Source organism: Cupriavidus agavae, assembly GCF_004217045.1.
Lineage (GTDB): Bacteria > Pseudomonadota > Gammaproteobacteria > Burkholderiales > Burkholderiaceae > Cupriavidus > Cupriavidus agavae.
Map to the genome: position 1 here is coordinate 170,834 of NZ_SGXM01000005.1, position 115,343 is coordinate 286,176.

Annotated in this window: 93 protein-coding genes (2 of these 93 running past the window's edge); 54 read left to right on the forward strand and 39 right to left on the reverse strand. The window is 68.7% G+C overall.

Features of this window, described 5'->3' with window-relative positions; translation table 11 throughout:
• The 5 genes from EV147_RS18435 to EV147_RS18455 all read left to right on the forward strand — a co-directional run.
• Positions 1-355, forward strand: partial view of a DeoR/GlpR family DNA-binding transcription regulator gene (locus EV147_RS18435; protein WP_130392684.1) — the 3' portion only. The gene continues 413 nt to the left of window position 1, outside the view; only the last 355 of its 768 coding nucleotides appear in the window; its start codon lies off the left edge, out of view; it ends in the stop codon at positions 353-355.
• 15 nt (positions 356-370) lie between these two features.
• Entirely contained in the window at positions 371-1,336 is a 966-nt protein-coding gene (locus EV147_RS18440) for an ABC transporter ATP-binding protein (RefSeq protein WP_130392685.1), read from the forward strand.
• Between the two features lie 64 nt (positions 1,337-1,400).
• Positions 1,401-2,690 (forward strand): ABC transporter substrate-binding protein, encoded by a 1,290-nt coding sequence (locus EV147_RS18445; RefSeq protein WP_130392686.1) that lies wholly within the window; start codon positions 1,401-1,403, stop codon positions 2,688-2,690.
• An 11-nt stretch (positions 2,691-2,701) separates the two neighbouring features.
• A complete protein-coding gene (locus EV147_RS18450) occupies positions 2,702-3,592 on the forward strand; it encodes a carbohydrate ABC transporter permease (protein ID WP_130392687.1) in 891 nt (296 codons plus the stop codon).
• Complete coding sequence (locus EV147_RS18455; protein WP_130392688.1) at positions 3,589-4,410, forward strand: carbohydrate ABC transporter permease; 822 nt, start codon at positions 3,589-3,591, stop codon at positions 4,408-4,410. Before EV147_RS18450 ends, EV147_RS18455 begins: the two co-directional genes overlap by 4 nt.
• Before the next feature lie 9 nt (positions 4,411-4,419).
• Here EV147_RS18455 and EV147_RS18460 read toward each other — a convergent pair whose 3' ends face one another.
• On the reverse strand, positions 4,420-4,731 hold the full coding sequence (locus EV147_RS18460; RefSeq protein WP_130392689.1) for a hypothetical protein: 312 nt from the start codon (positions 4,729-4,731) through the stop codon (positions 4,420-4,422).
• A gap of 313 nt (positions 4,732-5,044) precedes the next feature.
• On the opposite strand from EV147_RS18460, the gene EV147_RS18465 reads away from it, so the two are divergent.
• From EV147_RS18465 to EV147_RS18495, 7 genes are all read left to right on the forward strand, one after another.
• Positions 5,045-5,227: a hypothetical protein gene (locus EV147_RS18465; RefSeq protein ID WP_130392690.1), complete on the forward strand. Its 183-nt coding sequence runs from the start codon at positions 5,045-5,047 to the stop codon at positions 5,225-5,227.
• A gap of 220 nt (positions 5,228-5,447) precedes the next feature.
• Positions 5,448-6,017: a hypothetical protein gene (locus EV147_RS18470; RefSeq protein ID WP_235844811.1), complete on the forward strand. Its 570-nt coding sequence runs from the start codon at positions 5,448-5,450 to the stop codon at positions 6,015-6,017.
• Between the two features lie 188 nt (positions 6,018-6,205).
• The gene (locus EV147_RS18475; protein ID WP_130392691.1) at positions 6,206-7,606 is read left to right on the forward strand and encodes a TolC family protein; all 1,401 of its coding nucleotides are present in this window, start codon (positions 6,206-6,208) and stop codon (positions 7,604-7,606) included.
• 2 nt (positions 7,607-7,608) lie between these two features.
• Positions 7,609-8,766 carry an efflux RND transporter periplasmic adaptor subunit gene (locus EV147_RS18480; RefSeq protein WP_130392692.1) on the forward strand — a complete coding sequence of 386 codons (1,158 nt, stop codon included), beginning with the start codon at positions 7,609-7,611 and terminating at the stop codon, positions 8,764-8,766.
• Between the two features lie 6 nt (positions 8,767-8,772).
• Complete coding sequence (locus tag EV147_RS18485) at positions 8,773-11,889, forward strand: efflux RND transporter permease subunit (RefSeq protein ID WP_130392693.1); 3,117 nt, start codon at positions 8,773-8,775, stop codon at positions 11,887-11,889.
• Positions 11,890-11,996: 107 nt separating this feature from the next.
• Positions 11,997-12,386 (forward strand): DUF2880 domain-containing protein, encoded by a 390-nt coding sequence (locus tag EV147_RS18490; RefSeq protein WP_130392694.1) that lies wholly within the window; start codon positions 11,997-11,999, stop codon positions 12,384-12,386.
• Between the two features lie 118 nt (positions 12,387-12,504).
• A complete protein-coding gene (locus tag EV147_RS18495) occupies positions 12,505-13,002 on the forward strand; it encodes a DUF1579 domain-containing protein (RefSeq protein WP_130392695.1) in 498 nt (165 codons plus the stop codon).
• A 13-nt stretch (positions 13,003-13,015) separates the two neighbouring features.
• Here the strand turns inward: EV147_RS18495 and EV147_RS18500 are convergent, their stop codons facing one another.
• Complete coding sequence (locus EV147_RS18500) at positions 13,016-13,339, reverse strand: helix-turn-helix domain-containing protein (RefSeq protein WP_130392696.1); 324 nt, start codon at positions 13,337-13,339, stop codon at positions 13,016-13,018.
• 235 nt (positions 13,340-13,574) lie between these two features.
• Here EV147_RS18500 and imuA point away from each other — a divergent pair, with 235 nt between their 5' ends.
• The 7 genes from imuA (at position 13,575) to EV147_RS18535 (ending at position 26,329) form a co-directional block, all read left to right on the forward strand.
• Complete coding sequence (gene imuA / locus EV147_RS18505) at positions 13,575-14,441, forward strand: translesion DNA synthesis-associated protein ImuA (RefSeq protein ID WP_130392697.1); 867 nt, start codon at positions 13,575-13,577, stop codon at positions 14,439-14,441.
• Positions 14,374-15,960, forward strand: a complete 1,587-nt coding sequence (locus EV147_RS18510; protein WP_130392698.1) for a Y-family DNA polymerase — start codon at positions 14,374-14,376, stop codon at positions 15,958-15,960. Before imuA ends, EV147_RS18510 begins: the two co-directional genes overlap by 68 nt.
• An 18-nt stretch (positions 15,961-15,978) precedes the next feature.
• Positions 15,979-19,404, forward strand: a complete 3,426-nt coding sequence (locus EV147_RS18515; protein ID WP_130392699.1) for an error-prone DNA polymerase — start codon at positions 15,979-15,981, stop codon at positions 19,402-19,404.
• Positions 19,405-19,608: 204 nt separating this feature from the next.
• Positions 19,609-22,110 (forward strand): type VI secretion system Vgr family protein, encoded by a 2,502-nt coding sequence (locus EV147_RS18520; protein ID WP_130392700.1) that lies wholly within the window; start codon positions 19,609-19,611, stop codon positions 22,108-22,110.
• Positions 22,103-23,983: an esterase/lipase family protein gene (locus EV147_RS18525; protein ID WP_130392701.1), complete on the forward strand. Its 1,881-nt coding sequence runs from the start codon at positions 22,103-22,105 to the stop codon at positions 23,981-23,983. The genes EV147_RS18520 and EV147_RS18525 overlap by 8 nt, the downstream gene beginning before the upstream one ends.
• A 98-nt stretch (positions 23,984-24,081) precedes the next feature.
• Positions 24,082-25,077 carry a T6SS immunity protein Tli4 family protein gene (locus EV147_RS18530; protein ID WP_130392702.1) on the forward strand — a complete coding sequence of 332 codons (996 nt, stop codon included), beginning with the start codon at positions 24,082-24,084 and terminating at the stop codon, positions 25,075-25,077.
• Position 25,078: 1 nt separating this feature from the next.
• On the forward strand, positions 25,079-26,329 hold the full coding sequence (locus EV147_RS18535; RefSeq protein WP_130392703.1) for a hypothetical protein: 1,251 nt from the start codon (positions 25,079-25,081) through the stop codon (positions 26,327-26,329).
• A gap of 9 nt (positions 26,330-26,338) precedes the next feature.
• Here the strand turns inward: EV147_RS18535 and EV147_RS18540 are convergent, their stop codons facing one another.
• The 4 genes from EV147_RS18540 to EV147_RS18555 form a co-directional block, all read right to left on the reverse strand.
• Entirely contained in the window at positions 26,339-27,022 is a 684-nt protein-coding gene (locus EV147_RS18540) for a phosphorylase (RefSeq protein WP_130392704.1), read from the reverse strand.
• A 5-nt stretch (positions 27,023-27,027) separates the two neighbouring features.
• Positions 27,028-29,046 carry a squalene--hopene cyclase gene (gene shc / locus EV147_RS18545; RefSeq protein WP_130392705.1) on the reverse strand — a complete coding sequence of 673 codons (2,019 nt, stop codon included), beginning with the start codon at positions 29,044-29,046 and terminating at the stop codon, positions 27,028-27,030.
• Positions 29,047-29,116: 70 nt separating this feature from the next.
• Complete coding sequence (gene hpnD, locus EV147_RS18550) at positions 29,117-29,962, reverse strand: presqualene diphosphate synthase HpnD (RefSeq protein WP_130392706.1); 846 nt, start codon at positions 29,960-29,962, stop codon at positions 29,117-29,119.
• 418 nt (positions 29,963-30,380) lie between these two features.
• Entirely contained in the window at positions 30,381-30,584 is a 204-nt protein-coding gene (locus tag EV147_RS18555) for a cold-shock protein (RefSeq protein ID WP_008650922.1), read from the reverse strand.
• A gap of 931 nt (positions 30,585-31,515) precedes the next feature.
• Between EV147_RS18555 and EV147_RS18560 the strand changes: the two genes are divergently transcribed.
• The 9 genes from EV147_RS18560 (at position 31,516) to EV147_RS18600 (ending at position 48,002) form a co-directional block, all read left to right on the forward strand.
• Positions 31,516-34,365 carry a bifunctional glycoside hydrolase 114/ polysaccharide deacetylase family protein gene (locus EV147_RS18560; RefSeq protein ID WP_130392786.1) on the forward strand — a complete coding sequence of 950 codons (2,850 nt, stop codon included), beginning with the start codon at positions 31,516-31,518 and terminating at the stop codon, positions 34,363-34,365.
• Positions 34,328-38,518, forward strand: a complete 4,191-nt coding sequence (locus EV147_RS18565; protein ID WP_130392707.1) for a tetratricopeptide repeat protein — start codon at positions 34,328-34,330, stop codon at positions 38,516-38,518. The genes EV147_RS18560 and EV147_RS18565 overlap by 38 nt, the downstream gene beginning before the upstream one ends.
• A gap of 47 nt (positions 38,519-38,565) precedes the next feature.
• Positions 38,566-39,114 carry a penicillin-binding protein activator LpoB gene (locus tag EV147_RS18570; RefSeq protein WP_130392708.1) on the forward strand — a complete coding sequence of 183 codons (549 nt, stop codon included), beginning with the start codon at positions 38,566-38,568 and terminating at the stop codon, positions 39,112-39,114.
• A gap of 20 nt (positions 39,115-39,134) precedes the next feature.
• Positions 39,135-40,616, forward strand: a complete 1,482-nt coding sequence (locus EV147_RS18575; protein WP_407923259.1) for a PelD GGDEF domain-containing protein — start codon at positions 39,135-39,137, stop codon at positions 40,614-40,616.
• A 31-nt stretch (positions 40,617-40,647) separates the two neighbouring features.
• Positions 40,648-41,634 (forward strand): tetratricopeptide repeat protein, encoded by a 987-nt coding sequence (locus EV147_RS18580; protein WP_130392710.1) that lies wholly within the window; start codon positions 40,648-40,650, stop codon positions 41,632-41,634.
• Positions 41,631-43,256 (forward strand): GT4 family glycosyltransferase PelF, encoded by a 1,626-nt coding sequence (pelF, locus tag EV147_RS18585; protein WP_130392711.1) that lies wholly within the window; start codon positions 41,631-41,633, stop codon positions 43,254-43,256. The genes EV147_RS18580 and pelF overlap by 4 nt, the downstream gene beginning before the upstream one ends.
• Position 43,257: 1 nt before the next feature.
• Positions 43,258-44,628, forward strand: a complete 1,371-nt coding sequence (pelG, locus tag EV147_RS18590) for an exopolysaccharide Pel transporter PelG (protein WP_130392712.1) — start codon at positions 43,258-43,260, stop codon at positions 44,626-44,628.
• 220 nt (positions 44,629-44,848) lie between these two features.
• Complete coding sequence (locus tag EV147_RS18595) at positions 44,849-45,550, forward strand: response regulator transcription factor (RefSeq protein ID WP_130392713.1); 702 nt, start codon at positions 44,849-44,851, stop codon at positions 45,548-45,550.
• Positions 45,543-48,002, forward strand: coding sequence for a CHASE2 domain-containing protein (locus EV147_RS18600; RefSeq protein ID WP_130392714.1), 2,460 nt, complete (start codon positions 45,543-45,545; stop codon positions 48,000-48,002). Before EV147_RS18595 ends, EV147_RS18600 begins: the two co-directional genes overlap by 8 nt.
• Before the next feature lie 145 nt (positions 48,003-48,147).
• Here EV147_RS18600 and EV147_RS18605 read toward each other — a convergent pair whose 3' ends face one another.
• The gene (locus tag EV147_RS18605) at positions 48,148-48,954 is read right to left on the reverse strand and encodes an MlaA family lipoprotein (RefSeq protein ID WP_130392715.1); all 807 of its coding nucleotides are present in this window, start codon (positions 48,952-48,954) and stop codon (positions 48,148-48,150) included.
• 49 nt (positions 48,955-49,003) lie between these two features.
• Complete coding sequence (hpnN, locus tag EV147_RS18610) at positions 49,004-51,730, reverse strand: hopanoid transporter HpnN (RefSeq protein ID WP_130392716.1); 2,727 nt, start codon at positions 51,728-51,730, stop codon at positions 49,004-49,006.
• A 196-nt stretch (positions 51,731-51,926) separates the two neighbouring features.
• Here hpnN and EV147_RS18615 point away from each other — a divergent pair, with 196 nt between their 5' ends.
• Positions 51,927-52,556 carry an MlaC/ttg2D family ABC transporter substrate-binding protein gene (locus EV147_RS18615; RefSeq protein WP_130392717.1) on the forward strand — a complete coding sequence of 210 codons (630 nt, stop codon included), beginning with the start codon at positions 51,927-51,929 and terminating at the stop codon, positions 52,554-52,556.
• Positions 52,557-52,608: 52 nt separating this feature from the next.
• On the opposite strand, the gene hpnH is transcribed toward EV147_RS18615, so the two are convergent.
• The gene (hpnH, locus tag EV147_RS18620) at positions 52,609-53,778 is read right to left on the reverse strand and encodes an adenosyl-hopene transferase HpnH (protein ID WP_130392718.1); all 1,170 of its coding nucleotides are present in this window, start codon (positions 53,776-53,778) and stop codon (positions 52,609-52,611) included.
• 34 nt (positions 53,779-53,812) lie between these two features.
• Positions 53,813-54,811: a 4-hydroxy-3-methylbut-2-enyl diphosphate reductase gene (gene ispH, locus EV147_RS18625; RefSeq protein WP_130392719.1), complete on the reverse strand. Its 999-nt coding sequence runs from the start codon at positions 54,809-54,811 to the stop codon at positions 53,813-53,815.
• A 235-nt stretch (positions 54,812-55,046) separates the two neighbouring features.
• On the opposite strand from ispH, the gene hpnA reads away from it, so the two are divergent.
• Positions 55,047-56,039 (forward strand): hopanoid-associated sugar epimerase, encoded by a 993-nt coding sequence (gene hpnA / locus EV147_RS18630; RefSeq protein WP_130392787.1) that lies wholly within the window; start codon positions 55,047-55,049, stop codon positions 56,037-56,039.
• A gap of 7 nt (positions 56,040-56,046) precedes the next feature.
• On the opposite strand, the gene EV147_RS18635 is transcribed toward hpnA, so the two are convergent.
• The 3 genes from EV147_RS18635 to EV147_RS18645 all read right to left on the reverse strand — a co-directional run bounded on the left by EV147_RS18635 (position 56,047) and on the right by EV147_RS18645 (position 58,048).
• Positions 56,047-57,192 (reverse strand): glycosyltransferase, encoded by a 1,146-nt coding sequence (locus EV147_RS18635; protein WP_198680290.1) that lies wholly within the window; start codon positions 57,190-57,192, stop codon positions 56,047-56,049.
• A 163-nt stretch (positions 57,193-57,355) separates the two neighbouring features.
• A complete protein-coding gene (locus tag EV147_RS18640) occupies positions 57,356-57,631 on the reverse strand; it encodes a hypothetical protein (protein ID WP_130392720.1) in 276 nt (91 codons plus the stop codon).
• 156 nt (positions 57,632-57,787) lie between these two features.
• A complete protein-coding gene (locus tag EV147_RS18645; protein WP_130392721.1) occupies positions 57,788-58,048 on the reverse strand; it encodes a hypothetical protein in 261 nt (86 codons plus the stop codon).
• A 190-nt stretch (positions 58,049-58,238) separates the two neighbouring features.
• Between EV147_RS18645 and EV147_RS18650 the strand changes: the two genes are divergently transcribed.
• Complete coding sequence (locus EV147_RS18650) at positions 58,239-59,360, forward strand: AGE family epimerase/isomerase (protein WP_235844812.1); 1,122 nt, start codon at positions 58,239-58,241, stop codon at positions 59,358-59,360.
• A gap of 52 nt (positions 59,361-59,412) precedes the next feature.
• Here EV147_RS18650 and EV147_RS18655 read toward each other — a convergent pair whose 3' ends face one another.
• Entirely contained in the window at positions 59,413-60,270 is an 858-nt protein-coding gene (locus tag EV147_RS18655) for a LysR family transcriptional regulator (RefSeq protein WP_130392723.1), read from the reverse strand.
• Positions 60,271-60,399: 129 nt separating this feature from the next.
• Here EV147_RS18655 and mdtD point away from each other — a divergent pair, with 129 nt between their 5' ends.
• A complete protein-coding gene (gene mdtD / locus EV147_RS18660) occupies positions 60,400-61,821 on the forward strand; it encodes a multidrug transporter subunit MdtD (protein ID WP_130392724.1) in 1,422 nt (473 codons plus the stop codon).
• Here the strand turns inward: mdtD and EV147_RS18665 are convergent.
• From EV147_RS18665 to EV147_RS18680, 4 genes are all read right to left on the reverse strand, one after another.
• The gene (locus EV147_RS18665; protein ID WP_130392725.1) at positions 61,818-62,984 is read right to left on the reverse strand and encodes an ATP-binding protein; all 1,167 of its coding nucleotides are present in this window, start codon (positions 62,982-62,984) and stop codon (positions 61,818-61,820) included. The two genes, mdtD and EV147_RS18665, sit on opposite strands and share 4 nt — an antisense overlap.
• Before the next feature lie 109 nt (positions 62,985-63,093).
• Positions 63,094-63,471 (reverse strand): hypothetical protein, encoded by a 378-nt coding sequence (locus EV147_RS18670; protein ID WP_130392726.1) that lies wholly within the window; start codon positions 63,469-63,471, stop codon positions 63,094-63,096.
• Positions 63,472-63,529: 58 nt separating this feature from the next.
• The gene (locus EV147_RS18675) at positions 63,530-64,201 is read right to left on the reverse strand and encodes an alpha/beta hydrolase (RefSeq protein ID WP_130392727.1); all 672 of its coding nucleotides are present in this window, start codon (positions 64,199-64,201) and stop codon (positions 63,530-63,532) included.
• Positions 64,202-64,290: 89 nt separating this feature from the next.
• Positions 64,291-64,590 carry a hypothetical protein gene (locus EV147_RS18680; RefSeq protein WP_130392728.1) on the reverse strand — a complete coding sequence of 100 codons (300 nt, stop codon included), beginning with the start codon at positions 64,588-64,590 and terminating at the stop codon, positions 64,291-64,293.
• 505 nt (positions 64,591-65,095) lie between these two features.
• On the opposite strand from EV147_RS18680, the gene EV147_RS18685 reads away from it, so the two are divergent.
• The 6 genes from EV147_RS18685 to EV147_RS18710 all read left to right on the forward strand — a co-directional run bounded on the left by EV147_RS18685 (position 65,096) and on the right by EV147_RS18710 (position 77,000).
• The gene (locus EV147_RS18685) at positions 65,096-69,049 is read left to right on the forward strand and encodes a cobaltochelatase subunit CobN (RefSeq protein WP_130392729.1); all 3,954 of its coding nucleotides are present in this window, start codon (positions 65,096-65,098) and stop codon (positions 69,047-69,049) included.
• 178 nt (positions 69,050-69,227) lie between these two features.
• Entirely contained in the window at positions 69,228-70,286 is a 1,059-nt protein-coding gene (gene cobW, locus EV147_RS18690; RefSeq protein WP_130392730.1) for a cobalamin biosynthesis protein CobW, read from the forward strand.
• 3 nt (positions 70,287-70,289) lie between these two features.
• On the forward strand, positions 70,290-74,084 hold the full coding sequence (cobN, locus tag EV147_RS18695) for a cobaltochelatase subunit CobN (protein WP_130392731.1): 3,795 nt from the start codon (positions 70,290-70,292) through the stop codon (positions 74,082-74,084).
• Positions 74,081-75,142 carry an ATP-binding protein gene (locus tag EV147_RS18700; RefSeq protein ID WP_130392732.1) on the forward strand — a complete coding sequence of 354 codons (1,062 nt, stop codon included), beginning with the start codon at positions 74,081-74,083 and terminating at the stop codon, positions 75,140-75,142. Before cobN ends, EV147_RS18700 begins: the two co-directional genes overlap by 4 nt.
• Before the next feature lie 89 nt (positions 75,143-75,231).
• Entirely contained in the window at positions 75,232-75,831 is a 600-nt protein-coding gene (locus EV147_RS18705; RefSeq protein ID WP_235844813.1) for a vWA domain-containing protein, read from the forward strand.
• Between the two features lie 95 nt (positions 75,832-75,926).
• The gene (locus tag EV147_RS18710) at positions 75,927-77,000 is read left to right on the forward strand and encodes a methyl-accepting chemotaxis protein (protein ID WP_130392733.1); all 1,074 of its coding nucleotides are present in this window, start codon (positions 75,927-75,929) and stop codon (positions 76,998-77,000) included.
• 18 nt (positions 77,001-77,018) lie between these two features.
• Here EV147_RS18710 and EV147_RS18715 read toward each other — a convergent pair whose 3' ends face one another.
• Entirely contained in the window at positions 77,019-77,897 is an 879-nt protein-coding gene (locus EV147_RS18715; RefSeq protein WP_130392734.1) for an alpha/beta hydrolase, read from the reverse strand.
• Between the two features lie 433 nt (positions 77,898-78,330).
• Here EV147_RS18715 and EV147_RS18720 point away from each other — a divergent pair, with 433 nt between their 5' ends.
• Both EV147_RS18720 and EV147_RS18725 read left to right on the forward strand, forming a co-directional pair.
• Entirely contained in the window at positions 78,331-78,894 is a 564-nt protein-coding gene (locus EV147_RS18720; RefSeq protein WP_130392735.1) for a copper resistance protein CopQ, read from the forward strand.
• A gap of 275 nt (positions 78,895-79,169) precedes the next feature.
• A complete protein-coding gene (locus EV147_RS18725; RefSeq protein WP_130392736.1) occupies positions 79,170-79,784 on the forward strand; it encodes a TetR/AcrR family transcriptional regulator in 615 nt (204 codons plus the stop codon).
• A 61-nt stretch (positions 79,785-79,845) separates the two neighbouring features.
• On the opposite strand, the gene EV147_RS18730 is transcribed toward EV147_RS18725, so the two are convergent.
• From EV147_RS18730 to EV147_RS18750, 5 genes are all read right to left on the reverse strand, one after another.
• The gene (locus EV147_RS18730; RefSeq protein ID WP_130392737.1) at positions 79,846-80,604 is read right to left on the reverse strand and encodes an alpha/beta fold hydrolase; all 759 of its coding nucleotides are present in this window, start codon (positions 80,602-80,604) and stop codon (positions 79,846-79,848) included.
• A gap of 26 nt (positions 80,605-80,630) precedes the next feature.
• Positions 80,631-81,659, reverse strand: coding sequence for a M14 family zinc carboxypeptidase (locus EV147_RS18735; RefSeq protein WP_130392738.1), 1,029 nt, complete (start codon positions 81,657-81,659; stop codon positions 80,631-80,633).
• Positions 81,660-81,714: 55 nt separating this feature from the next.
• A complete protein-coding gene (locus EV147_RS18740; RefSeq protein WP_130392739.1) occupies positions 81,715-82,626 on the reverse strand; it encodes a LysR substrate-binding domain-containing protein in 912 nt (303 codons plus the stop codon).
• A 131-nt stretch (positions 82,627-82,757) separates the two neighbouring features.
• A complete protein-coding gene (locus tag EV147_RS18745; protein ID WP_130392740.1) occupies positions 82,758-84,905 on the reverse strand; it encodes a phosphocholine-specific phospholipase C in 2,148 nt (715 codons plus the stop codon).
• A 61-nt stretch (positions 84,906-84,966) separates the two neighbouring features.
• The gene (locus EV147_RS18750) at positions 84,967-85,155 is read right to left on the reverse strand and encodes a hypothetical protein (protein ID WP_130392741.1); all 189 of its coding nucleotides are present in this window, start codon (positions 85,153-85,155) and stop codon (positions 84,967-84,969) included.
• A 459-nt stretch (positions 85,156-85,614) separates the two neighbouring features.
• On the opposite strand from EV147_RS18750, the gene EV147_RS18755 reads away from it, so the two are divergent.
• Complete coding sequence (locus EV147_RS18755; RefSeq protein WP_130392742.1) at positions 85,615-86,100, forward strand: hypothetical protein; 486 nt, start codon at positions 85,615-85,617, stop codon at positions 86,098-86,100.
• A gap of 17 nt (positions 86,101-86,117) precedes the next feature.
• Here the strand turns inward: EV147_RS18755 and EV147_RS18760 are convergent, their stop codons facing one another.
• The gene (locus EV147_RS18760; RefSeq protein ID WP_130392743.1) at positions 86,118-87,266 is read right to left on the reverse strand and encodes a DSD1 family PLP-dependent enzyme; all 1,149 of its coding nucleotides are present in this window, start codon (positions 87,264-87,266) and stop codon (positions 86,118-86,120) included.
• Between the two features lie 179 nt (positions 87,267-87,445).
• Between EV147_RS18760 and EV147_RS18765 the strand changes: the two genes are divergently transcribed.
• The 7 genes from EV147_RS18765 (at position 87,446) to alaC (ending at position 93,392) form a co-directional block, all read left to right on the forward strand.
• On the forward strand, positions 87,446-87,823 hold the full coding sequence (locus EV147_RS18765) for a DUF6152 family protein (RefSeq protein ID WP_221344642.1): 378 nt from the start codon (positions 87,446-87,448) through the stop codon (positions 87,821-87,823).
• Positions 87,820-88,308, forward strand: coding sequence for a DUF6644 family protein (locus tag EV147_RS18770; RefSeq protein WP_235844814.1), 489 nt, complete (start codon positions 87,820-87,822; stop codon positions 88,306-88,308). Before EV147_RS18765 ends, EV147_RS18770 begins: the two co-directional genes overlap by 4 nt.
• Before the next feature lie 135 nt (positions 88,309-88,443).
• Complete coding sequence (locus EV147_RS18775; RefSeq protein ID WP_130392745.1) at positions 88,444-89,988, forward strand: methyl-accepting chemotaxis protein; 1,545 nt, start codon at positions 88,444-88,446, stop codon at positions 89,986-89,988.
• A 70-nt stretch (positions 89,989-90,058) separates the two neighbouring features.
• Positions 90,059-90,733: a PadR family transcriptional regulator gene (locus tag EV147_RS18780; protein ID WP_130392746.1), complete on the forward strand. Its 675-nt coding sequence runs from the start codon at positions 90,059-90,061 to the stop codon at positions 90,731-90,733.
• 3 nt (positions 90,734-90,736) lie between these two features.
• Complete coding sequence (locus EV147_RS18785; RefSeq protein WP_130392747.1) at positions 90,737-91,558, forward strand: siderophore-interacting protein; 822 nt, start codon at positions 90,737-90,739, stop codon at positions 91,556-91,558.
• Between the two features lie 76 nt (positions 91,559-91,634).
• Complete coding sequence (locus EV147_RS18790) at positions 91,635-92,015, forward strand: hypothetical protein (protein WP_130392748.1); 381 nt, start codon at positions 91,635-91,637, stop codon at positions 92,013-92,015.
• Between the two features lie 132 nt (positions 92,016-92,147).
• On the forward strand, positions 92,148-93,392 hold the full coding sequence (gene alaC / locus EV147_RS18795; RefSeq protein WP_130392749.1) for an alanine transaminase: 1,245 nt from the start codon (positions 92,148-92,150) through the stop codon (positions 93,390-93,392).
• 14 nt (positions 93,393-93,406) lie between these two features.
• Here the strand turns inward: alaC and EV147_RS18800 are convergent, their stop codons facing one another.
• Positions 93,407-94,198: an aldolase gene (locus tag EV147_RS18800; RefSeq protein ID WP_130392750.1), complete on the reverse strand. Its 792-nt coding sequence runs from the start codon at positions 94,196-94,198 to the stop codon at positions 93,407-93,409.
• Positions 94,199-94,257: 59 nt separating this feature from the next.
• Positions 94,258-95,286 carry a Bug family tripartite tricarboxylate transporter substrate binding protein gene (locus tag EV147_RS18805; RefSeq protein WP_235844815.1) on the reverse strand — a complete coding sequence of 343 codons (1,029 nt, stop codon included), beginning with the start codon at positions 95,284-95,286 and terminating at the stop codon, positions 94,258-94,260.
• Positions 95,287-95,433: 147 nt separating this feature from the next.
• On the opposite strand from EV147_RS18805, the gene EV147_RS18810 reads away from it, so the two are divergent.
• The 4 genes from EV147_RS18810 (at position 95,434) to EV147_RS18825 (ending at position 99,789) form a co-directional block, all read left to right on the forward strand.
• The gene (locus tag EV147_RS18810) at positions 95,434-96,048 is read left to right on the forward strand and encodes a helix-turn-helix domain-containing protein (RefSeq protein ID WP_235844816.1); all 615 of its coding nucleotides are present in this window, start codon (positions 95,434-95,436) and stop codon (positions 96,046-96,048) included.
• 207 nt (positions 96,049-96,255) lie between these two features.
• Complete coding sequence (locus tag EV147_RS18815; RefSeq protein WP_130392752.1) at positions 96,256-97,596, forward strand: uracil-xanthine permease family protein; 1,341 nt, start codon at positions 96,256-96,258, stop codon at positions 97,594-97,596.
• Between the two features lie 4 nt (positions 97,597-97,600).
• Positions 97,601-99,067: an amidohydrolase family protein gene (locus EV147_RS18820; protein ID WP_130392753.1), complete on the forward strand. Its 1,467-nt coding sequence runs from the start codon at positions 97,601-97,603 to the stop codon at positions 99,065-99,067.
• 14 nt (positions 99,068-99,081) lie between these two features.
• Positions 99,082-99,789, forward strand: coding sequence for a sulfite exporter TauE/SafE family protein (locus tag EV147_RS18825; RefSeq protein ID WP_130392792.1), 708 nt, complete (start codon positions 99,082-99,084; stop codon positions 99,787-99,789).
• On the opposite strand, the gene EV147_RS18830 is transcribed toward EV147_RS18825, so the two are convergent.
• From EV147_RS18830 to EV147_RS18865, 8 genes are all read right to left on the reverse strand, one after another.
• Positions 99,786-100,841 carry a LacI family DNA-binding transcriptional regulator gene (locus EV147_RS18830; protein ID WP_130392754.1) on the reverse strand — a complete coding sequence of 352 codons (1,056 nt, stop codon included), beginning with the start codon at positions 100,839-100,841 and terminating at the stop codon, positions 99,786-99,788. The two genes, EV147_RS18825 and EV147_RS18830, sit on opposite strands and share 4 nt — an antisense overlap.
• A gap of 60 nt (positions 100,842-100,901) precedes the next feature.
• A complete protein-coding gene (locus EV147_RS18835) occupies positions 100,902-101,870 on the reverse strand; it encodes a threo-3-hydroxy-L-aspartate ammonia-lyase (RefSeq protein WP_130392755.1) in 969 nt (322 codons plus the stop codon).
• A 113-nt stretch (positions 101,871-101,983) separates the two neighbouring features.
• Positions 101,984-104,731, reverse strand: a complete 2,748-nt coding sequence (locus tag EV147_RS18840) for a nitrate reductase (RefSeq protein ID WP_130392756.1) — start codon at positions 104,729-104,731, stop codon at positions 101,984-101,986.
• Between the two features lie 28 nt (positions 104,732-104,759).
• Positions 104,760-106,019 (reverse strand): NAD(P)/FAD-dependent oxidoreductase, encoded by a 1,260-nt coding sequence (locus EV147_RS18845; protein ID WP_130392757.1) that lies wholly within the window; start codon positions 106,017-106,019, stop codon positions 104,760-104,762.
• A 42-nt stretch (positions 106,020-106,061) separates the two neighbouring features.
• Positions 106,062-106,445 (reverse strand): nitrite reductase small subunit NirD, encoded by a 384-nt coding sequence (gene nirD / locus EV147_RS18850; protein WP_130392758.1) that lies wholly within the window; start codon positions 106,443-106,445, stop codon positions 106,062-106,064.
• 25 nt (positions 106,446-106,470) lie between these two features.
• Entirely contained in the window at positions 106,471-109,032 is a 2,562-nt protein-coding gene (nirB, locus tag EV147_RS18855; RefSeq protein WP_130392759.1) for a nitrite reductase large subunit NirB, read from the reverse strand.
• Between the two features lie 39 nt (positions 109,033-109,071).
• Complete coding sequence (locus EV147_RS18860; protein WP_130392760.1) at positions 109,072-110,385, reverse strand: MFS transporter; 1,314 nt, start codon at positions 110,383-110,385, stop codon at positions 109,072-109,074.
• Positions 110,386-110,708: 323 nt separating this feature from the next.
• A complete protein-coding gene (locus tag EV147_RS18865) occupies positions 110,709-111,194 on the reverse strand; it encodes a winged helix-turn-helix transcriptional regulator (protein WP_130392761.1) in 486 nt (161 codons plus the stop codon).
• A gap of 89 nt (positions 111,195-111,283) precedes the next feature.
• Between EV147_RS18865 and EV147_RS18870 the strand changes: the two genes are divergently transcribed.
• Positions 111,284-111,892: a GNAT family N-acetyltransferase gene (locus tag EV147_RS18870; protein ID WP_235844817.1), complete on the forward strand. Its 609-nt coding sequence runs from the start codon at positions 111,284-111,286 to the stop codon at positions 111,890-111,892.
• Here EV147_RS18870 and EV147_RS18875 read toward each other — a convergent pair.
• Positions 111,856-112,767: an EamA family transporter gene (locus tag EV147_RS18875; RefSeq protein WP_235844818.1), complete on the reverse strand. Its 912-nt coding sequence runs from the start codon at positions 112,765-112,767 to the stop codon at positions 111,856-111,858. The two genes, EV147_RS18870 and EV147_RS18875, sit on opposite strands and share 37 nt — an antisense overlap.
• Positions 112,768-112,954: 187 nt before the next feature.
• On the opposite strand from EV147_RS18875, the gene EV147_RS18880 reads away from it, so the two are divergent.
• Positions 112,955-113,674 (forward strand): SDR family NAD(P)-dependent oxidoreductase, encoded by a 720-nt coding sequence (locus EV147_RS18880; RefSeq protein WP_130392763.1) that lies wholly within the window; start codon positions 112,955-112,957, stop codon positions 113,672-113,674.
• 8 nt (positions 113,675-113,682) lie between these two features.
• Here EV147_RS18880 and EV147_RS18885 read toward each other — a convergent pair whose 3' ends face one another.
• From EV147_RS18885 to EV147_RS18895, 3 genes are all read right to left on the reverse strand, one after another.
• Entirely contained in the window at positions 113,683-114,078 is a 396-nt protein-coding gene (locus EV147_RS18885) for a PIN domain-containing protein (protein ID WP_130392764.1), read from the reverse strand.
• Positions 114,075-114,437 carry a hypothetical protein gene (locus EV147_RS18890; RefSeq protein WP_130392765.1) on the reverse strand — a complete coding sequence of 121 codons (363 nt, stop codon included), beginning with the start codon at positions 114,435-114,437 and terminating at the stop codon, positions 114,075-114,077. Before EV147_RS18890 ends, EV147_RS18885 begins: the two co-directional genes overlap by 4 nt.
• Positions 114,438-114,628: 191 nt before the next feature.
• A protein-coding gene (locus EV147_RS18895; protein WP_130392766.1) for an MFS transporter crosses the window boundary here: on the reverse strand, positions 114,629-115,343 show its end. It continues 737 nt past the right edge of the window; only the last 715 of its 1,452 coding nucleotides appear in the window; its start codon lies off the right edge, out of view — the gene reads right to left on this strand; its stop codon occupies positions 114,629-114,631.

The window sequence follows — 115,343 nt, forward strand, 5'->3', positions numbered from 1 at the left end:
GGTGGCCGGCGGCCGCCTGCGGGCGGGCGACTACGACCTGATGGGCAGTGCCACACTCGATTTCCTGCGCAAGTTCCGCGCGCACCTGGCCGTCTGCGGCGCGGCCGGCATCGACGAGACTGGCACGCTGTACGAGTTCCAGCCCGAGGAAGCCGAACTGAGCCAGGCCCTGCTCTCGCACAGTCACGCGCGCGTGTTGCTGGCCGATGGCAGCAAGTTCGGGCGCCACGCGCCGTGCCGCGTGGCCGGCTTCGACCAGATCGACCACCTGTTCACCGATACCGACACCGTCGCGGCCCTGCCCGCGCTGCCCGGCCTGTGCGAAGGCGCGGGCGTCCTGCTGCACGGCTGCTGACACGGTTCCTTTTCCATGGCCTACCTGCGACTCGAACGGATTGCGCGGCATTTTGGCGAGCACACGGTGCTGCGCGGCATCGACCTGGAGATCGGGCGCGGGGAGTTCATCGCGCTGCTCGGCGCGTCGGGATGCGGCAAGACCACGCTGCTGCGCCTGATTGCCGGCCTCGACCAGCCCGACGCGGGACGCATCCACCTCGACGGGCGCGATGTCACGGCAGTGGAGGCCGCACAGCGCGGCCTGAGCATGGTGTTCCAGTCGTATGCGCTGTTTCCGCACCTGAGCGTGGCCGACAACATCGTCTTCGGCCTGCGCGCGCGCAAGCTGCCGCGCGACGAACAGGCGCGCCGCCTGGCGCATGCCGCCGGGCTGCTGGGCCTGGGCGCGCTGCTGGCCCGCAAGCCGGGGGCGCTGTCGGGCGGCCAGAAGCAGCGCGTGGCGCTGGCGCGGGCCATCGTGTCGCAGCATCCGCTGTGCCTGATGGACGAGCCGCTGTCGAACCTCGACGCCCAGCTACGCGCCGAGATGCGCGCCGAACTGCGCAAGCTGCAGCAGCAGTTGGGCCTGACGGTGGTCTACGTCACGCACGACCAGGTGGAAGCGATGAGCATGGCCGACCGCATCGTGCTGATGCACGAGGGCCAGATCGCCCAGACCGGCACGCCGGCCCAACTCTACGACACCCCGGCCACGCCCGTGGTGGCGCGCTTCATCGGCCAGCCGCCGATGAACCTGATCCGCCTGCCCGGACAGCCGGAATGCCTGGGAGTGCGGCCCGAACACATCGCGCTGGGTGGTGCACACCCCGGCACCGTGGTCCGTACCGAGTACCACGGTGCCGACACGCTGATCGAGGTGCAGCTCTACGGGCAGCCGGTGCTGGTGCGCCATCCGGGCCGCGTCACGCTGCCGCCGGGCGGCGCGCTCACGCTGCACTGGGGCGCCGCCCACGAACACCGTTTTGCCGTGCCTTCATAGTCCGCAGTTCTCCCGGCGTTTTGCCACCCACCGCTGTGCCCTGAACCTGTCCCAAGGAGCCTTCATGTCGTTCAAGACCCGCCTGGCCGCCGCGCTGGGCCTGCTCATCTGCCTGGCGTCGCTGACGCCGCTGTCTGCCGCCGCCGCCACGCAGGTCACGATGTACTACCCCGTCTCGGTTGGCGGCCCGCTCACGCAGGTGGTGGACAAGCTCGTGGGCGAGTTCGAGCAGGCCAACCCCGACGTCAAGGTCAACGCGATCTACGCCGGCAACTACGACGACGCCCGTACCAAGGCGCTGGCCGCGCTCAAGGCCGGCACGCCGGTGCAGACCTCGGTGCTGTTCTCGATCGACCTGCACGAACTCAAGGATCTCGGCGTGATCCGCCCGTTCGACGATTTCGCCACCTCGGCCGAAGACAAGGAGTGGCTCAAGAGCTTCTACCCCGGCCTGATGGACAACGGCCGCGCCGACGGCAAGACCTGGGGCATCCCGTTCCAGCGCTCGACCATCGTGATGTTCTACAACAAGGACGCGTTCCGCCAGGCTGGCCTCGACGCCGACAAGCCGCCGCGCAACTGGACCGAGATGCGCGAGGCCGCTGGCAAGCTGGTGAAGCGCGAGGGCGGCAATACCAGCCGCTGGGGCGTGATGATCCCGTCCACGGGCTACGCCTACTGGATGTTCGGCGCGCTGGCCAAGCAGAACGGCCAGACGCTGATGAACGCGGCCGGCACGCGCACCACGTTCGACCAGCCCAGGGCGGTGCAGGCGCTGGAGTACTGGACGTCGCTGTCGAAGGACGGCCTGAGCCCGAAGGGCCTGATCGAGTGGGGCACGCTGCGCCAGAACTTCGTCGAGGGCAAGACCGCGATGATGTGGCACTCCACCGGCAACCTGACGGCCGTGCTCAAGGATGCGAAGTTCGATGTCGGCGTGGCGCCGCTGCCCGCCAATACCGAGCCGGGCTCGCCCACGGGTGGCGGCAACTTCTACCTGTTCAAGAGCGGCTCGGACGCCGAACAACGCGCTGCGTACCGGCTCGTCAAGTTCCTGACCGCGCCGGACCGTTCGGCCCAGTGGAGCGTGGCCACGGGCTACATGGGCGTGAGCCCGGCCAGCTACCAGACGCCGACGCTCAAGGAATACGCCGCCAAGGTGCCGCAGACGCTGGTGGCGCGTGACCAGCTGTCGGTGGCCACGGCCGAGCTGTCCACGCACCAGGCAGGCCGCGTGCGCAAGCTGCTGGAGGATGCGCTGCAGTCTGCCATCACCGGCCAGCAGGAGCCCAGGGCCGCGCTGAGCGGCGCCCAGGCCCAGGCCGAGCGCGTGCTGAAGCCGTACCAGCGTTGATCCCCACGCCAATGCCTGCCACGCACGCACGCCGTACGTCCGGCCAGGCCGCGCAGGCCTGGCTGCTGCTGTTGCCCGCGCTGGTGCTGCTGGCGGCATTCACGTACTGGCCGATTGCGGGCAGCCTCTGGCACAGCGTGCATCTGCAGGCGCCGGGGGTACCCCCGGCGTTCGCGGGCGTGGAGCAGTTCCACGCGCTGATGGATGACCCCGTGTTCCGCCAGGCGGTGCGCAACAACCTCTGGTACGCGCTGGTGACGGTGCCCGTCTCGGTGGTGCTGGCGCTGGCCATGGCGCTCTGGGTCAACCAGCGCTACGCCGGACGCGGGCTGCTGCGGCTGGCATTCTTCACGCCAACCGTACTGCCGATGGTGGCCGCCGCCAACGTCTGGCTGTTCTTCTATGCGCCCGACATCGGCCTGCTGAACCGGCTGCTGGCCGGGGTAGGCATCGCCGGCCGCAACTGGCTCGGCGATACCGACACCGCGCTGCCCGCGCTGATGGTGGTCACCATCTGGAAGGAAGCGGGCTTCTTCATGATCTTCTACCTGGCGGCGCTGCAGTCGATCTCGACCGAACAGCTCGACGCGGCGCGGCTGGAGGCGCCGTCGGCGTGGTATCGGCTGCGGCATGTGGTGCTGCCGCTGCTGGCGCCGACCACGCTGTTCGTCGTGGTCAACGCACTGATCAACGCGTTCAAGTTGATCGACCACCTGTTCGTGCTCACGCGCGGGGGCCCCAACAACGCCAGCACGCTGCTGCTTTACTACCTGTACGAGATCGCCTTCCGCTTCCAGGATGCCAGCTACGCCGGCGCGCTGACCGTGGTGCTGCTGGTGTTGCTGGCGCTGTGCTCGGGCCTGCAGTTCTGGCTGACCCGCAACCGCATCCACTACCGATGAGCGCCTTCCCCTCACCGTTGCGCAACGCCCTCGTGCCCGTGGCCGCCGCCGTGGCGGGCCTGCTGTGGATCTCGCCGCTGCTGCTGCTGTGCTGGGGCGCGTTCCATCCCGGTGGCGAGGCCATGCGGCTGAGCCTGTCCACGCCGTGGGGCCTCGGCAATTTCCCGGCGGCCTGGAGCGTGGCGCCGTTCGCGCGCTACCTGCTCAATACGGTGGCCATCGTCACGCTGCTGCTGGCGCTGCAACTGGTGGTCTGCACGCTGGCCGGCTACGCGCTGGCGCGCATGGCGTTTGCCGGGCGCGGGATCGTGTTCGGGCTGGTGCTGCTGCAACTGATGGTGATGCCCGAGGTGCTGATCGCCGAGAACTACCTGACCATCGCCCGGCTCGGGCAGGTGGACACCTGGCTTGGCGTGGCGCTGCCGTATATCGCCAGCGCGTTCGGCATCTTCCTGCTGCGCCAGACCTTCATGACCGTGCCGCAGGAACTGGAGGACGCCGCGCGCATCGAGGGGCTGGGCCGGCTCGGCATCCTGTGGAAGGTCTACGTGCCGCTGGCACGCCCTACCTACCTGGCCTATGCGCTGGTGTCGGTCAGCTACCACTGGAACAACTTCCTGTGGCCGCTGGTGGCCACGCAGACCGAGGCCAGCCGGCCGGTGACGGTGGGCATGGCGCTGTTCGCGGCGCCCGAGACCGGCGTCGACTGGGGCGTGCTGTCAGCCGGTACGCTGCTGTGCGTGGGGCCCCTCGTGCTGGCCTTCCTGCTGTTCCAGCGCCAGTTCATGCAGTCTTTTATGCAGGCCGGCGTGAAGTAGCCCCCCTCTTCAGCGGGGTGCCGGCGCGTCAGGCCGCTGCGGCAGTACCGAGGTGCCGAAGGTATTGCCCATCCGGTGCGACGTGGCCGCGCGATTGTAAAGCCCGAGCTGGTTCGATGGCTGGCCGGCTATTACCTCGGCCCCCAGCGTCACGGGCCGCTGCGCGCGGCCCGTGCTGGCCGGCGCCAACTGCTGCGTCAGGCAGGAGTACGAGGGCGCCCGGGCGCCGTTTACCTCTACTTCCACGCATGCCTCCTGCGCCGCCATGGCCGGACCGGCAGCCCATGCCAGCGCGGCGCTCCAGATCTTCCACCTTTTCATCTGTCCTCCTGCTGTCCGCCGGCATGCCTTGCCGGTGCGTGCAGTGTCGCGGCGGCGCCGGCCGCGCTTGATGAAATATTTGTGACAAACGACATGACCCGGTAGGGCTGGCCGTCTAGGCATCTGTGCGTAACGCTGACATGAGCGCTGGTGATCATGTGCGGCGGCGTGATGCCCCCAACGGTGCCGTCCTCGGTCAGGACCATGGCACGCGGGGCTGGCAATCGATACAAGAAGAAGGTCAGTCAACTCATGCGAGTCAGCAAGAAGCAGGGCCCGTCGCCGCGCTGGAGGGCAGTGTGCGTGGCGATGTTTGGACTGGCGCGTCTACGCCTTCGCCGATGCGGGCCAGTTGCGCCTGCGCGATCCGCTGCCCGAACAGGAGAGCCGCTTCTCGCTGGCCTCGGTCGGCATTGGCACCAGCTTCCGGCTGGCGCGCTATGTGAACGGCCGCCCGGCCGCGCGAGGGGGCCAGTGTCCAGCCGGCGCCGTATGACTACAAGTCGGCGGTGCAGGTGCTGGGCCAGATGAACCTGGGCGACGCGGCGCTGAGCCAGCTCACGCCGACCGAGCGGAAGAACCTGCAGCAACACTGATCCGGAGCATTTGGGGTGCAATTTGGCGGGGCGTCTTCGGACGCCCCTTTTTGCGCTGACGCACGAGCATTTGGCCTTTATACGATTGCCTGCGCCGGCGATTCTCATTCGCAGCGGAACTTGCCAGCGTCTGCCCGGTCCATTGTTGCGATCGGTTACAATGCTGTGCCGCAGCATCCCGCCCCTTCGCAAGTGCCTGAACGCTGGCACCGGCAACGCGTCAGTTGGCGCGTAACTGGCTGGCTTCTGTCGTCATCTCCCGGCTTCTACTGGTTTTCGCCCCCGAACCTGATGCGTTTTCTTCTGTTTCTGCTGACTGCCCTGTGCCTGTCCGCGCTGTCGTTTTCGGCAGCGGCGAACGTGCGCGCCGGCGCGCCGGCGGTGGAAACGGCTGATTATGCGATGCTGGCGACCGGCGACGATTTGTCGCAGATCGTGTTGCCGGGCGATCCCGATTTCGGCGAGGAAGAGCTGGCCGACGATGGCCCGCCCCCGGGCTATTGCAATATCTGGTCGGCCGACCTGCTCGATCCGCTGGACCTGTTCGACGCCGTCGACGAGACCAGCGCACTCTTCGTACTTCCCTCCTTCCAGCTTCCCCAATCCGTGGACGATCTGGTGCAGCCGCCAACGGCGCGCAGCACGTTCGAGTCGGAGGGCGTGTTCCGCCCGCCCAACCTCCACGCCTGAACTGCCGGCACGCGTGCGCGCCCGTTGTGGCGCGCCGCCGTGCTTTCCTTGCCTTGCGCCCCCCGAGGTCCGCGTGACGCCATGAGCGTCGCGGCGTGACGTCCCGCCATGCGCGCCGGCCTTCGCGGCCGTGCGCGCGGCGGATGCCGGAGGGTGCGGGGCAGCCGTACCGTTTGATTCTCTCCGACATGCAGACCAAAAATACGTTGACTTGGGTCGCGTCGCTGTCCTTGCTGGCAGCGCCCGCCTGGGCCGCGCAGCCCGTGCCGGTCAGTTCCGCAGCGTCACCGGCCAAGCCGGGCGCCTCCGCCACATCCTCGCAGCCGGCCCTGACGCTGGCGGCCAGGCCGATGCCCCGGGCCACCACGCCCGCGGCCGAAACCTTCGAACTCCAGCAACTGCTGGAACTCGCCCAGACGACCAACAAGGGCGTGGAAGCCGCCCAGGCGAACGTGGATGCCGCCACGGCCGCCATCACCACGGCGCGCGCCTATCCGAACCCGCAGGTGGAAGTGATGTATGGCCGCCTGCACGGCAAGGAGGCCGGCGTGCCCAGCGGCAATGCGCCGTCCTACGCGTTCGTGCAGAAGTTCGACTATCCGAACCAGCGCAGCCTGCGCGAGCGGATGGCCGGGCGTGGCCTGGAAGCCACCGCCGCGCAGCGCCAGACCTTCCGCGCCGAACTGGCCAGCCGGGTCAAGACCGCGTACTTCCAGGTACTGCGCCGGGAGACCGAACTGGCCGCCGCGCGCGAGGACCTGAACCTCATGCGCCAGATCCAGGAGCGCGCCAAGGTGCGCGTGGATGTGGGCGAGGCGCCGCGCTACGAGCTGATCAAGGCCGATACCGAACTGCTGGCGGCGCAGAAGACGCTGCAGACGGCCGAGCTGCGCGTGGCACAGGCCAAGAACTCGCTGCGCCAGCAGGTGGGTGGGTCGATGCCGGCCGACTTCGCGCTGCAGGGCAGCTTGTCCAACACGCCGGCCGTGCCGGACCTGGCCGTGCTGCGTGACACGCTGCAGGCCAACAACGCCGAGCTGGCCCAGCGCCGCAGCGAACTCGAACGCGCCCAGCTGGGCGTGGACTACCAGCGCTCGCTGCGCTGGCCCGAGGTGGCGGTGCGCGCCGTGACGGACCGCCAGCCGGACAACAACGTCAACCAGATCGGCCTGGTCATGACGATTCCGCTCTGGGACCGCCGCAGCGGCCCGGTGGGCGAGGCGACCGCGCAGGCCACCCAGGCCCGTACGGCGCTGGAGGCGCGCGAGTTCGAGCTGACGCAGGAACTGAGCAACGCCTACCAGCAGTACGAGATCACGCAGGCGCAGGTCACCGCGCTGGAATCGGGCATCGTGCGCGAGGCCGAATCGGCGCTGGGCGTGGCGGAAGCCGCCTACCGCTTTGGCGAGCGCGGCATTCTCGACTACCTCGATGCGCAGCGTGTGCTGCGCAATGCCCGTAACGAGCTGATCACCGCGCAGTACGAACTGCAGGTTGCCGCCATCCAGATTGAAAAGCTCATGTCGGCCACGCCCGGTGCTCCCACCGGCGCCGCGCCCTCCATGCCTGTCTCCCCGAATCTGAACTGAACATGCGTCCCACTCATTCCCTGCTTTCCATTGCGGCCGCCGTCCTGACGGTGATGGCGCTGGCCGGTTGCTCCAAGGACCCCGAGCCCGCCGCCGAGGCGCCCAAGCTGCCGCCCGGCATCGTCAAGCCTGCGGAGAACCTGCAGAAGACCCTCAAGGTGGCCCCGGTGGCCACGTCCCCGTTCAGCGAGATGCTGCGCGTGGCCGGGCGGATCGATTTCGACGAACAGCGCGTGTCGCGCATCGGCGCTACCGTGACCGGCCGCGTGACCGAGCTGTACGCCGTGCTCGGCCAGGAGGTCAAGGCCGGCCAGGTGCTGGCCCGCCTGCACAGCAGCGAGCTGGGCGCCGCCCAGATGGCGTTCCTGAAGGCCGAGGCCCAGAATGACCTGCAGGCCCGCAACGCCGAGCGTGCGCGCCAGCTGTTCGACGCCGACGTGATCGGCCGCGCCGAACTGCAGCGCCGCCAGAGCGAATACGCGATTGCCGCGGCCGAGATGCGCGCCTACCGCGACCAGCTGCGCGTGCTGGGCATGTCTGCCGGCGCGATCTCCACGCTGGCGAAGAACGGCAGCATCGATTCGTACTCGCCGGTGTTCTCCAGCATCAACGGCACCGTGGTGGAGCGCAACGTGGCGCAGGGCCAGGTGGTGCAGCCCGCCGACGCGCTCTACACCGTGGCCGACCTCTCGCGCGTGTGGGTCGTGGCCGAGGTGCCCGAGCAGCAGGCCGCGCAGGTGGCCGAAGGCCAGAGCGTGGAGATCGAGGTGCCCTCGCTGGCCAGCGGTACCGGCACGATCACCGGCAAGCTGATCTACGTGGGCCGCACCGTCAGCCCGCAGTCGCGGACCGTGCTGGTGCGGACCGAGGTCGAGAACAAGGGCGGCGCGCTGAAGCCGGCCATGCTTGCCAGCATGCTGATCGCTGGCAAGCCGGTGGATACGCTCGTGGTGCCCGGCTCGGCCGTGGTACGCGACGGCAACGACGAGCAGGTCTACGTGGAAACCGCGCCGGGCCAGTACCGCCTGACCCGCGTGAAGCTGGGCTCCGAGAGCGACGGCATGCGCGTGGTGCAGGGCGGCATCAAGTCTGGCGACCGCATCGTGGTGGAGGGGGCTTTCCACCTCGACAACGAGCGCAAGCGCCTGGAACAGGGGTAAGCCGCCATGATGACATCGCTTGTTGAAGCCGCTATCAAGCAGCGGCTGGTGGTGTGCGTGTTGGCGGTGGTGCTGTTCTTCTTCGGCCTGCGTGCCGCGACCAAGCTGTCGGTGGATGCCTTCCCGGACGTGACCAACGTCCAGGTGCAGATCGCCACCGAAGCCGCCGGCCGCTCGCCCGAGGAAGTGGAGCGCTTCGTCACCGTGCCCATCGAAATGTCGATGACCGGCCTGCCGGGCCTCGAAGAGATGCGTTCGCTGAACAAGGCGGGCCTGTCGCTGATCACGCTCGTGTTCACGGACAAGACCGACGTCTACTTCGCGCGGCAGCTCGTCATGGAGCGGCTGATCGAGGTGGGCGGGCGCATGCCCGAGGGCGTGGCGCCGGTGCTTGGCCCCGTGTCCACTGGCCTGGGCGAGGTCTACCAGTACACGCTGGACCGCCCGGACGACGGCAACCGCGAACTGACGCAGGAAGAGTTGTCGGAGCGCCGCATCGCCCAGGACTGGGTGGTGCGCCCGCTGCTGCGCTCGATTCCCGGCGTGGCCGAAATCAACTCGCAGGGCGGCTTCGTGCGGCAGTACCAGGCACTGGTCAACCCGGAGCGCATGCGCCACTACGACATCAGCATCCAGCAGGTCTACCAGGCGCTGGCACGCAACAACGCCAATTCGGGCGGCGGCGTGCTGCCGCACTACGCGGAGCAGTACCTGATCCGCGGCGTGGGCCTGGCCAAGGGCGTCGGGGACATCGAGAGCATCGTGCTCAAGGAGGTCAACGGCACCCCGGTCTACCTGCGCGACGTGGCGCGCGTGACCATCGGCCACGAGGTGCGCCAGGGCGCGCTGGTCAAGAACGGCCAGACCGAGTCCGTGGGCGGCATCGTGATGATGATGCGCGGCGGCAACGCCAAGGAAGTGGTGAGCCGGGTCAAGGCCCGCGTGGCCGAGATCAACGACCGGGGCATGATTCCGGGCGGCCTGCAGATCGTGCCGTACTACGACCGCAGCGAGCTGGTGGACGCGGCGCTGTGGACGGTGACCAAGGTGCTGCTCGAAGGCGTGGTGCTGGTGGTGATCGTGCTGTTCCTGTTCCTCGGGGACGTGCGCTCGTCGGTGATCGTGCTGGCCACGCTGGTGCTGACGCCATTGCTGACGTTCATCGTGATGAACCGGATGGGGCTGTCGGCCAACCTGATGTCGCTGGGGGGGCTGGCCATCGCCATCGGCCTGATGGTGGACGGCTCGGTGGTGGTGGTGGAGAACGCGTTCGAGCGGCTGGGCCACGCCGACAAGAGCGGGCTCACCAAAACCGAGATCCTGGTCAAGGCCGTGCAGGAAGTGGCCACGCCGGTGATCGTGGGCGTGGGCATCATCATCCTGGTGTTCCTGCCGCTGATGACGCTGCAGGGCATGGAAGGCAAGATGTTCGCGCCGCTGGCGTTCACGATCTCGATCGCGCTGGCGATTTCGCTGTTCCTGTCGCTGACGCTGTCGCCGGTGCTGTCTTCGTACCTGCTCAAGGGCGGCGCGGAGCATGACACGAAGCTGATCGCCTTCATGAAGCGCAACTACCTGCGCATGCTGCACTGGGCGCTGGCCAACAGCAAGAAGACCGTGCTGTCGGCGGTGGGCCTGTTCGTGGCCACCGTGCTGATCGTGCCGCTGCTGGGTACGTCGTTCATCCCGGAAATGAAGGAAGGCTCGATCGTGCCCGCCATCGACCGCGTGCCGAACATCTCGCTCGAGGAATCGATCAAGATGGAGAAGCTGGCCAACAAGATGGTGCTGGAAGTGCCGGGCGTGAAGTCTGTGGTGTCCGGCGTGGGCCGTGGCGAGAGCCCGGCCGACCCGCAGGGTCAGAACGAATCGACGCCGATCGCCAGCCTCAAGGACCGCGACGAGTGGCCCGACGGCTGGAACCAGGACGATATCGCCAACGCCATCCGCGAGAAGCTCAGCACCATCCCGGGCGTGCAGATCGTGATGGCGCAGCCGATCTCGGACCGCGTGGACGAAATGGTCAGCGGCGTGCGCTCTGACATCGCCGTGAAGATCTTCGGCGACGACCTCGACAAGCTGCGCGACCTGGCCGGCGAGATCGCCCGCGTGGCCGGCGGCATCCAGGGCTCGCAGGATATCCGGATCGAGCGGATCTCGGGGCAGCAGTACCTGTCGATCGAGATCGACCGTGCCGCGATTGCGCGCTACGGCCTGAACGTGTCGGACATCCACGACATCATCGAGATCGCCATCGGCGGCAAGCGCGCCACGGACATCTTCGAGGGCGAGCGGCGCTTTGCGGCGGCCGTGCGCCTGCCCGAGGAGTTCCGCAACAACGTGCAGGCCATCCGCCAGCTGCTGGTGCAGGCGCCGGACGGCGTGCAGGTGCCGCTGCAGAGCGTGGCGAAGATCGAGGTCAGCGACGGGCCGGCCCAGATCAGTCGCGAAATGGCCAAGCGCCGCGTGGTGGTGATGATCAACGTGAAGGATCGTGACCTGGGCGGCTTCGTGGCCGAACTGCAGTCCGCGACCGAAGCCAAGGTCAAGCTGCCCGAGGGCTACTACTACGAGTGGGGCGGCCAGTTCCAGAACATGGAACGCGCCATGGGCCACCTGAAGATCATCGTGCCGATCACCATCGCCGCGATCTTCTTCCTGCTGTTCCTGCTGTTCAACTCGCTGCGCTTTGCCACGCTGATCATCACGGTGCTGCCGTTCGCATCGATCGGCGGCATCATCGGGCTGTTCGTCACGGGCGAATACCTGTCGGTGCCGGCGTCGGTGGGCTTCATCGCGCTGTGGGGCATGGCCGTGCTCAACGGGGTGGTGCTGGTGTCGTACATCCGCACGCTGCGCGAGCAGGGCGCGTCGCTGCGCAATGCCGTGGTGCGCGGCGCCACGCAGCGCTTCCGTCCGGTGATGATGACCGCCACGATCGCCATGCTGGGCCTGGTGCCGTTCCTGTTCTCCACGGGGCCGGGCTCCGAGGTGCAGCGGCCGCTGGCCGTGGTGGTGATCGGCGGCCTCATCACGTCGACGCTGCTGACGCTGGTGATGGTGCCGGTGCTGTACCGCTGGTTCGACGACCAGAAGCCGGAGCCGCGCGACATGTCGGTGTAATGGCAATGGCATGATGCCGGCGCAGCCTCAGGCGCCGCATTACAATGACGGACGGCCGGCATGCATCGCGCGTGCCGGCCGTTTTTTTCGTTCCGGAGTTCCCAACCATGACAACGCATACGCGCCGCGGCCTCGCGGCGTCTGCCGTTCTGGCCCTCCTGCTGGCGCTGCCGGCCGTGGCGGGCGCCGCCTCGGCGTCGGCCCCCGGCCCCGATGGCTCGGTCAATACCGAACTGGGCCAGCGCGGCGGGCGTCCCGAGGCGCCCGAGGCGCCGTTCGCCTGCATGCAGGCCGTCAAGGCCAGGCTGCCCCATGCCGACAAGTTCCGCTGGACCGCCAGTACCACGCGCCGCGTGGCCGAGGACGTCTACAGCGTGGTGGGCGCCATCGAATACACCGACCAGGCCGGTCAGGCGCGCAAGGGCGACGCCCAGTGCGACGTGATGCGCGCGCCCGGCAACCAGTTCATCGTGCCGAAAGTCCGGCTGCCGCAGTAAGGCCGAAGCCGGGGCGGGGGACATGACATTTTTGTCATGTCCCCCGATACATGTGGACATCGGCGGGATCGTTTCCTAGTCTTGTGTACGTTGTACACATATCTCAAGGAGACGTTGCATGAACACGGAAGTCACCAACGAACATCGCTGGCTGCAAAAGCTGGTGGGCAAGTGGATGGCCGAGGGCGAGGCCCAGATGGGCCCGGACGCGCCGGCCGAGAAGTGGAAGATTCCCGAGCAGGTCAGCCAGATCGGCGACGTCTGGGTGCAGACGCGTTCCGAGGGCGATTTCCCGGGCTGCGGCCCGGCCACGACGGTGATGACGCTGGGCTACGACCCCGCGCGCAAGCACTTCGTGGGCACCTTCATCGGCTCGATGATGACGCACATGTGGGTCTACGAAGGCGACCTGGAGGCCGATGGCCGCACGCTGACACTACGCGCCGATGGGCCGGCGTTCACGCCCGAGGGCACCGTGGTGGCGGGCAAGATGGCGAAATACCGGGACGTGATCGCGTTCCAGGACGACGACCACCGCACGCTGACCTCGTTCATGCAGGGCGACGACGGCCAGTGGACCCAGATCATGGAGGCGCGCTACCGGCGCGAGAAGTAAAAGCGGGCCGGGCTCAGGCCCGGTCGAGTTCGCTGCTGTTCCACCAGGCTTCCAGCAGTGGCTGGAAGCGGTCGTCAGGCGCCGGCGGGGTGCGCGTGCTCTTGCGCGCCGGCGGCAGTTGCCGCCCGGTCAGCTGGTAGAAGACGGCCGCCGGCGGGGTGCCGGGACCGTAGGGCACATGGTCGATCACGCTCATCTGCCGCGCAGCCTTCAGCGCGCGCGTGGTCTCCTCGGGGGACAACCCGCACGCGTCGGCCAGCGCATCGCGGCGCAGGGGACCCTGCCGCTGCATGCCTTCCATCAGGAGATGTACGCAATCGCGCGTATTCCGTTTCATAGCAGCGCATTGTTCCGCACTGCCTGAGACTTCACAATGACACTTGACAGTTGTTTGCAATCGGTGGCGTCTCAATAACGTCCCACTGTGGCAGCCACGCAAACGGCACCCCCAAAGCGTCGCACGCGGCACATCGCATCACTCCCTCTTGCATCGGACCCGATACTGTATAAACATACAGTATTCGTTAAATTCCTATGCCGGCGAGCCCTTGCGGACCGGCGCCGATGTCACCATGGCTGCGTCCCCGCATGTGCAGCCGTCGCTTCTGGCGGCGGACCATGCGCCCCCTTCTCTTCCCGAGCCCCGCGCGTCCGTGCGCGAACTCGAACATCGCTATCCCGGCCTGTGGCGCGCGGGGCAGCTGGGCCGTGCCGGCCGGCTGCCAGTGTGCCCCACCGGCTACGACGCGCTGACCGCCGAACTGCCCGGCGGCGGCTGGCCGGCGGGGGCGGTGTCCGAGCTGCTGCTGGCGCAGGAGGGCGCGGGCGAGCTGCGCCTGCTGATGCCGGCGCTGCGCACGCTGGCCGCCAGCGGCCGGCGCATCGGTCTGGTCAATCCTCCTTACCTGCCGAACGGTGCCGGGCTGGCGCCCGGGCTGCCCGCGCGCCTGCTCTACTGGGTGCGCCCCACGGCCGCCGCGACCATCGCCTCGCAGCGCACCGACATGCTCTGGGCCGCCGAGCAGATGCTGCGCAGCCAGGCGTTCGGCGCGATGCTGGTGTGGCTGGCCGGCGCCCGGCCCGAGGCGCTGCGGCGCCTGCAGGTGCTGGCGCAGGCCGGCGATACCGTGGTGTGGGTGCTGCGCCCGATGCGCGTGCTGCACGAATCGTCGGCGGCGGTATTGCGGCTGGCGCTGGCGCCCGAACCCGGCAACCAGATGTCGATCGTCTTCCACAAGCGGCGCGGCCCGGTCCGCGATACGCCGCTGCTGCTGCCGCTCGAAGGCATGGCGCACGTGCCGCAACGCACGGGCGTGCCGGCGGTCGCTCCCGTTTCCGCCGCTTCTTCTGCTGTTCCCTCCCATGTTGCCGATGACGTTCTGGATCGCGGTGCACCTGCCGCGCCTGCCGCTGGACGCGCTGCAGCCGAGCTGGCCTGAGCCCGCCGCCGCACCCGCCTCCGGCACCGCCACCGGCACGCTGCACCAGTTGCCCGTGGCGGTGCTGGAGCGCGAGCGCGTGGTGCTGGCCAATGGCCCGGCCATGGCGCTCGGGGTGGGCTACGGCATGCGGCGCGGCGGGGTGCAGGCGCTCTCCGCCGACGTGGTGCAGCTCGAACGCGACCTCGTGGCCGAGGGCGGGCTGGTGACGGCGGTGGCGCTGACGCTGCTCCATTTCACGCCGGGCGTGACGATCGACCCCGAGCCCGAGGCGGCCACGGTGCTGCTCGACGTCACGGCCAGCCTGCGCCTGTTCGGCGGCCATCGCGCGCTGTGCCGCGCCGTGCGCGCCCGCGTGCGGCAACTGGGCACGTTCGCGCAGGTTGGCTGCGGTACCACGGCGCAGGGCGCGGCGTGGCTCGCGCGCCAGCCGGTGCGCAAGACCGCGCGCGGCATCGTCCGGCCGGCGCGCCGCGCGGTGCGGCACGCGCGCATGACCCGGTTGCTGGACCGCCTGCCCGTGGAATGCCTGCACGCACTGGCCGATCCGGAATGGCTCGAAGGTATCGGCTGCCGCACGCTGGGGCAGGTGCGGGCGCTGCCGCGTGCGGGGCTGTCGCGCCGGCTCGGCACCGGGCTGGTGGCACGGCTCGACCAGGCTTACGGCCAGGAACCGGCCGGCTTCGTCTGGTTCGAGGCGCCGCCCGCATTCGCGCAACGGATGGACCTGCCCGGGCGCATCGAATCGGTGGACGGCGTGCTGGCCGGCGCGCAGCGGCTGCTGCTGGCGCTCTCGGGCTGGCTGGCGGCGCATCAGGCCGGGGTCACGCGCTGCGTGCTGGTGCTCGAACACGAGCGCTACCGGCTGGGCGAGGACACCGACAGCACGCCGGTGCCGCTCGCACTGGCGCAGCCGAGCCGCGATGCCGCGCACCTGTCGAAGCTGCTGCGCGAGAAGCTCGACAAGGTGCATTTCCACGCGCCGGCAGGTGGCCTCGGGCTGCGCGTGGAGGCGATGGAAACCTGCGTGCCGCAGAGCGATTCGCTGTTTCCCGATCCGGCCGCCGAGCCGGCCGAACTGGGCCGGCTCATCGACACACTGGTGGCCCGCCTGGGCCGCGACAACGTGCTGCAGCCGCATCCGCTGCCCGATCATCGCCCCGAATGCGCCAACCGCTGGTGCCCCGTGGACGAGCCGCCCGCCCGTATTGCGACGCGCGGGCCGGCCATGGGCCCGCTGCCGCCCGAACGCCCGCTCTGGCTGCTGGAGGCGCCCCGGGCGCTGCGCGTGGAGAAGCATCGCCCCGTGTACCAGGGGCCGCTGGTGATGCTGACGCGGCCCGAGCGCATCGAGGCCGGCTGGTGGGACGGCGGGCTGGCCACGCGCGATTACTTCATTGCCGAGCGCGCCGACGGGCTGCGCTGCTGGGTCTACCGCGAACGCCCGGGCCGTCCCATGCGCGACGGGCAGGAAGACGGCGGCGAATACCGCTGGTTCCTGCACGGCCTGTTCGCCTGAGAACCGGGGAGGATTGCCATGCTGCCCGGATTGTCTGCGCTGCTGCCGTCGCTGCCCGACTATGTCGAGCTGCACTGCATTTCCAATTTCACTTTCCTCGATGGCGCCTCGCACCCGCAGGAGCTGATCGAGCGCGCGTTCCGGCTCGGCTACAGCGGGCTGGCGCTGACCGACGAGTGCTCGGTGGCCGGCACGGCGCGCGCCCACCACGCCATCAAGGTGCTGCGCGAGGAAATGTGGGAAGCCGTCGCGCGCAGCGCGCGGCGGCTGGCGGCCGGGCAGGGGGCCGGGGATATCGACGATGTGGACGAACTCGCGGCCTTCCTGGCCGGGGACGACGAAGACGCGGACGGTGGCGAGGACGGCGACCCGGCCGGTGTCGGCGACGACCCCGACGCCGCCGTCCGCCGCCATGCCATGCTGGAAACGCTGGCCGCCGCGGCCGACGGGTTCAACCTGATCATCGGCAGCCGCTTCACGCTGGCGCCGGCACCGGGCGACCCCACGCCGCCGCTGCGGCTGGTGCTGCTGGCGTGCAACCGCGAAGGCTTCGGCAACCTCTGCGAGTTCATCACGCTGGGCCGCACGCGGGCGCAGAAGGGCAGCTACCTGCTGCATCCGTCCGACCTGGCCGCGCCGCAGCCGGACCAGGCCCACCTGCGCGGCATGCCGGACTGCCTGGCGATCCTGCTGCCCGACTACTGCGCCGATGCCGCCGTGCTGCGCGCGCAGGCACGCTGGTGCCGCGAGGTGTTCGGCGAGCGTGCCTGGATGGCGCTGGAACTGCTGCAGGGCCATGCCGAGGCGCTGCATCGCACACGCCTGGCGGACATCGCGCAGGAGACCGGCGTGCCGCTGGTGGCGGCCGGCGCCGTCAACATGCACGTGCGCTCGCGCAAGCCGCTGGCCGATGTGCTGACCGCGATCCGGCTGCGCCAGCCGCTGCCCCAGTGCGGCATGGCGCTGGCGCCCAACGCCGAGGCCCATCTGCGCATGCGGCAGGTGCTGTCGCGTCTCTACCCGCGCGACGCGCTGGCGCAGACGCTGCGCATCGCCGCGCAGTGCGGTTTTTCGCTCGACACGCTGCGCTACGAGTACCCCGAGGAGATCGTGCCGCCCGGCTACACGCCGATCAGGTATCTGCGCGAGGAAGTGGAGAAGGGCGCGCGGGAGCGTTTTCCGCACGGCATGGAGCCCGAGTGGGAAGCCCAGATCGACGGCGAGCTGGCGCTGATCGAGGAGAAGCACTACGAGCCGTTCTTCCTGACCGTGCACGACATCGTCCGTTTTGCGCGGGACAAGGGCATCCTGTGCCAGGGGCGCGGCTCGGCCGCCAACTCGCTGGTCTGCTACTGCCTGCACATCACCGAGGTCAGTCCCGAGCAGGCCAACCTGCTGTTCGGGCGCTTCCTGTCGCGCGAGCGCGACGAGCCGCCCGACATCGACGTGGATTTCGAGCACCAGCGGCGCGAAGAGGTGATCCAGTACATCTACGACAAGTACGGGCGCCATCGGGCCGCGCTGGCGGCGTCGCTGATCTCGTACCGCTCGCGCAGCGCGCTGCGCGACGTGGGGCGCGCGCTCGGCATCGACCCCAGCGTGGTGGAACAGGTGGTCAAGGGCCAGGCGTGGTGGGATGGCGGCACGGCGTTCATCGAACGGATCTCGCGCTACGGGCTCGACCCCGACTCGCCCGCCGTGCGGCAATGGGCCAGCCTGACCGAACAGCTGCGCGGCTTTCCGCGCCATCTGTCGCAGCACGTGGGCGGCTTCGTGATCGCGCAGCACAAGCTGTCGCGGCTGGTGCCGATCGAGAACGCGGCGATGAAGGACCGCAGCGTGATCCAGTGGGACAAGGACGACCTCGAATCGCTGGGCCTGCTCAAGGTGGACGTGCTGGCGCTGGGCATGCTGACCGCCATCCGCCGCGCGCTGGCGATGATCCCGAACCCGGAGCCCGAGCGCGCCGGCCTGCCCACGCGCATGGAAGACCTGCCCGAGACCGACGACAAGACCTACGACATGATCTGCAAGGCCGATACGGTGGGCGTGTTCCAGATCGAGTCGCGCGCCCAGCAGTCGATGCTGCCGCGCCTGCAGCCGCGCCAGTACTACGACCTCGTGGTGGAGGTGGCCATCGTGCGGCCAGGGCCCATCCAGGGCGGCATGGTGCATCCGTACCTGAAGCGGCGTGAGGACCTGCGCCGCACCGGCAAGCTGCCGACCTACTTCGATGACGTGATCCGGCGCGTGCTGGGCCGCACGCTGGGCATCCCGATCTTCCAGGAGCAGGTGATGCAGCTGGCCATCGACGCGGCCGGTTTTTCGCCGGGGCAGGCCGACCAGCTGCGGCGCTCGATGGCCGCCTGGCGGCGCAAGGGCGGGCTGGAGAAGCACCAGGACGCGCTGATGCGCGGGCTGACGTCGCATGGATATCCCGAGGCCTTCGCGCTCGGCATCTGCCGGCAGGTGGAAGGGTTTGGCGAGTACGGCTTCCCAGAGAGCCATGCGGCCAGCTTTGCCAAGCTCGTCTACGTCAGTTCCTGGATCAAGTGCCATCATCCCGACGCCTTTCTGTGCGCGCTGCTCGACAGCCAGCCGATGGGTTTCTATTCGCCCTCGCAACTGGTGCAGGACGCGCGGCGCCACGGCGTGGAGACGCAACCGGTGGACGTGACGGTCAGCGGCTGGGAAAGCGTGCTGGAGCCGCGTCGGGCGGGGCAGCGCTACCGCGACGTGCGGCTTGGCATGAACCGCGTGAAGGGCATGCGCGAGACGGCCGCGCGGCGCATCGTGGCGGCACGGGATGCGCGGCCGTTCGACAGCGTGGAGGATCTGGCGCGGCGCGCGGGCCTCGACGCGCACGATATCGACGTGCTTGCCGCCGCCGATGCGCTGCGCGAACTGGCCGGCCATCGCCGCCAGGCCCGCTGGCAGGCGCGCGCCGCCTTGGTGCAGACTGCCCACCACGACCTGCTGCACGAGGCGCCCCCGCCCGAGACGGCGCTGGAATTGCCGGCGCCGAAGCTCGGCGAGGACGTGGCCGGCGACTATGCCAGCACCGGCCTCTCGCTGAAATGCCATCCGCTGGCGCTGCTGCGGCGCCGGCTGGCCGCGCTCAAGTACGTCACGGCCGGACAACTGATGCGGCTCGGCAACGGCCGCCGCGTGCGCGCCTGCGGCATCGTCACGGTGCGGCAACGCCCCGGCACGGCCAAGGGCACGATCTTCACGTCGATCGAGGACGAGACCGGTTCGGTCAACGTGATCATCTGGCCGGGGCTGGTCGAAAGCCAGCGCAAGGAAGTGCTCGGCGCCACGCTGCTCGGCGTCATCGGCACGTGGCAGCGGCAGGGCGAGGTGCGGCACCTGGTGGCCGAGGAACTGGTGGACCTGAGCCCCCTGCTGGGCCGGCTGATGGTGAACAGCCGCGATTTCCACTGAACCTGCGCACGCCTGCCGCAGCGCCGCCTTGGCGTATATCGCAGGAAATTGATTTTCGTTTTTTTCCGCGCATCCGTTGCGGATACGCTGAAGCCGCGCTTCCCAGCCGGCCCGAATCGGCATAGCGTTTTTGCCGGCAGGTGAGCACGTTGCGCCCCCGTCTCCTGCGTCAATCGAACACGATGGAAATCGGAGTGGGAACGCATGGCCACGATCGCGGAGGGATTCGCAGCGGCCGGCCAGGGTTTGCGCAGCGCCCTGGCCGGGCATCAATCGTATTTTCTTGAGGTTCTGGGGGCGCCGGCCGCGGCCGGGCTCTCGGTCGTGTCGTTCGAGGCGACCGAGCGGCTGGGTGAGCCCTACACGGTCACCGTGACGGCGACCCACCCGCTCGAGTTGGATCGCGCGGCGTTCCTGCGCCACGACGCCACGTTCCTCATCGCACCGCCGGACGGCGCCGAGCCGCGCACCTTCGGCGGCTGCATCACGGCGTTCTCGAAGACCGGCGAGTCCCGTGACTTCCGTACCTATGTCCTCGAACTGCGGCCGAAGGTGGCACTGCTGACGCTGGCCACGGCCAGCCGCGTGTACCAGAACCAGACGGCGCCGCAGATCATCGAAACCATCCTGCGCCGCCATGGCCTGGAAGGGCAGCAGTTCTCGTTCCGGATACGCCGCAGCTACCCGGAGCACAAGTTCCGGCTTCAGTACCGGATGTCGGACTGGGCCTATATCCGGTTGCTGATGGAGCAGGAGGGCCTGTTCAGCTACTTCGTCCCGGGCAAGTTCAGCCGGGAGTTCGGCGATGTCTTCACGGTGGCCGACGACATCGACCACTACCTCTATCAACCGGCGCTGCACGTGCCGTACCGCGAGACAGCCGGACTGGAAGCGGGCACCGAGACGGTGTTTGTGCTCCGGACCCACGCGCGCACGGTGCCGGAGTCGTTCGTGGCGGCTGACTATCATCCGGAACACGCCTACGAGCGGCTCCGGTCCGACGCCAATATAGCCCGCAAGGAGGCCGGCAACTACGGCCAGCCGTATGTCTTTGGCACCCATCACTTCGACGCTGCCGGCGCGCAGTGGGAGGCGCAACTGCGCCACGAGTCCGCCATGGCCGGGCAGTTGGTCTATGAGGGCGAGAGCAACGTACTGTGCCTGCGCCCGGCCCGCATCCTGCGCACTGACGCCGCACTGCCCGATGCGCCGGACGGACAGGTCGTCACCGAGGTTTTCCATGCCGGCGGGCGAAACCGGGCCTACCGCAACCGATACCGGGCCATTCCGTCCGGCCGGCGCTTCCGCCTGCCGATGGACGAGAGCCAGTGGCCGCGTATCGCCGGCACGCTCAGCGGCCGGATCACCTCGCCGGGCAAGTACGACTACGCCTACCTGACGCGGGCCGGGCACTACGTGGTCCGCTTCGATCTCGATTTCGACGAATGGCCCCGTGGTGCCGAATGCGTGCCGCTCCGGCTGGCCAAGCCGTTCGCCGGGGCGTCGCAGACCGGCTTTCACTTCCCGCTGATCGGCGGGACCGAGGTGGCCATCGCGTTCCACGACGGCAATCCGAACCGTCCCTACATCGCCCATGCCCTGCACAACAGCCAGCATGAGGACCTGGTGACGGGCCGGGACCGCTGGTTGTCGCGCAACGTCATTCGTACGCAGCGCAACAACAAGCTGCGCTTCGAGGACTGGGCCGGGCAGGAAGGTATCAAGCTGTCGACCGAGCACAGCGGCAAGAGCCAACTGAACCTGGGGTGCCTGGTAGACAGCCGCAGGCAGCCGCGCGGCGCGGGGTTCGAGCTGCGCACCGCTGGCTGGGGCGCGCTGCGGGCCGGCAAGGGCGTGCTGATCTCCGCCTACGACCAATCGGGCGCGGGCGGAAACCAGCTGGAAATGGAGCACATCCGTGGTCTGCTCCAGCAGGCGCTGCAGACCAGTGAGGCATTGGCCGAGGCCGCCCGCACCGCCCAGGCCGAAGCCGCCGACTGCCGGCGCCAGCAGGCGCTGCTGAGCGAAACGCTGGAGCAGTTGAAACGTGCTGGCCTGCTGGCCAGCGCCCCGGCCGGCATGGCTCTGGTGTCGGGCGCCGACCTGCAATGCACCGCGCATGAGAACCTGATCGCCACGGCCGGCGGCCATGCCGATGTGAGCGTGCTCAAGCGGTTCACGGTGGCTGCCGGCGAGCGGATCTCGATGTTCGCGCAGAAGCTCGGCATCAAGCTATGCGCGGCCCGGGGCAAGGTGGAAATCCAGGCCCGCAGTGACGAGATGCGGTTGCTGGCGGACCGGAACCTGTTTGTCAGCAGCGCCAACGGGTGCGTGGTGATCGAGGCCAGGGAAGAACTCGTGCTCAAGTGCGGCGGCTCGTACCTGCGCATGTCCGCCACCGGCATCGAGGACGGCACGCGCGGCGAGCGCATCGTCAAGTCCGCTGGATTCTGGCGGCAGGGGCCCAGTTCGATGAGCCAGGAAATGAACCAGGCGGAGCAGGCGGCCTTCCATGACCCCTACGTGCTGCGCAACAGTATTACCAATGCGTTGCTGAAGCACCATCCGTACGAGGTAATCCGCGACGACGGAACGCGCATCCGGGGTGTCAGCGATGAAATGGGCCGCACTTCCGCGCAGAAGAACCTCGATCTGGAACGGGTGACGGTACGGGTGCTGAGGAAGGAGGGGAGCGGCGATGAGTGAACGGCCCGATCTGGCTCCATCGGCCTTTGGAATGGAGGAGGGTCCGGTGATCCTGCCTGCCGGTTTCGACGCGGATGGCGCTCCGGTGGCGCATGCGGTGCTGACGCCGGACAGCGACCGGCGCATCAAGGAGATCCACTGCGACCCGCGCACGCCGATTCCGGTGGTGTTCCTGCCTGGGGTGATGGGGAGCTCGCTCGTCAACAAGGATACCGGCGAAGACATCTGGAATGCCCCGAACATGGACGAGCTGTTCTCGGTCATTGCGGGATTCATCTCCGTGGTGGCGGGTTGGTTCCAGAGTGCAGCGGCACGGTCGGAGCGGTTCGATCCTGTAGCGGCCGTGGTCCATCCGAACGGCCCGCTGATCTCCATCGACGCAGAAAAGCTTGGCTTCGACGCGGCGGAAGCTCGCCGACGCGGCTGGAGCACCGTCCACCGGTGGAGCTATCAGCCGACCCTGGAGTGGCTGCACCTCGCGCTCAACCATCCGATGGAGTATGGCGTGCCAAAGGGCGAGTGGGCCGAAGGGAGTGAAGACGGCGAGGAAACGGCCCTCAAGCCGGTGCTCGGCACCCATCCCTCGGAGTACGGTGGTTTCGGAAAGGGTGAAGCGTTGACGCTCGACTCCGAGGTGTTCAAGACGTTCGTGGGTTACCGCTACCCGGTCTATGCCATCGGCTACAACTTCCTGCAGTCGAACGAACTGTCGGCGCGTGACGTGCTGGATGGGGTGGAGTACGAAGACAAGGACAAGAAGCAGCACCGCATCCTGGGTATCCGGGAGATCTGCCGGGAGAACCGTACCGACAAAGCCATCGTGGTGACCCATTCGATGGGGGGATTGGTGGCGCGTATGGCTTCGGTGTTGTGCGGCGGATCGGAGGACATCCTTGGCGTCATCCACGGCGTGCAGCCTGCTACCGGTGCCCCGGTTTTCGCCAAGCGGTTCCGTACGGGCGCAGAAGGTAACGACTTCAAGAACCGATTGGTCAACCAAAGCCTGATGGGGCGGGATGCGGGCGAGTTCGTGGCCATCGCGAGCTACGCGCAGGGCCCGATGGAGTTGGCGCCGATGCCGGACTATATCGATGGGAAACCGTGGTGGATCGTGGTGGATCGCAAGGGACGCGAGAGGTTGCGGTTGCCTGAATCGACGGCGTTGAATGACCTTTATGTCAGCGAAGCATGGTATGGGCTCTTGCCGGATAAGACGCTGTTGGATCCGGCCAAGGTGGTGGAGAAGTTTCTGAGAGATTCCGGTATTCCGCTCAGTGTGCATGAGTACTACAAGAAAACCATGACGACTGTAGTCGAAAGGCAGGAAGCCCTTTGTGGCGCGTACCATTCGAACACCTACGCGCTTTTTGGAGACGGGGCCATTGACTTGCCAGACAACGAAGGGACTGCTAACGCACGACGATCCGAAATTAGCGAGTCGCCTGCGAACCTCCTGACATTCGGAAAAGTTATTTGGCAGGGCGATATCCCCGAGGAAGTGACAGCGGAAGAATTGAGGTCTGCAGAGCTGATAGAAGACGACCATGAAGGAAAACTGAAGCTGCGAGTTGCGGGGCAGGTCGTCAACCTGATCGTGCGGAACGAGACACGCGCGCTCGATCCTTACAAAGATCGTCTGCGGGACAATGGCATCGTTTCCGGCGACGGCACAGTCCCCGCGTGGTCAGCCGAAGCCCAAGGGCGTGGCCTGATACCCGGTGTCGCTGGCAGCCCAGCACGGGGCGTGCAGATGGTTTTCAGGCAGCAAGGCTACGAGCACCAATTCAGCTTCAAACACCCGTGGTCGCGTTGGGCCACGCTTTACAGTGTTGCTCAGGCTGTGCATCGGATTAAAGGGGGCCACTTGCGATGACGGCTTTCTCCAATTCATTGCGCTTGTCGCGTGTCCTTCTGGCTGTGAGTACAGCGGCATTGTCGGCATGTGCTCAACCATACCTCTCCGAGCCAAGCATGAAAGAAAACCCCGTCATTGCCAACCTGCGTCCCTGGTGCGTCGGACGCCTGGTTTTTGATCGTCCCGCGGAAAGCCGCGTGTACTCCGAGCGGTATGGATACGCCGGCAGTGCCATCGAATTCAAGCCAGACGTCAGTTTGCAGGGCTTCCAGCGCTTGATGGAGGTACGTGAACGGGAACTCAGAGCTCAGAAGCGCACTCGGCTGATACCTTATCGGGAAAAAATCGAGAAGGGGTTGAAATCGATCTTCGTGGAAACTGAAATCCCGTTGCTGCAGTTGATGGCCTCTCCCTCTCCGACATCGCGGATATTCGTTCATAAGAAGGATGCTCACCGCGTTGACGCTGCCTACGAGCAAGAGGGCTATATCCACGTGGGAACAAATCTTCTGACCCTGAAAACGCTAGTCGGAGCAGAGGAGGAACGGATTCTCCGCCGCGACACCGCCTGGTACCGCGAAACCACCCCGCGTGACGACTGGACCGTCCCGACCGGGCGCGGCTTCTGTGTCAAGGGCGCGCTCATCGGCGGTGCGCCGGTCAGCACGGAGTCGCTCACGCAAGCCTCCACGCTGCCTTCGGACGGACCTGCGGCCTTGATCATCAAGATGCGCAGCTCGCTGGATATCGACCAGCAGGTATCTCTGGTCAAGTCGTTGCCCGATCTACGCAGGCGGCTGGAGGGTGGTGGCCTGTTCGGCAAGGTGCGCATCCTGCGCTCCGGGAAGCGGCAGTTCGCCGGCATGGAAGCCGAAGAAGTGTTGCTGGCGACGCGGGAGAGCGGCGTGGAGCTGTTTCGCTTTTATTTGATCGCACCGGGGGTGGAAGGCGATCGTGCGCGGCCCTATACCGAAGTTCAGATGCAGCTGGGCAGCAAGCCGCGTGACGATTTTCCGCCTGCGCAGGCCACGTCGGCTGTCGATGAGGCCGGCGCCCTGCAAGCCTGGGACATCCTGCTCGGCAGTTTCCGACTGCGGCCGGGGGCGCTCTGACATGGCGGTTGATTTCTCGCTGCTGCCTGCGGAGGAAGTGTTCAAGGGCAAGCGGCCGTCGCCGTGGTTCTGGAGCATGGCGTTCGTCGTCATGGTGGCGACGGGCGTGGCCTGGATATGTCTTGCCTGGCCGGACGACCTGCCGACGGATACCCTGAGATTCTGGGCGACCGTGACCATCTTTCCGGTGCTCATCCCGGCGTTTATCGTGTTGCGCCGGTATGCCTGGTATGAGGGCGGCAGGGAGCGGGTCGAGCTTCACAACGAGGCGGTGCGCCAATACAACGAGTGGGTGTTCAGCGCGGCGAGTATCCCGCTGGCGTTGCTGGGCGCGGCGTACCGGGTGTCGGCGGAGCCGGGCGAGAATGCGGCCACCGGCATCCGGCACGGCGCGCTGGTACTCAGGACGCGGGTGCCGCGCGCAGTCGGGGCCGAACCGGTCCGGGCCAGGTGGCTTGAGGTTGCCGGCATGCCAACGCGGACCGATCATGTCGATGCCGACCGTCATCGCGCCCGCCACGTCACGGCGTGGCTGTTCGACGAACTGGTGGGCGAACTGTCGTCGCGCATCGCGGCGTTGCCGGCCTCGCTGCCGCTGCACGTGCATCTGGCAGTGGCCAACGGGCTGGCGCCGGAAGAGAACCGGGCGCTGTGGACGCAACGTTCGGAACTCCTGCTGTCCCGGAGCCTGATGCTGGCCGACGACGCGGCGCCGGTCGATCTGTTCGGGCTCGACGGATGGCTGGATCGCCTGCTCGCGGACAAGGATCAGCACGCCAGACTCGTGGTGGCGGTGCAGTTGCAACCCTTGCTGAAGGGCTCGCCCGCGCCGGGGATGGCGGAAGCCGGGGCTGCCGTGTTGCTGCTGCCCGATGGCGTGGCGCGGCAGCGCGGTATACCTCGCCGCGCCAGCCTCCATCGTCCCGTACGCAGCCGGGCGGAGCAGGCGCAGGAGTCTTTTTCGACGGCGCTGCGCTGGGCGCCGGCCTCGTCAGGAAAGATCGCCGGGGTCTGGCACGCCGGCCTCGATGCCACGCCGGCTGGAGCATTGCGCACCGCCATCGTGAAGGCGGAACTCGATGCGCTGCCCACGGACCTGGATCAGACGGTGGGCGATGCAGGGGTCGCGGCGCCCTGGCTGGCGCTCGCCTGTGCCGCGGCGACGCTTGCGGAAGCCGGGCATCAGGTCATCGCGGTCGGACGGGAGGAACAGATCGACTGCGCCGTGCTCGCCGGTACGAATGCGCAGTAAAGCGAGCGGTCAGGCCGCCAGAGCGGGCAGGGCGAAGCGGGGGCCGGCCGCGCGGCGGGCGTCGGCCAGCGCGGCCTTGGCGGCGGCGGCGTCGCGGCCCAGGCGCAGCAGGCCCGGTAGCTGGGTGGGGGCCTTGAGCAGGCCGAGCACGATGGCGCGCACGTCGGTGCTGCCGTCGTCGGCCATGCCGGCCACGGCCAGCGGCGGCACGGCGCGGTCGGCGGCATCGATCACCACGCGCAGTGCGGCGAACGGAATGCCGTGCGTGTGGGCGATGCGGGCGGCGATATGCGATTCCATGTCGACGGCCAGCGCACCGTGGGCCTCGTGCAGCGCCTGCTTGTCGGCCACGGTCGTGACGGGCCCGTCGGACCCTGCCAGCAGGCCGCTGACCGCGTTCGGCAGCGCGCGCCGCAGCGCGGCGGTCCAGTAGGGCGAGGTGCTGAACGACTGCGCGCCGCTGCGCACGGCCGTGCCGACGATCACCGTGCCGGGCGGCAGCGTGGGATCGAGCCCGCCTGCCACGCCGAAGCTGATCAGCCCGGCGCAGCCCTGCATGAGCCGGATGTCGAGCGCGCGGGCCAGCATCACGTCGCGGTGCCCGTACATCGGCTCCACGCCATCGCCGGCCGCGATGCGTGCCTCGAAATCCATCCCGCTGAGTGCCACGACGAGCGGCTGCGCGGTGGACATGGCGCTCACAGGCCCCACGCCACGGCGTGATTGCCGTCGCGCAACAGGTTGCGCAAGCGTGCCAGCGCCCACAGCGGGAAGAACCGCGCGTAGCCGTGATAGCGCAGGTAGAACACGCGCGGGAAGCCCACGGCGGTAAATTCCGGTTCGTCCCAGAGGCCATGGCTGGCCTGGGTGCGCAGCAGGTAGTCCACGCCGCGTGCAATGGCCGGATGGTGGCCCGCGCCAGCGGCCATCATGCCGAGCATGGCCCAGGCGGTCTGCGACGGGGTGCTCGGTGCCGGCTCGTAGCCGCGATAGTCGAGCTTGTAGCTGTCGCCCGATTCGCCCCAGCCGCCGTCGGCGTTCTGGATCGATGCGAGCCATGCGGCGGCGCGCTGCATTTCCGGGGCGTCGGCGCCGATGCCGGCCGCGTTGAGGCCGCACAGCGCGCTCCACGTGCCATAGATATAGTTGGTGCCCCAGCGGCCGAACCAGCTGCCGTCGGCCTCCTGCTCGTCAAGTACGTAGCGCAGCGCGCGCGCGGCCGGCTCGCTATTGGCGGGCATCTGGCCGAGCTGGCACAGCATGGCCAGGCAGCGCGCCGAGACGTCCGTGGTGGGCGGATCGAGCAGCGCGCCGTGATCGGCGAACGGGATGTTGTTCAGGTACAGGTGGGTGTTCTCGGGCTCGAAGGCGCCCCAGCCGCCGTTGCTGCTCTGCATGCCGATGACCCATTCGCAGGCGCGGGCGATGGCCGGCGTATAGCGGTTCGAGCACTCGCCACGATCGGCGCGGTCCATCGCGGCGGCCACCACGGCGGTGTCGTCCACGTCGGGGTAGTGCGGGTTGGCGTACTGGAAGGCCCAGCCGCCGGGGCGCACCTCGGGCCGGCGCACGGTCCAGTCGCCGCGCAGTTCCAGTTCCTGGAGCGGCACGAGCCAGTCCAGCCCGCGCGTGGCGGCGGCGATGGCGCGCGGCTCGCCCACTTCCAGCAGGGCGTGGCTGGCCAGCGAGGTATCCCAGACCGGCGAAAGGCAGGGCTGGCAATAGGCTTCGTCGTCGCGCACCACCAGCAGCTTGTCGATGGACCTGCGCGCCGTGGCCCGGTCCGGATCGCTCTCGGGCACGCCGAGTACGTCGAACATCAGGACGGCATTGACCATGGCCGGGAAGATCGCGCCGAGGCCATCCTCGCCATTGAGCCGTTCCACCGTGAAGGCGCGGGCCCTTGCAATGGCACGCTCGCGCATGCGGCGCGGGAACAGCGGCTCGGCCACGCGGACCACGGCGTCGAGCGCGCGGAACACGCCAACCCAGAGCGGGCTCTGGTGCGGGGCGCGCGGTGGCAGCCGGGTGGACTGGGCCGGACGCACGAACAATTCGTCGATGCCGACCTGGCGCGGATTGCGGGCCCGCGGCCGCAGGCTGTTCAGCACCAGCAGCGGTACCACCACCGTGCGGGCCCAGTAAGACACCTTCGACAGGTGGAACGGGAACCACTGCGGCAGCAGCATGATCTCCACGGGCATCATCGGCACGGCCTGCCACGGCATCACGCCGTAGAGCGCCAGCAACGTGCGTGTGAAGACGTTGCTGGCCTCGGCGCCGCCCATCGCGTGGATCGCGGCGCGCGCCCGGCGCATGTGCGCGGCCTCGGGGTCGTCCCCGGCCATCTTGAGCGCGAAATACGCCTTGACGCTGGCGCTGATGTCCGAGGCGCCGGCGTGGAACAGCGGCCAGCCGCCATCTTCGGCCTGGATGCGGCGCAGGTAGCGGGCAATCCGGCCTTCGAGCACCGGGTCCGGGGTCTCGCCCAGGTAGTGCACCATCAGGATGTATTCGGCCGGGATCGTGGCGTCGGCCTCGAGCTCGTAGACCCAGTGGCCATCGGCGCGCTGCTGGGCCAGCAAGGCGTCAACCGCGTGCGCAATGCCGGCGTCCAGCGGATCGGGCAGGGCCGGGGCGGCGGGCGGAACGTGGCGGGGAGCGCTGGCTTGCAGCGTGTCGTCCCGGGAAATTTGGATCGTTGCAGCCTGGTTCATCAAGTCTCGGGGGCGCTTCTTTCTTGGCGATGCCGCGGCGCGGGCCGCAGGCATCGGCGACAAACGGGGGTCAGCCGATGGCGTGCCGCAGCACGATCCAGGCGAGCCTGGCCTTGGGCACGCGCACGCGTACGCGCGGCGACTGCCATCCGCGCGCCAGCAGGCGCGTCAGGATCTCGTGATAGACGTCATACATGATGCGCGGCGAGCGCACCACGCGCGACGGGCAACGCGCCATGACCGATGCGGCGGCATCGTAGTGCGCCTGGGCGTCGCGGGCGATGGTCCGGCAGACCTGGTCGATGGCCGGATGGTCGATGACCTGCCCGGGCGTGCCAACCGGGATGCCGGCCGCCGCCAGGCCCTCGGCGGGCAGGTAGAGCCGGCCGATACCGGCGTCCTCGTCGAGGTCGCGCAGGATATTGGTCAGTTGCAGCGCGCGGCCCAGGTGGTGCGCCAGCTCGATGCCCGGACGCTCCTCGATCCCGAACACGCGCACCGCCAGGCGGCCCACGGCGCTGGCCACGCGGTCGCAGTAAAGGTCCAGCGTGGCGGCATCGGGTGCGACGATGGTGGCCACCACGTCCATGATCATGCCGTCGATCACCGCTTCGAAATCGGCCTGCTGCAGGCCAAAGCTGCGGATCTGCTCGTCCAGTCCGCGCAGCGCGGCAGGCGGCTGGCCCGCGTAGCAGGCGGCAATGTCGGTGCGCCAGTCTTCCAGCGCCGCGAGGCGGTCGGCGTGCTGGGTGTCGCCATCGGCAATATCGTCCACGGCGCGGCAGAACGCGTAGATCTCGAACATGGCCTGCCGCTGCGAAGGCGGCAGGATGCGCATGGCGGTATGGAACGAACTACCGGAAGACACGGCAGGTCTGGCCAACTGGCCAGGCGTTGCGATTTCAGTACCGGCCACGGTTTTTCCTCGGCGCGCTAGATGTCAGGCTCATGGGGTGCGGCTTCCGGCCTGGTTTCGGGTTTTGAGTCGGGCGATTATAGCAACTTGGAGGGGGTGGTGTTTTGTGACGCAAGATCAACTTTTGTCATGGCGTCGCCAGGCCGCGCCGTGCGCGCGCCGGCGTGGCGACGCGCAGGGGAGTATCGAACTGTTGCGCCAAATCGTTGCGCCGGTCGGGCGATACGCCGAAATGCCGGGCATTTTCTGCCAGGATAACCGTGCGAATTTGTAAAAGCCGCTGCTTTGATGTGTCACCGGAATAAATCGACCGGCCAGTCGGAAAACATCACCTCTTGATATTATCTTTTCGCAGAAAGCAGAAAGCCCCGCCGTAGCGGGGCTTCCCAGGCCAGATACTCGGCCCGCAGAACCTGGCTCAGATAGCCTGGATCTTCGTGGCTTGCTCGCCCTTCTGGCCCATGGCCTTGACGTAGCGAACCTTCTGGCCTTCCTTCAGCGACTTGAAGCCATTGCCTTCAATTGCCGAGAAATGCGCGAACAGGTCGTTGCCGCCTGCGTCCGGGGTGATGAAGCCGAAGCCCTTGGCGTCGTTGAACCACTTAACGGTACCGGTTTCCATATTTCTATCCAACCTAGAATTTCAGATGAGCGTAATTGCCCGCCAAAGCATGTTGCCCACTACGAACCGGAGCAATAACAGCTACAGGCCGGTGCACATGCGAGCAGCCATTCTGCCGGTTTTTTCCGGCGTGTCAATCGGACTTAGCCCCTAACGGTGTTTCGGCATCCAAACACCAGATATTAGAGTTTTCTACATCAAATCGGGATTTGTCTGACATCAGATTGGAAGATGGGGTGATATGACATACGTGAATGCATATCCCCGATATCGGTAGTCCGTACGATTCCGGTGGGATGCGATGGGCGATCCTGCGCTGCCTGCCACAAACGTCGCCATCCGTGCTTACTCCATATGGACTATGGCTACCGATGGATGATGCCGGGACAATACAGGTTAAAACATTATCCGGCGGCCAGTGTCACCAGCCAGCCGGGAACGGGGTGCCAGGCGCCCATGGCCAATACGGGGAAATCCAAGATGCCGTTTCAAACCTGACGGGCGCCGTTGCGTCCGGCCGCAATGCCTTCCAGTGTGTCAGTTTCCTGTGCCGCGGGGTCCGGCATGATGGCCTGCGTCCGTGACGGGGCTGTGACGCGCGCCCGCCGGCACCATTTCGGCACAATTTTTGACATTCTTTTCGAATCGAATGGCCTAGCATCCGACCTGCCTGTGAACTAGTAAAAACGCTAGTTCGAATGGCGGCGCGGCATAATGCGAGGCGCCGTTTGCCGAGACGGAGCCAAACGGGTCCGACGGACGCGCAAAGCATGACCGCGCGCCGATCCAGAACAAAAGAAGCGGGTATCAGCCAGTGAAGCGATTGCAGCGATCTATCCGGGGGCTTTTCCAGAAGGTGGGTTCCGATGTGCCGAGGCGTTCGTTCGCTCGCGGCTGCCGTCATGTCCTGCTGGGCGTAGGGGTGGTGGCGATGCTGGGCGGCATCGTGCTGGGCACGCTGACGCCATCGGCGGAAGCGCTTGCCCAGGTGCCGCAGGGTGCCAACCAGCCGGTTCCCGCCACGCTCAACGTGGCATTCCACTATGGCGCGAAGCCGCCCGTCGACCAGCTCCAGGCGTTCGACGTGGCCGTGGTGGAGCCCGACAGCGGGTTCGACCCGCGCACCGCGAAGACCCCGAACACCGCCTGGTTCGCCTATGTGAGCCTGGGCGAGGTGCTTCCCGGACGCGCCTACTTCAACGATATTCCCAAGGACTGGCTGACCGGCAGCAATGACGCCTGGAATGCCCGCGTGGTGGACCAGTCCGCCGCCGGGTGGCCGGCGTTCTATGTCGACCGGGTGATCAAGCCGCTGTGGGAGCGTGGCTACCGCGGCTTCTTCCTCGACACGATGGACTCGTACCATCTCGTCGCCAAGAACGACGCCGCCCGCGCCGCCCAGGAAGACGGCATGGTGCGCGTGCTGCAGGCCATCAAGGCGCGCTACCCCGAGGCAAAGCTGCTGTTCAACCGCGGTTTCGAGATCCTGCCGAAGGTGCACGGCCTGGCCTATGGCGTGGTCTTCGAATCGCTGTTCCGGGGCTGGAACCAGGCGCAGGGCGCCTATACAGAGGTCAACCCGCAGGACCGCGAGTGGCTGCTGAACCAGGCCCGCATCGTGCGCGAGCAGTACCGCCTGCCCGTGGTCTCGATCGACTACTGCCCCCCGTCTGACCGCGTCTGCCAGCGCGATACCGCGCGCCGGATCCGCGCGCTGGGGATCACGCCGTACGTCACCGATTCGGGCCTGCAGACCGTGGGCATCGGCCAGATCGAGGTCATGCCGCGCCGCGTGCTGGTGGTGCAGGAGCGCCGGGGCGACGAACTGATCGATGACAGCGTGGGCGTGCGCTTTGTCTCGATGCCGCTGAACTACCTTGGCTACCGCGTGGAGTTCGCCGAGACGCGCGACGCGCTGCCCGAGATCACGCCCGACCGCTACGCGGGCGTGGTGGTCTGGGCCAACGGCAATTTCACGCAGAACCCGGGGCGCTTCTACGAATGGGTGGAGAAGCGGATCGGGCAGGGCATTCCCGTGGCGTTCATGAACGGCTTTGGCGCCCAGCCGAGCGGCTCCGTGGCGCGCATGCTGAAGCTGAAGACGGTCAAGGGCCGCGCCGCCGGGGCCGTGCAGATCGTCTCGCAGGACAAGATGATGGGCTTCGAGCAGCCCGTGGCGCCTGACCGCAGCCAGGCCGTGCCGATCCAGGTGCAGGCGGACGCGGCCGATACCCGCTCGCTGCTGCGCCTGCGCTCGGGCGACCTGACCTACGACGCCGCGGCCATCATGCCGTGGGGCGGCTTTGTCACGGCGCCGTACGCGGTACGCACCAATTCGGCCAACGACCAGGACCGCTGGGTGGTGCAGCCGCTCGATTTCCTGCGCCAGGCCCTGCGCCTGCCGCAGATGCCGGTGCCCGACACCACCACCGAGAGCGGCCGCCGGCTGCTGACCATCCATATCGACGGCGACGGGTTTGCCTCGAAGGCCGAGATTCCGGGCGGCGGGTACTCCGGCGAGGTGCTGTTCCGAGAGATCCTGGACCGCTACCGCCTGCCCACCACGATGTCCGTGATCGAGGGCGAGACCGGCAAGGCCGGCATGTATCCGAAGCTGTCGCCGGAGCTGGAGCCCATCGCGCGCAAGATCTTCGCCCAGCCCTATATCGAGGTTGCCAGCCACACGTACTCGCACCCGTTCGAATGGCAGCGCACCGTGGCCGACCAGTCCAGCAGCGCGCGGACCGTGGAGGGCGACGAGGACTACCATCTGAAGATTCCGGGCTACAAGATGGACCTGAACCGCGAGATCGGCGGGTCGATCGACTACATCAACCGCGTGCTGTCGCCGAACAAGCCCGTGAAGATGCTGCTGTGGCCCGGCGACTGCCAGGCCCCGCCCGAGGCGCTCAAGCTGACCGAGGCCGCCGGCGTGCTGAACATGAACGGCGGCGACACGATGATCACGCGCAGCAATCCCACGTGGACTGCCATCGCGCCGCTGGGCATCCACAAGGCCAACAACACGTTCCAGGTGTTCGCCACGAACCAGAACGAGAATATCTACACCAACCTCTGGCACGGCCCGTACTACGGCTTCGAGCGGCTGGTGGAGACGTGGGAGCTGACCGAGAAGCCGTACCGCTTCAAGGCCATGAACATCTACTACCACAGCTATTCGGGCACCAAGGTAGCGTCGCTCAAGGCGCTGCGCACGGTGTACGACTACGCGCTGAAGCAGCCGGTGATGCCGATCCACTCCACCGACTACGTGCGCAAGGTGATCGACTGGCAGGATTTCGCGGTGGCCCGCGAGATCGGCGACGGCGCCCCCGGCGCCCCGGCCAGCGGCGCGTGGGTGGTGCGTGGCGACGGCAACCTGCGCAACCTGCGCTGGACCGGCGCGGGCGTGCCCGATGTATCCACCGCACGCGGCGTGACCGGCTCGTCGCCGGCGCCGGGCGGCGGTGTCTACGTGCACCTGTCGGGCGGCGACGCGCGCTTCAGCATCGTGCCGGCCGCCACGCGCGCCGTGCCCGAGCTGCCCGAGGCCAACGGCCTGGTGCGCGACTGGCGCCGCGACGGCAACGTCACGCGCTTCACGTTCGCCGGCTACTACAAGCCTTTCTTCCGGCTCGCCAACGCCGGCCAGTGCAGTGTCACGCTCGACGGCAAGCCGGTGCACGGCGTGCGCGAGAACAATACGCTGCGTTTCGATACCCAAGCGGTGATGGATCCGATCAATGTCCAGCAACAAGTCGAAGTCCGCTGCGGCGCCTGAGCGCGAGCGGCTCTTGCCGCCGGCGCTGGTCCTGACCTTCACCGCGATGGTGGGGGTGGGCCTGGCGCTGATGTTCCCGCGCGAAACGCTGCGCGAACGCCTGCTCGGGCAGGGCCGCACCGTCGATGGCCTGACGGTGGCCTACCTCGAGGCCTGGTCGCGCGTGGCGCCCAACGACACGAGCTTCATGAGCGTGCTGGCCGAACAGTATGCCCGCAGCGGCCGGCTCGATGACGCCGAGGCCATGCTCGAACGCATGCTGGCGGTGCAGGGCCAGGACCTGACCGGCCAGATCCTGCGCACGAAGATCGAGATCACGCAGCAGCGCGCCTACGCGGCCCAGCCCGACACGCCCGAGCGCGCCGAGCGCCTGGCCCATATGAAGGACCTGCTGCGCCAGGCCACGGCCGCCGACGCCATGAAGCGCTGGACGCTGGCGGACCTGCAGGCGCTGGCCACGCAAGCGCGCCAGATCGGCGACGCCGATGCCGCCAACGTGCTGTATCGCACGCTGGCCCAGCGTGACGCCGCCAAGGCCGATTTCTACAACCGCCAGCTGGCCACCATCGCGCTGGCCGGCGGCAACTACCGCGATTCGGCGCAGGCGCTGTTCGACGCCCAGTCGCGCGCCAAGAACCTGTACGAGCAGCGCACGATGTACCTGCAGGCGCTGCAGACGCTGCAGGCCGGCAACCTGCTGGACGAGGCGCTGGTGCAGGCCGAGCGCCACGGCGGCAAGCTGCTCGACGATGCCGAGGTGCTGCGCTTCCTGACGCGCCTGGCACTGGCGGCCAACCGGCCCGACATCGCGGCGAAGTACGTGGAGCGGCTGCTGAAGCTGTCGGCGGCGGTCAGGCCGTCCGGCGCCGCGCAGATCGCGCTGGCCGAACTGCGCAACGATGCGGCGCGCGCTGAAGTGCGCAAGGTGTCCGACACCGAACCCTGGCTGGCGCGCGGCTATGTCTTCCTCGACGGCCCGCGTGGCGTGGCCCGCCGCGAGCAGATGGGCGGGTTCGGCGTGCGCCACGTGCAGGCCAGCGTGCCGGCAGCGGCCGCCGCCGCGCCCAGGCTGGCGCCCGGCAACCCGACGCAGGCCGAGGCGCAGGCCGCCGCCAAGGCCGAGGTGGCCGAAGCCGTGGCGGCCGGCAAATCGTTCAACCCGGACGACTACGACCTGGCCTACCGCGTGTTCCTGGCCGCCGGCAAGCTCGACCAGGCGCAGAACGTGGCGCAGACCGCCGTGCAGAAGCTGCCGGGCGACCTGGTCTGGCGCGAGCGCCTGGCGCAGGTGGCGGAGTGGAACCGCCAGCCCACCATCGCGCTGCAGAGCTGGCTGCAATACGCCCAGGCCACCAACGACGAGCGGGCCTGGAACAACGTGATGCGCCTGGCGCCGGGCCTCAACGATGACCGCGCCTACCTGGCCGCGCTGCGCCATCGCGCGTCGGGCGGCAACCTGAAGACCATCGACGAGGTGGTGGCGGCCTACGAGCGCCTGGGCGAGCCCGAGGCGGGCATGGCCTTCCTCGACACGCTGGCCGGCGGCCCCAACGGCCGCCAGGTGATGGAGCGCAACGCCGAGCTGGCCGAGCGCGCTGGCCGCGACGACCGCGCCTTCGAACTGTACGGGCAGCTGGAAAAGCGCTTCGGCGCACGTCCGCTGTACGCGCTCAAGCGCGCCAACCTGCTCTACGTGAAGGGCAGGCTGCAGCCGGCCATGGACGCCATGCTGCCGGCGCGCCGCAACGCCGGTCCGAAGGACCTGCTGTACTGGCGCACGTTCACCGAGCTGGCCCGCCTGACGCAGCGCGAGGATCTGCTGCGCGACGGTTATCGCCAGATGATGTTCGCCATGGCGGACACGCACGACGACCACTGCATGCAGATGCCGGAAGGTCCCGCGCGCAACGACTGCATGGACGAGGTGCGCGACACCGAGGAAGCCGATTTCTCGAACCTGATCCAGTACTACGACCGCGCCCCGATCGACGCCGGCCGGATCGCCGAGGCTGGCTGGCGCAAGAACGGCAAGCTCGACCAGCTGCAACTGGCCGTCTACTACTACACCCGCGCCCATGCCTACCTGCGTATCGAGCGGTTGCTGGCCGGCCTGACGCCGGAGCAGAAGCGCGAGGCCGAAGGCTCGGCCGCGTTCCTGATGCGCCGCGCCGAATACTGGCGCCTGACCGGCGACCGCGAGCGCTCGCTGGCCGACCTGCGCCACGCCGTGAGCCGCCCCGACGCCGACAGCGAGACCTACGCCGCGCTGCTCTGGGCACTGGTCGACATGGGCACCGACAGCGAAGTGCGCGCGGTAATGCAGCGCCTGAAGCCCGAGGCCGAGGAAGATCCGAGCCTGTGGGGCGCCTACGCCGCCGGTGCGATGCGCTTCCAGGACGGCCGCACCGCCTTGCACTACCTGCGCAAGATGCAGACCGGCAAGAGCGCCGACCCGCTGTGGCTGGGCCTGACCGCCGACGCCTACGAGGCCATCGGCCAGACGTCGATGGCCTGGCGCATCCGCAAGCAGGCGTGGATCGACCTCCATCACCAGTGGTCGACCTCCGGCATGCTGGGCGCCGAGACGCGCCAGGCCGATGCCGAGGACGACGACCGGATCGACGGCGAGGAGGAAGACGGCCTGGGTGGTCCGTCGCGCGCCGACCTGCGCCGCCAGACCGTGGCGCTGGGCCAGGTGTTTGCCTCGGGCGACGTGTCGCGCAGCCTCGTGATCGAGATGCTGCGGCGCGACCGCGCCGAAGTGGCCGCGCGCCGCACCGTGCCCGGCGACCCGAAATCGCCGTCGCAACTGGGCAACGTACCGGGCCTGCCGGCGCTGGAAGTGGCCCCGCCCGTCGCACTGACCGAACGCGAACGCCTGCGCCAGACCCAGATCTCGGCGGCCAGCCGCGAGGTGGCGCTGGCCTGGGCCATGTCGTCGGAATCGAACGAACTGGCCCGCTCGTGGCTGGCGCGCCAGTACGTGAACCGGCTGCAGCGCCCGGCGTACGCCGAGATCACGATCGCGCTCGACAGCAACGACATGAACGCGCTGGACCGGATCATGGATCGGCAGGCGGGCCGCGTGCCCGTGGCGAGCCAGATCGAGGCCAACCGCCAGCTGGACCGCCTGTCGGCGGCGCAGACCCAGGCGTTCGAGACGCAGGACCGCGCCCGCACCGACGATGTACTGCAACAGTCGCTTGAAGATGCGCTGCTGTTCAACGCGCAGGCCATCGAGCCGCGCGCCACGTTCATCCGCCAGAAGCCGCTGGAGTTCTACGAGTACAGCCTGGCTGGCGGCGCGCGGCTCTGGGACGGCTTCGCGCTGGGCCTGCGCGGCGTGTTCCGCGACCAGCGCTCGCTCGATCCCACCCAGATGGTGGGCGTGCCGGGCACCGACCGCCGCGCCGAGCTGATGCTGGCGTACCGCGACACGCAGAAGAACTGGCTGCTGGGCGTGGGCCGCCGCGACGGCCTGGAGAGCTTCACCACGGCGCGCCTGACCGGCAACTGGAACCTCGACGGCCGCGTGCAGTACACCGGCACGATCGGCTACAACCAGCCGGCCGACGAATCGGCGCAGTTGCGCGTGGGCGGCATGAAGGACGTGGCCGAACTGGGCGCCACGTGGCGGCTGGGGCTGCGCGAGTACATCAGCGGCCGGGTGCAGTACAACCATTTCTACGGCCAGGACCGCACGGCGCTGGGCCACGGCATGGTCTACGACCTGGAAGCCGGCTACCGCATCCGCACGCAGTATCCGGACTACACGGTGCGCATCGTCGGCACGCGCGGCATCTACAGCGCCAACGGGGGCACGCTGTCGCCCACGCTGCAGCGCCTGATGCCGCCGGACGATGACGAGACCAACCCGACGTTCTACATGCCGCGCAGCTTCACGCAGGCCGGTCTGCTGTTCAGCTTCGGCACCGACCTGATCGATGACTACACCCGCAAGTGGCGGCCGTTCATGGAAGCCGGCGCACTGTACGACTCGCGCGCCAAGCACAATTTCCGTGGACAGTTGGGCGTGGCCGGGTCGGTGTTCGGCAACGACCACATGGCGGTGTACGTCTCGCACGACACGGCGTCGCGCGTGAACGGGGCGCCGGTGACCGAAGTCGGCCTGCGCTACCGCTGGCTCTATTGATTTGCTGTTGAACGTTTAACGAAATTCAAGGTAACGAGGGGATCGAAATGAAGACGACCAATACCCGCATGGGCCGCCTGGCGGCATGGTGTGGCGCGCTGGGCGCAGCCCTGTGGCTGGCCGGTTGCGCCGTGACGGACGTGGGCCGCGCGCCGCAGATGGCCGCCGGCGACACGGTTGCCGTGCTGCCGATCGTGAACTACACGGAAACGCCGCAGGCCGGCCTGCGCGCCGAGGCCATCGCCGAATCGCTGCTGAAGACCGGCGGCGTGACCAACCTGAAGCGCTATCCGGCGTCGCTGAACCCGGAAACGCTGTTCGAGCCGGCCGAGCGCGAGTCGGTGGGCAAGGCTTTGGACTGGGCACGTGGCGAGCGCGCGCGCTATGCGCTGACCGGTGCGGTGCAGGAATGGCGCTACAAGGTCGGTGTGGATGGCGAGCCGGCCGTGGGCATCTCGCTGCAACTGATCGACGTGGCCACCGGCCAGGTGGTGTGGTCGGCCACGGGCAGCAACGCGGGCTGGAGCCGTGAATCGCTGTCGGGCGTGGCCCAGAAACTGCTGCGTCGCCTGCTGGCGCCGCTGATGCAAGGTTGATACCGCAAGACAAAGGACAGGTGACAAGCGTGGCCAATTCCGCGGAACAAAGGCGCCAGGGGCAGGGCATCAGCCTTGGCGGGCGCTATGCGCGCTGGCTGGCGCCCGCGGGGAGCGGGGCGGCAGCCGTACTGGAAATGATCGTCGTGATGGTGGTGGCCATGGCCGTTGCCTGGGCGGTGCTGCCGCAGAACCCGCTGCTGCTGGACCTCGGTTTCCCGTGGGCCTGGCTGCTGCCCGTGATCCTGGCGCTGCGCTACGGCACGCTGGTGGGCGTGGGCGCGGTGCTGATGCTGCTGGGCGGCTGGTTCTTCTTCGGCAACCTGGGCGCGTACGCCACGCTGGCGTTCCCGCGGCTGTTCTATCTCGGCGGCCTGCTGATGGTGCTGGTGGCCGGGCAGTTCGGCGATGTCTGGAACACGCGCCTGGCGCGGGCCCGCGCGGTCAACCGCTATCTTGACGAGCGGCTCTCGGCGCTGACCAAGAACCACTACCTGCTGCGCATCTCGCATGCACGGCTGGAGAACGACTTGCTGGCGCGTCCGACCACGCTGCGCGACACGCTGTCGCAACTGCGTGCCGTGGCCATGCAGGACGTGGCGCGCGCCGGGCAGGTGCAGCGCCTGGCCGGCGCCCAGCCGATGCTGCAGGTGGTGGCGCAGGCCTGCCAGGTCGAGGCCGCCGCGCTGTATGCCGTCGACGGCGAGTCGATCCTGCCCGAGACCGTGGCGGCGATCGGGCCGAACTTCGCGCTCGACGTCAACGACCCGCTGGTGCGCCACTGCCTCGATACGCACGAGCTGGCCCACCTGAAGTCCAACGGCCTGCAGCAGGACGCCCAGACGCGCTACGTGGCCGTGGCGCCGGTGCTGGCCGGCGCCGACCGGCTGATCGGCGTGCTGGTCGTGGAGCGCATGCCGTTCCTGTCGCTGACCTACGAAAACCTGCAGCTGCTGATGGTGCTGATGGGCTACTACGCCGACGGCGTGGACCATGCCCGCGCTACGCACGGCATCCAGGAACTGGCTCCGGCCATTCCGTACGCGTTCGCGCTCGATTACGCGCGCCTGTCGCGCCTGCGCCGCGAAACCGGCATCGAAAGCTCGGTCGTGGCACTGGTGTTCGACCTCGACGAGGCGCGCGATGCGCTGTTCGAACAGGTGGTGCGCAGCCGCCGGGCGCTGGACGTGGCCTGGCCGGCAACCGGGGCGCAGCAGCGCGCCATGCTGACGCTGATGCCGCTGTCCGACAGCCAGGCGGTCTCGGCTTACCTGGTGCGGATCGAGGACATGCTGCGGGCCCAGTTCGGCACCGATTTCGCCAGCGCGCACATCGGCGTCTACACGCTGTCCGTGCCGGCCGCCGGCGCCGAGGATGCGCTGGTGCGCCTGCTGCACCGCTGCCATCTGGACGGCAACGCGGCCAGCGCCGCCCCCGGCACGCTTGCCGCGAATGGCGCCGCGCCGGCCGCCGGCCAGGCGCAGACCGGCCTGACGGGCTGAGGCCGGAGGGCCCACACATGGACACTGATACATGGGCAAGCTGACCATCGGCGGCACCGCCGTCCAGATCGCCGCGCTGTACCTGCTGCTCAAGGGCGGCACGGGACTGCCGCTGCTGCTCTCCTTCCTGGGATTGCAGGCGCTGGCCGCCGCGCTGCTCGGGCTGGCGCTGTGGCGCCTGCTGCCGCGCCGCTTCCGCACGCCGTTCGTGTGGAGCTACGCCTATCTGGCGGCGTTCTGCTTCTTCGTGCCGCTGGGCGGTACGCTGGTCTGCCTGGGCAGCCTGGTGTTCTCGAAGCTGTTCCGCGCGCAGGGCGACCGCGCGGGCATCGTCTCGGTGGCGCTGCCGCAGTTCGTCACGCACCTGATCCAGCGTGTCACGCACGGCGGCGGGGCGCGGCTGCGCGCCCAGCTTGGCAACACCCGGGCGCCGCTGCCCGAGCGCATGACCGCGCTCGTGGCCATGCAATCGATGCCCACGCGCACGGCCAGCCCGGTGCTGCGCGAACTGCTGGCCGACAGCACGGACGATATCCGCCTGCTGGCCTACGGCATGCTCGACGGTGCCGAGAAGCAACTCACCCAGCAAATCCTGGCCGAACTGCCACGCCTGGAGGCCGCCGACACGCCCCAGGCGCGCGGCGAGATCAACAAGCGCCTGGCTGACCTGTACTGGGAACTGATCTACCAGAACCTGGTGCAGGGCGACGTGTACCGCTACACGGCGAGCCAGGTGGAACGCTACGCGAGCGCGGCGCTCGAGATCGACGATTCCAATGCCGCGCTGTGGTACATGCGCGGCCGGCTGGCACTGAGCCGCAACGCCCCCGGCGAGGCGCGCCAGTTCCTGGCCCGCGCCGAGGCGCTGGGCTTTGCCAACGAGCGCGTGCTGCCGCTGCTGGCAGAGGCCGCCTACCTGGAACGCGACTACGCCGCGGTGCGCCGCCTGATGGCGGCATTCGACAGTCCTTCGCCGCTCCCGCTGGTGCGGCCCCTGCTGCGGTATTGGCAATCATGAGCGAGATTCTGGTCAAGGGGACGTCCGCCGACGTCATGTTGTTGCTCGAAGGCACCTTCCCGTACGTGAGCGGGGGGGTGTCGAGCTGGGTCAACCAGATGATCCGGGCGTTTCCGGACATCCGCTTCGGCATCGTCTTCATCGGCAGCCGCCGCGAGGACTACGGCGACATGGCGTACACGCTGCCCGACAACGTCGTGCACCTGGAAACCCATTTCCTGTACGACTTCCCGCCGCCGCCGATGGTGCACGGCACCTCGGGCGACGCGGGTGCGTTCGACCGTTCGGACCGCCTGCACGAACTGCTGCGCGAGCCGGGCAAGGAAGCCGAGGCCGGCGAGCTGATCCGCGAACTGATGCCGGCGCTGCGCGAGGGCGGGGCGCTGTCCGAGGACGCGTTCCTCTACAGCAAGCGCGCCTGGGAAACCATCACCAGCCAGTACCGGCAGTTCTGTACCGATCCGTCGTTCACGGACTACTTCTGGACCATCCGGATCATGCACAAGCCGCTCTGGCAGCTGGTGCGGATTGCCGACGGGCTGATCCCGGCCAAGGTCTACCACACGGTGTCCACGGGCTACGCGGGCTTTCTCGGCGCCATGCTGCGCCACCGGAACGGCCGCCCGCTGCTGGTCTCGGAACATGGCATTTATACGAAGGAACGCAAGATCGACCTGTTCCAGAGCCAGTGGATCCGCGACAACCGCAATATTTTCGAGCGGGACATCTCGCAGATCAGCTATTTCCGTGAACTGTGGGTGCGCTTCTTCGAAACGCTGGGCCGCGTCTGCTACGAGGCCGGCGACGAGATCACGGCGCTCTACGAGGGCAACCGCCGCCGCCAGATCGTGGACGGCGCGCTGGCCGAGCGCACGCGCAACATCCCGAACGGCATCAACCTGCCGCGCCTGTCCGCGCTGCGCGAGAAGCGCGCGCCCGGCGTGCCGCCGGTGCTGTGCCTGATCGGCCGCGTGGTGCCGATCAAGGACATCAAGACGTTCGTGCGTGCCATGCTGACCGTGGTGCGCGAGTATCCCGAGGCCGAAGGCTGGATTGCCGGCCCGGAGGATGAAGACCCGGAATACGCCCGCGAGTGCCGCAGCCTGGTGGAGAGCCTGGGGCTGGCCAGCAAGGTCAGGTTCCTGGGCTTCCAGAAGATCGACGAACTGCTGCCCAAGGTGGGCGTGCTGGTGCTGAGTTCGATCTCCGAGGCGCTGCCGCTGGTGGTGCTCGAAGGCTTCGCGGCCGGCGTGCCGTGCGTGACCACCGACGTGGGCTCGTGCAGCGAGCTGATCTTCGGCCTGCCGGGCGAGGATGCGGCGCTGGGCGCGGCCGGCGGGGTGGTGCGGATTGCCGATCCGGCGGCACTGGCCGACGCGGCGCTGAGCCTGCTGCAGCATCCGGACCGTTGGCACGCGGCCCAGGCGGCCGGTATTGCGCGCGTGGAGAAGTACTACACCCAGGAGCAGATGGTGGGCAGCTACCGCACGCTCTACACGGACCTGATGGCGATGCCCGACAACACGCGGCGCGACCGCGGCGCCGCACCGGCGCGTTGCCCGGTGCACCATGGCGCGGGCGCTCCGGCGGCCTCGGCGAACGACAAGGCGGGAGGACGCTGAGATGGCCGGTATTGGATTCGAACTTCGCAAGATGCTCCGGCGGGACAGCCTGTCGGGCATGCTCAGCGCCTACGCGTACGCCGGCGTCATCAGCTCGGGGCCATGGATCCTGTCGATCCTGGGCATCCTGCTGATCGGCCTGCTGTCGATCGGCTGGGTCGTGCCCGGCATGCTGATCACGCAGTTCCAGGTGTCGGTGACGTATTTGATAGCGTGCAGCCTGATATTGACCGGGCCCATGCAACTGTCGTTCACGCGTTTCACCTCCGACCGCCTGTTCGAGCGCCGCGCCGACCTGGTGCTGTCGAACTTCCACGCGGTGGCGCTGCTGGTGACCGGCCTGGCCGGCGCCATCGGCCTGGCATGCGCGGTCTGGGCGTTCCCCGAGCAGTCGGTGCTGTACCGGCTGCTGATGATCGCGGGCTTCGTGATCATGAGCAATATCTGGATCGCGGCGATCTTCCTGTCCGGCATGAAGCAGTACAAGGCCATCGTCTGGACCTTCTTCGTGGGCTACACGATCACGGTGCTGGCCGCGCTGGCGCTGCGCTCGCGCGGGCTGGAAGGGCTGCTGGGCGGCTTCGTGGTGGGCCAGCTCTGCCTGCTGGTGGGCATGATCACGCTGATCTACCGCAACTACACGAGCCACCGGTTCATGTCGTTCGAGGTGTTCCAGAAGCGCTATTCGTACCCGAGCCTGATCGCCATCGGCCTGTTCTACAACCTGGGCATCTGGCTCGACAAGTTCATGTTCTGGTACGCGCCGTCCACGGGCCAGCCCGTGATCGGGCCGCTGCATGCGTCGATCATCTACGACATTCCGGTGTTCCTGGCCTACCTGGCCATCATCCCGGGCATGGCCGTGTTCCTGGTGCGCATCGAGACCGATTTCGTGGAGTACTACGACGCGTTCTACAACGCGGTGCGCGGCGGCAGCTCGCTGGAGCACATCGAGGACATGCGCAACACGATGGTCCAGACCATCCGCCTGGGCCTGTACGAGATCGTCAAGGTGCAGGCCATTGCCTCGCTGCTGCTGTTCGTGATCGGCGGCTGGCTGCTGAACCTGCTGGGCATCTCGGAGCTGTACCTGCCGCTGCTCTACGTGGACGTGATCGGGGCCAGCCTGCAGGTGGTACTGCTGGGCGTGCTGAACATCTACTTCTACCTGGACCGCCGCCGCGAGGTGCTGCTGCTGACCGGCACGTTCGTGGTGCTGAACTTCGTGCTGACCCGCCTGACGCTCGAACTGGGCCCGGCCTGGTACGGCTACGGCTTCGCGGTCTCGCTGCTGATCGTGGTGGCGCTGTCGCTGTACCTGCTCGACCGCAAGCTTGACCGGCTGGAGTACGAAACCTACATGCTGCAATAGCCGCCGCCTGTTGTTGTGACGAAAAAGGCGCCCCGGTACCTTGCAGGTCCGGGGCGTTTTGCCGTAAACACGAAATAGCTGCGCCTGCAAGAGCGGCGCGGCGGGCCTGCAACAACGCCCGGGGTGGCTCCCCCCCAACGTAGCCTCGACGGGCCAAGGCGCATGCCGGTAACATGACGCCGCCGAGCCCGACACAGGCCGCAGTCATCAGAGGGAAGTAATGAGAATTGCCTCAGTGGAGGACGATGCCGCCCAGGCCGCGCAGATCCGCCAGTTGCTCGAGGAAGCCGGGTTCACCTGCGCCAGCTTTGCCACGGGATTCGCGTTCCAGCGCGCGCTGCGGGACCAGGCGTTCGACCTGGTCCTGATGGACTGGCACCTGCCGGACATCAGCGGCTATGAACTGGTCAGCTGGGTGCGCCAGCACTCGGGCCGGCTGCCGCCCATCCTGTTCCTGACCAGCCGCATCGACGAGGGCGATATCGTGGCCGGGTTGTCCGTGGGCGCCGACGACTACCTCGGCAAGCCGCTGCGTCCGGCCGAGTTCCTGGCGCGCGTGCGGGCGCTGCTGCGGCGCGCCTATCCGGACGCGGTGCAGGACGACGAACTGATCCGCCAGGGCGGCTACGTGGTGGACGCCCGCCGCCGTACCATCGCGCTGGCCGGGCAGCCCGTGGAGCTGTCGCCGCGCGAATTCGACCTGGCGCTGTTCCTGTTCCGCAACATGGGCCGGCTGCTCTCGCGCGACGTGGTGGAGCAGGCGGTCTGGGGCCGTGCCATGGACGCCGGCTCGCGCACGCTCGACACCCACATCTCCCGGCTGCGCATCAAGCTGGCGCTGCGGCCCGAACACGGCGTGCGCCTGAGTTCGGTCTACTCGCACGGCTACCGGTTCGAGGCGGCGGGCGCGGCCGATGCGTAGCGGCCGACGCGGGCCCGGCAGGTTCGCGGCGGCCTTCTTTCATCGCCGGACACGCATCGAATGGATGGTGCTGCTGGTGGCCGTGCTGCTGGTCACGGCCGTGGTGGCGCGTTTCGACTGGTTCGAACGCGCCGACCTGGCGATCCTCGATTTCTCGATAGCCAGCCAGCCGCGCCCGGTGCGCGGCGACATCGTACTGGTCACGATCGACGACGCCAGCATTGGCGCGGTCGGCCGCTGGCCGTGGCGCCGCTCGGTGCTGGCCGCGCTGGTAGACCAGCTGGCCGCCCAGCAGCCGCGCGTGATCGGCCTCGACGTGATCCTGTCGGAGCCCGATATCCGCTATCCCGCCGACGATGCGGCGCTGGCCGAGTCGATCCGCCGCGCCGGCAATGTGATCCTGCCCGTGGTGGCCGAGCCGGGACCGGCCGGCCCGGTCATGCGCCCCCCGCTGGACGGCCTGCGGACCGGCCTGGGCCACATCAACCTGATGCCGGACGCCGATGGCGTGGCGCGCGCCGTCTGGCTGCGCGAGGGCGATGCCGATGCCCGCCCATACTGGCAGTTTGCCGCCGCGATGGCCGCATTCGGGCAGGCGTCGCCGGCCTCGTCCGACTCGTTCCGCCATGAGGCCGCCTCGCGCGTGGACAGTGCCGGCTGGCTCAGCCAGGACCGGCTGCGCATTCCCTATGCCGGGCCGCCGGGATCGTTCACGCGCGTGCCGGTGCTCGACGTGCTGTCGGGCCAGCTTGGGCCCGACTACTTCCGTGGCAAGTTCGTGATCGTGGGCACCGTGGCCACGGGCCTGGGCGACGTATTCCCGACGCCGGTCTCGCGCCATGGCCGGGGCATGAGTGGCATCGAGGTCCAGGCCAACGTGCTGCAGGCGCTGCGGGAAGGCACCGGCATCGTGCGCGTGCCCGAACTGGCGGGCTGGTTCGCCACGCTGCTGCCGGTGCTGCTGGCGGCGCTGGCCGCCTGGATGCTGACGCCGCGCGACGCGCTGATCGCCGTGGCGGTGCTGGTGGCCGCGCTGATCGGCGGCAGCATCATGCTGGTGGGCAGCATGCAACTGTGGTTCGCGCCGTCCGCCGCCGTGTTCGGGTGCCTGCTGGTCTATCCGCTCTGGAGCTGGCGGCGCCAGGAGGCCGCGCTGCGCTTCCTGTCCGAGGAACTGGTGCGCCTGGGGCGCGAGCCGGGCCTGCTGGCCGCGCCGGCCCGCATCGACCACTCGCTCGACGGCCGCATGCAGGCGGTGTACGACATGACCGCACGGCTGCGCGACATGCGGCGGTTCCTGTCGGACGGGCTGGAAAGCCTGCCCGAGGCCACCCTGATCTGCAATCTCGACGGCGGCATCCTGGTGGCCAACCGCCGCGCCGTGGCGCTGGTGCCGCCGGTGCTGCAGGGCATCAATGACATGCCGCAGCCGGCCGGGCTGGGCGGGTTGGCGGGCGGCTACGGCACCGCGCCCGACGACGAGGGGGGCTACGACGATGGCTACGGCGGCCTGGACCGCCCCGGACTGCCCGATGTGATCGAGACCCTTTTTCCGGTGCCCGGCCCCGGGCTGGCCTACTGGGACGCGCTGTGCGGCGCGCTCGATGCCGATGGGCCGGTGATGTCGTCGTCTGACTCCCACGGCGTGGAACTGGCCACCGAGGACGACCGCCGCTACCTGCTCCATGGCGCGCCGCTGCACGGCGAGGCGGGGCGCCCGGCCGGCGTGATCGTCAGCCTGGTGGATATCACCACGGTACGGCGCGCCGAGCGGCAGCGCGAGCAGACGCTGCACTTCCTGTCGCACGACATGCGCTCGCCCCAGGCATCGATCCTGGCGCTGATCGACATGCAGTCGCGCGACACTCGGGCCTTGCCCGAGCCCGAGCTGCTGGGCCGCATCAGCGAGCACGCGCACCGCACGCTGGCGCTGGCCGACGATTTCATCCGGCTGGCGCAGGCCGAATCGCAGAACCTGGTGTTCGCCGACGTGGAAATGACCGCGCTGGTGCTCGACGCCACCGACGAGATGTGGGCGCTGGCCCGCACGCGCGGCATCGAGCTGGAACTCGATCTCGACGCCGAAGGGGTGGTGCTGCGCGCCTCACCGATGCTGCTGGTGCGCGCCATCGCCAACCTCGTCAGCAACGCCATCAAATTCAGTCCGCCGGGCGCCCCGGTACAGGTGCGCCTGCACCGGCTGGGGCCCTATCTCGCCATCGAGGTGACCGACCACGGCCCGGGTATCGCACTGGAAGACCAGGCGCGCCTGTTCCGCCCGTTCAGCCGCGTGCACGCGCAGGGCAGCGATGCGCCATCGGGCAGCGGGCTGGGACTGGTCTTCGTGAAAACCGTGGCCGAACGGCACGGCGGACGCGTGGTGCTCAGGAGCGGCGTGGGCGAGGGCGCCACGTTCTCGATCTGGCTTCCGCTGCGCAACCGCGCGGGCTGAGCCGACACAATTGTTGGCAATCGCAGGCTGAAAAATTGCCTACGATCTGTCGAGCCACGGACACCGCATCCGCTGGCATTTTCGCGTCCGCACCGTGCCCCGGTGCGGGCGCTTTTTTGTTTTGGGCCGGGGGGGGAGGGGCTGACTACTTCGCCATCCCCGGCGCCGGAGCCGGCGTTGCCGGCGTTGCCGGCTCGGCGGGCGCAGGCTCCTCGTCATCGTCATACGTCGGCAGCGCATCGTCCCCGTCGCCCAGCAGGTACTGCCGGCGCTGGGTATAGGCGTCGCGCACGAACGCGTACTTGTCCAGCGCGGCCTGCGAGAGCAGGTCGGTGGCGCCCAGCATGTTGGCGCGCACGTTGATCACGTTGATGCCGAACATCGTGTTGCGCCAGGCCGGGTCGAAATAGTGCGCCGGATCGAGATAGAAGCTACCCGCCAGGCCAATGCCGTCGCGGACCGAGCTGGGGCCGAACAGCGGCAGCACCAGGTACGGGCCGGCCGGCACGCCGTAGTAGCCCAGCGTCAGCCCCAGGTCCTGCGAGTGGCGCGGAATGCCCGCCGCCGTGGCGATATCGATCAGGCCGCCGATGCCCAGCACGGTGTTGATCGCCACGCGCATCAGCGTCTCGGCGGCGGCCACGCCCTTGCCCTGCAGCACGTTGTTGGCAAAGTTGCCAACGTCCGAGAAGTTGGCGAAGAAATTGGTCACGGCAATGCGCGCCGGCTCGGGGGTCACGTACTGGTAGCCCTTGGCCAGCGGCTGGGCCACGTAGGTGTCTACCTTGTCGTTGACCGTGAAGATCGCCCGGTTCATCGGTTCGAGCGGGTCCTGCGGGTTGGCGTTGGGGCCGGTGGCGCAGCCGGCGGTCAGGGCGCAGAGCGCGGCGGCGGCCAGCGCGCCGTTCAGCCGGGGCGCCGCGGCGCGGGATTTGACGTTGCGGGAGAGCATGGTGAGACGTTTGGTCTTTCGGGTTCTTGTAACGGAGACGGCGCGGCACTCACCGCGGAGATTTGCCGGAATCGGCTCCTGCAGACTTATCGGCAGATTGTGCCATGGTCGTAGCCACCGTAAGTGGGGGAAGAGACGGACCCAGCGGCTCCCCGCGCCCCGGCAGCTCGCGCCGGGGGCGGCCCATCAGGATGGGCTGGAAGAACACCGCGCCGGCCAGCGTGCAGACCAGCGCCAGCGCCAGCAGCTTGCCCATGCTGGCGGTGCCGGGATGGTGCGACAGCCAGAGGCTGCCGAACGCGGTGGCCGTGGTGGCGGCACTGTAGAGCACCGCGTGGGTCAGGCTCGACTGCAGCAGCTTGGTCTTGCCATGGCGCCAGGCAATCACGTAGTAGATCTTGAACGCCACGCCGATGCCCAGCAGCAGCGGCAGCGCAATGATGTTGGCGAAGTTCAGCGAGATGCCAAAGACCACGCACAGTTCCAGCGTGACCAGCCCCGAGACCAGCAGCGGGATCAGCGTGCGCACCACGTCGCCCACGCGCCGCAGCGTGATCCACAGCAGCACCGTGATCGAGATCACGGCCCAGACGCCGGCGTGGATGAACGCGGTCATGATCGTGTCCGCCGAGCCCTTGATGGCGATCGGCCCGCCCGTGGCGTCGGGCTGCACGCGCGCCATCACGGCCAGGAAGTGGTCGAGCGCGGCCTCGCGGGCGGCGTCGTTGTTCGCGCCCGGCGGCGGCAGTTTCGGGCTGATGTTGACCAGCGCCTGGCCATCGGGCGCCAGCCAGTCGCGCGCCAGTTCGGGCGGCAGCGTCTGGCGGGTCACGGTCTCCGGTTGCAGCGCGCGCTGCAGCGAGGCCAGCGCCAGGCGCAGCGGCAGGGCGATGGCCTGCTCGGCGCGGTCGCGCATGGCCGGCGTGGCATCGGCCAGTTGCTTGAGCGCGCGGGACAGATGCTCGGCCGAGGCGGCACCGAGGCCCGGATGGTCGAGCGCGGCCAGCGACAGCTGGCGCGAGGCATTGCGCAGCGCCGCCACGCGCAGCGCATCGCTGGCCGGGGCGCCGGTCGGCTGCGTGAGCACCGGCATCAGCGTCTTGGACAGCGCGGCGATGGTGGCCAGCTTGGGCGCCTGGTCGTCGGGGATGAACGTCTTCAGCGTGACCACGCGCTCGACCTCGGGCAGCTTGGCGAGCCGTGCCGCGATCTGCTCGGCGTCCTTGAGCGAGGGGGCGAGCACCTTGATGTCGTCGGTGCCGGCCTGCGGGGCGTCCTTGAGCGCCAGCAGCGTGGCCATCGACTCCGAATGCGGATCTTTCAGGTGGAGCGGGTCGAAATCGAAGCGCAGGTGGGGCAGCAGCGGGGCGCCGGCCACCAGCACGAACAGCACGCCGACGAGGGTGCCCTTGCGGTGGCGCTCGAAGAACGCGTCGGCCGGGGCCAGCCAGCCGAAGCCCGGCATTTCCTTCTCGCCCGGCGGCGCCAGCACGCGGATCAGTGCCGGCAGCGTGGTGAACGTGGTGGCGAACGCGACGAACATGCCCACGCCGGCGATCTTGCCCAGTTCGGCCACGCCACGGTAGTCGGTGGGCAGGAAGCAGAAGAACGCGGCGGCCGTGGCGGCGGCGGCCAGCGTGAGCGGCCCGGCCACGTCGCGGGCGGCCAGCGTCAGCGCCTCGTTCAGGTCGCCGTGCTCGCAGCGCTCGGCGCGGTAGCGCACGCCGAACTGGATGCCGAAATCGACGCCAAGCCCGACGAACAGCACCGCGAACGCCACCGAGATCATGTTCAGCGCGCCCACCATCAGCAGGCCCAGCGCCGCCGTGATGATCAGCCCGGCAATCAGGCTGACCAGCACGGCCGTGATCAGGCGCGCCGAGCGCAGCGCCATCCACAGGATGCCGATCACCACCAGCAGCGTCAGGATGCCGTTGAGCGCCGCGCCCTCGCTGACCGAGGCGAACTCGTCGTCGGCCAGCGGCTGCGGGCCGGTCAGGCGCACCTGGGCGTTGTAGCGCTCGGCCAGCTTGAGCTTGCCGGCGGCGGCGCGGATGGCGTCGCTGGCGACGGCGCCGGCCTTGAGGTCGCTGAAATCGAGCACCGGCGACACCGTGACGAAGCTGAACGCGCGGCCATCGGCATTCGGCTTGAGGCTGTCGTCGACGAGCCCGGCCCACGACAGTGCCACGGGCTTGTTGGCCAGCACGCCGTCGACGGTCTTCGCGCTCTCAGATAGTAGTTTGTCCATATCGGACAGCTTCACCTGCCCGAGCTGCAGCGGCAGTGCCAGCGTGGTGGTGAGCAGGTCCGAGAGGCCGCGCAGCGTGGGATCGCGGGCCAGGTTGTTCAGCAGCGGGCGGGCCTGCGTGAGCTTGTCGGCCATGTCGTCGACGCTGGCCTGGCTGGCGAACAGCAGCCCGTTGCGCTCGAAGAACGGCCCGGCGCCGGGCTGGCTCACGGCGTTGAAGCGGTTCGGCTCCTGGCGCAGCGCGGTGGCCAGCTCGCTGGCGGCGGCATCGGCCAGTTCCTTCGCCGGTGCCTGCACCACGGCCAGGATCATCTTGTCGCGCTGCGGAAACGCGGCGCTGATCGCGGCGTCGTTCCGCGCCCACGGGGCGTCGGATTCCAGCAGGCGGCTGATATCGGTATTGATGGCGAAATTGCGTGCCGCGTAATAGCCGGCTGCGGCGGTCAGCAACAGCGAGATGCCGATCACGAGCCAGGCGTGAACGGTGGCGAATTTGACGGTGCGAACGAGCAGCGGTCTGATCATGGGTCCTGTGTCTACGGCGCCCGCTGCGGCAGAAGGTACGGCGGATGTGTGGCGGACGTACGGGGGGCGTGCGCGGGCGGCAACCGGAGTATAGCGGCTGGAAGGCGGTTGGCGCCTCCCGCGCCGCCCGGCGGACCGCGCGATCCGCTATATACTGGCCCGACTGGCCAGCCCGGCCGCAGTGCATCGATACGTCATGAACCGTTACGGAATGTTCCCCGCCGCCATCATCGCCCCCATTGCCGCCGTGGCCATGGTCGCCGTGGTGTCCCCCGCGCACGCCCAGGCCAGCGCGTCGCCCGACAAGCTCGTGCAGTCGGCCGTCGAAGGCGTGATCACCAAGATCAAGACCGATCCCGAGACCCGCGCCGGCGATCTTGCAAAAATTACCGCCGTCGTCCAGCGCGACTTCCTGCCTTACACCGATTTCGGCCGTACCACGCGCCTGGCAGTCGGCAATGCATGGAAACAGGCCACGCCGGAGCAGCAGAAACAGCTCCAGGAGCAGTTCACCGCGCTACTGGTGCGCAGCTACGCGATCTCGCTCTCGCAACTGCGCGAGCAAAGTCCCAAGTTCACGTACAAGCCGGCCCGCAGCGGCAACAACGCCAACGACGCCGTGGTGGCCACGCGCGTGCTGAACAACGGCGACGAGATGCTGATCGACTACCGCCTGCAGAAAGGCGCCGACGGCTGGAAGATCTACGATATCAACATGATGGGCGCCTGGCTGATCGAGGTGTACCGCAAGCAGTTCGCGGACATCGTGGCGCGGGATGGCGTGGATGGGCTGATCAAGTATCTGACCAGTCACAACAGCCGGTGAAGTAGGGGGGTGCGCCCCTCTCCCGCATGGCGGGAGAGGGGAGTCCAACAACTCAGTGAGCTTGCGCCGCCGCCTGGGCCTTTTCCGCCCGGCTGCCCTGCACCTTCTTCAGGTTGCCGATCTCGGCCAGCTTGATCTCCACGTGGCGCGAGAACACGTAGTCGGCCGGGCGCTGGTTGTCCAGCGCGATGTCCGGGGCCATCGGGCCATCGGTCTTCACGCCGCGCAGCGTCACGCCAAGGGCCTTGAGCGGGTGCGAGAACGTGTCGGCCACGGCGGTGGCCTCGAAACCGCTGTGCACCATGCAGTCGGCGCACTTCTCGTAGTTGCCAACCCCGTAGGCGTCCCAGTCGGTGCCTTCCATCAGTTCCTTGAACGTCTTCACGTAGCCCTCGCCCACCAGGTAGCACGGACGCTGCCAGCCGAACACGGTGCGGGCCGGGTTGCCCCACGGCGTGCACTTGTAGGTCTGGTTGCCGGCCAGGAAGTCGAGGAACATCGTCGACTGGCTGAACGCCCAGTTCTTGCCCGCACGGCCACGCGACAGGATGTCGCGGAACAGTTGCTTGGTCTTGTTGCGGTTCAGGAAATGCTGCTGGTCCGGCGCGCGCTCGTAGGCATAGCCCGGCGACACCGTGATGCCGTCCACGCCCATGGCCTTGACCGAGTCGAAGAACTTCGCCACGCGTTCGGGCTTGGCGTCATTGAACAGCGTGCAGTTGATGTTGACCCGGAAGCCGCGCTCCTTGGCCAGGCGGATGGCCGCCACGCACTTGTCGTAGACGCCTTCCTGGTTGACCGAGTGGTCGTGCATCTCGCGGTCGCCGTCGAGGTGGATCGACCACACGAAGTACGGGCTCGGCTCGTACTGGTCGATCTTCTTCTCCAGCAGCAGCGCGTTGGTGCACAGGTAGACAAAGCGCTTGCGCGCCATGATGCCGCGCACGATCTCGGGCATGTCCTTGTGCAGCAGCGGCTCGCCGCCGGCGATCGACACCACCGGTGCGCCGCATTCGTCCACCGCTTCCAGGCACTCGGCCACGGACAGGCGCTGGTTCAGGATGGGGTCCGGATAGTCGATCTTGCCGCAACCGGAGCAGGCCAGGTTGCAGCGGAAAAGGGGCTCGAGCATCAGGGCCAGCGGGTAGCGCTTTTGCCCGGAGAGATGCTTGCGTGCGATGTAGGCGCCTACGCGGGCGACCTGCAGAAACGGGATGGCCAAGGGGGTGCTTCCTGTTAGGTTCAGCTTTTTCGCTTCAGCCGGCTACCGTGTGGGCAACCAGCCGGGCGTCACTGATTTCAGTGGTCTTCCTGGCCCCTGGGGCCAGCGTTGCATCGGCGAGTTCAGCCGGGAGGCGGAATTCGGCATGTTCCTCGATCCCTTCCATGGTCGAAATCTCGACCGGACCAAGGCGGCGCAGGGCCGCGATGACGTCTTCCACCATGCTTTCGGGCGCCGAGGCGCCCGCGGTAATGCCTACGACGTTCGCGTCCCGCACCCAGCCGGGGTCGAGTTCGCTGCCGTCGGCGATCAGGTAACTCGGCACGCCGCTCTCGGTGCCGATCTCGCGCAACCGGTTCGAATTGGAACTGTTCGACGCGCCGATCACGAGAATGACGTCCACACGCTGCGACAGTTCCCGTACCGCGCTTTGCCGGTTCTGCGTGGCATAGCAGATATCGCGCGTATTCGGGCCCACCAGATTGGTGAAACGCCTGCCGAGCGCCGCAATGATATTACGGGTGTCGTCCACCGACAACGTGGTCTGGGTAATATAGGCGGCCGGAGCATCGGCCGGCAGGTCCAGCCGGGCCACGTCGGCTTCGCACTGGACCAGATGGACCGGCGCCGGGATCTGGCCCATCGTGCCGACCACCTCGGGGTGGCCGGCATGGCCGATCAGGATCACGTGGCGCCCCGCGGCGGCGTACTGGCGGCCCTGGGTATGGACCTTGACCACCAGCGGGCATGTGGCGTCGAGTGCATGCAGCTCGCGCCGGCGCGCTTCGGCCACGATTTCGCGGGAAACCCCGTGGGCGCTGAAGATGGTGACCGCGTCATCGGGCACTTCGTCCAGCTCCTCGACGAAACGTGCGCCTTTTTGCCGCAACCCGTCGACCACATGCTTGTTGTGGACGATCTCGTGTCGGACATAGACCGGCGCGCCATACTTGAGCAGGGCGCGGTCGACGATGTCGATCGCCCGGACGACGCCAGCACAGAAGCCCCTGGGCTGGGCAAGGATCACCTGCATCGAGACGGCCCCCCGACCCACTTGTGAAGATTCAAAAACATTATTGTCTGGTATTCCCAGCATCACTTTGCCGGTTACGGTGGGTACTATATACCGGGTCGGATTTTCATGTTTGCGCGTTGGCTCCTGCCAACAATTACATTTTGGCGTAAAGGCATGCCAATTTTGTCGGGTTATCGCCGCTTTCCATGGCATTGTCGCCAAACTCGCAACTATCGTCTCCAGGGGATTTGAAATTCAGAATTGCATTCTCGTGACAGGGGCCTCGGGCTTCCTCGGTTCGTCGGTCATGCGCCAGGCGCTGGAACGCGGTTTCCAGGTGCGGGTGCTGGTTCGCGCCACCAGTCCGCGCGCCAACCTTGCCGGCCTGCCGGTGGAGGTGGTGGAGGGCGACATGCGCGACCGCGCCTCGATGACGCGCGCCATGGCCGGCGTGCGCTACCTGTTCCATGTGGCGGCGGACTACCGGCTCTGGGCGCCGGACCCCGAGGACATCGTGCGGGCCAACGTGGACGGAACGGTGACCACCATGGAAGCGGCGCGCGACGCCGGCGTGGAGCGCATCGTCTACACCAGCAGCGTGGCCACGCTGCGCGTGGCTGGCGCCACCGGGCCGGTGGATGAAACCGCCGCCATGGCGGGCCATGAGGCCATCGGCGCCTACAAGCGCAGCAAGGTGCTGGCCGAGCGCGAGGTGGAGCGGCTGGTGGCAGAGGGACTGCCGGCCGTCATCGTGAATCCGTCCACGCCGATCGGCCCGCGCGACGTGCGCCCGACGCCAACCGGCCGGATCATTGTCGAGGCCGCCACGGGCAAGATCCCGGCCTTCGTTGACACCGGCCTGAACCTGGCCCATGTGGACGACGTGGCGAACGGTCATTTCCTGGCGCTGGACAAAGGCCGCATCGGGGAGCGCTACATCCTAGGCGGGCAGGACGTGCTGCTGCGACAGATGCTGGCCGATATTGCCGGGATGGCGGGACGCAAGGCGCCCACCATCGAACTGCCGCGCTGGCCCCTCTATCCGCTCGCGCACGTTGCCGAAACAGTGGCCCGCTTCACGAAAAAGGAGCCGTTCGTCACCGTTGACGGCCTGAAGATGTCGCGTTACCGGATGTTCTTCACTTCGGCCAAGGCCCGGCAGGAACTGGGCTACGCGCCGCGCCCCTATCAGGAAGGGTTGCGCGACGCGCTGGGCTGGTTCCGCGACAACGGCTACCTGAAATAGTCCGGGTTCAGGAGCGGACGGGCGCCTGCGCGCGCCCCTTCCACTGCCCGCCGCGCCGCAGGTAGTAGCGGCGCGCCGAGTCAAGCGTGGCGCCCAGGTAGAACAGCGCGGTCAGCGGCAGCAGCGGGGCCAGCCACGCCGGCTGGCGGTACTCGCGCAGCATCGGGCGGTAGCTGACGGCCATCAGCATCCACGCCAGCCAGGCCGGCCATGCCGCCGCGCCGCCTGCCAGCGCCAATACCGGCGGGGCGAGGTAGGTCAGGACCATGCCCAGCGTGGCGCCCAGCAGCATCCATGGCGAATAGTGAAGCTGGGTGTAGGCGCTGCGGGCGATCATGTTCCACAGGCTCTCCCAGTCGTCGTAGGGACGCAGCGAAATACTGTCGTCGGCGAGGTCCAGCCGGATCGATCCGCCCGCCTTGATGCGGGCCGCCAGGCTGCAATCGTCGATCAACTCGCCGCGAATGGCGGCGAAACCGCCGATCCGGGCCAATGCCGAACGCCGGGCCAGCATGCAGCCGCCGGCGGCGCCCGCCACCTTGCTGCGCGGATCGGCCACGCTGCGGAACGGATAGAGTTTGGCGAAGTAGAAGACAAAAGCCGGCACGATCAGGCGCTCCCACCACGATTCGCACCGCAGCCGCACCATCAGCGAGGTCAGGTCGCGCTGCTCGTGTTCGGCGCGGGCAACCAGTTCGGTGACCGTGTTCGGTCCATGCCAGATATCGGCATCGGTCAGGAACACGAAGCCGGCGTCGGGCATCTGGCGGTCGGCCTCGGCCAGCCCTTCGGACTGCGCCCAGACCTTGCCGCTCCAGCCCGGAGGCAGGTCGCGGGCGCCGATCACGGTCAGCGCATCGGCCTTGCCGAGCGCCACCGCCGCCGCGCGGGCGATGTCGGCGGTGCCATCGGTGCTGTGGTCGTCCACCACCACAAGGTGCAGCCGGCCCGCGTATCGCTGGCCCAGCACGCCGGTCACGGCACGGGCGATCACGTCGGCTTCGTCGCGGGCGGGGATCACGCCAATCACGGGCGGCCAGGCGGCCGGCGCCGGCGAGGGGGCGGGTTTGCGCACCTGCCAGAAGCCGGCGCGCGCAAACACCAGCACGCACCAGACCAGCAGGGTCAGCAGGGAACATCCAAATAGCAGCATCTTGGCTTTTCGAGAGGAATGGCGTGGGGGCGCCAGCGTGGCGGCGCGCGGCAGCCATTGTAGCCAGCAGGCGCACCGCGCGCTGCGCGGCTGTCCGTTGCGGCGCGCAAATGAAACCGGCGGGCCTTTTCGGGGCCCGCCGGGTGGTGGTACGCAGTTGCCGCTACCGGATGCGCTGCTCGTGCACCGGAGGCGCCGGGCGGCGGGGAAAATCCTGGCCAATGTCCGGGAAGACATCGCACTCGCCACGCACGATGTTCTCGATCGTGGCGCAGATTCCCTCGGTGCCGCGCGGCCCCACGCAGACCAGGCTGCGCGGATGCTCGGCATGGGCCGGAATGGCATAGACGCGCATGCCCTCGCGGTAGAGGGGATGGCGGGTCAGCCGCTCGTTCAGGATTTCCACAAAGCGGCTGGGGCTTACGGTCGGCTTGTCCATCGCTTGTCTCCTTCTGAGTTATCAGCCTAAGACGCACCGACGCCCGGTTCAAGGGTCGAAGCAGCGCTTCAAGCGCTCATTGGGCCGCATTTGGGCCACATTGCGGCCCAATGTCACGCAATCTCACCGATTTCACGGGCGTGTCACAGCCTGTGGTCAATGGGTCAGCCGGCTTGCACCCATGTCGGTGGCCGCGCGCTGTCCGTCGAGCATGCTGTTGCCCGCCGCCCAGCAGGCGGCCTCGGCCTCGGCATGCGAGGCGTAGTCGCCATGGGCCTCGATCGTGCTGTCGCAGTCGGCGCCGCCGCATTTCTCCTCGACCACGATGCGCCATGTATAGCGGCCGGGCGGGTCTTCGAGCACATGCATGACCAGCGTGCGGCGATGGTCGGTCAGGGACATCGGATGGGTCGACATGGCATTTCTCCGAAACGGCCACGGCAGAGGCGGGCCGGTGGACTTCCAACATAGCAAAGCCACAAGCCAATGCCAGTCCCAAATGATGCGGTGCGGCGTCGCCGGCCTTTGCACGGCGCGCGGCGCCTGCTATCGTTTCTGGCCCGCATCGTCGGGTCCACTTTCCACCGCGCCCTCACCGCGAAAACTCATGCTCGCCTCGCCTCCTCTTGCCGAACGGATTACCGCACTGCTGGCGCATTTCGACACGGCCATCCTGCCGGCCTGGACGCAGGCGGGCTGGAACCCGGGCCTGCAACTGGCCCACGAGGCGCTCGACGGCGCCAGCGGCCAGCCGCTGCCCGACAAGCGCTACCGGGCGATGGCGTGCGCGCGGCAGCTCTACGTGTTTGCCACGGCCGGCAACCTGCCGCATGCGGCCACGCTGTTTGCATCGCTGAAGCGCCATTTCGGTGACGGGGCTGGCGGCTGGATCTACAGCATCGACGCCCAGGGTGCGCCGCTCGACAGCACGCGTGATCTCTATACCCACGCGTTCGTGGTGTTCGCCTGCGCGCACTACTACCAGGCCAGCCGCGAGCCCGCTGCACTCGACACCATGCGGCAGACGCTCGCCGTGATCGAAGACCGGTTTGCTGATGGCAACGGGCTCTATCACGCCGCTTTGGCCGAGAACTTCGCGGAAAACGGCAGTGGCGTGCTGCAGAACCCGATCATGCACCTGACCGAAGCCTATCTGGCGGCGCTCGACGCCACGAGCGAGCCGGCCTACGCCGACCGGCTGCGCGCGATTGCGCAGGCCGTGCACGCGGGCTTTGTCGACCCCGGCAACGGCTGCGTGGCGGAACTGCCGCAGGGCACGGCTGGCAACCGCATCGAGCCGGGTCACCAGTTCGAATGGTTCTCGCTGGTCATGATGGCGCCGTCGCTGTTCGGCGGTACGGCGCTGGCATCGGCGCTGCGGCACGCCTATGGCTTCGCGCGCCGGCACGGCGTGGCGGCCCATACGCTTGGCGTCAGCGCCGCGCTGGACGGGCAGGGCGCCATGCTCGATGCCACCGAGCGCATCTGGGCGCAGACCGAGTTTGCCCGGGCGCTGGTGGTGCAGGCGTTGGCCGACAACGACCCGGCGCCGCTGGCCGACTTGGAAGCCTGGATCGACCAGTTCCTTGCCCGCTTTCTCCATGCCGATGGCTGGCACGAGTGCCTGGCGCCCGATGGCGAGGTGGTGCGCGCCGAGATGCCATCGACCACGCCTTATCACCTGCTGACCGCCTGGCAGGCGTTGCGGCTGGTGCTGCCGGGGGCCTGAACGCCTGTCAGCGTCCGTCGCGTCACTCAGCGTCACTCAGCGTCAGTCAGCGTCAGTCAGCGCGCGGCGCGCGCAGGTCGCTCTTGCGAATCAACTGCAGCAGCGTCTCGGCCGGGCGCGTCAGGCGGCGCGCCGCCAGTGTGATGAATTCGACATCTGGCAGGGGCGGCAATACTTCGACATTGACGGGCGGCACGAGGCCGCCGCCGGTCAGGTTCTGCGCCCGTACCGTGATGCCCAGGCCGCCGCGCGCCGCCGCGATGCAGCCCGAATGACTGCTGCTGGTGCAGACGATGCGCCAGCGCCAGCCCGCCGCGGCCAGCGTGTCGAGCACCACCGAGCGGGTCACGCTGGGTTCATTGACCAGGATCACCGGCAGCGGCTGGCCCGCATCGACCACCGTGCCGGGCCGCGCCAGCCATTCGAGCCGGCCGCGAAACAGCGCCACGCCGCGCCGGTCGCCCTCGCGGCGCTTGCCGATGATCAGGTCCAGCGTACCGGCCTCGATCCATTCATAAAGCTTGCTGGTCATCCCGATCGTGATCTCGAGTTCGACGTCGGGGTGCGTGGCGCGGAATGCGGCCAGCAGGTTTGGCAGCGGACCTTGCGCGAGGTCTTCTGAGCAGCCCAGCCGCACGCGTCCCTGCAGGCGCGGGCCGCCGAACTGCTGCTCGGCGCGCGCCAGGCTCTCCAGGATCAGCCGCGCATGCACCAGCAGCGCCTCGCCATCAGGGGTGAGCGCCAGCGAGTGGGTATCGCGCACGAACAGCCGGCGGTTCACGCTCTGTTCCAGGCGGCGGATATGGTCGCTGACCGACGACTGCGAGAGCCCGAGCTGGCGCCCGGCGTCGGTAAAGCTGCGCGCCGTGGCCACCGTGGCGAAGGTCTGGATCCAGACGGGATTGAGCATCGGCGCATTGTCATCGGATTTTCCGATGATAGTCAATCGGTCCTGCGGGGTTCCCGATGGAGCGGCCGGTGCGTACCATGTGGCCATGAATCCGGGATTACCCGGACATGCTTCAGCGATACCTGCCCCATGCCTCACACCCCCGCCGCACCCGCCGCATCCGCCACCTCCGCGCCACCCGACGCCGCCGCCCGGAAAGCCATGCTCTGGATCGTCTTCGCCGGCTTCTTCATGCAGGCGCTGGACACCACCATCCTCAACACCGCGCTGCCGGCGATGGCCCACAGCCTTGGCGAGAAGCCGCTCGACCTCAAGCCCGTGGTGGTGGCCTACACGCTGACCATGGCACTGCTGACGCCGGCCTCGGGCTGGCTGGCGGACCGCTTCGGCACGCGGCGCGTGTATTTCTGCGCGATCCTGATCTTCGTGCTGGGCTCGGTGTTCTGCGCCAGCGCCCAGACCCTCAACCAGCTGATCGTTGCGCGCGTGCTGCAGGGCGTGGGTGGTTCGATGCTGCTGCCGATCGGGCGGCTGGCGGTGCTGCGCAACGTGCCCGGCGAGCAGTACATCGCCGCGCTGGCGTTTGTCTCGGTGGCGGGCCAGGTGGGCCCGATCTTCGGGCCGGTGCTGGGCGGCTGGCTCGTGCAGAGCGCGTCGTGGCACTGGATCTTCCTGATCAACGTGCCGGTGGGGCTGGTGGGGCTGTTCGCGGTGCGCCGCTACCTGCCCGAGGGCGAGACCGGCGCGGCGCCGCCGTTCGACTGGATCGGCTGCGGGCTGCTGTCGCTGTGCATGGTCACGTTCTCGCTGGCGCTCGAACGCGGCACCGTCGATGCCTGGTCGACGCTGCTGCTGGGGGTCAGCGTGGCCAGCGCGCTGCTGTACCTGCCCCATGCGCGGCGGCACCGTACGCCGCTGTTCCGGCTGGCCCTGTTCCGCGAGCCCAACTTCAGCGTGGGGCTGGCGGGCAACCTGATCAGCCGTATCGGCTCGGGCGCGGTGCCGTTCCTGTTGCCGCTGCTGTTCCAGCTGCAACTGGGCTACTCGCCGTTCCACTCGGGGCTGATGCTGCTGCCGGTGGCCATTGCCGGGGCCATCTCCAAGCGCTGGATCGTGCCGCTGGTGAACCGCTTCGGCTACGACACCTTCCTGACGGTCAATACGGTCATCGTCGGCGCGTCGATGGCGTCGTTCGCGGCCATGTCGCCGGGCTGGCCGCTGGCGGCCTCGATCTTCCAGCTTGCCGTCTTCGGCGCGGCCAACTCGATGCAGTTCGCGGCCATGAACAGCGTCACCCTCATGGGTTTGTCACGCGAGGATGCCGGCAGCGGCAACAGCCTGTTCTCGATGGTGCAGATGCTGGCGATCGGACTTGGCGTCACGATCGGCGGCGGGCTGGTCAGCGTGTTCTCTGCGGAGTTCGGCGCGGCAGCGCCGGCTTACCGGCTGGCCTTCCTGACGGTGGGCATCATCACGCTGATGTCCGCGCTGGTGTTCCGCCGGCTGGACGCAGAGCGGCTCAACCCCGGCAGCGTCAAGCGCGCGGCCTAGCCGTCCGATGGCGGCCAGCCGCCCTCGGCCACGAGGCCACTGAACCAGGCGTGCATGGCGGCGTCGTGGGCGGAATATTCGCCACGGGCCGATTTCCAAACCAGCGATGGCGTGCGGTCGCGCAGGCTTTCCAGTGCGGCCTGTACCTTCGGCGCCGTGATGGCCAGGCCGGGGCACTGTGCCCGATAGAACGCCAGCGCCTCGCCATCGTACGGCCGGAAATTCCTCCCCACCTCCAGCACGCGCCACAGCACGGCCCGCTCCAGCGGGCGCAGGCCCAGGAAGTCGGCCCGCATCTGCGCGGCGTCCTGTTCGCGCCGCGCCATCGCCCTGGCCAGGACGCGCCGCTCGAAGCGCTCCCCCTGGTCGGCCTCCAGCGGATTCAGGGCCTCGCCGATGGCCGCATGGAAGAACTGCGGACGCTCGCCAAACAGCTGGAAGGCGTCGAGCAGCGTCTGGTGGTCCACCGGCGCCAGTTCGGGGCGTTGCTCGGCGATCAGCGCGGCGACGTGCTCCACGTAGCGCTTGCCCAGCGTAGGCATCTGGTGGATCGACGACCCGTAGAACGGAGCCTTGTTGGAGTTCACCAGCCGCAGCAGCTTGTCGCGGTCGGAACCGGACATCACCAGCATCAACGCAATCTGCTCGGGCCGGTTCATCTGGTCGCGCGCGGACTTCAGGGCCGCCATGGCCACCTCGCCGGCCTCGCTGGTCAGCGCGTGCTGGGCCTCGTCGATCAGCAGCGCCACCGGCTTGCCCGAAGCCCGGTGCAGCGCTTCCAGCGCAGCCGGCAACGTGGCGCCATCCACCTTGCCTATCTTCGACGCATCGATCCGGAACGTGCCGGCAATCGTCACGCTCTCGACGCGGGCCTTGCGGGCGGCGCGCGCCACCACGCCAAGGTTGTCGGCCAGCGCCTGGGCAATCCCTTCGGCAATCAGGTCGCCGGGGTCGCGCCGCTGATCGGACCAGAGATCGATGTAGATGACGAGGCAGCCGCGGGTGGCCAGGGCAGGGCGCAGGTCGTGCTGCAGGAACATCGACTTGCCGGTGCGCCGCGGGGCGGCCAGGAACAGGCCGTTGTGGGCATCGCCGAAGACGGCCTGGCCCTGAAGCTGGATGGCAATCTGCTCGGCAAGGTCGGGCCGGGTGAAGTACCGCATCGATTTATCCGGAATTATTTCATTCCGGATAATTTATGGAAATCGGGATAAAAGTCAATAAAACGGACCGCGCGCCGCCCTAAAAGTGACGTATTAACTACTTTAAACCCTAGTGGTCCGGATCGACACCGTGCTCGCGCAGCATCCGCTCGCATTCGTCGAGCATGTCGTGCGCAAAGGCGGACTGGTAGTTGGGATCGAGCGCTTCCATCATCTCGTGCGAGGCGTAGAGACCGGCTTCACGAGAGAGGGTGCCGGCCAGTTGGCGTGCCAGTTGGTCGCTGAGGTCGGATAGCTGGCGCCGCTCGGCCAGCGCCAGCTGCAGTTTGGAGCGCGACAGCCAGTTGCCGGCCAGCGTGGCGCCCTGGGCTTCGGTCATCCACTGGCCATGCTCGTAGAACGCCGATAGCCGTTCGGCCATCAGCGCGAACATCAGCGCCTTGCGGGTATTGAAGTCGATGCGGGGCGGAGGCGAGGCGGGAATCATGTGGGAAGGTTCTCAATCGTTGGCGGCGCCATGGTAGCGCAGCCGCCGATCGCGGCGCTCAGGCCAGCCGTTCCCCGAGCCAGCGGCCGATGTCCTGGATCTCTTCCATGCAGACCGAATGTGGCATCCGGTACGTGTGCCAGGCCACGGGCTGGCCCTGCGCGGTCAGGTAGTCCCGTGCACGGGTGCCCAGCGTCAGCGGCACGACTTCGTCCTCGGTGCCGTGGGCGGCGAAGACCGGCGTGCTGGCATTGGCGGGCGCGGCGCTGGCCGCGATCAGCGCGGTGGACGGAATGTACGTGGACAAGGCAATCACGCCAGCCAGCGTGTCGGGATGCGTGAGCGCCGTGGTGTAGGCAATGGCACCGCCCTGCGAGAAGCCGGCCAGCACGATGCGGCTGGTGGCAATGCCGCGCGCGTTCTCACGGGCGATCAGGGCGCGGATTGCTTCGCAGGACTGGCGGATGCCCGCCTCGTCGGCCTGCCGGCCGGCTTCGTCGAGCGAGTAGATGTCGTACCAGGCGGGCATGACGTAGCCGCCGTTGCAGGTGACCGGAATGGCCGGGGCGTGCGGAAAGATGAAGCGGACGGCCGGTGCATCGGGCAGGCCCAGCTCCGGTACCACGGGCACGAAATCGCTGCCGTCGGCGCCCAGGCCATGCATCCAGATGACGGCGTACGCCGGATTCGGCGCGGTTTCGATTTCGATCGCGGGCAGCAGGTTGCTCATGGCCGGTCCTGGAGGGGCAGAAAGGGCGGCCAGTATCGCACAGGCCCCGGGCGGGGCCTGTGGCATCGATGCCTGTCAGTCAGGCCGCATCAGGCGGCGGTGGGAACAATCGTTGCCAGGCCCGGCGCGGAGCGGGTGGGCTGCGGCGCGTGCAGGGTTGGCGTGGACGGTGCCGGGGGCAGGGCAGTGCGCCGGTCGGCCACGCCTTCCACACCCACGGTACCCACTTCCTCGAGGAAGGCGATCATGTTGCGGTAATAATCGACTTGCATCTGCGCTTCCAGCAGGCGGCGTTCTGCCTGGAAAAGCGTCAGCCTCATGTCTTGCAGTTCCTTTTCAGCGATCTTCTCGGGCGTCGGCGGACTGAACAAGTTTGCAAGCGAACGCATGGCATATACCTCCCGGGGCTGTCTACGGCGGTGATTCATTCGGTTGTGTGCGCCATGCGGTCAAATATAGACGATTCGGGGAAAGGTACACGATGGGTCACCATGGACGATGTGGGGTCCCCCACAGGACCGATTGCCGCGCGCGCGCAGGTGAGGTAGATTGACCGCCCATCAGGCCGGGTCTGGCAATGCGCCGCACCCGGCCTTGTCTTTTTTACATTCGCGCGCCCGGCGCTTTTGCCGATTGTGGTCAAAGGTGCCGTTTGCGCCGCAATGCGGCGCGCTGCAGCGCGAATTCTCCCATCGGCAAAAAAACCACATGCCCACTGTCCGGAATGCGGTGGGGCTGGCTGCGTTCCGCACACGCGTTTGAAATCGGTCGCACGACGGGGCGTGGGCCGGAAGCTGGCCGGCGATCCTGGGCCGCTTCAGGCGGGGCGGGTAGAATCTGCCGCGCGCCGTGCCGCGCGCCTCTCACGCCCCCCCAAGCCTCTTCGCCCGCTTCGTGCCTCCGCTCCCCGCCAAACTCGTCCGCCCGCTGTGGCGCCTCGCTTTCCTCGCATGGCTGGCGTGCGTCGTGCTCGGGCTGCCCCACGCGCAGGCGGCGCCGGTCCGCGTGCTCGTGATGACCTCGCAGGGCCACCTGCTGCCAGCGGCCGAAGCCGCGTTCCGCGCGGCGCATGGCGATGGCGTGGCGGCCTTCACGTTCACGGCCGGCGTGCCCGATGCCGCCACGGTGGCGCGTGCCGATGTCATTGCCGCGTGGTTCGTGCCTGCGGGCACGCTGCGGCAGAGCGCGCCCGCCGTGCGGCAGGCGCAGGCCCGTGGCGCGCTGGTGTTTGCCGCGCCGGCGCAGAATGCCGAGGACGCGTGGGGTATCCGCATCGATGCCGCCGCGAATGCGCAACTCCAGCCGTATTGGGACAACGGGGGCGTCGACAACCTGGCCGCGGCGCTGGCGTGGCTCGTGGCGGCCAGCCAGCGTGCCGCAGGAGCGCCGCCCCTCGCGGTGCCGCCGCTGCGTGCCGCGCCTGCGGCCGGCATCTACCATCCCCGCGCGGCGCAGGCGTTCACGTCGCTGGCCGACTACCTGCACTGGTACCGCGCCGCGCGGCAGGTGCCCGCCAATGCGCCACTGGTGGGCATCTCGTTCTATGCCACGAGCTATCGCCAGCGCGACCTCGCCCATATCGATGCGCTGGTCGATGCGCTGGAGCGGCAGGGCATTGGCGCGGTGCCGGTGTTCGGCTGGCCGGTTTCGTCGCTCGACGCGCTGCTGACCGTCGATGGCGCCACGCCGCTGCGCGTCTTGCTGGCGCTGAACCTGACGATTCCGCGCGCCCAGGACAAGGACTGGCTGGCGCGCCACGGGCTGCATGCGATCAACCTCGTCGCCACGCGCGACAGTGCGGCGGCATGGCAGGCCGATGTGCGCGGCATCGCGGGCGAGCGACTGCCGCTGCTGCTGACGGCGCCCGAGCGCAGCGGTGCCACCGAGCCGATCCTGTTCGCCACGCAGGAGCCGCATGACGGCGCCCGCGCCAGTGCCGCGGTGCCCGAGCGGGTGGCGGCGGTGGTGGCCCGCGTCCAACGCTGGATCGCGCTGCAGGACAAGCCCGCCGCGCGCAAGCACGTGGCGGTGCTCTACTACAACAACCCGCCCGGGCGCGGCAACATCGGCGCCAGCTACCTGGCCACGCTGCCCACGCTGACCCAGATCCTCGCGCGGCTGCGCGCCGCCGGCTACGCCACGGGCGACGCCTTGCCCGATACCGCCGCGCTGGCTGCCCTGCTCGATGCGAACGGGCGCAACATCGAAACCTGGTCGCCGGGCGAACTCGACCGCATGGTGCGCGCCGGCCGCGTCAAGCTGGTGCCGATGGCGCAGTACCGGCGCTGGTTCGACGCGTTGCCGCCCACGTTCCGGCAGCAGGTGCTGCGCGCCTGGGGGCCGCCCGAGCGCAACCCGCTGATGCTCGCCCGCGATGCCCACGGCGAGCCCGCGTTCGTGGTGCCGGGGCTGTTCTTCGGCAATGTGTTCGTCGGCCCCCAGCCGCTGCGCTCCACGTTCGCGCGGGCCATGGATGACGCCCACGACACCATCACGCCGCCGCCGCATTCCTACGTGGCCGCCTACCTCTGGTATCGCCACGCGTTCGGTGCCGATGCCGTGATGCACGTGGGCCGCCACGGCACGCTGGAATGGCTGCCCGGCAAGCAGGTGGCCCAGTCTGGCGACGATGCCTCGGAGGTCCTGCTCGGCGACCTGCCGAACGTCTACCTCTACATCCAGGACGGCGGCGGCGAGGCGATTCAGGCCAGGCGCCGCAGTGCCGCCGTGCTGGTCAGCCATCTCTCGCCGCTGCTGGCCAGCGCGGGGCAGCCGCCGGTGCTGGCGGCGCTGGACGAAGCCGTCGAGCAGGCCGAGGCCACGCGCGACAGCGCGCCGGAACTGTCGGCGCAATACCGCAGGCAGGCCATCGCGCAGATGCGCGCGCAGCGGCTCGACCAGCAACTCGGGCTCGACGCCAACGCGCCGTGGGAGCAGGTCGAGCCGGTGCTCCACGCCTTCCTGCACAAGGTCGAGGCCGAGCCGATGCCGCTGGGCATCCACGCGCTTGGCCAGATGCCGGAGGCGGCCGATCAGGCCGATGCGCTGGCGCTGATGCTCGGCGCCCAGGTACGCGCGGCCCCGGCGACGCTGCGCGAGTGGGCCGAGGCGCTGGTGGCCGGCCGCGACCCCGCCGCGCCGGACGAGCCTGCGCGGCGCGCGCTGGCCGCGGGGCGCCAATGGCTGGCGGACCTGCGCGCCTCGCCCGGCGCGGAGGTCGAGGCACTGGTGACGGCGCTGTCCGGCCGCTACCTGCCCACCGGCCCGCTCGGCGACCCCGTGCGCGTGCCGGACAGCCTGCCCACCGGGCGCAACCTCCATGCCTTCGATGGCGCGAAGATCCCGACGCGCGCCGCGTGGGCGCTCGGCAAGACCATGGCCGGGCAGACGCTGGCGCGCTACCGCGACCAGCGCGGACAGTGGCCCGAATCGGTGTCGATGGTGCTCTGGTATGGCGAAACCGAGCGGCACCAGGGCGCCATGGAGGCCGAGGCGCTGTACCTGATGGGCGTCGAGCCGGTCTGGAACGCACGCGGCGACGTGGAGGACGTGCGCCTGATCCCCGACGCCGAACTGGGCCGGCCGCGCGTCAACGTGCTGCTGACCACATCGGGCATCTACCGTGACGGTTTCGGCGACAAGATCGCCCTGCTCGACAAGGCCGCGCGGCTGGCCGCCGCTGCCGGAGAAAATGCAATTAGCCGCCAGGATCGGGCCGTGACAGCGGAGTTGGTCCGGCAGGGCGTGGCCCCCGACGCCGCCAGCAGGCTGGCGCGGGCACGCGTGTTCGCCGCGAAGCCCGGCAACTACGCAATCGGCGTGCAGCAGATGGTGGAGCAGAGCCGCGACGCACAGGGCGCGCCCGATGCCGTGGCTCGCCAGTACCTGCGCTACATGAACTTCGCGTACTCCGCCGAAGGGTGGGGCGAGACGGCGCCCGCCGCGCTGGCCAGCCACCTGAAATCGAACCAGGCGGTGCTGTTCTCGCGCACGAGCACGCTCTACGGGGCGCTCGACAATGACGACACCTACCAGTACGCCGGCGGCCTGACCGCCGCCACCCGCGCGGTCACCGGCAGTGCGCCGCCGCTCTGGCTGCACAACCTGCGCCGCGCCGGCGATACCCAGACCGTCGATGCCCGCACATGGCTCGCCACCGAACTCAACGCCCGCCAGTGGAACCCGAAATGGCTCGCGGCGATGCAACGGTCCGGCTATGCCGGCGCCCGCGAGATGTACCGGGAGGTGGAGCACCTGTACGGGTTCCAGGCCACCGTGCCGGAGCAGACGCCGGGTGCCTTCTGGCAGCGCACCTACGATGTCTACGTGGCCGACAAGCTCGGCCTCGGCATGCGCGCCTTCTTCCGCGACGCCAATCCGCACGCCCGGCAGGGCATTCTGGCGCGCCTGCTCGAAGTGGACCGGCAGGGCAGCTACCGCTTCACCGACGCCGAACGCCGCGCGCTGCTGCGCCAGTACGCGGAAAGCGTGCGGCGCGACGGGTTGTCGTGCACGGCCAATACCTGTGGCAACCCGGCGCTGATGGCGCATATCGCACGCAGCGGCCGGGCCGCCGGCGTGGACCTGAAGGCCGTGGGCCGCGCGCTGGCGGATGCGGTGGTGGCGCCGGGACGAGGAGCGCCGGAGGTGCGGGCGGAGAGGCCGGAGCAAGGTCTGCCGCCGCCGGCTCCGGCCCCCCAGCCGTCGCAGACGGTAACCGGGCAGCGGCTGACGCCACGCGCACAACCGAGCGGTCCGGCCCACACCAGCCACGCGTGGCTGGCGGCGGCGCTGGCGCTGCTGGCGGTCGGGTCCGGGGCATGGGTGGCGTGGCGGCGACGGACGTAGGAGCCCTTGGTCGTTGCTCCCTCTCCTGCTTGCGGGAGAGGGGCCGGGGAGAGGGCCAGGCGGTTCAAATTGCCACAAGTCGGCAAGCGGACCCTCCAGCCCTCACAACCCCCCCAAATGGACAGCCATCCCCAACCCCCGTATCCTGATCGCCTTCGCAAAACCACCTGCCATCCGCATGCAAACCACCAAGATTCCGGCCACCGTCGTCACGGGCTTTCTCGGTAGCGGCAAGACCACCTTGCTGCGCCATATCCTGGAAAACGCCAACGGCCGCCGCATCGCGGTCATCGTCAACGAGTTCGGCGAACTCGGCATCGACGGGGAGATCCTGAAGGGCTGCGGCATCGGCTGCGACGACGCCGGCGAGCCCACCGGACAGCTTTACGAACTGGCCAACGGCTGCCTGTGCTGCACGGTGCAGGAGGAGTTCTACCCGGTCATGGAGCAACTGCTGGAGCGGCGCCACCAGATCGACCATGTGCTGATCGAAACCTCGGGCCTGGCGCTGCCGAAACCGCTGGTGCAGGCGTTCCACTGGCCGAGCATCCGCAACGCGTTCACGGTGGACGCCGTGGTGACCGTGGTCGACGGTCCGGCCGCCGCCGCCGGCCAGTTCGCCGCGAATCCTGTGGCGGTCGACGCGCAGCGGCGCGCCGACCCCAATCTCGATCACGAATCGCCGCTGCACGAGCTGTTCGAGGATCAGCTGGCCAGCGCGGACCTCGTGATCCTGAACAAGACGGACCTGATGGACGCCGCGCAGATCGCCGCCGTCGAGGCGCTGGTGCGCCCGGAGATCCCGGCCGAGGTCAAGATCGTGCCCGCACAGGCCGGCAGGCTCGACGTCTCGACGCTGCTGGGCCTGCAGCGCGCCTCAGAAGAAACCATCCACCTGCGCGCCGACCATCACGGCAGCGACGACCCCGACCACGCCGATCACCATCACGACGAGTTCGACTCGGTGGTGGTGCAGGCCGGCACCGTCGAGCGCGACGCGCTGGTGGCCGCGCTGCAGAAGCTCGTGGCGGACCACACGATCTACCGCGTCAAGGGTTTCGCCACGCTGCCGGGCAAGGCCATGCGGCTGGTGCTGCACGGCGTGGGCCAGCGCTTCGACAGCTACTTCGACCGTCCGTGGCGCGCCGGGGAGTTTCAGGGCACGCGGGTGGTGCTGATCGGGCAGGATCTGGACGGCGCCACGCTGCAGGCGGCGCTGGACGCGGCGCTGGGCTGATCGATGCACCTGCTGTCGACCCGGCCGGGCGGCTTCGTCGAGGACGCCTCGGTCGTACTGCGCATCGAGCAGACGCCGGGCGACATCGTGGTGCTCAGCGCGGCCGACACCACGCTGGCCTTGCTGGCCGGCGCCGTGCCCGGCCTCGGCAGTGGTTTTCCGAGCGTGCGGCTGGCCAACCAGATGTACCTGCGCCAGCCGGCGTCGCTCGACCTGTATATCGACGAAGTGCTGCGGCATGCGCGCGTGGTGGTGGTCGATCACCTGGGCGGCGAGAGCGACTGGGCGTACGGGCTGGAACGCCTGCCCGAACTCGCCCGCGCCCGGGGCCAGTTGCTGGTGGTGTTCTCGGGCGATCTGGCCGAGGACGACAACCTTGCGCGGCGCGGCAATGCCCCGGCCGAGCTGTCGCACCAGCTCTGGCGCTATCTGCGCGAGGGCGGCGCGGCCAACGCCGGACAGTTCTTCCGCTGTCTCGCGGACCACGCCTTTCCCGATCTGTCCGCCGGCACCGAACCGGCCCTGCCGCCGCAGGTGGTGCCGCAGGCCGCGCTCTATCACCGCGCCCACGGCGTGGCGACGGTGCAGGACTGGCAACGCGAATGGGCCGCACGCGGGCTCGATGGCGCGCCCGTGGTGCCGTTGCTGTTCTACCGCTCGCACCTGCAGGCCGGCAACACCGACGTGTTCGACGCCGTGGCCGACGCGCTGCTCGACGCGGGCCTGTGTCCGCTGCCGCTGGCGGTCAGCTCGCTCAAGGAGCCGCTGTGCCGCGAGGTGCTGCAGCGGCTGTGCGATGACCTGCCCGTCGCGCTCGTGCTCAACACCACGGCCTTTGCCGTGGCGTCGCTGGACAGCGCGGGCGAGGCCGACGCGCCGCTGGCCGGCGACGCCCCGGTGCTGCAGGTGATCCTGAGCGGCGGCAACCGCGAGGACTGGCTGGCCGACGCGCAGGGCCTGAGCACGCGCGACGTGGCCATGCACGTGGCGCTGCCCGAGGTCGACGGCCGCATCATCACGCGCGCCATCAGCTTCAAGGGGCTGGCGTGGCGCTGCCCGCACACGCAGGTCGACGTGGTGCGCTACCAGCCCGATCCGGAGCGGGTGCGCTTTGTGGTCGAACTGGCGCGGCGCTGGTGCCGGCTGCGCACGCTGCCCGCCGCCCAAAAGCGCGTGGCGCTGATCCTGGCCAACTATCCGGCCAGCGAGGGCCGCATCGGCAACGGGGTGGGGCTCGACACTCCGGCTTCGGTCGTGCGCATCCTGCAACGGCTGGGCGAGGAGGGCTTTGCCCTCGGCCCGCTGCCGGCCGATGGCGACGCGCTGCTGCGCGGCCTGACGCGCGGCGTGACCAACGACCTCGGCCAGCACGCGTGGCGCCCGGCGTTCCAGAGCCTGTCCATGGCCGACTACCTGTCGTGGTTCGACCAACTGCCGCAGGCCAGCCGCGACGCGATTGCCGCGCGCTGGGGCGCGCCCGAGGCCGACCCGATGGTGCGCGATGGCCGCTTCATGATCGCGGGCGTGCGCACCGGCAACGTCTTCGTCGGCATCCAGCCGGCGCGTGCCTACGGCGTGGACGGCCACGCGAGCTACCACGACGCGGAGCTGGTGCCGCCGCACGGCTACCTCGCGTTCTATTTCTGGCTGCGCCACGTGTTCGGCATCGACGCCGTGGTGCACGTGGGCAAGCACGGCAATCTGGAATGGCTGCCCGGCAAGAGCGTGGCGCTGGCGGCCAGTTGCTGGCCCGACGCCATCCTGGGGCCGACACCGCATCTCTACCCCTTCATCGTCAACGATCCCGGCGAGGGCGCGCAGGCCAAGCGCCGCGCGCAGGCCGTGATCGTCGACCACCTGATGCCACCGCTGACGCGTGCCGAAAACTACGGGCCGCTGCAGGACCTGGAGCGCCAGGTGGACGAGTACTACGAGGCGCTGACCGTCGATCCGCGCCGGGCGAAGCTGTTGCGCCGCGAGATCCTGCAGTCCATCGTCGGCCAGCAACTGCATCGGGAACTGGGGCTCGACGCGCCGGCAAGCAACGACGACGAGGACGCGCTGCTGAACCGCACCGACGCATGGCTGTGCGAGCTCAAGGAGTCGCAGATCCGTGACGGCCTGCACGTGTTCGGCGAGTCCCCCACGGGCCGGCAGCGCCGCGACACGCTGGCGGCGCTGGCGCGCTTTCCGGTCGGAGACGGGGCCGATGGCAGGGCCGGGCTGCTGGGGGCGCTTGCGGCCGATCTGTCGCTGGGCTTCGATCCGCTCGACGCCGACTGGGCCGCCCCGTGGACCGGCCCGCGTCCCGCCGTGCTGGCCGAACTCGACAGCGGCCCGTGGCGGCACTGCGGCGATACGCGCGAGCGGCTGGAATTGCTGGCGTTGCGGCTGCTCGATGACGACGCGGCGCCGCCGGCCATGCCGCAGGCCGCCGCCGTGCTTGCGCGGCTGCGCGGCGAGGTGGCGCCGCGCCTGGACGCGTGCGGCCCGCAGGAACTGGCCCAACTGGCCCACGGCCTGGATGGCCGCTTCGTGCCGCCCGGCCCGAGCGGCGCGCCATCGCGCGGGCGGCCCGACGTACTGCCCACCGGGCGCAATTTCTACTCGGTCGATACGCGCGCCGTGCCGACCCGCACCGCGTGGACGCTGGGGCTGCGCTCGGCCAGCCAACTGATCGAGCGGCACCTGCAGGAGCATGGCGAGTATCCGCGGGCCGTGGGCCTGTCTGTCTGGGGCACGGCCACGATGCGCACCGGCGGCGACGATATCGCGCAGGCCATGGCGCTGCTCGGCGTGCGGCCCAAGTGGGCGCCCGGCAGCCACCGCGTGGTGGATTTCGAGATCCTGCCGATGGCGATCTTCGACCGCCCGCGCGTGGACGTGACGCTGCGCGTGTCGGGGTTCTTCCGCGACGCGTTCGCCAACCTCGTGGCGCTGTTCGACGCCGCCGTGCGCGCCGTGGCCGCCCTTGACGAGCCGGCGGACGTGAATCCGGTCCGCGCCCGCGTGCTGGCCGAGCAGCAGGCGCTGGAGGCGCAGGGCGTGCCGCCCGGGGCCGCGCAGGACCGGGCGTGCTGGCGCGTGTTCGGCGCCCGGCCCGGCGACTATGGCACCGGCCTGCAGGCGTTGATCGACGGCCGGCACTGGCAGACCGACGCGGACCTGGCGCGGGCCTATCTGGACGCGGGCGGCTTCGCCTACGGGCAGCGGCTCGATGGCGTACAGGCGCACGAGACGTTCGCGGCACGGTTGGCCGGCATCGACGCCGTGGTGCAGAACCAGGACAACCGCGAGCACGATATCCTCGACGCCAACGACTACTACCAGTTCCAGGGCGGCATGGTGGCCGCCGTGCGCCACCTTGGCGGCGCCCAGCCGGCCATCTACCACGGCGACCACGCCAACCCGGCCGCGCCGCGCGTGCGCACGCTCGGCGAGGAAATCGCCCGGGTGATCCGCACCCGCGTGGTGAACCCGAAATGGATCGACGGCGTACGCCGGCACGGCTACAAGGGCGCCTTCGAGATGGCCGCGACGGTGGACTACCTGTTTGGCTACGACGCCACGGCGCGCGTGGTGGGCGACCACCAGTACGCGCTGGTGGCCGACGCCTATGTGCACGACGCCGCCAACCGCGACTTTCTGGCCCGGCACAACCCACGTGCGCTGCAAGGCATCTGCGAGCGCCTGCTGGAAGCGATGGAGCGCGGCCTGTGGCAGGCGCCCGGCGACCACCGGGCGCGCATCGAACATCATCTGCTCGACAACGAACAGCGTCTGGAAGGACAGTCATGAAGGACCAGCCCATGCGCCCGATTTTCCCGTTCAGTGCCCTGGTGGGGCAGGACACGCTGCAACTGGCGCTGCTGCTGGCGGCCGTCGATCCCGCCATCGGCGGCGTGCTGGTGACCGGCCCGCGCGGCACGGCCAAGTCCACGGCGGCGCGCGCGCTGGCCGAACTGCTGCCGCACGGCCAGTTCGTGACGCTGCCGCTCGGGGCCAGCGAGGAACAGCTGACCGGCACGCTCGATCTCTCCCACGTCCTGCAGCAGGGCGAGGTGCGCTTCCGGCCGGGGCTGCTGGCGCGCGCCCACGATGGCGTGCTCTACGTGGATGAGGTGAACCTGCTGCCCGACCCGCTGGTGGACCAGTTGCTCGACGTGGCGGCCAGCGGCGTGAACGTGGTGGAGCGCGATGGCGTCTCGCACGAGCATGCGGCGCGGTTCGTGCTGGTGGGCACGATGAACCCGGAGGAGGGCGAACTGCGCCCCCAGTTGCTGGACCGCTTCGGGCTGGCGCTGGCACTGGACAACTACGGCGATGCCGCCGCGCGGCAGGCCATCGTGCGGGCGCGGCTCGCCTTCGATACCGATCCGGCGGCCTTCCGCGCGGCCGTGGCGGCGCGGCAGCAGGCGCTGGCCGCGCAGGTGGTGCGGGCCCGTGCGGCGTTGCCCGGCCTGCCGTTCGGCGGCGAAGTCCACGATCACGTCAGCGCGCTGTGCCTGGCGGCCCACGTAGATGGCGTGCGCGCCGACCTCGTCATGCTCCGGGCCGCTCGGGCGCTGGCGGCATGGCGCGGCGCCGATGACATCACGCCGGGCCATGTCGACGAGGTGGCCGAACTCGTGCTGTACCACCGTCGCCATGCCGGCGCGCCGCCGCAGCCGTCGCCGCAGCCGTCGCCGCAGCCGTCGCCGCAGCCGCCCCAACCGCAGCAGGCGGGCAACGATGGCCCGGCAGAAGCCTCGGCGCCGGCAGACCCGTGGGGCGCGCTGCCGCCGCCCCAGCCGGGGGTGACCGACGTCAAGCCGCTCAAGCCGTTTGCCGGGGGCCACGCCCCAAAAAAAGCCTGAGCCACCGGCGCGCGCCCGAGCCGGAACGGTCGGGCGGCATCCGGTGGCAGGCCGCGCGCCCGGTTTCGGCCCGCAGCGCCCCGCGCGGCGTGGCATCGGGCACGTGCGTCCACTGGCCCCGCACACTGGCGGCCCGTGGCACCGCGCCGCTCGATCCGTCCCATCTGCGCTTCCGCCGCACCGACCCGCGCGGCGGCGTGCTGCATTGCGTGGTGCTGGACTGCTCCGGCTCGATGGCGCATGGCGAGCCGCTGGCGCTGGCCAAGGGCGTGCTGCTCCGGCTGCTGGAACGCGCCTACCAGACCCGCGCCGAGGTGGCGCTGGTCTGCTTCGCCGCCGGCCACGCCGAGGTGCGTCTGGCCCCGTCACGCGCCCGGCGCTGGAACGATGACTGGGTCCGCCCGATCACCGGGGGCGGCGGCACGCCGCTGGCGCTCGGCCTGGCCCGCGCCGATCAGCTACTGGCCCGGCAAGCGCGCCAGCGCCCCGGCCAGCAGCGCTGGCTCTGGCTGCTGACCGATGGCCGCAGCACCGAATCGCCACCCCGCCCGGCATGGGCCGATCACGTGGTGGTGGTGGACGTGGAGCGGAACCCGGTGCCGCTGGGCCGCTGCCGGCATCTGGCGGACGGGTGGGGCACCGAGTACCGCAGCGCCGAAGCCGCCATCGCGGACCCGCGCTTGCCCTAAAGTTCTCCTTGCGCCCGGCCGTTAGCCCATCGATACCCCGGACAAACGCGGGAAAACGAGGAGCGGAAGGCATCATGGCTTGGGACAACTTGAGTATGCGCACCCGATTGGGGGCGGCTTTTGGCGTAAATGTGGTGCTGGTGGCCGTGTTGACGACGCTGGCACTGGGCCAGGTGGCCGATGGCGGTACGCGGGGGTGGATCTGGGGGATCGGGCTGGCCGTGCCGGTGCTGAGCCTGGTGTTCTGGTTCCGGCTCGTGGGCGCCATCGAGGTGCCGCTCAAGGAGGCGGAATTCATCGCCGAGACCGTGGCGGCCGGCGACCTGAGCAAGGATTTCGAGACCGAGCGCGGCGGCGATTTCGGCCGGCTGCTGGGCGGGCTGGGCGAGATGGAGGACATGCTGACCGAACTGGTGACGCGCATCAAGGCGGCCAGCGACTCGATCTCGTCGGCCTCGCAGCAGATCGCCGTGGGCAACACCGATCTCTCGCAGCGCACCGAGGAGCAGGCGGCCACGCTGGAGCAGACCGCGTCGAGCATGGGCGAACTGACGGCCATGGTGAAGCAGAACACCGAGCGCGCCCGGGCGGCCAACGGGCTGGCCGATGCGGCGTCGGGCATCGCCGAGCGCGGCGGCACGATCGTCAGCGATGTGGTGACCACCATGGACGCCATCAGCGCCAGCTCGCGCAAGGTCACGGACATCATTGCCGTGATCGAGGGGATTGCGTTCCAGACCAATATCCTGGCGCTCAACGCCGCCGTGGAAGCGGCGCGCGCCGGCGAGCAGGGGCGCGGCTTTGCCGTGGTGGCCGGCGAGGTGCGCACGCTGGCCCAGCGCAGCGCGGCCGCCGCGAAGGAAATCAACGTGCTGATCAGCGATTCGGCGCGGCAGGTGGAAAGCGGCTCGGCGCTGGTGGGCCGCGCCGGCCAGACCATGGACGAGATCGTGCAGGCGGTGCGCCGCGTGACCCAGATCCTCGGCGAGATCGCCGCGGCGTCCGAACATCAGAGCGAAGGCATCGCGCAGGTCAACGTGGCCGTCACGCAGATGGACGACGTGACGCAGCAGAACGCGGCGCTGGTGGAGGAGGCGGCGGCCGCCTCGTCCGCGCTGGCCGATCAGGCCCAGGCATTGCAGAAGGTGGTGGGCGAGTTCAGGCTCTGAGCGCCCGGCAGGCCGGCGTCAGAGCTTGCCGGTGGCCAGCCATTGCGCCACCGGCGCCCAGAAGGTCTTCATGAAGGCCGCCTCGATGGCCGCGTTGTGCGGCAGTTGCTCGAACACCACCAGCCGGCTCGGGCCCGGTATGGCGCGGGCCAGGTGCTGCATGTGGTGAAACGGAATCGTGGCGTCGAGCCGGCTGTGTACCAGCATCACCGGCAGCCGCAGCTTGCGCACGCGGGCGATGTTGTTCCACGGATCGGGCAGCGCCCAGGCTACCCAGCGCGATACCAGCCCCTTGGCCACGGCGGCGGCGCGGGCCGAAGAAAACCCCGCACCCACGATCACGCCATCGGGCTGCGGCTGCAGCGAGCCCACCACGTCGAGCATCACGCCGCTGCCCAGCGAATATCCCATCACGTAATGGCGTGCGGCCGCCGATGACGCCTCGCGGAACTGCAGGTACGCCGCCAGCGCGTCCTCGCGCAGCCGGCGCACGCTGGGCGTGCCGGTGCTGCTGCCATAGCCGCTGTAGTCGAACACGAAGGAACTGATGCCCGCGCCGTGCAGCAGGGCCTGCACGGGCGCCCAGTCGGCTAGGCACTCGTCGTTGCCGTGAAACACCGCCAGCGCGGGCGCTGCCGGGTCGGGGGCGGGTACCCACGACGCCTGCAGCGTGCGGTCGCCGCTGTGGAACGTGAACTGGCGCGAGGCCACGCCGAGGTCGTCGGGCGTCAGCGATCCGACCGGGCAGGGCTCGAACGCATCGCGCTCCACGGCCCGGTACAGCAGCAGGCGGCCAAAGGACGCGGCGGCCGCCAGCCCGGCCAGCCCGAACGCGCCCGCCAGCCAGTGCCAGCCGGGGCGGCGGGTCTCGGAAACGGGGGGCAGCGGGGGTGTCATGTGATAACCGTAGCACTTGGCGACGGAAAGAAAAGGGTGCGGGCGCCCGCGCCGACGCCGGTATCCCTGAAATCGTCTGCCAAATCAGTCAGTTACCTGCGAGATAGCTGGCCTCAATCCACTCCATAGAAATCTTTTTCGTAGTTCTACGAAAATTCGCCTTGCTTATCTATCTATAGGTAGATAGTATTCAGGCCATGGACAGCGACGCAGCGGCCGGAACGAGACAGAAACGGAACGGCGCAGCGGCAAAATCCACGCAACACCAGCCAGCACTAACCGGAGGCGGTCTTTTTTTTAGCCCTGGTCCTCTACCTAGCAGTAGATAGTAATGGGTGGCCAGGACCAAAAAACAGACCGCTCGATTGCAGCACAGACCCAGCCGGCCGATCCGACCACAACCAGGATCGAACGGCTACGCAAGGAGAGCATCATGAACGCCAAGACCATCCTGACCGCCGCCGCCCTCGCCGCCGCTTTCGTGACGGGCGCCGCCCAGGCCGCACAACCCCAGGGCGATGCCTACGGCTACGCCTACCGCGTCAACGATCAGCGCAGCGCCTTCACGGACGGTGCCCGGATCGGCAACCGCGACGTGTTCACCGACGGTGCCCGCATCGGCAACCGCGATGCCTTCACGGACGGTGCACGCATCAGCAACCGCGACGGCCTGACCGCCAGCCTGTCGAACCGCGACGTGTTCACCGACGGTGCCCGTATCGGCAACCGCGATGCCTTCACGGACGGCGCCCGCATCAGCAACCGCGACGGCCTGACCGCCAGCCTGACGCACCGCGACGTGTTCACGGACGGTGCCCGCATCGGCAACCGCGATGCCTTCACGGACGGTGCCCGCATCAGCAACCGCGACGGCCTGACCGCCGGCCTGACGCACCGCGACGTGTACACGGACGGCGCCCGCGGCAACGGCCCCCGCAACCCGTACTACGACGGTGGCCGCTCGGTTGACCCGTACACCGACGGCGCCCTGGCCTGAGCCCCGGCCCCTGTTTGCAAACTTCGCCATGACCTGGCGTTGACTCCGGTACAGACGGGCATCCCACAAGGATGCACGTCTGTTTTTTTAGGCGAACTACGATGAAAACCTGGCTTGGCAACGATGCCCTGATCCTGGGCGGCTGGCTGGCGCTGTGTGCCGCCAGTGGTGCGGCCATCACGCTGGCGGTGCAGGGCGTGGTCTAGGCGGCGCAGCCATTGACTCCGGGAAATTCCCGGTTGAGTATCTATCTTCGTGTAGATAAAGTACCCACCATGAAAACGCAACCTGTCCGCGAGCAACTGCTCGAACATACGCTGGTCCTGATCCGCAGCCGCGGCTTCAATGGCTTCAGCTATCGTGACCTGGCCGAGCTGGTGGGGGTCAAGACCTCCAGCATCCACTATTACTTTCCGTCCAAGGACGATCTCGTGCTCGAAGCGGTGCGCGAGTACAGCCGGCGCATCTCCGAGCGCCTGGGCGGCATCGATGCCAGCCTGCCGGTGCTCGAACAGGCCCGCCAGTACCTGGACCCGCTGCGCCAGACCTGTGGCTCGGGCCAGATCTGCCTGGCCGGCATGCTGTCCACCGAGATCCTGAGCCTGCCCGAATCGGTGCACCATGTGCTCAAGGACTTCTATCACATCAACGAGACCTGGCTGACCCGGCTGCTCGAACGCGGGCAGCAGGAGCGCGAGACGCCGTACCCGGTACCGCCCGCCATGCTCGCCCAAGTGATTTATGGATCGCTTCAAAGCGGCCTGATCGCCGCGCGGCTGTTCGGCACGCAGGATCGCCTGGAAGCCGCCGCCGAGACGCTGCTCGGGGCGCTGTGCAACCAGCGCGCCAAGGCGTTGATGGATTCGCAGATCACCTGCGGCTCGCTGTAACGCTGCGAGTCGGCAGGACAACCGCCGGATGGCCCCTGGGCCTCCGGCGGTTTTTTGTTTGTCATGCGCTGCGCACGAACGCGCCCACGGTCTCGCACAGCCAGGCGGGGTCGTCGTGCGGCAGGTCGTGGCCCGCCCACGGATGCCGCGCCAGCCCGAGGTGCGCGGCGTGCCACGCGGCGGCCAGCCGCGCCGAACATTGCGGATCGACCAGGCGATCGACATCGGAGGATACGATCAGCGTCGGGCAGGCCGGCGCCGTGGGTCGCGCGCGGAAACGCGCCGCCGCGAGCAGTTGCCGCCACGCGGCGTCCCGCGTGACCGGGGCGCTCTCGCCGATCTCGACCCAGCGCGCGAGGTCCGCGTCGCGCGTATCGAGCCGTTCGCAGGTCAGCCGGTGGATCGTGCGTTCGCAGCGCGCGCGGTCGTGCCAGTGATGCGCCATACCGGCGATGGCGGCCCAGCTCTGCGGGCGCAGCCGCTGGGTGGGCCGGCTGAACGGGCGCATGCTCGTGTTGACCAGCACCAGTCCGGCCACGTCTTCGGGCCGGGTTTGCGCCCAGTCGGTGGCAACCATCGCCCCCAGCGACATGGCCAGGATATGCCACGGCCCGCGGGTGCCAGAGGCGTGCGCCGCCTGTCGCACCGCATCGGCCATGCCGCGCACCGTGGCCGGTACCGGCTGGGAGCGGGCCTGGCCGTTGCCGGGCAGGTCGATCAGCAGCGGCTGGCCGAGTCCATGGCGCGTCCAGAACACGGGAAGGTCGCCCCAGTGGCGCGATTCGCGGGTCAGGCCGCGCAGGAAGATCCAGTTCGCCATGGCCGGTGGGTTGCGATGGCCGGAGCTCAGGGCGCCGGCTTGCCGCGCCAGTGGGCGCGCGCCTGTTCGAGCAACTGGCTGCGGTGGTCGCCGTGCGGCAGCCAGCGCTCGGGCGCCACGGCCACCCGGCCGAGGAAGTCGAACAGGCTCACGTGGCGGCGCAGCACGCGCGCGGTGCGGTGGGCCTTGATCGGGTTGAAGATGCCGGCGCGCGAGAACAACTGGCGCGGATTCTTCTTGATCCAGAGCCAGGAACCCAGTTCCAGCGTCATCGGCAGGAACAGGCTGTGCGGCGGCGCGCGGTCGTAGGCATAGTCCCAGAGATCGCCGTGCAGCAGGTACTGGTGGCTCTGCGGTTCGAAGGCATAGCCGTGGTGGGGGTGGGCCTGTTCGAACATCGTCTTCAGCAGGTACATCTCCGGGAAATGCGGCATCGGCGAGTGGGTGCGGGCATAGGGAAACCAGATGCTGTCGCGCCAGCCGTAGCCCGAGTGGCAGTCCACGGCGAAGCTCAGCGGACGCGGCAGCAGTTCGGTCTCCACCACATGCAGCAGTGCCTGGCTCTCGGCCTCCATCGGCGCGCCCGCGCGGCCACGATACCACGGCAGCCAGGCGCCCAGGCGCTGCCCGCCGGCCAGGAACGGCACCGCCGCGTCGGCGTCCTGCGGCGCGTTGCGCATCAGGTCGACGCCGTTCGGATTGGCGCGCGTGGCCTCGTACATGCCGCCCGGATTGACGATCGGCATGAACACCAGCCGCACCACTTCCAGTTGCCGGTGCAGCAGTTCGTCCCAACTGAGCCGGCACAGCAGCGCGCGCATGTAGTCGAGCACGAGCTGCGTGCCGATGCGCTCCAGTCCGTGAATGCCGCCGAAGATGCCGATGGCCGGTGCGTCCGGTGCGCATGTGCCGAGGCTGGCCACATGCACCGCGAACGACTGGCCGCCCACGGCCACCTGGCACGCCTCGGAAGCCTGGAACCAGGGGGCGCCCAGTTCCAGCAGCGTGAGCAACTGGTCGTATTCGGGAAAGCTCGGGCGGCCCGGTTGGGTCATCGGCGCGTGGGGGCGGGTTTGGCTGGCGGTTTGGGGGCGGAAGGCGGGGCGGGCGTCAGTTCAATATAGGCGCTGGCGGCGGCGCCTCGCAACGCGCGCTGGCGGCGCCGGGCGCCACGAGGCAATCGAGCAGCGCTCCAAGCAGCCGCGTGTCGCGCCGGCTCCTGAGGCAGTACAGGTATTCGTCGATGACCGGGGCGTTGCTGGCGAACTGCACCACGGCGAGCGCCGGATCGCGCGGCACCTCGCCGGCCGGCATCACGCTGGCGCCGAGGTTGTGGCGGATGGCCTCGCAGATGGCTTCGCGGCTGCCGATCACGGTGTGCGGGGGCAGGTGGGCGCCAGCGGCGGCCAGGGCCGCCTCGGTGGCCTCGCGCGTCATCGAGCCCTGCTCGCGCACCAGCAGGTGGCAGGTGGCGAGTTCCGCCACTTCCACCAGCGGACGGCGCGCCAGCGGATGCACCGGATGCACCACCAGCACCATCGGATCGGCGGCCAGTGTCACGCGGAACAGCCGGTCGTCGTCCAGCGCGTGCGACGACACGGCGGCGTCGATGCGGTACTCGTAAAGCGCCTCGATCATCTGGCGCGAGTTGCCGATCTCGATGCTGACCTCGACGGCGGGATAGCGCTGCCGGAACGCGGCCACGCTGCGCAGGATGTAGTAGGGGCCGGTGGCGCCGATGCGCAGGTTGCCCACGCGCAGGTTGCCGGCGTTGCGCAGCAGGAAGTCGGCATTGCTCTCCTGCTGCAGGATCTGCTCGGCCAGCGGCATCAGCGCCACGCCCACGTCGCTGAGGTCCACGCGGCCGGAGCGGCGGTAGAACAGTTCCACCCCGTAAAGCTCTTCGAGCTGCCGGATACGCCCCGTTACCGTGGGCTGGCTCAGCCGCAACTGCCGCGCAGCCGTGGTGATGCTGCCCTGTCGTGCCACTTCGTAGAACGTGATCAGCAGATCGCCAAGCATTGGGCTTCCGGTAGAAACGGGTCAGCCGGCGACTTTAAGGCGGGAATGTGACAGGGGGAAGAAGACTGCGGCGAGGCGTGTGTTTTCTCCCCTCTCCCGCGATGCGGGAGAGGGGAGCCAACCCCCTGCTATCAACCCCCCATCGCCGGGTCCGACGTCGTATGGACGCCATTCTCCAGCCGGCCCGCGAAGCGCCGGATGAAGCCGCCCTGCGGGGTGGTCACGGTGAAGTCGTACCAGTTGCCCTGGGCTTTCACCGGATAGGGCTGGTCCACCGTCTTGCCGGCCGGCACCTCGAACGTCAACGGGCCGTCGGTCCGGTAGGCATTCGGCTTGACCGTGAACGTGCAGGCAGCGCTGCCGTGGTTGATCAGCGTGAGCCAGACTTTCGGCTCATCGCCTTCCTCGTAGCAGACCTGGATTTCCGGCGCGGCGCCGCCGCCCGCGGCCTTCTGGGCGTTCACGTCGCCCACGAACGAGCGGTGGTAGCCGTTCGGGCCGAGTACCCAGAAGTTGTAGCGCCCGTTGGTGGCGCTGACATCAATATGGGCCTCGTGGTCCCGGCCATTGCCGGTCAGCGCGTAGCGGCGCGGCACGTCGCCCAGGTTCAGCTTGTCGTAGACGTGGAATACCGCGGCCTGCTTGCCGTCGTTCGCGAAATGGAGCTTGAACGAGTTGGTGGCCGGTTCTTCCAGGCCGCTGGTGTGCAGCGTGTAGGGCAGGGCGCGCGACGGGCGCGTGCCCTTGGCCTGCACCGGCAGGCTCTGGATGGCCACGCTCGGCACGGGAATCTGCGCCTTGGCGTCGTCGGCGGCGCGCTGGGCGTCGGCGGCGGTCTTGTCCAGCGTCACGTTCAGCGTGAAGCTGCCGTTCGGGTTGACGAAGTCGAACGCGGTGGTCAGGTCGCCGCAGATGGCCCGGCGGTACTCGCTGATATTTGGCTCCTGCACCCCGAAACGCTGTTCCAGGAAGCGCAGCACCGAGGTGTGGTCGAACACCTGCGAGTTGACCCAGCCGCCACGGCTCCACGGCGACACCACGTACATCGGCACGCGCGGGCCGGGCCCGAACGGCGTCTGGTCCACGCTGTAGTACTCGGTCGAGGCATCGATCGACGAGTAGCCGATCGGCTCGCCCTTGAGGGTCAGCGCCGGCGCGCAGGGCGGCGGCACGTGGTCGAAGAAGCCGTCGTTCTCGTCGAAGTTGATCAGCAGCACGGTGCGGCTCCAGATCTCGGGGTTCGACGTCAGCGCATCCAGCACCTGCTGGGTGTACCAGGCGCCCTGCACCGGGCTCGACGGCCCCGGGTGCTCGGAGTAGGTGGCCGGGGCCACGATCCACGACACCTGCGGCAGCGTGCCGGCGGCCACGTCGTCGCGCAGCGACTGCAGGAAGCCGCCATCGGGCATCGTGTTCGAAATGCCCTTGTAGAGCGGGCTGACGGTCTCGTCGGCCGTGGTGTACGGCGGGTACGGCGCGCCGTCGGCGGCATTGCCCTTCGCGGCGTTGGCGGCACGGTACTGGGCGAAGCCGGCCAGTGGGTTGTCGGTGAAGTTGTCCGGCATGTTCTGGTAGACCTTCCAGCTCACGCCGGCAGCCTGCAGGCGCTCGGGGTAGGTCGTCCAGGTGTAGTTGATGCCGGTGGCGCCCAGCGAATCGCCGCTGTTGTCGATCACCGGGCCGCCGTTCTTGCCGAATGGGTCGTTGGTGCCGGTCCAGTGGAACAGCCGGTTGGTGTTGGTGCCGCCGTGGAAGCTGCAATGGTAGGCGTCGCACAGCGTGAAGGCGTTGGCCAGCGCGTACTGGAACGGCAGTTCCTCGCCGGTGTAGTAGCCCATCGACTGGGTTTTCTTCGAGGTGGGCCAGGCGCTCATGCGGCCCAGGTCCCAGGCGGCCTGCCCGTCCGGCTGGCTGTGCGGCGTACCGCTGACGCGCTGCGAGTTGCCGCTCTTGGGGTCCAGGCGGTACGGCAGCACGATGCGGTTGGTGTTGCCGGACGCGTAGGTCTGCTCCAGCACGGTACGGCCACCGGGCAGCGGAATCGGGAAGCGGTCACCGAAGCCGCGCACGCCGTTCATCGTGCCGAAATAGTTGTCGAACGAGCGGTTTTCCTGCATCAGCACCACCACGTATTCCACGTCGCGGATCGACTTGGTGGCGTTGTTGGCCGGAATGGCCATGGCGCGGCGGATGGCGGGCGGGAACGCGGCGAGCGCGGCGGTGGCGGCGGCGCTGCCCCCGGCCATTTTGAGGAAATTACGACGGCTGCTGGAAGTCATGTCTCGGTCTGCCCTGAAAGGTCTGAAGCGCTGTGCTGTTGTCGTGGTCCGGGGTGGCGCCTCAGGGCGCGCACTTGACGCCGGCCGGCTTGACGGCGGGGGCGGTGGGCGTGGTGCCGCCCGGCGTGCCGGTGGAGGGGGTGCCGCTGTCGCCGTCGCCGCCGCAGGCGGTCAACGCCGTGCACAGCAGCAGGGCGGCCAGCAGGCCCAGCGGACGCGCCGGGGCAGGAATTCGGTTGGCTTCGATCATGGTCGGGTGTCTCTTGTGGGGCGCATCGCAAATGTCGATGCGGAGCGCAGCGTAAGCAACCCACAGGGCACGGCGTGTGACAGCCGGCGCAAGAATCCTGATGCGGCCATCGACGTTTCTTGTGGTCCATGGACCGCCCGGGCGGGCCGGGGCAGAATGTGCCGCGTGTGGTCGCGCGCACGCACGCGGCGATTTTCCGTGGCCGCAGATGCTGCATTGCACCAGACCGTGTGCTAAGGTTTTAGACGTCTTGCTCGAAACACGCACAATATTGGCGCAGCCACAGGGGCGGCGCGGTTCCCGGAGAACCGCGCCAGGTCTGGCTCGCCGGGCAGCAGGGGGATTGCCGACTCAACTGCGCCATTTTTGTTGCGGCTGCAACAAGCCGTGACCTTGCTTGTAAACGGGGCAGCCCGCCACCAATCTAGGAGGCGGAACGGCGTTTGCAGGAGCTGCACTATGGAAAACGAAAGCGGTTACGTCTGGCACTACACGGTGGGCACCCCCCTCGCGGCGATCGCGCGGTCTGGCGGGCTGATGCCGGCTGCCGCGCGCGGTCCGGTGGCACGCGCGGGGGAGCAGGAAATCCTGTGGTTCTCGCGCAACCAGCAGTGGGACCCGTCCGCCACCAAGGACCAGGCGCTGGATCGTGCGCGCCACACGCTGTCGCAGGCGGCCATGCATGCGCGCTTCGGCCTGTACCGCTTCGGCCTGCCTGCGCACGACATGCGCCTGCTGCCATGGCCTACCGTCACCCGGGTGGCCGATATCGACGTGCCGGAGGCCATGACCATGGTGGCCAGCGGCCTGCGCTGCGGCGCCGCGCCGACCGACTGGCTCGGCACGCTGACGTCGATCCCGCTCTCGGAACTGCGCTTCGAGACATGGACTGGCGCCACCTGGGCGCTGGCCAACCTCGACGAGCTGGCCGCGCAGCTCGCCTGAAGCCGGTTGGGGGCGGCTCAGCGGCTCAGACCGCGCGCCGCCACCGGCCAGATGGCGGCCACGGTGCCGCCCCGGATGCCCACCAGTTCGTCGTAGAGATTCAGCGTCGGGTCGCAATGGCCCGGCACCAGCATCATCCGGCTGCCCAGCGCCGGCAGCGCCGCCACATCGCCTTCCCGCTTCGGCCTGACGATGCCATGTTCGTCATTGGCCGCCACGTAGCCGAGCGTGGCGGACGGCGCCCCCTCATTCCAGATCCACGGCAGGCCCGAGTCGACGGCCATCGACTTGAGGCCCGCATCCACCACGGCGCGGTCGCCGGCGGCCACGCTCATGACGGCGGTGGCGATGAACAGCCCATGCTCGAAACGCAGCGCGCCGGTGTAGGCGTTGCTGCCGTAGTCGGCATCCATGAAAACGTAGGAACCGGGCTGGATTTCGGTGTACACGCCGCTGCCGAGGTCGAACTCCACGCTGCCGCTGCCGCCGCCCGTGACCACCTCGCAACGCACGCCGGCGGCTTCCAGCCGGGCGATGGCGCTGCCGGTTCGGTCGGCGGCACGTGCGGCGGCGTCGCGCCGCTCGGTCCAGCCGCGCAGATGCTGGATGCCGCCGTGGTACGCCTGCAGCCCGCGCAGCCGCAGTTGCGGGTGCGCGGCAATGCACGCCACGAGCGGCAGCGCGGCAGCGCCGTCAGCCACCCCGCAGCGGCCCTGGCCGATATCGACCTCGATGAAGACGTCCAGCGTGGTACCGGCGGCCTGCGTGGCGGCGGCCAGCGCGTCGATCTGGCGGAGGTCATCCACGCAGACGCTCAGGCGGGCGTGGCGCGCCAGTTCGGCCAGCAGCTTTGCCTTGGCCGGGCCGGCGATCTCGTTGCTGATGTGGATGTCCTGCACGCCCGCGCGCACGAATGGCACGGCCTCGCTCACCTTCTGGCAGCAGATGCCCACGGCGCCGCGCGCCATCTGTGCCAGCGCAATGTCGGGGCACTTGTGCGCCTTGGCATGGGGGCGCAGCTTCACGCCGGCCTGGTCGGCCGCCGCCTGCATGCGCGCGACATTGCGCTCGAACACGTCGAGATCGAGCACGAGCGAGGGGGTATCGATGGTGTCGGCGGGCTGGCCGACCTGTGCGGCGGGGGGCAGTGCGAAGGTCAGGGACATGGGAAAACCGGGTGGACTGCGGAGGGTTGGGGCGGATCACAGCGTATCACGGCGTGCGGGATACTTCTCCTTGCGCTGCCGCGTGCGTCCTCTACGATAGGGGATGTCCCTGCCAGCAGACAATGCCTGAGTCCGGTCTGTGGCAACCGTTGCAGCGTGTTCCTATCGGAGTCCGCCCCATGTCGAGCCTTTTCGCCTCCCAAGCCCGCCGCGTCGCGGGCGCCGCCATCGTCGTCGCTACCCTGGCCGCCATGCCCGCCCTGGCCCACCACGGCTGGTCCACCTATGACGAGACCAAGCCGCTGACCGTGACCGGCAAGATCGTCGAAACCCATTACGAGAATCCGCACGCCACGATCCGGCTCGAAGCGCAGGGCAAGCGCTGGTTTGCCATCCTCGCGCCGGTCTCGCGCATGGAAACGCGCGGCGCCTCGGCCGAGAAGGTTGCCGTGGGCAAGCAGGTCACGCTGGTGGGATACGCGAGCAAGGAGAAGGCCGATGAAATGCGCGTGGAGCGCATCACCTTCGACGGCGGCCAGACCGTGGAATTGCGTTGAGCGCCTGGGCGGCGGCGCTGGCCGCATCGCCGCTCGCGGTGGGGCTGCGGGCCTCGGCCTGGGCCTATCCGGCTGCGGAAATCGTGCATCTGGCCGGCATGGCCTTGCTGTTCGGATCGATCGTCGTGGTGGATCTGCGCCTGGCCGGACTGGCGCGCCAGTTGCCCGTGACGGTGCTGCTGCGGCACGCGCTGCCGGCGGCGCTGGCTGGCTTCGTCTGCATCGTGATCAGCGGGGCGCTGCTGTTCATCGCGCATGCGGACGAACTGATCGGCAACCGTGCCTTCCTGTTCAAACTCGGGTTGATCGCGCTCGGGCTGGCCAATGCGCTCTGGTTCCACCGGGGACCCTACCGGCGCCTGCACGGCAACCTCTCCTGGGAAATGCAGACCGCGCCGCCCCCACTGGCACGTCTGTGCGCCGTGCTGTCGATCCTGACGTGGTTTCTCGTGATCTGCGCGGGACGGCTGATCGCCTACGTCTGACCGCGTTTGAGTGCAGCAAAATGCGCTTTTGCCGCGCTAATTTGATGTAACGCAAACCGGGTAGGGCGGCGCCTCAAGAATTAAAGGGCGGGGACGTTAAGGCAGGTCGGACCCCTTACGAGTAGAGCCCCCCTGATGAACAACCTCAGTATTCGCCACGGCCTGCTGGCGACCCTTGTGATTTTCGGCCTGATGATCGTGTTTGGCGCCGCGCTCGGCGTGAGCCAGCTCAGCGCCGCCAGTGAAGCCGCCGGCAATGTGCACCTTGTTTCCACGCGCGCGCTGCTGATCAACGACGCCTACAAGAACATGACGCGCGCGCGCTCCGCGCTGACGCGCGCCTACAGCTCGGCCAAGGCCGGCGGCCAGGTCAATGCCGAGGCCATCGCCAGCGCCGAGAAGTCGATCGGCAAATCCCGCACCGAACTGGATGCCTTCGAGAAGGCGCCCGCGCTGCCGAAGCAGGATGCCTCGACCCGCGAGGAGATCGTCAGCGCCGGCCGGGACCATATGGCCGTGGTGCAGCGCGGACTCGAAGCCCTGCGCGCCGGCGACCCGGACGGCTATGCCGCCATCAACGACAAGGACATCACGGCGTCCGGCGCGAAGTATTCGGCTGGCGTGGAGCGCTTCCAGCAGTTCGCCACCGGCCTCAACGACGCCGCCATGGAGGAAGACGCGGCCCGCCTGCGCCGCGTGATCGTGCTGGTGTGCGTGGGCCTGGCGATGTCGGCCGTGCTGATCGTGGCCGTGCACCTCGCACTGCGCAGGCTCGTGGTGACGCCGCTGATGCAGGCGCGCGACCTGATCATGCGCGTGGCCGATGGCGACCTGACGATCCGCGTGCCCGAGGCCGGGCGCAATGAAATCGGCCAGTTGCTCGACGCGCTCGCGCGCATGCAGGCCGGCCTGACGCAGACCGTGACCAAGGTACGCACGGGCTCGGACGCGGTGACGATCGGCGCCCGCGAGATTGCCGCTGGCAACTCGGACCTGTCGTCGCGCACCGAGGAACAGTCGTCGGCGCTCGAACAGACCGCCGCCAGCATGGAGCAACTGACCTCGACGGTGGGCAACAACGCGCAAAGCGCGTCGCATGCCAGCGAACTGGCCCGCAACGCGGCCGACCTGGCCTCGCGCGGCGGCGAAGTGGTGCGCGGCGTGGTCCATACCATGAGCGAGATCAACACCAGCTCGCAGAAGATCGTCGACATCATCGGCGTGATCGACGGCATTGCCTTCCAGACCAACATCCTGGCGCTGAATGCCGCCGTGGAAGCGGCCCGCGCGGGCGAACAGGGCCGCGGCTTCGCCGTGGTGGCGGGTGAAGTGCGCAGCCTGGCGCAGCGCAGTGCCAATGCGGCCAAGGAGATCAAGACGCTGATCGACTCGTCGGTGGGCAAGGTGGACGCCGGCAGTGCCCAGGTGCAGCAGGCCGGCAGCACGATCGAGGAGATCGTCTCGGCGGTCAAGCGCCTGGCCGATACCGTCAGCGAAATCTCGGCGGCCTCGCTGGAGCAATCCACCGGCATCACACAGGTCAGCGAGGCAGTGACCCAGATGGAACAGGTGAACCAGCAGAACGCGGCGCTGGTGGAGCAGGCAGCGGCAGCGGCCGATTCGCTGGAGTCGCAGGCGAACCAGCTGGCGGCGGCGGTGGGGGTATTCCGGTTGGGTTGAGGCTGGTGCTTGACTCTATATCGTAAGACATATATCGTACGATACGTCTTACGACATATGGAGTCATGCGATGCGACATCTTTTCGGACATCATCACCACCATCACAGTGGAAAGTGGCGTGGCCTGCACGCCATGGTGCGCGGCGGCGGCTTCTGGTCGCAGGGCGGTGGCGCTTTCGACGGCAATGACGGCGGCGACGGTTTCGATGGCGAGAACCTGCGCCGTGGCCGCAAGTTCAGTGCCGAAGACCTGCAACTGCTGCTGCTCTCGTTGCTCGACGAGAAACCTTCCCACGGCTACGAACTGATCAAGGCGCTGGAAACGCGCACGGGCGGCTTCTACAAGCCGAGCCCGGGCGTGGTCTATCCCGCGCTGACCTTCCTCGAAGACGTGGGCTACGCCACGGTGGACACCGAGGGCAACAAGAAGCGCTACCAGCTTTCCGACGCGGGCCGCAACTACCTTGCCCAGCATCGGGAGCGCCTGGAGCAGATGGTGGCCCGGTTGCAGCACGTGGCGCGCAAGATGGAGTTCATGCGCCGCGCGATGAGCGGCCAGCCCCAGCGCGAGCCGGAAGAGGGCGGCTGGGCCACCGAACTCGTGCAGGCGCGCGGCCGCCTGAAGCAGGCCATGATGATGCGCAGCGGGGCCCCCGCCGACGAACAGCGCCGCATCGCCGCCATCCTCGAACGTGCCGCCGACGAGATCGAAGGCACCCCCATCCAACCGAACCCGGAGGGCTGATCCATGACCGAACCCCGTGACCTGACCGTGCAACGCGTGCGTCATCCGCTCAGGATGCGCCTGCTCAAGGTGGTGCGCACGCGCCAGGTGTCACCGCAACTGCTGCGCGTGACGCTGGGCGGCGACGATCTGGCCGATTTCGTGTCCGCATCGTTCGACGACCATCTCAAGGTCTTCTTTCCGGCCCCGGGCGCCGCGCAGCCCGTGCTGCCGCAGGTTGGCCCGGACGGCATCACGTTCCCGGAGGGCCAGCCCCGGCCCGAGGCGCGCGACTACACGCCGCGCCGCTACGACGCCGAAGCTCGCGAACTCGATATCGAGTTCGTGCTGCACGGCGATGGCCCCGCCTCGGGCTGGGCCGCGCAGGCGCAGCCGGGCCAGTACCTGGGCGTGGGCGGGCCGCGCGGATCGTTCGTGATTCCGGAGGCGTTCGACTGGCACCTGCTGATCGGCGACGACACCGCGCTGCCCGCCATCGGCCGCCGCGTGGAGGAGTTGGGGCCCGATGCGCGCGTGATCGTGGTGGCCGAGGTGGGCGACGCGTCGGCGCGCATCCCGCTGGCCACCGGTGGCCGGGCGGAGGTGCACTGGGTGTACCGCGGCGGCCAGCCCGAGGGCAGCCAGTTGCTGCCGGCCCTGCGGACGCTGACGCTGCCCGGGGGCGAAGGCTGCGAGGGCTATGTGTGGGCCGCCGGCGAGGCCGCCGCAATGCGCGAGGTGCGCCAGTACCTGGTGGCCGAGCGCGGGATCGACAAGAAGCGCATCCGCGCGTCGGCCTACTGGAAGCATGGCAACGCCGCCGTGCACGAGACGCTGGACGACTGACGCACCCCGGCGCGGGAGCACGGAAGCGCGGGCGCGGCTACACTGGTTGACGTGCCCATCGACATGGAAACCTGACATGCCCAGCCTCCGCCCGCTGCCGTTGCTTGCCGCCTGCCTGGCCCTGACCGCCTGCGCGCCCGATTCGGTGCGCAACTACGAGGCCCACGGCCTCAACAAGTATCTCGACAAGATCCAGGACGTCTGCGCCAACACCCGCCTGGGCGGCCAGCCGATGGGCGAATGGCTGCGCAGCGGCTCCGACGACAGCGACAGCAACTACGTCTACTGGCTCGACCAGACCTCGCGGCTCTACTACAACCGCATCTCCGTGCCCCAGTACCGCGACTCCATCGCCGCCACGTTCGGCGGCAACAAGGAGAACGCCGACGCGCTGGACTGCACCGTGCGCAACCTGCCGCCCGACCGGCCCGTCAACGTGCCGGGCAAGCTGTTCTGATTTCCTTGCTGTTTTACCGCACGGCCGGTTGTGCAAAGGCGCCCGGCTGGCTATGATCGATTCCCAGTGGCCGAAGACAGTCGGCCACGACGTCGCTCGGACGGTTCCGGGCGCTTACGTAGAGGATTCTCCATGACCGCCGATTCCGGCAAGCGCCGCTTTGCGCGCATCGATCGCCTTCCCCCGTACGTTTTCAACATCACCGCCGAGCTCAAGATGGCCGCCCGCCGCCGTGGCGAGGACATCATCGACATGAGCATGGGCAACCCCGACGGGGCCACGCCGCCCCATATCGTGGCCAAGCTCGTCGATGCGGCGCAGCGGCCCGATACCCATGGCTACTCGACCTCGAAGGGGATTCCGCGCCTGCGCCGGGCCATTTCGCACTGGTACCGCGAGCGCTATGACGTGGAGATCGATCCGGACAAGGAAGCGATCGTCACGATCGGCTCCAAGGAGGGGCTGGCCCACCTGATGCTGGCCACGCTGGACCGTGGCGATACCGTGCTGGTGCCGGACCCGAGCTATCCGATCCATATCTACGGGGCCGTGATCGCCGGTGCCGATATCCGCTCGGTACCGCTGGCGCCGGGCATCGACTTCTTCGCCGAGCTGGAAAGCGCCATCCGGGGCAGCTATCCGAAGCCCAAGATGATCGTGCTGGGCTTCCCGTCGAACCCCACGGCGCAGTGCGTGGAACTGGATTTCTTCGAGCGGGTGATCGCGCTGGCGCGCAAGCACGACATCTTCGTGGTGCACGACCTGGCCTATGCCGACATCGTGTTCGACGGCTGGCAGGCGCCGTCGATCATGCAGGTGCCCGGCGCCAAGGACATCGCCGTGGAGTTCTTCACGTTGTCGAAAAGCTACAACATGGCGGGCTGGCGCATTGGATTCATGGTGGGCAACCCTGACCTGGTTGCCGCCTTGACGCGGATCAAGTCGTATCACGACTACGGCACATTTACGCCGGTGCAGGTGGCCGCCATTGCCGCGCTGGAAGGCGACCAGTCGTGCGTGAAGGAGATTGCCGCCCAGTACCAGTCGCGCCGCGACGTGCTGGCGCGCGGACTGATCGAGGCCGGCTGGCAGGTGGATATCCCGAAGGCGTCGATGTACATCTGGGCGCGGATTCCGGAGCCGTACCGTGCGCAGGGCTCGCTGGAATTTGCCAAGCAGTTGCTGGCCAAGGCGAAGGTGTCGGTCTCGCCCGGCATCGGGTTTGGCGACTATGGCGACGAATACGTGCGCTTTGCGCTGATCGAGAACGAGTCCCGCATCCGCCAGGCCGTGCGCGGGATCAAGGCCATGTTCCGGGCGGACGGGCTGGTCAGGCCGGCGGCGGCCGAGGGCGCCGCCGGCGGCCAGCCGGCCTGAGCCGGCGCCGACCGTCAGCCGACCGTTGCCGGATCGAGCAGCGACTCGCGCCGCGCGCGGCGCGAGTAGTAGGCGAAGGTGGCCTCGAACCGTTTCTGGGTGCTGGTCCACCGCTGCGCCTCGCGGCCCAGTTCGGGCGGGATCGGCTTGATCTCGCCGGCCGCCATCGCCAGCAACTGCAGGCGCGCGGCGCGCTCGAACATCACGCCCAGCACGCAGGCTTCCTCCACGGAGGCCCCGGCCACCAGCAGGCCGTGGTGCGACAGCAGGATGGCCTTCTTGTCGCCCAGCGCGGCCGAGATGATCTCGCCTTCCTCATTGCCGACCGGGATGCCGGGCCATTTTTCCAGGAATGCCGTCTGGCCGTAGAGCACACAGGCGTCCATGTGCGAGATTTCCAGCGGCACTTCGAGCATGGCCAGCGCCGAGGCGTGTGGCGGATGCGAGTGGACGATGCAGTTGAGGTCCGGCCGCGCGCGGTACAGCCACGAGTGGAAGCGGTTGGCGGGGTTGGGCATGCCGCTGCCGTCGAGCACTTCCAGATCTTCGTTGACCACCAGCAGGTTGTCTGCCGTGATTTCGTCGAATCCGAGGCCCAGCCGCTGCGTGTAGTAGGTGCCCGGCGCCTCGGCGCGCGCCGTGATCTGGCCCGCGAGGCCGGAATCGTGCCCGAAGGCGAACAGGATGCGGCAGGTTTCCGCCACGGCTTCGCGCAACGGCATTCTTGCCGCGCTCAGTTCGGTCTGCATTTTCCGGAGCGAGGCGGCGACGATCTCGTCCTTGCTCAGTTGCATGGTATCGGCCATGTATGTGTCCTTGGGAAGTGCTGGAGGGGAATGGTATCGGAGGAAATCGCCGGCGCCGCCTAGCGGGCCTTGGTGTCCGCACCGAGCAGCACGGACCAGCGGCGATTCTCTTCGCCGATCATCTTGCGGAACTGCTCGGGCGACGACGCCATGGGTTCGGTGCCCTGGGCCACCAGGGTATCGCGGAACCTGGGATTGGCCACGGCCGTGGCCACGGCGGCGTTGAGCTTGCTGACCACGGCCGGGTCCAGCCCGGCCGGACCGATCAGGCCGGCCACGGACCCCGATACCAGCGAGGGGAAGCCGAGTTCGGCGGTGGAAGGCACCTGTGGCGCGGTGGAGAGCCGGCGCGGGTTGGCTACCGCCAGCGCGCGCAGCTTGCCCGACGTGACGAACGGCATCACCTGCGGCGTGGCCTCGAACGTCATGTTGACCTGGCCGGAGACGACATTGGTCACGGACTCCGCTCCGCTCTTGAACGGCACGTGCAGGAATTCGAGTTTGGCCACGTCCTGCAGCACGCGCATGCCCTGGTAGGGCGAACTGCCCACGCCGGCGGTGCCGACACTGATGCTGTCGGGCTTCGCCCTGGCCAGCCGGATCAGGTCGGGCAGGTTGGCGGCGGGCAGGTCGGCATTGACCACCAGCAGATGCGGCGTGGAGCCCACCAGCGAGACGTAGGTGAAGTCCCTGGCGCTGTCGAAATTGACCTTGACCTCGGTATGCGGATTGACGGCCAGAACGCCCACGGTGGCAAACATCAGCGTGTAGCCGTCCGGGCGGGCGCGCCGCACGAAATCGGCCGCGATATTGCCGCCCGCGCCGGGCCGATTCTCCACCACGACTGACTGGCCGAGCTGCTCGGCCAGCGCCTTGCCCGTGGCGCGCGCCACGAGATCGGTAATGCCGCCGGCGCCGAATGGCACCACCAGCGTGATCGGCTTGTCGGGATAGGGCCCCGCGTGGGCCGCGAGCGGCAGCGCGGCACACAGGGCAATGGGTAGCGCAACGCAGGCGCGGAGCCTGGCGCGCTGCGGGCGGGCGGAACTGGCGGAACGAGCGGAATGAAGGGGGCGGGGGCGACGCACTTGCTTTCTCCTTGGGGGCGGATGGAAGAGCACTGCTGGAAACCAGTGTGTCTAGCATGACACCAACGTGTCACGCATGCAACCGATGTTGTCTGGATTCCGTGCGCCCCCTTACAATGGCGGGCCAGCGTGTGCAGGGGCATGCGCATGAACCCCTCCCACCGGATGAAAGAGAAGCAACCTTCCGCCCCGAACGCGGAGCCGTCAGGTATCGCGGCGCGGCTGGCCGAACTGCGCAAGCTCAATGGCCTGACGCTCGAAGAGTTGGCCCAGCGCGCCTCGCTGACCAAAAGCTACCTGTCGAAGCTGGAGCGGGGGTTGTCGTCGCCTACCATCGGCACGGTGCTGAAACTGGCCGATGCGCTCGGCGTGACGGTCGACCAGTTGATTGCCCGCGCACCGCGCAGCAATGAAATCCTGCTGGTGAAGGCCGCCGACCGGGTTCCCTTCAGCCCCTCCACGGAGCGCCAGGGCTACACCTACGAAGCCATCGCCACCGCCCGCCCGGACAAGGCGATGCAGCCGTTCATCATGCTGCCGCCGTTCACGCTTGCCGAAGACCAGCCCATGGCCAGCCATGCGGGCGAGGAGCTGATTTTCGTGATCTCCGGCGCGATGGAAGTCGTCTTCGACGACCGCACCGTGCCGATGCAGGCCGGCGATTCGCTGTATTTCAACGCCGCGATTCCGCACCGCTCGCGCTCCACCGGCCGTGTCCAGGCCCAGGCACTGGTGGTGGTCAGCGACCGCAAGCGCGACTGACCGCGCCGGCCCCGGCCGCTGCGCCGGGGTGGTGTTCCATCGCTTTCCAAAATTCTCCTTGGCAGTTCCCGGATTCATCGCTTACATTAACCAAAACGTTTTGGTTAAGTACGAAGACGACAAATAGAGGCTAACTGCGCACAGACGCGGCGAATTTGCCCACGGTCACCGGCACGACGACCGATCGACAAGACAGGAGAGAGACCCATGTCACACCCCATTCCCGCCCCCGTGGACGAGCGCCTGCCATGGCGCCAGTTGTTCATGTTTGGCCTGCAGCACGTGCTGGTGATGGCCGCATCGCCGATCGCGGCCGTGTTCCTGATGAGCAAGGCGCTTGGCTTGCCGACGGCGCTGTCCATCGGGTTGCTCAGCGCGACGTTTGTCGTGTGTGGCCTGGGCACGTTGTTGCAGTCGCTCGGCCGGAACGGCTTTGGCGCGCGGCTGCCGTTCGTGATGCTGCCGGGCGGGGCGCCCATCGTGCTGTTCATCCTGATCGCCCAGCAGACCGATGTGCAGACCGCCGCGGGCGCCGTGCTGCTGACCGGCGCGTTCTATTTCCTCGTGCTGCCGGTGTTCCGGCGCTGCCTGCGGTACTTCCCGCCAGTGGTGGTGGGCACGATGCTGCTGCTCGTGGCGATCAACCTGGCGCAGGTGTCCGGCCGGCTGGTTGCCGGCCATCCGGCCGCCGGCGATGCCGTGGCGCCGCTCAACCTGCTGCTGGCCTTCGTCACGCTCGCCTGCACCGTGGCGGCCTCGCGCCTGCTGTCGGGCATGCTGGCACAGCTTGCCATCCTGCTGGGGCTGGTGGGCGGGGCGCTTTGCGCGGTGGCCCTGGGGGCGTTCCATGTGGGGCAACTGGCAGGGGCGCCGCTGCTGGCCCTGCCTACGCCGTTCCCGTTCGGATGGCCGCGCTTCGATGTGGTGGCCGCCGTGCCGCTGATGGTGTTCGCGGTGATCTCGATGGTGGAGGCCACCGGCCAGACGCTGGCGATCAGCGATGCCGTGGGCCGTCCCGTCGACCAGCAGCGCGACGTGCCGCGCACGATCCGGGCCGATGCGCTGACCTCGCTGCTGGGCGGCATGTTCGGCACGTCGCTGATCATCACCAGCGGCGAGAACATCGGCATCGTGCGCGCCACCGGCGTGCGGTCCCGCTTCGTCACGGCGGTGTCCGGCGCCATCCTGGTGGCCTGCGGGCTGCTGGTGCCGGTATCGGCCCTGATCAGCGCGATTCCCGAAGCGGTGGTGGGCGGCACGGGCCTGGTGGTGTTCTGCATCGTCGGCACCATGGGTATCGACATGCTGCGCCGCGTGGACCTGCGCGACCACGCCAACATGTACGTGGTGGCCGTGGCGCTGGCTGTGGGCCTGCTGCCGATCCTGGTGCCGGGCATCTACGAGGCGCTGCCGGGCAACCTGCGCATCCTGCTCGGCAACGGCGTGGCGATGGGCGCCATCACGGCCGCGCTGCTGAACTTCCTCTTCTTCCATACCGGCGCCCGGCGCGCCGCGGCGCAAGCCGGGGCGGCCTCCGCCACGCACTGACACCATGACCCAATCCTTCCGATCCCACCCGGCATGGCCGGGCGAGACTCCGTCGTCTTCCGCACCGCTCCGGCCCGGCGACCTGGCGGCGCCCCACATCCTTGCGCCCGAGTGGCTGCTGCTGCGCCAGGGTGCGGTGCGCGGCCACGCCGTGGTCGTCGAGGATGGCTGCTTCACGGCCGTGGGCCGCGTCGCGGACATCGAGGCACGCTACCCGGCGCTGCAGACGCGCCCGCTGCCGCGCACGCTGCTGATGCCGGGCATGATCGACACCCACCATCACCTGACCCAGTCTTTCGGCAAGTCGCTGGTGTTCGGCGAGCCCTCGGAGATCTTCCGGCGCATCTGGGTGCCGCTCGAAGGCAGCCTGAAGGCGGAGCACCTGTACCTGTCGTCGAAGCTGGCGGCGCTCGAAGCGCTGCGCGGCGGCTTCACCACGGTGGTCGACGCCGGCACGCGCAGCGACGCAGGACTCGACGCAATCGCGCGGGCCGTGTCCGATGCCGGCATCCGCTGCGTGCTGGGCCTGATCTGCAATGACCGGCCCGGTGCCGACACGCTCGATGCCGGCCCGATCCTGCGGCGCGCCGCCGCGCACCTGGGCCAGTACGAGACAAACCGGCTCGTCACGCCGTCGCTCGCGATCTCGATTCCCGAGGTGGCCAGCGACGCCATGCTGCAGCACGTCTACCGCATGTGCGCGGAAGCGGGGCGGGTCTTCCAGACCCATGCCAACGAGCATCTGGTGGCGGTGGAGCGGTCGCTCAATGTCTGCGGTGCGCGTCCCATCGAGCATCTGGCCGCGATCGGCGCGCTGGGGCCGGCCGCGCTGCTGGCCCACGCCACGCTGGTGACGCCGCGCGAGATCCGGCTGCTGGCCGATACCGGGACGGCGGTAGCCTACAACCCGGTGGCCAGCGCGTGGAAAGGCAACGCCGTGGCGCCGGCCGAGACCATGGCCACGTTCGGCGTGCGGCTGGGGCTCGGCACGGACGGCACCCGCAGCGATGGCTTCCGCCTGCTGGACTACGCCGAGGCCGCGCAGCGCTTCGCGTTCGGCATTGGCGTGGGCGATTCGTCCTGCGGGGCGGGCTGGCGGTGGGTGGACATGGCCACCCACGGCGCCGCCGCTGTGGCCGGGCTGGGCGCGCTGACGGGCGAGATCGCGCAGGGCAAGCGGGCAGACTTCCTGCTCGTCGATCTCGACGTGCCGGAGCTGGCCCCGTCCTGGGACCTGACCTGGGAGCTGGTGCGCCTGGCCAACCGCGACCAGATCCGCGCCGTGGTGGTGGACGGCCAGTTGCGCTTGTGGGACGGCTGGCCCGTGGATTGGGACGCCCGCGCGCTGCTGCGCGACATCCGCGCCATGGCCGACGACACCATTGCCGGCGCGCCGATCCGCAAGCTGCACGAGGCGGCGGACCTGCACCGTGCCCGGCACGCTCGGGCCGGGACGGGGGCGCGGGCATGACGATGGCGATGGCGATGGATCTGACCGGCTTCAGCGTCTGCGTGGCCGTGTTCACGGGCGCGCTGGTGCAGGGCACCACGGGCATGGGCTTCGCGCTGATCGTGGTGCCGGTGCTGGCGCTGGCCGCGCCGGCCATGCTGCCCGGCGCGCTGCTGCTGGCGATGCTGCCGCTGAACGCCTATGTGGCCTGGCGCGAGCGCCATGCCATCGACGTGCGCGGGGCCGGGTGGATCAGCGCCGGACGCGTTGCCGGCACGTTCGGCGGCCTGTGGGTGCTGGTGGCCATGCCGATGGCCTGGCTCAACATGCTGGTGGGCGGCAGTACCATTGCCGCCGCCGTGGTGTCGCTGGCCGCACCCGCGTTCACGCCCGGACGGCTGACTTTCGCGTCGACCGGCCTGATCACCGGCGTTACCGAGACGGCTACCGGCGTGGGCGGCCCGCCGCTGGCGCTGGCCTACCAGCACGCGCCCGTGGCGACGCTGCGGGCAACGGTGGCGCTGTGCTTCCTGTTCGGCGAAGTGATTTCGCTGGTGGTGCTGGCGCTGGGAGACCGCCTCGGCACGACGCAGGTGCTCTACGCGCTGGGGTTGCTGCCCGTGCTGGCGGCGGGGATGGTTGCCAGCCACCTGGTGCACCGGCGCATCAACCAGCGGATGCTGCGGATGGGCGTGCTCGTGTTCGCGCTGGTGTCCGGCGCGGTGGTGCTGCTGCGCAGCTAGTTACGCAGCGAAGACGCGCGCGGCACCAGTTCGGGCGACGGCCCGATGACGCTGCGCTGGCCGGACTCGCCCGAGATGTGCGCGAACAGCAGTTCCACCGCCAGCGCGGCCACCGCTTCGAGATGCAGGTTGACGGCCGTCAGCGGCGGCTGGGCGGCGCGGGCGCGGATGCCGTCGTAGCGCGTGACCACCAGGACTTGCCCCGGCACGCTTTTTCCCACGGCGCGCAGGTGGTGCATGGCGCCCACGGCGAAGGCGTCCACTGGCGCGCACAGGCCGTCCAGAGCGGGCAGTTGTTCCAGCAGTTGCGCGCAGGCGTCGGCACCGGCCGCCTCGCCCAGCGCCTCCGGGGCCTTGACCAGATGGCAGGGCAGGCCGCGCGAGGCCGTGAATGCGCGGTAGACGCGCTCCATTTCCAGATAGGACTGCCGCGCGCCGTCGCCGATCATCAGCCCGATCTGCCGGCAGCCCTGGTCGTGGAGGTGTTCCAGCAGCAGATTCGCGGTGTGTGCCGATTGCAGGTCGACATAGGGCTCGGGCGTGTCCGTGAGCGGCTCGCGGCCAATCGACACGATGCTGACGTCCCGGCCGCGCAGCCGTGCAATGTTCGGGTCGCCGGCCACCGGTTCGATGACGATGGCCCCGTCGATGTCGAGCGATTCGAGCAGCCCGCCGGCCCCTTCGAGCGGCGGCACAAGCACGACGCCGAGACCGCGCGCCATGGCGGACTCGGCGGCGATGGCCGCGACCTCCATCATGAAGCCGAGCCGCGAGGTGCCGCCGGCCACCGCGAAGGGCATCGAGGACAGCAGCGCGATGCAGTTGGCCCGCCCCGACTGCAGCCGCCGGGCGCGCACGCTGGCGCGGTAGCCCAGTTCGCCGGCAATCCGCTTGACGCGCGCGCGCGTTTCCGGATCGACCACCCCGCGGTCGTTGAGCGCGTGCGAGACCGTGGTCAGCGACACGCCGGCCGCGCGCGCCACGTCATGGATGGTGACGCGGCGCGGCTTGCCGGTGGATTCGGGCGAGCGGTGGGAAGGGGAGTCTGTCATGCCAGGATCGGGAGCAGTCCGGCAAGGATACAGGACCGGCGCGCCCCGGCCGCGCCGGGCTCAGGCCGCCAGCAGCTCGCTGAACCGCGCGATGTCGACGTTGCCCCCGCTGATGATCACCCCCACGCGCTTGCCCTTCAGCGCCTGCTTCTGCTGCAGCACGGCGGCCAGCCCCAGGCAGCCGGTCGGCTCCACGATCATCTTCATCCGCTCGGCGAAGAAGCGCATGGCCTCCACGAGTTCGGCGTCGGTCGCGGTCAGGATGTCAGTGACATCGCGCTTGATGATGCCGAAGGTGTAATGGCCCAGCGCCGGGGTCTGCGCGCCATCGGCGATGGTCTTGGGCGTGTCGATCCTGACGATCGACCCGCTGCGGAACGACTGCTGGCCGTCGTTGCCGGCCTCCGGTTCCACGCCGTACAGCTTGCAGGCCGGTGCCAGCGCGCGCGTGGACAGCGCAGTGCCCGAGAGCAGGCCGCCGCCGCCCAGCGGCGTGAACAGCGCGTCCAGCGGGCCGGTTTCCTCGAACAGCTCCTTGGCCGCCGTGCCCTGGCCCGTCAGCACGTCGGGGTGGTCGAACGGCGGGATCAGCGTCATGCCGTGCTCTTCGGCCAGCCGGCGGCCGATGGCTTCGCGGTCTTCCTTGTAGCGGTCATAGCTGACCACGGTGGCGCCATAGCCCTTCGTGGCGGCCACCTTGGCGGCGGGCGCGTCATGCGGCATCACGATGGTGGCCGGCATGCCGAGCAGCCGCGCCGACAGCGCGATGCCCTGCGCGTGGTTGCCCGACGAGAACGCCACCACGCCGCCCCGGCGCTGTTCGGGCGTGAAGCGGGACAGCGCGTTGAACGCCCCCCGGAACTTGAAGGCGCCCATGCGCTGGAAGTTCTCGCACTTGAAGAAGACTTCGGCGCCGAGCAGGTCGTTCAGCGTGCGCGAGGTGTTGACCGGCGTGCGGTTGGCGTAGCCGGCGATGCGGCCGGCGGCGGCCTCGACATCGGCATAGGTGGGCAGGATCAGGGTGGTCATGGCGGTTCCGGGAGGGGGCGCGCAGGGGCACGCGCAAGGCCCATAGCTTTAGCGCCGGCCCCGCGCTTGTCAAGATACAGACGGACCGGAACAGGACAGGCCGGGAAGCGCCCTCAGGCCGCCTCGGCCACGCGGATCTCCACCAGCAGCTTGCGCAGCTCCGGCACGCAGGAGCCGCAGTTGCCGCCCGCCTTGACGCAGGCGGTGATCTCGGCCGGCGTCTTGAGGTCGTGCTGGCGCACGGCGTCGCAGATCGTGTTGCGGCCCACGCCGAAGCACGAGCAGATGGTGGGGCCGGCGTCGGCGGTCTTCTCCAGCGGCTGGCCCAGCAGCAGGCCGATGCGGTCGGCGTCTTCCAGACGCTCCTGGCCGAACAACTGCGAGAGCCAGGCGCGCGAGGGCAACTCGGCGCGCGTGCAGACGTAGACGCAGGCCGCGATCCGGTCGTCGACCACGTAGCCGGCGTGGTAGACGCCGGCGGTGCGGTCTTCGTATTCGAGCCAGTCGGCGTCCGGGTCCTGCACGCCGAGCAGGTCGCGCGCCCAGGCGGTGCGGTCGGCCACCACGTCGCGGCCGGCAAACTCGTAGCGGTGGAACTGCTGGCCCTGGATGCGCGTCCAGTACGTCAGCGCGTCGGCGGGCAGGGCGTTGCGGCTCAGCGCGAAGCCGTGCCACGACACGCGGAATTCGTCCACGCGCACCGGGGTGTGCTTGAACTCGGGCTCGCCGGAGACCGGGTCGACGGCCGGATTGACCACGGCGCCGACGCGGGCGTCGGAGCTGAACTGGTCGTTCCAGTGGATCGGCACGAACACGCTGCCGCGCGGAATGCCGCCGCCAAAGCGCACGCGCGCCACCATGGCGCCCCAGCGGCTGGTCACGCGCGCCAGCTTGCCTTCGCCCACGCCGCACAGCAGGGCGTCCTGCGGGTGCATGTCGACGAACGGCTCGGGCAGATGGTCGGCCAGCCGCGCGGCGCGGCCGGTGCGCGTCATCGTGTGCCACTGGTCGCGCACGCGGCCCGTGTTCAGGATCAGTGGAAAGTCGTCGTCGGCGGCGTGGACCGGTGCGCGGGCCGCCGTGGCCACGAAGCGCGCACGTCCGTCCCCGAACGCAAAGCGCCCGTCGCCGAACAGGCGCGGCGTGCCGGGCGCCGTGGCGGCGCGCAGCGGCCATTGCACGGGCACGAGTTCGTCGTAGGCTTGGCGGCCAAGACCGGTAAGGCCGCCGATATCGAACATGCGGGGTGCATCGCGGTCGTCGGCATCGGGACCGGCGCGATTGCGAAACGCGCTCAGGCGTGCGTGCTCGTCGAAGATTTCATGCTGGCCGGCGTAGTCGAAGCCGGCAAAGCCCATGCGGCGGGCCACGTCGCAGAGGATGTCCCAGTCCGCGCGTGCCTCGCCGGGGGCAGGCAGGAAGGCCCGCTGGCGCGAGATGCGGCGCTCGGAGTTGGTCACCGTGCCGTCCTTCTCGCCCCAGCCCAGCGCGGGCAGCAGCACGTGGGCCGCGTCGTTGGTATCGGTGCGGGTGACGATGTCCGAGGCCACCACCAGTTCGCACCTTGCCAGCGCGCGGCGGGCCTGGTCGGCGTCGGGCAGGCTGACCACGGGGTTGGTGCCGATCACCCAGACCGCCTTGACCGTGCCCGCCTCGATGGCCTGGAACAGGTCCACGGCCTTGAGCCCGGGCCGGTCGGCCATCCGGGGAGACTGCCAGAAATCCTGCACGATCGCGCGATGGACCGGGTTGGCCAGCTCCATGTGGGCGGCCAGCATGTTCGCCAGCCCGCCCACCTCGCGGCCGCCCATGGCGTTGGGCTGCCCGGTCAGCGAGAACGGCCCCATGCCCGGGCGGCCGATGCGCCCGGTCAGCAGGTGGCAGTTGACGATGGCGTTGACCTTGTCGGTGCCCGACGAAGACTGGTTCACGCCCATCGAGAACGCGGTGACGACCTTTTCCGTGCCGGCGAACAGCGCGAAGAACTGCTCCAGATCCTGCGCGTCGAGCTTGCAGGCGCGGGCGAGGGCGGCGATCTCGGTGTCGTCGGCCCGGGCGGCGGCCAGCGCGTCATCGAGTCCGCTGGTGTGGGCCTCGACAAACGCCCGGTCGGCGTGGCCGTGGCGGGACAGGTAGGACAGCAGGCCGTTGAACAGCCGCACGTCGGTGCCGGCTCGCAGCGGCAGGTGCAGGTCTGCCAGTTCGCACGTGGCGGTGCGGCGCGGGTCGATGGCCACGATCTTCATCTCGGGCCGGGCTTCCTTGGCGCGCGTCAGGCGCTGGAACAGGATCGGGTGGCACCACGCGGTGTTCGAGCCCACCAGCACGACGAGGTCGGCCGATTCGAGGTCTTCGTAGCTGCACGGCACGAGGTCCTCGCCAAACGCGCGCTTGTGGCCGGCCACGGCCGACGACATGCAGAGCCGCGAATTGGTGTCGATGTTGGCCGAGCCGATAAAGCCCTTCATGAGCTTGTTGGCGACGTAGTAGTCCTCGGTCAGGATCTGGCCGGAGACGTACAGCGCCACGGCGTCGGGGCCGTGCCGGGCGATCACGTCGGCAAAGCCGCTGGCGACGCGGTGCAGCGCGTCGTCCCAGCTGGTTCGGTGCAGCGTGCCATCGGCCGCGCGGAGCTGGGGGTAAAGCAGCCGGCCGTCGAGGCCGAGGGTATCGCCAAGGGCGGAGCCCTTCACGCACAGGCGGCCGGAGTTCGACGCATGATCGGCGTCGCCCTGGACTTCAACCTGGCCGTCGGCACGCACGGTGGCGCGCACGCCGCATCCCACGCCGCAGTACGGGCACGTGGTGGATACGGTCCTGGTGGGGGTGGTGGCGACCACCGCGATATCGGACAGGTTCACGAATCAGTCTCTGTGTTGGCGGGACGTTTCAGGCGGCCAGCGCCTCGCACTGGGCCTGCCCGAACAGCAGCCGCTGGCGCAGCGCGGCCACGGACTTGCCGCTCTGGATCAGGTCGAAGTACCACGGGCCGTCCTTGACGTCGCCGTAGAGCACGGCGCCCACGAGGCGGCCGTCCTGGATCACCAGCCGCTTGTAGACGCCCCGGCGCGCATCGCGCAGCACGAGGTCCTCGCTGCCTTCGGCGCCGATGAAATCGCCGGCCGAGTACAGGTCAACGCCCGTGACCTTGAGCTTGGTGGCGGTGGCCTGCTGCACGTAGCGGCGGTGCCCCGCGCCGGCCAGATGGGCGGCGCAGACGCGCGCCTGATCCCAGATCGGCGCCACCAGGCCGAAGGTGGCCTGGCGGTGCTGCACGCACTCGCCCACGGCATAGATGCGCGGGTCGAAGGTCTGCAGCGTGTCGTCCACGACGATGGCGCGCTCGCAGTGCAGCCCGGCGCCGGCGGCCAGTTCGATGTTCGGGCGCACGCCGGCGGTCATCACCACCAGATCTGCCGGAATCCGCGTGCCGTCCCTGAACAGCACGCCGGTCACGCGTTCATCGCCCAGGATGCCGGCGGTCTGCGCGTTGAGCAGGAAGCGCAGGCCCTTGCGTTCGAGCGCGCCCTTGAGCAATTCGGCGGCAGGCTTGTCGAGCTGGCGCTCCATCAGGGTGTCGGCCAGGTGGACCACGGTCACGTCCATGCCCTGGCGCATCAGCCCGTTGGCGGCTTCCAGCCCCAGCAGGCCGCCGCCGATGACCACCGCGTGGCGATGGTTGCGCGCGGCGTGCAGCATGGTCTCCACGTCCTGGATGTCGCGGAAGGCAATCACGCCATCGAGCGTGTGGCCGGGCACGGGCAGGATGAACGGCCTGGAGCCGGTGGCCAGCAGCAGGCGGTCGTAGCGGACCTCCCGGCCCGAAGCCGAGCGCACGACGCGGCGCGGGCGGTCGATGGCCACGACGGGGTCGCCAGCCAGCAGCTCGATGCCGTGCTGCGCGTACCAGTCGCGCGAGTTGAGCATGATGTCGTCGACGGTCTTCTCGCCCGCCAGCACCGGCGACAGCAGGATGCGGTTGTAGTTGCCGTGCGGCTCGGCGCCGAAGACCGTGATGTCGTAGAGGTCCGGCGCCAGCTTCAGCAGTTCCTCCACGGTGCGCATGCCGGCCATGCCGTTGCCGACGACGACCAGCCGGGGGCGGGCGGCCGGGGCGGAGATGGCGGGAGACTGCGAGGGGGGCGTCATGGGGGGATCCAGGTTGGGCCGCCCATTCAGGCGGCCCGGGTTTCAGGCAGCCATCTCTTCCTCGGTCTCGCGCGCCACCGCGACCGTGGCGATCCACACCTTGCCGTCGTAGACCCGGGCCCGGTACGCGTCGATCGAGTGCTCCGGCGCCTCCAGGCACTCGCCGGTGCGCAGGTCGAAGTGATGCTTGTAGATCGGCGAGGCCACCACGAGGCGGTCGCCCAGGCTGCCGACCAGCCCCCGCGAGAGCACGTTGGCCTGGGAGTTCGGATCGAAATTGGCGATCGCGTAGACGTCCTCGCCGCGTCCGATGCGGAACACCGCCACCTGTTGCCTGCCAATCAGCGCGCACACACCAGTATTGGGCACGATATCGCGCAAGGTGCAGATGGCCGTCCAGGTTTCGGGATGGTGGGCTTGATTCATCACGTTCTCCTCAAATTGACGCGTATCAGGCTGCTTTCGCGGGCACGGCAACCACCGGGATGTGGTGCAGGCGGGAGCGCTGCAAGTTCCGTTCCTCGGGCGTGGCCGGGCGGATCTGGCCGCGCTCCTCGAGGAAGACGAGGTTGTCGTCGCGCAGGTCGCTGTTGACGAAGTGGCGGAAGCGCTTGCGGGTTTCCGGGTCGGTGATGGCCTTCTTCCACTCGTCCTCGTACGTGTTCACCACGTGCTGCATCTCGCTCTCCAGTTCGGCGCCGATGCCGAGCTTGTCGTCGATGACCACGGATTTCAGGTATTCCAGGCCGCCTTCGAGGTTGTCGCGCCAGGTGCTGGTGCGCTGCAGGCGGTCGGCGGTGCGCACGTAGAACATCAGGAAGCGGTCCACGTAGCGGATCAGCGTCTCGCGGTCCAGGTCGCCGGCCAGCAGTTCGGCGTGGCGCGGCTTCATGCCGCCGTTGCCGCAGACGTAGAGGTTCCAGCCCTTTTCCGTGGCGATGATGCCCACGTCCTTGCCCTGCGCCTCGGCACATTCGCGCGTGCAGCCCGAAACGCCGAACTTGATCTTGTGCGGCGCGCGCAGGCCCTTGTAGCGGTTCTCGACCTCGATGGCCAGCCCCACCGAGTCATCCACGCCATAGCGGCACCACGTGGAGCCGACGCACGACTTCACCGTGCGCAGCGACTTGCCGTACGCGTGCCCCGACTCGAATCCGGCGGCCACCAGTTCTTCCCAGATCAGCGGCAGTTCCTCCAGGCGGGCACCGAACATGTCCACGCGGGCGCCGCCGGTGATCTTGGTGTACAGGCCGTACTTCTTGGCCACCTGGCCCACGGCGATCAGGCCGTCGGGGGTGACCTCGCCGCCCGGCATGCGCGGCACCACCGAATACGTGCCGTCCTTCTGGATGTTGGCCAGGAAGTAGTCGTTCGAATCCTGCAGGCTGGCGTGTTCCTCCTTGAGCACGAAGTCGTTCCAGCACGAGGCCAGGATGTTGCCGACCGTGGGCTTGCAGATATCGCAGCCCAGGCCCTTGCCGTGCGCGGCCAGCAGGTCGTCGAACGACTTGAACTTGCCCACGCGCACCAGGTGGTACAGCTCCTGGCGCGAGTACGGGAAGTGTTCGCAGACATGGTTGTTGACGGCCATGCCCTGCTTCTTCATCTCGGCCTTCATGATCTGCGTGACCAGCGGCACGCAGCCGCCGCAGGCCGTGCCGGCCTTGGTGCAGGTCTTCAGCGCGCCGATGCTGGTGGCGCCATCGGTCACGGCGGCGCAGATCTGGCCCTTGCTGACGTTGTTGCACGAGCAGATCTGGGCGGTGTCCGGCAGTGCGTCGGCGCCCAGCGCCGGCCTGGCCTGGCCATCGGATGCGGGCAGGATCAGGAATTCGGGCGATTCGGGCAGCTCGATGCGGTTCAGCATCATCTGCAGCAGCGTGCCGTACTCGGCGGCATCGCCCACCAGCACCCCGCCGAGCAGGAACTTGCCGCAGTCGGACACCACGAGCTTCTTGTAGACCTGCTTGCGCTCGTCGGTGAACTGGTACGAACGGCTGCCCGGCACGTTGCCGTGCGGGTCGCCAATGCTGGCCACGTCAACGCCCATCAGCTTGAGCTTGGTGCTCATGTCGGCGCCGCCGAACTCGGCTGCCTCGCCGCGCAGGTGGCGCGCGGCCACGCGGGCCATGTCGTAGCCCGGGGCCACCAGGCCGTAGATCTTGCCGTCCCACAGCGCGCACTCGCCGATGGCGTAGACGTGGGGGTCGGAGGTCAGGCAGTTGTTGTCGATCACGATGCCGCCGCGCGGGCCCACCGCCAGGCCGCTCTCGCGCGCCAGTTCGTCGCGCGGACGGATGCCGGCCGAGAACACGATCATGTCCGTGTCCAGGTGCGAACCATCGGTGAAGTTCATGCGGTGCGTGCCGTCCACGCCATCGACGATCTCCACGGTGTTCTTGCCCGTGTGGGCCTTGACGCCCAGTTCCTCGATCTTCTGGCGCAGCATGCGGCCGCCGCCATCGTCCACCTGCACGGCCATCAGGCGCGGGGCGAACTCCACCACGTGGGTTTCCAGGTCCATGTCGCGCAGGGCCTTGGCGCATTCCAGGCCCAGCAGGCCGCCGCCGATCACCACGCCGGACTTCGCACGCCGGCCGCATTCGAGCATCGCCTCCAGATCCTCGATGGTGCGGTAGACGAAGGTGTCCTTGCGGTCCTTGCCCGGCAGCGGCGGCACGAACGGGTACGAGCCGGTGGCCAGCACGAGCTTGTCGTAGGCGAGGGTTTCGCCGGTGGACGTGGTAACCGAGCGGGCAGCGGTGTCGATGGCGGTGGCCCTGGCGTTCAGGCGCAGCAGCATGTTGTTGTGCTGCGCGAAGAAGCCTTCGGGCACCAGCGACAGGTCATCGGCCGACTTGCCGGCGAAGAACTCGGACAGGTGGACGCGATCGTAGGCGGGACGCGGCTCCTCGCAGAGCACGGTCACTTCGAGGTCCTGCGCGCCGGCATCGGCCAGGCATTCCAGGAACTTGTGGCCGACCATGCCGTGCCCGACGATGATGATCTTCATGGTGCTTTCCTTGTCCGGGGATTGTTTTTGCGTTGTCGTTCAGTTGGCCAGCGCGCTTTCGTACAGCGCCTGTTCCTGCGCCTTGTGCTCGGCGCTGAAGCGCACGGCGATGGCGCAGACGGCGGCCAGCGTGGCGGCCACGCCGAGCCAGGTCAGCGTCTGCTGCAGGTCGCCCAGGCCCTTCATCAGGAAGCCCGCGGCCACGGCACCCACGTTGCCGCCCGCGCCGATGATCCCGGCCACGCCGCCCAGCGCCTTGCGGTCGATGAACGGCACCAGTGCGTAGGTGGCGCCGCAGGCCATGTGGGTGAACAGGCCGAAGACGAGCATCGCCGCCACGGCGGTGGCCACGCCCGAGGCGTGGGCAAAGGCCAGCAGGCCCAGGCCCTCGCCGAGGATGAAGACGAACAGCACGATCGAGCGCGCATCGAGGCCACGACGGCGGGCGAAGCGGTCGGACACATAACCGCCCAGCGCCCGGGCAAACAGCGCCAGCAGGCCGAAGCTCGCCGCCGCCATGCCGGCCGCCGACAGCGACAGGCCGAAACGGTCCACATAGAACGTGGCGGCCACGTTGTGGATGAAGATTTCCACGCCGAAGCAGGCGCCGTAGGTGATGAACAGCATCCAGACGCGGTAGTTGGTGCAGGCCGCGCGGAAGCTGGCCCAGCCGCCGCCGCCCTTGCCACCCGAAATGACGATGCCGCGTGCGCGCAGGTCGGCGTAATTGCCTTCGGGGCAATCCTGCGTGAAGCGCCAGTAAATGAAGGCCATCACCAGCATCAGCACGCCGGGCACGATCAGCGCCACGCGCCAGCCCATCGCATGGTCCACGCCCAGGAACAGCACGGCGGCCAGCAGCAGCGGCATCAGGCCCTGCGCGGCGCCGCCACCGGCGTTGCCCCAGCCGGCCGAGGCGGCGTTGGCGGTGCCCACCACGTTCGGCGCGAACATCACCGACGTGTGGTACTGCGTGATCACGAAGCTCGCGCCCACCGCGCCGATCAGCAGCCGGAAGAACAGGAAGGTCTCGTAGTTCTGGGCAAACGCGACGCCAATCACCGGGATGGCGCCAATCGCCAGCAGGCCGGTATAGGTCTTGCGCGGGCCGAAGCGGTCGCACATCGGGCCGATGATCAGCCGCACGATGATGGTGACGGCCACGGCGGCGATATTGATATTGGCGATCTGGCCCGGCGTCAGGCCGAATTCGCCCTTGAGCACCGGCATCAGCGGCGCACAGGCAAACCAAGCGAAGAAGCAGACAAAGAACGCCATCCAGGTCAGGTGGAAAGCGCGCATCTGCGGCGTGCTGAAACTCAGCAGTTCGATCCGGGTGGCCTTGCCGTTCATGCTCGTGCTCCAAAAACAAATGGCGTCCCGCGAATCTGGCTGACAGGCCAGTTCGGGGGACGCCGTTGTCCGGACGGTCGGCTTTCATGGCATAGCCGCCGTTTTCATGTGGGGGTGGGAAGGTCGCCGTTGACCTGCCCGCGATCTGTATCGCAAGCGGTGTGCCAGGCGTGCGAGGTGGAGTCCCCGGTACCTGATGCGGCGAAAACGGCCTTATAAGTTATCTATAAGGCTCTTATGAGCGTTGTGGTGCGGCGCCAGAGTTGGGCGGCTGCACGGCTATGGTGCAGTGCAATGATTGGAGGCGGTGCGTGCGTGGCCGCTCAGTCAGCGGCGTTGGGGGACAGCAGCGAGATCAACCGCATCTCGGATGGCTGCACCGGGTCGTCATGCTCGTCGACCAGCGCCGCGCGCACCTTGAGGCCGCTGACGGTGGAGCGGACCTCAGCGGGCCCTTGGCCACACGGCGCCAGATGCGCATCGCCCCACTGCATCAGGCCAACGATGACCGGGAGCAGTTCGACGGCCGAGCGCGTAGGGTGATAGGCGAAGCGCTCCCGCTCGCCCGGTTCGCGGTAGCCGACCTTGCGTAGCAGCCCGGCTTCGGTGAGGGTCTTCAGGCGGGCGGAGAGCACGGCCGGGGAGCACTGCAGGCGGGTCAGGAAATCGTCAAAGCGCCTGATACCCGAAAACACGTCCCTTAAGATAAGTATCGTCCACTTTTCGCCAATAAGAGCCAAGGTGCCAGCGATCGAGCATTGGTCGAACTGGGCAGGGGTGAGGGCGGGGGCGACAGGTGGCGTGTCCATGACTTCAGCATAGCACCTCTAACTTCATTTGCAAAAGTCAGGGTTTCGACTATGCTTCTGGCTATGTTAAACGTAGTCAGGGGTAGGCGATGAGCGGAACGGCGACGGCGGCATTCACGGGGATGCCCAATACAGAAGAGTCCTGGTTGGTAAAGAATGGCGAGCGCGTCACGTTGCGGGCCGTCCGCCATACCGATCGTCCCCGGCTGCGGTCGTTCATCGATACGTTGTCGCGTGAAAGCCGCTATTACCGCTATCTGACTGGCGGGCCTGTGGCCGATGCGGTCATCGACGGCTTTATCGGGCGGTGCCCGGGCCGTGATGTGGCCGTGGTCGTGACGTCTCCGGCGCCGGATGGCTCGGAAGCCATCGTCGCCAATGCCGAATATGTGGTGAATGCCGAGGGCGTGGCCGAACTGGCCGTGGTCGTTGCCGATGGCTGGCAAGGCAAGGGGCTGGGACGCCGGCTGATCCAGCGGCTCCAGCAGATCGCACGGTCCCGCAATCTGCCCGCGATGCGCGGCGATGTGCTGAGCGAGAACCGCCGGATGCTGGCGATCATGCGCGATTGCGGCTTCTCCGCCCGGCGCAACCCCGAGGACAGCTACCTGCACGAGGTCAATCTGACCCTCGGCGCGCAGCCAACCCGGGCGGCCACCGCTCAGTGGCTGCCGGCCGACTGGTTCGCCGCCAGCTGATCCTCGACCGGCCGCTTGCCGCGTGCCGTGACGGTGCAGCCGATCGAGGCCGTGATGATGGCCCCGATGGCGACCCACTGCACCGGCGTCAGTTGCTCGTGCAGGAACGCCAGCCCTGCCAACGCGCCCATGGCCGGCTCCATGCTCAGCAGGATGCCGAACGTCCGGCGCGGCAGCCGCTTCAGCGCCACCATTTCGAGCGAGTAGGGAATCGCGCTCGACATCAGGCCCACGGCCAGTCCGGACAGCAGCAGCGCCGGGCTGAACAGTTCGCTGCCAGCGTGCGCCACGCCGAACGGCACGGCCACCACGGCGGCCATGGTCATGCCCAGCGACGTCGCCTGGCCACCGTGGGCGTTGCCGGCCATCTGCCCGAAGATGATGTAGAGGGCCCAGCCCACGCCTGCGGCCAGCGCAAAGCCGATGCCCACGGGGTCCAGGTGCGTCGAGGCCTCGCCGAGCGGGAGCAGCAGCGCCAGCCCCGTCACCGCGCAGGCGATCCAGACGAAATCGATGGCGCGGCGCGACGACAGCACGGCCACCGCCAGCGGTCCCGTGAACTCGATTGCAATGGCCAGACCCAGCGGGATCGTACGCAGCGACATATAGAACAGCAGGTTCGTGGCGCCCAGCGCGGCGCCATAGAGCATGATCGCCCGGGCATGGGCGCCCGACAGCGGAAAGCGCCATGGTCGCCAGACGGCGATCAGGATCAGCGCGGCGAACGTGACGCGCATGGCCACGGTGCCTTGGGCGCCAACGGCCCCGAACAGGCTCTTGGCGAACGAGGTTCCGATGCAGAGCGACGCCATCGAGGCGGTCAGCGCCAGCACGGCCAGCAGCGTATCGCTCTGTTTGAAGCGGGAAAGCGGCACTTGTTGTCCTGGGACGAGGGGATGCAGGGCGCCCGGAGCCGGGCAGTGCGGCATCTTGCACCAGGCCGGCGCGGCCAACCATACACAGATTGGGTCTCGCGCCACTGTACAGTTGCCGCCGGCGCCACTTTTTGCCGGGACGGGCGCGACGCACTATCGTTGAGAGACCCCAACCCCGGAGATCGCCATGGAAGCCAGTGCTGCCCGTCGTCATGTCGTCATTACCGGAGCGGCCGGCGCCCTCGGCCGGGCCATCGCCAGCCGGTTTGCCGCCGAAGGGGCCCGGCTCGCCCTGGTCGACCGCAGCCTGCAGCACCTCCAGAGCGTGTTCGCCCACCCCGAACCCGAGCACGGCGGCACGCTGCTGCACGCGGCCGATGTCACGTCCGATACGGCCATGGCGCCGGTGGCGGCCGCGATCCTCGACGCTTTCGGCTCGGTCGACGTGCTCGTGCACGTGGCGGGCGGCTTCGAGATGGGCGAGCCCACCCACGCCCTGAGCCGCGAGTCGTGGACCCGCATGATGGATCTCAACGCCTGGTCGTTCGTGGCCGTGACCGGCCACTTCATCCCGGCCATGAAGTTCCGGCAGCATGGCAAGGTCGTGGCCGTCACGGCGCGCGCGGCCAGCAGCGGCGCGGCGACGATGGGCGCCTACACGGCGTCCAAGAGCGCCCTCCAGCGCCTGGTCGAAAGCCTGTCCCACGAGGTGCGCGGTTCGGGCATCAACGTCAACAGCATCGCGCCGAGCATCCTCGATACGCCCGCCAACCGGCAGGCGATGGCGAGCGCCGACCCCGCGCGCTGGGTGTCCACGGGCGCGGCGGCGCGCGCCGTGGCGTTCCTCGCGTCGGAGGGGGCGGAGGCGATGCATGGCCAGCACCTCGTGCTCGACGGGCTGAGCTGAGCGCGGCGTCAGCTCACCAGCCGCATGCCATTGCCCTCGGCGGCGCGCCGGTCGAACGTCAGCGTCTGGGAGCATCCGGCCGCCTCGCAGGCGCGCATGATCAGGCAGTCCGGAAAGTCGCCGCGCTTCTGGCGGTACAGGTACAGCGCCGATTTCACGACGTCGGATGACTCCACGACCAGTTCCTCGCAGCCGATCAGGTAGTCGACGATCCGCGCGATACTGGCCCGGTCCGAGCCATACTGGCGCCGCATGGTCCAGACCACCTCCAGCAGCACCGCGACCGGGATGAAGCCGCGCAGGCTCGTGGAGAGCGACTTCATGATCGCCGTTGCGCGGACGGTCTGGCGCGGATCGTCGCGCGCCAGGAAGCGGAGCACGATGTTGGAGTCCAGTCCGATCATGCGAAGCTCCTCACGTAGCGCTGGTTGACGGCGCTGCCGATGGCGTCGTCAAGTTCCTCCAGCGTTGGCGCCGGCCCTTCGGCGCGGTGTGCGAGACAGCCGGCGAGGTCCATGACCGAGCACCGCTGGCCAGGCCGCAGGGAAGGCAGGCGCACGTCGAGCATGGGGTCGATCCCGGCGTCGGCCTCGTGGAGATCGGCCACGGCCGCGTCGATCTCGACCGTGGACGGCGGCTCGCGCCGGCCCAGGCAGCCTTCGAGATCGAGGATCGAGCGGCGGGATCCGGCCGCAAGGGCGGAGGCTGAAGTTGGGCGGAGCAGGGGATTGGCTTCCGCCGGGGCGGCAGGGGTTGCCGGCACTGCTGTGGCATCGTGCATCATCGTGTGGCCCTCGGTTGGTTGTCAGGCCGGACACGCCAGTGGTGTCCGGTGCAACCATTCTTGAGCCGTGCAACGCGAAACGATATGGGACAGTTCTCAAAATGCGGCCCGGAGGGCTGGCCGGCTTGCGTTGGGACAAACGTTGAGGCGCGGGCAGCCCCGGCGTCGCCTCAGTCGCGCTCGGCGCCCAGCGGGGGCGCGATGTCCTCCAGTGACCGCCGTTCCGCATCCACCCCGAACCGCAGCGCCATCAGCCCCGCCACGATCACCAGCGTGGCGCCGATTCCGTAGCCCACCGCCACGGCGCCCCGGCTGCCGGTTTCGATCAGCATGCCGAACAGCACCGGGGCGATGAAGCCGCCGGTGCCGGTGCCCACCGCATAGAACAGCGAGATGGCCAGGGCGCGCATTTCAAGGGGAAAGACCTCGCTGGCGGTCAGGTAGGCCGAGCTTGCCGCCGCCGACGCCAGGAAGAACACCGCCGACCAGCACAGCGCCTGCGAGCGCGCATCGAGCCAGCCTTCCACGAACGCCCAGCCCGTGGCCGCCAGGCCGATACCGGACAGCACATAGGTCAAGGCAATCATCCTGCGCCGCCCGATACGGTCGAACAGCGGGCCCAGCAGGAACGGCCCGAGCGCGTTGCCGAGCGCGAACGGGAAGATATAGAGCGCCACCCGCTCGTCGGGCACGGCGTAGAAACGCGTCAGCACCAGCGCGTAGGTGAAGAAGATGGCGTTATAGAAGAACGCCTGGGCCACCATCAGCGCCAGCGTGACCACACTGCGCGAGCGGTAGCGGCGGATCAGCAACCGCATGATGTCGCCCAGCGCCGGAATGGGTTTGCCGGCGTAGGCCACCACGGCACGGGGGTCCACGGCGGGC

Bases quoted from the DNA above. Each gene is read 5' to 3' on its own strand.
- EV147_RS18440 (WP_130392685.1), top strand. From the start codon at position 371: ATGGCCTACCTGCGACTCGAACGGATTGCGCGGCATTTTGGCGAGCAC.
- EV147_RS18445 (WP_130392686.1), top strand. From the start codon at position 1,401: ATGTCGTTCAAGACCCGCCTGGCCGCCGCGCTGGGCCTGCTCATCTGC.
- EV147_RS18450 (WP_130392687.1), top strand. From the start codon at position 2,702: ATGCCTGCCACGCACGCACGCCGTACGTCCGGCCAGGCCGCGCAGGCC.
- EV147_RS18455 (WP_130392688.1), top strand. From the start codon at position 3,589: ATGAGCGCCTTCCCCTCACCGTTGCGCAACGCCCTCGTGCCCGTGGCC.
- EV147_RS18460 (WP_130392689.1), bottom strand. From the start codon at position 4,731: ATGAAAAGGTGGAAGATCTGGAGCGCCGCGCTGGCATGGGCTGCCGGT.
- EV147_RS18475 (WP_130392691.1), top strand. From the start codon at position 6,206: ATGCAGACCAAAAATACGTTGACTTGGGTCGCGTCGCTGTCCTTGCTG.
- EV147_RS18480 (WP_130392692.1), top strand. From the start codon at position 7,609: ATGCGTCCCACTCATTCCCTGCTTTCCATTGCGGCCGCCGTCCTGACG.
- EV147_RS18485 (WP_130392693.1), top strand. From the start codon at position 8,773: ATGATGACATCGCTTGTTGAAGCCGCTATCAAGCAGCGGCTGGTGGTG.
- EV147_RS18490 (WP_130392694.1), top strand. From the start codon at position 11,997: ATGACAACGCATACGCGCCGCGGCCTCGCGGCGTCTGCCGTTCTGGCC.
- EV147_RS18495 (WP_130392695.1), top strand. From the start codon at position 12,505: ATGAACACGGAAGTCACCAACGAACATCGCTGGCTGCAAAAGCTGGTG.
- EV147_RS18500 (WP_130392696.1), bottom strand. From the start codon at position 13,339: ATGAAACGGAATACGCGCGATTGCGTACATCTCCTGATGGAAGGCATG.
- imuA (WP_130392697.1), top strand. From the start codon at position 13,575: ATGGCTGCGTCCCCGCATGTGCAGCCGTCGCTTCTGGCGGCGGACCAT.
- EV147_RS18510 (WP_130392698.1), top strand. From the start codon at position 14,374: ATGACGTTCTGGATCGCGGTGCACCTGCCGCGCCTGCCGCTGGACGCG.
- EV147_RS18515 (WP_130392699.1), top strand. From the start codon at position 15,979: ATGCTGCCCGGATTGTCTGCGCTGCTGCCGTCGCTGCCCGACTATGTC.
- EV147_RS18520 (WP_130392700.1), top strand. From the start codon at position 19,609: ATGGCCACGATCGCGGAGGGATTCGCAGCGGCCGGCCAGGGTTTGCGC.
- EV147_RS18525 (WP_130392701.1), top strand. From the start codon at position 22,103: ATGAGTGAACGGCCCGATCTGGCTCCATCGGCCTTTGGAATGGAGGAG.
- EV147_RS18530 (WP_130392702.1), top strand. From the start codon at position 24,082: ATGAAAGAAAACCCCGTCATTGCCAACCTGCGTCCCTGGTGCGTCGGA.
- EV147_RS18535 (WP_130392703.1), top strand. From the start codon at position 25,079: ATGGCGGTTGATTTCTCGCTGCTGCCTGCGGAGGAAGTGTTCAAGGGC.
- EV147_RS18540 (WP_130392704.1), bottom strand. From the start codon at position 27,022: ATGTCCACCGCGCAGCCGCTCGTCGTGGCACTCAGCGGGATGGATTTC.
- shc (WP_130392705.1), bottom strand. From the start codon at position 29,046: ATGAACCAGGCTGCAACGATCCAAATTTCCCGGGACGACACGCTGCAA.
- EV147_RS18555 (WP_008650922.1), bottom strand. From the start codon at position 30,584: ATGGAAACCGGTACCGTTAAGTGGTTCAACGACGCCAAGGGCTTCGGC.
- EV147_RS18560 (WP_130392786.1), top strand. From the start codon at position 31,516: ATGCTGGGCGGCATCGTGCTGGGCACGCTGACGCCATCGGCGGAAGCG.
- EV147_RS18565 (WP_130392707.1), top strand. From the start codon at position 34,328: ATGTCCAGCAACAAGTCGAAGTCCGCTGCGGCGCCTGAGCGCGAGCGG.
- EV147_RS18570 (WP_130392708.1), top strand. From the start codon at position 38,566: ATGAAGACGACCAATACCCGCATGGGCCGCCTGGCGGCATGGTGTGGC.
- EV147_RS18580 (WP_130392710.1), top strand. From the start codon at position 40,648: ATGGGCAAGCTGACCATCGGCGGCACCGCCGTCCAGATCGCCGCGCTG.
- pelF (WP_130392711.1), top strand. From the start codon at position 41,631: ATGAGCGAGATTCTGGTCAAGGGGACGTCCGCCGACGTCATGTTGTTG.
- pelG (WP_130392712.1), top strand. From the start codon at position 43,258: ATGGCCGGTATTGGATTCGAACTTCGCAAGATGCTCCGGCGGGACAGC.
- EV147_RS18595 (WP_130392713.1), top strand. From the start codon at position 44,849: ATGAGAATTGCCTCAGTGGAGGACGATGCCGCCCAGGCCGCGCAGATC.
- EV147_RS18600 (WP_130392714.1), top strand. From the start codon at position 45,543: ATGCGTAGCGGCCGACGCGGGCCCGGCAGGTTCGCGGCGGCCTTCTTT.
- EV147_RS18605 (WP_130392715.1), bottom strand. From the start codon at position 48,954: ATGCTCTCCCGCAACGTCAAATCCCGCGCCGCGGCGCCCCGGCTGAAC.
- hpnN (WP_130392716.1), bottom strand. From the start codon at position 51,730: ATGATCAGACCGCTGCTCGTTCGCACCGTCAAATTCGCCACCGTTCAC.
- EV147_RS18615 (WP_130392717.1), top strand. From the start codon at position 51,927: ATGAACCGTTACGGAATGTTCCCCGCCGCCATCATCGCCCCCATTGCC.
- ispH (WP_130392719.1), bottom strand. From the start codon at position 54,811: ATGCAGGTGATCCTTGCCCAGCCCAGGGGCTTCTGTGCTGGCGTCGTC.
- EV147_RS18635 (WP_198680290.1), bottom strand. From the start codon at position 57,192: ATGCTGCTATTTGGATGTTCCCTGCTGACCCTGCTGGTCTGGTGCGTG.
- EV147_RS18640 (WP_130392720.1), bottom strand. From the start codon at position 57,631: ATGGACAAGCCGACCGTAAGCCCCAGCCGCTTTGTGGAAATCCTGAAC.
- EV147_RS18645 (WP_130392721.1), bottom strand. From the start codon at position 58,048: ATGTCGACCCATCCGATGTCCCTGACCGACCATCGCCGCACGCTGGTC.
- EV147_RS18650 (WP_235844812.1), top strand. From the start codon at position 58,239: ATGCTCGCCTCGCCTCCTCTTGCCGAACGGATTACCGCACTGCTGGCG.
- EV147_RS18655 (WP_130392723.1), bottom strand. From the start codon at position 60,270: ATGCTCAATCCCGTCTGGATCCAGACCTTCGCCACGGTGGCCACGGCG.
- mdtD (WP_130392724.1), top strand. From the start codon at position 60,400: ATGCCTCACACCCCCGCCGCACCCGCCGCATCCGCCACCTCCGCGCCA.
- EV147_RS18665 (WP_130392725.1), bottom strand. From the start codon at position 62,984: ATGCGGTACTTCACCCGGCCCGACCTTGCCGAGCAGATTGCCATCCAG.
- EV147_RS18670 (WP_130392726.1), bottom strand. From the start codon at position 63,471: ATGATTCCCGCCTCGCCTCCGCCCCGCATCGACTTCAATACCCGCAAG.
- EV147_RS18675 (WP_130392727.1), bottom strand. From the start codon at position 64,201: ATGAGCAACCTGCTGCCCGCGATCGAAATCGAAACCGCGCCGAATCCG.
- EV147_RS18680 (WP_130392728.1), bottom strand. From the start codon at position 64,590: ATGCGTTCGCTTGCAAACTTGTTCAGTCCGCCGACGCCCGAGAAGATC.
- cobW (WP_130392730.1), top strand. From the start codon at position 69,228: ATGCAAACCACCAAGATTCCGGCCACCGTCGTCACGGGCTTTCTCGGT.
- cobN (WP_130392731.1), top strand. From the start codon at position 70,290: ATGCACCTGCTGTCGACCCGGCCGGGCGGCTTCGTCGAGGACGCCTCG.
- EV147_RS18700 (WP_130392732.1), top strand. From the start codon at position 74,081: ATGAAGGACCAGCCCATGCGCCCGATTTTCCCGTTCAGTGCCCTGGTG.
- EV147_RS18710 (WP_130392733.1), top strand. From the start codon at position 75,927: ATGCGCACCCGATTGGGGGCGGCTTTTGGCGTAAATGTGGTGCTGGTG.
- EV147_RS18715 (WP_130392734.1), bottom strand. From the start codon at position 77,897: ATGACACCCCCGCTGCCCCCCGTTTCCGAGACCCGCCGCCCCGGCTGG.
- EV147_RS18720 (WP_130392735.1), top strand. From the start codon at position 78,331: ATGAACGCCAAGACCATCCTGACCGCCGCCGCCCTCGCCGCCGCTTTC.
- EV147_RS18725 (WP_130392736.1), top strand. From the start codon at position 79,170: ATGAAAACGCAACCTGTCCGCGAGCAACTGCTCGAACATACGCTGGTC.
- EV147_RS18730 (WP_130392737.1), bottom strand. From the start codon at position 80,604: ATGGCGAACTGGATCTTCCTGCGCGGCCTGACCCGCGAATCGCGCCAC.
- EV147_RS18735 (WP_130392738.1), bottom strand. From the start codon at position 81,659: ATGACCCAACCGGGCCGCCCGAGCTTTCCCGAATACGACCAGTTGCTC.
- EV147_RS18740 (WP_130392739.1), bottom strand. From the start codon at position 82,626: ATGCTTGGCGATCTGCTGATCACGTTCTACGAAGTGGCACGACAGGGC.
- EV147_RS18745 (WP_130392740.1), bottom strand. From the start codon at position 84,905: ATGACTTCCAGCAGCCGTCGTAATTTCCTCAAAATGGCCGGGGGCAGC.
- EV147_RS18750 (WP_130392741.1), bottom strand. From the start codon at position 85,155: ATGATCGAAGCCAACCGAATTCCTGCCCCGGCGCGTCCGCTGGGCCTG.
- EV147_RS18755 (WP_130392742.1), top strand. From the start codon at position 85,615: ATGGAAAACGAAAGCGGTTACGTCTGGCACTACACGGTGGGCACCCCC.
- EV147_RS18760 (WP_130392743.1), bottom strand. From the start codon at position 87,266: ATGTCCCTGACCTTCGCACTGCCCCCCGCCGCACAGGTCGGCCAGCCC.
- EV147_RS18765 (WP_221344642.1), top strand. From the start codon at position 87,446: ATGTCGAGCCTTTTCGCCTCCCAAGCCCGCCGCGTCGCGGGCGCCGCC.
- EV147_RS18775 (WP_130392745.1), top strand. From the start codon at position 88,444: ATGAACAACCTCAGTATTCGCCACGGCCTGCTGGCGACCCTTGTGATT.
- EV147_RS18780 (WP_130392746.1), top strand. From the start codon at position 90,059: ATGCGACATCTTTTCGGACATCATCACCACCATCACAGTGGAAAGTGG.
- EV147_RS18785 (WP_130392747.1), top strand. From the start codon at position 90,737: ATGACCGAACCCCGTGACCTGACCGTGCAACGCGTGCGTCATCCGCTC.
- EV147_RS18790 (WP_130392748.1), top strand. From the start codon at position 91,635: ATGCCCAGCCTCCGCCCGCTGCCGTTGCTTGCCGCCTGCCTGGCCCTG.
- alaC (WP_130392749.1), top strand. From the start codon at position 92,148: ATGACCGCCGATTCCGGCAAGCGCCGCTTTGCGCGCATCGATCGCCTT.
- EV147_RS18800 (WP_130392750.1), bottom strand. From the start codon at position 94,198: ATGGCCGATACCATGCAACTGAGCAAGGACGAGATCGTCGCCGCCTCG.
- EV147_RS18810 (WP_235844816.1), top strand. From the start codon at position 95,434: ATGAACCCCTCCCACCGGATGAAAGAGAAGCAACCTTCCGCCCCGAAC.
- EV147_RS18815 (WP_130392752.1), top strand. From the start codon at position 96,256: ATGTCACACCCCATTCCCGCCCCCGTGGACGAGCGCCTGCCATGGCGC.
- EV147_RS18820 (WP_130392753.1), top strand. From the start codon at position 97,601: ATGACCCAATCCTTCCGATCCCACCCGGCATGGCCGGGCGAGACTCCG.
- EV147_RS18825 (WP_130392792.1), top strand. From the start codon at position 99,082: ATGGATCTGACCGGCTTCAGCGTCTGCGTGGCCGTGTTCACGGGCGCG.
- EV147_RS18830 (WP_130392754.1), bottom strand. From the start codon at position 100,841: ATGACAGACTCCCCTTCCCACCGCTCGCCCGAATCCACCGGCAAGCCG.
- EV147_RS18835 (WP_130392755.1), bottom strand. From the start codon at position 101,870: ATGACCACCCTGATCCTGCCCACCTATGCCGATGTCGAGGCCGCCGCC.
- EV147_RS18845 (WP_130392757.1), bottom strand. From the start codon at position 106,019: ATGACGCCCCCCTCGCAGTCTCCCGCCATCTCCGCCCCGGCCGCCCGC.
- nirD (WP_130392758.1), bottom strand. From the start codon at position 106,445: ATGAATCAAGCCCACCATCCCGAAACCTGGACGGCCATCTGCACCTTG.
- nirB (WP_130392759.1), bottom strand. From the start codon at position 109,032: ATGAAGATCATCATCGTCGGGCACGGCATGGTCGGCCACAAGTTCCTG.
- EV147_RS18860 (WP_130392760.1), bottom strand. From the start codon at position 110,385: ATGAACGGCAAGGCCACCCGGATCGAACTGCTGAGTTTCAGCACGCCG.
- EV147_RS18865 (WP_130392761.1), bottom strand. From the start codon at position 111,194: ATGGACACGCCACCTGTCGCCCCCGCCCTCACCCCTGCCCAGTTCGAC.
- EV147_RS18870 (WP_235844817.1), top strand. From the start codon at position 111,284: ATGAGCGGAACGGCGACGGCGGCATTCACGGGGATGCCCAATACAGAA.
- EV147_RS18880 (WP_130392763.1), top strand. From the start codon at position 112,955: ATGGAAGCCAGTGCTGCCCGTCGTCATGTCGTCATTACCGGAGCGGCC.
- EV147_RS18885 (WP_130392764.1), bottom strand. From the start codon at position 114,078: ATGATCGGACTGGACTCCAACATCGTGCTCCGCTTCCTGGCGCGCGAC.